Origin of the sequence: Marinimicrobium hydrolyticum (genome assembly GCF_030848505.1) — a bacterium.
Classification (GTDB): domain Bacteria; phylum Pseudomonadota; class Gammaproteobacteria; order Pseudomonadales; family Cellvibrionaceae; genus JAVDDU01.
On sequence record NZ_JAVDDU010000001.1, the window covers coordinates 345,338 to 460,680 of the forward strand.

Consider the following 115,343-nt stretch of genomic DNA (forward strand, 5'->3'; position numbering starts at 1 on the left):
CACACTCTTGTTGACGCACCCACTCCTGCAGACGCGGGCTGACATCGCCTGTGAGCGCCTTGCTCACCGGATCAAGCAAGGAGCGATGCCAGAGAGCAAAGGTGGGATGCAGGCGTCCTTCTGAGCTGGCTACGGCCAGGTTGGCGCCACTTTCCTGGGTTGCCCTCAATAAGTGATCGACCAAGTCGGAAGGAAAGAATGGCGTATCGCTGGCAAAGCTGGCCAGCCACTGACAGTCCGGTCGGTGGGCGTGTAACCAGCTTAGGCCGGTTTGTATTCCCGCCAGGGGGCCGGGAAAATCGGGTTTCTCATCCGGCAACACCGTCAAGCGGCTACGGGCGAAGCGCAGGCTGCTACCGTTGGCGCTTAACAGCAATTGGTCAACCTGGGGCTGGGCCCGGTCAATGGTGCGTTGCAGCAAGGTCTTGCCGGCCAGAGGTAATAGGCACTTGTCGCCGCCCCCCATACGCCGGGCTTGCCCGCCCGCTAATAATATTCCCAGAATTGTGTCTTTTGTGGTCATGTTGAGTGGCCAAACTGCAGGTGACTAGGGCCTCGTGACGGCTTAGTGATACCACTTAAGCGTTACTTGAGACGAAAATAAGTGGGCTGATCGCGAATCAGCCTCGGTCTGGGCGTCCCTCCAGATGAAATAATCTCAGGCTAACAGTAGTATAGCGGATGTCATCGCTTTGACCCTCAGTTAGGATTCAATATGAACTACGATCTGAAAGATTTGCGACGCGAGTACCTTCGCGGCGGTTTGCAGTTAACGGATTTGAGTGCGGACCCCATAGCTCAGTTTGAGCTATGGATGGCGCAGGCGCTGGAAGCGCAAATTCCGGATCCCACCGCCATGGTGCTGGCGACTGTGGCGCAAGACGGGCAGCCGTCCCAGCGCATCGTTTTGCTCAAAGGTTTGGATAAACGCGGCTTTGTGTTTTATACCAATTTGCGCAGCCGAAAAGGCCTGGAGCTTCACTCAAACCCGAAAGTCAGCCTGCACTTTCCCTGGCACGTCCTGGAGCGGCAGGTGAGCGTATGCGGCGTGGTACAGCCACTGGATCGGGATGAGGTGGCGGACTATTTTCGTCGCCGCCCACGGGAGAGCCAGATTGCGGCCTGGGCCTCACGTCAAAGTCGGGCCATCGCGTCGCGGGCTGAACTGTTGGAGCGCTATAAAGCCACCGAGGAGCGTTTCGATCAGGAGGATGTGCCACCGCCGGAGTTTTGGGGCGGTTTTCGCGTCCGGCCTCACCAGGTGGAGTTCTGGCAGGGCGGCGCTCACCGTTTGCACGACCGCTACCAGTACACTTTGCAAGCCGAGGGCAACTGGGCCATCGATCGGCTGGAGCCCTAGTGTGCCGCCATGAACAGAAAGATAATACGCACCGAATGAGCAAGCACCCATGACAGACCAATCCCCGCAATCCGCCCGGCGCCCCCTGGAAGGGGTACGCGTTATCGAAGTAGGGCAGTTGATCGCCGGGCCTTTTGCCGGCTGTATGCTGGCCTACTTCGGGGCCGAGGTGATTAAGCTCGAGCCGCCCGGCTCAGGTGATCCGCTTCGGGGCTGGCGGGTGGTGGAAGACGGTACTTCCCTGTGGTGGCGAAGCCTGGGGCGCAACAAGAAAAGCGTCACTCTGGATTTGAAGCAACCCGAAGGAAGGGCCCTGGCGCGCCAGTTGATTGACAGTGCCGATGTATTAATTGAAAACTTCCGCCCCGGCGTGATGGAGGAGTGGGGGCTCGGGCCAGACGCCGTTAAGCAAACCAATCCGGGGCTGGTGTACGCCCGCATTTCCGGTTACGGCCAGACCGGGCCCTACGCCAAAAAGCCGGGCTTCGCTTCCGTGTGTGAGGGCATGAGCGGATTTCGCTATGTGAATGGCTTTCCCGGTCAGGCACCTGTTCGCCCCAACCTGAGTATTGGTGACACCATTGCCGGCTTGCACGCTGCTTTGGGGATTGCCTTGGCGCTGTTTGAGCGCGAGCGGCACGGCGAACGGAATGGCCAGGTGGTGGATGTGGCGCTGTACGAGTCCATGTTCAACCTAATGGAAGCCGTGGTCCCCGAGTTCGATGGCGCCGGCGTGGTACGCGAGCCCTCAGGCACGACGGTCACCGGCATTGTGCCCACCAACACCTACCGGTGTCGCAACGGCAAGTACGTGGTCATCGGTGGGAATGGGGACTCCATCTTCAAGCGGTTGATGGACGTGGCGGGCTATCCCGAGATGGCAAGCGATCCGCGCATGGCCAGCAACAGCGGTCGGGTGGAGCATCAAGAGACCATAGATACAGCCTTGGCGACGTGGTGCAGTAGCCGTGATTCAGACGAGATACTGGCGCTGCTGGAAGAGGCGCGGGTACCCTCGGGGCCTATCTATAACGTGGCCGATATGTTGGCCGACCCGCACTTCAACGAGCGCGGCCTGTTCGAGCAGGTGGAGATTGACGGAAAGCCGTTGAAGATTCCGGCCATATTGCCGCGCCTCGCCGATACCCCGGGCCGGACCGACTGGCCCGGTCCAGGCCTGGGTAGCCATACCAATGAAATACTGCATGAGGTTCTGGGCGTGGATGAGGAGACGCTTGTCCAGCTAAGAGCCTCAGGCGTTATTGACTGATCTGCCCATCTATTCAGGAGAAACACCCTAATGGTACAAGAAGGGCGCTATCGCCATTACAAGGGCAACGAATATCAAGTACTGGGCGTTGCCACGCACAGCGAGTCGGGCGAGGCGATGGTGGTTTACCGTTGCCTGTACGGCGACTACGACCTCTGGGTTAGGCCTCTGAGTATGTTTACCGAGCAAGTCACCCTGGAAGGCGAGAGTGTGCCGCGTTTCCGATATCTGGGGCCTGACTCAGGCGATGGGGAGATGATGCCCTGATGGTCGATACGATGGTCCATACCGAGCAGGACGATTATTGGATGCGCCGCGCTTTGGCGCTGGCGGAGCAGGGTCGTGAGCAGGGAGAAGTACCCGTGGGCGCCGTTTTGGTGCGGGACGGTGAAGTGCTGGGTGAAGGCTGGAACCAACCCATCGGCTGCTCCGATCCCACGGCTCATGCGGAAATTATTGCCCTGCGCCAAGCGGCTAGCCGACTGAATAATTACCGGCTGCCGGGAAGCAGCCTCTATGTGACATTGGAGCCTTGCACCATGTGTGTGGGCGCTATGATTCACGCTCGGGTAGAGCGCCTGATTTATGGCACGACGGAACCCAAAGCTGGAGTGGTGGAAAGTCAAAGCCGGTTGTTGGAGCAGGACTTCTACAATCACCGCTTGAGCGTCACTAGCGGCGTCCTCGCGCAGCAATGCCGCCAGCAGTTGACGAGTTTCTTCCGTGAGCGGCGGGAGACAATCAAGTCCCGGAAAAAAGATGCTGCTGGCTCCTAGCCCCTAGTTATTAGTTCCTATCTGGTTAAGCGTTGTACTCACTCGTTCGCGTTACCTTCCTTGCAATGTGCATCCCATTTTGAGCCATAGAGCTGTGCTATGCTTAAAAGGTGAATTCGGTGTCATTAAAGGCCGATTCGCCGTAGATCACATTTTAGGAATGGTCTGCCGCAGTCGCGGGACGCTAGTAGCGGCGCGAGTGGCGGATCTGCAGAGAAGTTTGTCATGCGCGTTTTTACGCTAGTTGTAGGTTTTCTTAGTCTGAGCACTCTCGCCAGCCAGAGCTGGGCTGTGTCCTTCTTGTCCTTTGACGCCCGCTCCATGTCCATGGGCAGTACCGGTGTGGTCATGGCCCGCTCCCACAACGCCAGCTTGTTTAACCCCGCCCTGCTGATCGACACAGATCCAAAACGCCAAACCCGTTTTCATATGCACACCTATGCGGGCGCGCGACTTCTGGATCGGGATAATTTTCTGGATACCGCTGATCAATTCAGAACTCGCTACGAAGGTATGACGCTGGACGAGCTGCTGGATATTGATCTCAATTTAGCCCCGACCGAGTTTGCCAGTGGCGACGAGCTACGCGCAGCAACCGGGCGAATCCGCGCCGCCCAAGCGGATATCAATGGTCTCTCCAATAAGCCATTGCGTGTCAGTGCCTCTTACGGTTGGTCTTTTTCCTATCCCACCACTCATTGGTCAATTGGCGGCTATGTGCGTGAATTTGCCGTGTTGGGCAGTATGGTAAACGTCGCGGACGCTGACAATGCGGCCATTGATCGTCTGGCCAACACCGTGGAAAGTTTTGCCAATCTGTTGGATGAAGTGATTGAGCTGCGAGAGAGCACCGAAGGCCGGACTCGATTCACCCTTGAGGAAGTGATAGACCGCGCGGATCCGTTAGTGGACGCTATTTGGGACTTAAATCGATACGTGAACTTTCCTGAGCTGCGGTCAGATGTCCAACTGGGCGTAGCATCTGACCGAAATGTTCAGGAATACCTGAGGGAACCATTGCCGGACGGCTTTCAGTCCACCATTGACAGCCGTGGTGCGGAAGTGACCGAGCAGGCAATCAGTGTGGCGCGGAGTTTTAACGGAGGCGAGGCATTACCGGGACTGATCCATCTGGGCATTAACTTCAAATATGTGGATTTTACCACCATAAGTTTTTCTCAGCCGGTGGACGAATTTTCTCTAAGTGCTTATCGGGAAGATGAATACCGGTTGTCCCATCGCCGTTTTAACATGGACATGGGTATGGTCTACGGCCCCAGCGATCAAGTACATATCGGGCTAGTGGTACGCAACTTGATTCCCCGTGATTTCGCGACGGTTGATGGTGAACCTATTCCACTTCGTCCCATCGCGCGCATGGGTATCGGTTACCGCAACAGGAATGTAAATTTAACCGCGGATCTGGATGTTACCCGCAACGAACCTCTGGGTTTTGACCCTGATAAACAATATCTTGGCCTTGGCGCTGAGTGGTTTGCCTGGCGGAATACGGCGCTGCGAGCGGGACTGCGCTACAACACCGTGGATGGTGAGACCCTGCCTTCTCTGGGCTTCGGGCTGGGCGGCCGTCACGGTCACTTAGACTTGGCGGTGGCGAAAAGCAGCAATGGCGACGAATGGGGGCTGGCCTTCCAAGCGGGTTTGGCTTTCTAATCGGCTGTTAAAAACCGTTCAAGCATGCGGTTATTCACTGCTCCAAGGCTTACCCCGAGTGCCGGGTGCCAGCTTGACCTTAAGATGAATAGCCACCTTGGCCATCATGTGGCCGCTTACCGGCGCGGTGATGAACAAAAACATGGAAATCAGCAGCTCGTGCAGGCTGAGAAAGTGTCCCGTCACGTTGAAAAAAATGACCGATCCGATAATAGTGCCACCTACGCCCAAGGTGGTTCCGGTAGTGGGCGCGTGCACGCGGCTGAAAAAATCCGGTAGCCGTATTAAGCCGATTGAGCCCACCAGAGCGAACAAAGCTCCGCCCAGCAAAAAAAACGAAATAACCAGTTCCACCCAAATATTCATAGCTGACTCCAGTTACTCAATAATGTTGCCGCGCAAAAGGTACTTGCATACAGCGGTTGTGCCTACAAAACCCATCATGGCAATGAGCAGAGCGGCTTCAAAAAAAGCGGTGGAACCCAAGTAAACGCCAAACAAAATAATCAGTGCGATGGCATTTACGTACAACGCATCCAAGGTAAGAATCCGGTCGGGAATATCTGGTCCGAGCGCCATCCGTAAAATAGTCAGAAGCGCAGACAGCGCGTAAATAACCAGGGAAAGTGGCACGACGATCTCTAACATATTAAAAGATCTCCCGCAGCGGCTGTTCGTAGCGCTGTTTGATGTGAGCAATAGCGGCGTCTATGTCCGGTACGTGTAGGCCATGAATCAATAGGCACGACCGATCCAGAGCTATATCCGCGCTGACGGTTCCCGGAGTTAGGGTAACGGTATTGGCCAGCACCGTAATGGCAATGGGGTTGTCGATGTCCAGGGGTAACTCAAAAAAAGCGGGCTGCAATTTTTTGGTGGGACCCAGGAGCAGGGGCACGATAACGATGTTGGACAAGGTAATATCCCACAAAACCGTAAACGCGTAGCGCACCAAGAGCCACCAATTGCGAATTTTTACTGGAAACAACCAAAAGGTTTGCGTGGCCCAAGGTAAAAACCAGCCCAGTAGCAGCGCTACCAGAATTGGGCCAGGCTCAATGCTCTGATTGAGAATCAACCAGACGGCCACCAGTACAAGGCTGACCAGAGGTTGGGGCAATAAACGGCGCTTGGCAGTAGACGATTGCACCTTAAAGCTCCTCGCTCAATCGTATCGGCATGACGGCATCAATATAACCGCTGGTATCGCGCAATTGTTCCGCCGTGGCTTGGCAATAGCTTAGCAGTGCCTCTCCATAAACGGTCATCAATGGACTAACCAACAGTAACAGCAGGGCGACGCCCAGCTTGGTTTTATCGGCACGGCGCGTACCCTCATTGCTGTCATCGCTGTGACTCCAGAAAATGGTGCTGCCGGCGCGACTCATGCTGACCAGGGTAATCAGTCCCGCCGCCAGTAGAATCAGCCATAGGGCCGGAGCGAAGCTACTGCCGGCGGATGCCTGCAAAATAGAGGCTTTGCTGATAAAACCTGAAAGGGGTGGTAGCCCGGCGACGCTAACCGCGGCGATAAAAAATATACTGCCCAGTAAGCGCGGTTGCCGCAAGGGCTGAGCCGGTTTCAGATAGTCTTTTGCCTGACCGCGTTGATTGCTGATGATGTCCGCCAGCAGAAACAGAGCCGCAGTGATAAAGGTTGAGTGAATCAGATAGTAAAGCCCGCCGCTCCACGTGGCCAAATCATCGGTGGCCACAATCGCCAACACGGTGCCCACGGACACAATAACCAAATAAGAAACCACGCGCTTGAGCGTACGGGCGCCCAGTACGCCAATAGCGCCAAAAATCATGGTGAGTAGAGCGATAGGCCACAACCAAGTTGAAATGGCATTCTCTAGCACCCCGGCTTCTGGGCCAAACAACAATCCGTGCACGCGTAAGATCGAATAGATACCCAGCTTAGTCATAATGGCAAACAGCGAAGCCACTGAGGGACTGGCAGAGCTGTAGGCGTTGGGCAACCAGAAATACAAGGGGAGCATGGCGGCTTTGAGGCCGAACACTACCAGCAGAATTAAACCGGCTGCCAGCACCAAAGGTGCATCCTCGGGAGCTACCTCGGAAATGCGGATGGCCAAATCTGCCAAATTCAGCGTTCCGAGCACACCATACAGCGTTCCTACACCAATGAGGAACAACGCGGAACCGGCCAAATTGAGGATCACGTAGTGAAGGCTGGCGCGGGTGCGCTCGGGGCCGGCACCGTGCATCAGCAGGCCATAAGATGAGATCAGGGTGATTTCGAAAAACACAAATAGATTGAACAGATCGCCGGTGAGAAAAGCGCCCTGTAGGCCCATTAATTGGAAATGAAATAGAGCGTGATAATTGCGACCGCCTTTATCGTCACTGCGGATGCCGTACAGTAATGCCAGCAATCCAAGAATAGAGGTCATCATCAGCATCATGGCGGCAAAGCGATCCAGCACCAGCGCAATGCCATAGGGCGGCTGCCAATTGCCTACAGCGTAAACCTGATATTCGCCTGCGCCGGCCTGAATCAGTAATACGGCGGTGACCGGTATGGACAGCAAAGCCGATATCAGGCTCACGGCCCGTTTGGCATCCAGGTGCGCCCGCGCCATAAAGATCAATGCCACGCCGGTACACAGCGGCAGCATGATGGGCAGGGTAATCCAGTGTTGCATCACGGTTGCTGATCCTCGTCGCTGCGGGCGTCCACGTGATCGTTACCCAGTTCACTGCGCGCGCGCAGAGCCAAAACGGTAATGAAAGAGATCATGGCAAAGCCGATCACAATGGCGGTCAGTACCAAGGCTTGAGGCAGGGGGTCCGTGTACTGTGCGCCTTCGGCAATGATCGCAGGCTTACCCGTATGCAGTCGTCCCATGGCCACCAGAAACAGGTTCACAGCGTAAGAGAACATCAGCAGACCCATAACCACCGGAAAGGAGCGCGCTCTCAAAATCAAATAGAGTCCGCTGCCAGCGAGGATGGCCACCACTGTGGCGTAGAGCAATTCCACAATCAGGGCTCCGTTGTCGGTTGACTGGTGAAGGGCTTGAGCTTGCCCAGATTTTCCAAAATGACCAGCGTGGCTCCAACCACGGTCAGATAAACCCCCAAATCAAAGACCATCGCCGTGGCCAGAGGTATCTCGCCCAGCACCGGCAAATGCACGTGCGTGTGGGCTGTGGTCAGCAAAGGCATTCCAAAAAACCAGCTGCCCATGGCGGTCAATCCGGCGATCATCACACCGCTGGCCACCAAGGGGTGGAAGTTGTCATTGAGGCGTTCATTGGTCCAATTTAGGCCGTTGGTCAAATACTGCAGAATCAACGCAATGGCGGTTATCAAGCCGGCAATAAAACCACCGCCCGGTAAGTTGTGACCCCGCATAAAAATGTACAGAGAAACCATGAGCGCCAGAGGCAGCAGGGGCATGTTCAACACGGACAACAGCATCGGGTGCCGGTCTTTGGCGTAGTGATGGCCCAAATGACGCGGGTTGAACAGGCGCATGCCATCCAGCAGCCCGAAGATACCAATGGCGGCAATTGCCAAAACCGTAATCTCACCGAAAGTATCAAAGCCCCGGAAATCCACCAGCACCACGTTGACCACGTTGGTGCCACCGCCGCCGCTGACACTTTCCGCCAAAAAGAATTTTGATATGGAGTCCAATGGGCGGGTCAATATGGCGAACGTCAAAATACCCAGGCTCAGACCGCCCACGCCCGCCACCACCGCGTCCCGCCACAAGCGTTGAACACTGGAGTCGCGCTGGTTCTGGCGGGGCAGGAGGAACAGGATCAACATCAATAGAATAATGCTGACCACTTCAACGGATAGCTGAGTCAACACCAGATCGGGCGCAGAAAAACGGGCAAACACCAGAGCCACGCCCAGACCAACCACACTTAGAAACAGCAGCGCTGTCAGACGGTTACGGTGTAGGATCGCGGTGCCCAGAGCCGCCACGATCATGGTCATGGCAATGGCCAGGCTGGGGAAGTCAATGGCCGTCATGCTTACGCCGCCGTGCAGCGAGGGCAGTTGCAGCAGCGCCGCGCCGGCCAGAGCGATCGTAAACAGGAACAGAATTAGCAGGTAGTTTTGCGGGTGGCCGCTTTCCAGCAGTTTGGTGATTCGGCGAGAGCCCTGAACCAATATGCTGTGCAGAATAAATTCAAAAACATCCGGCGCGCTAAGTGGCGGGAGCCGATTCCAAAGATTGAACAGCCGGTGTCTCTGGGAATACAAGAACACACCCAGCACCATGGCCAACACACTCAGCGCCAGAGGCAGGTTGAAACCGTGCCAGATCTCCAGAGTGTACTGAGGCAGAATCGTCTGGGTAGTGCTTGCAGCGGCTACGGACAACAGTGGACCGACAATCAGTGCGGGTAGCATACCGACCGCCAGGCACAGCACAACCAGAATCACGATGGGCGCCCGCATAAAGAAGGGCGGCTCGTGAGGTTGCTTGGGCAAGGGACCGGGCTTGGGGCCAAAAAAGACGCTGTGAATAAAGCGCAGAGCGTAGGCGACGGAAAACACTTTGGCGAACACCGCCACCGCGGGAATCAACCAACTCCAACCCCCGAGTACTCGCTGCTCAATGGCTTCCCCTAAAAACATTTCAGTGCTCAGGAAGCCATTCATCAACGGCACGCCGGCCATGGCGGCGGCGGCAATCAGCCCCAGGGCAGCGGTGATGGGCATGTAGTGTCGCAAACCGGATAAGAGACGAATATCCCGGCTGCCGGTTTCGTGATCGACAATCCCGGCGGACATAAATAGGGAGGCTTTAAAGGTGGCGTGGTTAACCGTGTGGAACAGCGCTGCCACCACCGCCAATTGAGTATCCAGCCCGAACAGCAACACAATCAGCCCCAGATGGCTGATAGTGGAGTAGGCCAGTAACCCCTTTAAATCGTGTTTGAACAGCGCCACTACAGCGCCCAACGTCATGGTGGACAACCCCACCAGGGACAACATAATAAACCAGAGTTCGGTACCCGAGAGCGCCGGGTAAAGTCTCGCCAGAAGGAAAACACCCGCCTTTACCATGGTGGCGGAGTGCAGGTAGGCGGATACGGGTGTCGGCGCCGACATGGCATGAGGCAGCCAGAAATGAAACGGAAACTGCGCGGACTTGGTGAACACACCCAGCAATACCAAAACCAGTGCTACCGGGTAGAGGTGGTGCTCGCGCAGAATGTCTCCGGCTGCCAGTACGTCACTGAGCTCAAACGAGCCTACAATATGACCGATGACCATCACTCCGGCCAGCAGTGCCAAGCCGCCCCCACCGGTAACCGTGAGCGCCATGCGGGCACCCCGCCGGGCATCGCGTCTGTGCCCCCAAAAGCCGATCAGTAGAAATGAACTGAGGCTGGTCAGCTCCCAAAACACTACCATCAGCAACAGGTTGTCCGCCGTGACCACGCCCATCATGGCGCCCATAAACAGCAGCAGTAGGCTAAAGAAACGGCCGTGGGAGTCCTTGGCGGAGAGGTAGTAGTGCCCGTAGAGAATAACCAACAGGCCTATGGCGAGAATCAGCAGAGCAAATAGAAAGGCCAAGCCGTCCAGTCGAAAGCCGATATTCAAACCCAGAGCGGGAATCCAGTCCCAGCGAATGGTCAGCAGTTCGCCCTGAAACACCGCCGGTGCTGTGCTCAACAACAACAGGAGCGCGCAGGCAGGGGGAGCGGCGGTTAGCCATGAGCAGACGGTACGCCCTTTATGGGCGGCCAACAGGGGCAAGAGGCTGCCGATGAACGGCAGCAAAATCAGTGACAGCAGCATGAACCCGGCGTATCCGATCGGTCAGGGGGAGCCTCGCTCTGGAGGCCTGCGTGATTTTCTAACGATGCCGGCGCGCATTATATACAAGTCAGTCGCAACAATGTTGGATCAAAATCAAACTTTGTACTGACTCGAAACGGGATTTTTGGGGTACTCCTTAAAGTACCGAAATAGGCATAGCCAAAGCGCTGTGACTGACTTTACGCTGCTGGTGCTGTGCCGGGGTTTCCTCTTCCGCTGCTGCTGCCCGGCGTTGTTCCTGCTGATCGTGCCAGGCAAGAATGTTGTAGAAGTTTTGGATGTTGCGCACATAAGTGACGGGCTCCCAGCCGCGCGCATAGCCGTGGCGCGTATGCCGGTAATACTGGCGCTTGGCGAGCAGTGGGAGGTACTCCCGAACATCGGACCACTTGTTTGGATCTCCCCCATGGCCTTGGGTCAGTCGGCGCGCATCTTCCAAATGGCCCAGGCCCACATTGTAGGCCGCTAGCGCCATCCAAGTGCGGTCCGCGCCCTCTATGCCAGGAGGTAGGCGGTTGTACATGGAGCGGAAGTACTTGGCCCCACCATAAATACTTTGCGCTGGGTCTCTGCGGTTGCTGATACCCATATCTTCAGCGGCCGCCATGGTAAGCATCATCAGGCCGCGCACACCGGTGTAAGAGCGGGCATTCGGGTCCCAGTGGGATTCCTGGTAGCCGATCGCTGCCAGCAGGCGCCAATCCAGATCAAATTCTTCCGCTGCTTGCTGCATTTGCTTCTTCCAGCGGGGCAGGCGATGTTCGACCCGATAAGAAAATAGCAGTGCGCCGCCAGTGGTTACCTCGTCAATATGTTCGTAGAAGCTCTGGCTGATGCGCGCAACGGTACCGTCGTTTTTACTGCGCTCGAGATAATTTTGGGCGATTTGGTAGAGGCTTTCGTCGCGACTGCGGGGGAAGGCCCAGGCCAAAGGTTGAGGTTCGCCCAGCTCAAAGGCAACCCAGGCGCGGGGGAAGGTGTGGCGATTGAGTTGATAGGCGTTGGAGTCGACAATGGCGTGGTCAACAGTGCCGCTGTGAACCATCTCCAGCAGATCGATCATTTCCAGATTGCCTTGCTCGCGCCAAGTAAGGGTCGGGTAGCGTCGCTGCAGCTCCCGAAGGCGTTCAGCGTGGGCGGATTTGGAAATAACCAGTATGTCTTTGCCAATCAGATCCTCGATACTGCTCGGCGCTTCGGCGCGGCTGTTGTACAGCAGTATTTGGCTAACTTCCTTATAAGGCGTGGAGAAGCGCACGGTGCGGCTGCGGCTCTCGGTGACGGTGAGGCCGGCGGCGGCCAAGTGGGCTCGGCCATCGCGCACGTCGTGGAGCATAAACTCCAGGTCTTCCTGATCTTCAATCACCAGCTCTACGCCCAGCTCGTCGGCGAAGCCCTTTAGTAATTGGTATTCGAAGCCGGTGTATCCGTACGGACCCCGGTAATAGGTGGTGGGGCCATTGCGCGAGGCCACGCGCAGCTCGCCCAGGGCCAGCACCCGCTCAAGAGTGGTAGGGGGTTTGCTGCCTACCAGCAAGGCGCTGCAGGCAATCAGCATCAGGCACGCAACAGCGTGCATCAGCGGTGAGAAAATCGTCCGTTTTTTGCTTACGTCCATTTTGCATTTTCTCCGTAATACGGATGCCGGGTCATATCCTTTTTTGCGGCCCTGGCCAAAAATTTTCGCGATTCTATAGTCTCTGGCCGTGAACCGCTAGCTTGTACTTCTGTCAAATCTGTAGTATGTCGTCTAAACGATTCCGAACGAATTCTAACCAAAATTGGACGGAAAGTCGAATTTGGCGTCAGATTACACCGTTCTGCGTCTGAATAATTCCAAAATGGAATAAGATGTGTCAGGGCTGCGACTTGGCCTGCGGGAGGACTAACTTGGGCAACTAAAAGCTGCCTTGCGGGGTAAGATCAAGTACAATTGCGCGCTCTTCAAAAACCCTCCGCTACCCTGAGGTCATGACCCACTATGCTGATTTTGCATGGCGCCCCCGCTCTTTCCGCATTCCGCCTTGAAAAACTCCTAGCCAAACTGCAGCACGCGGTCCCCGGTATATCCGGCTTGGCTGCCCACTATGTGCATTTCATTGAGTTGCGGGAGCCGCTGATTGGCGGCGAGCAGCAGGTGCTTGAGGCATTGCTGACTTACGGCCCTCGTGCTGAGGTAGCTGAAATCGCCGACGGACAGGAATTTGTCGTGGTGCCGCGTCCCGGCACCATCTCGCCTTGGTCCTCTAAGGCTACCGATATCGCGCGTAACGCCGGCCTGGACAAGGTTAACCGCATAGAAAGGGGCGTTCGTTACGTTATAGAAGGTGCAATAGAAGTTGCCGCCGAGCCATTTATTAAGGCTCAGCTTCATGATCGTATGGTGGAAGCGGTTCTGGGCAGCCCGGAGGAGGCGGAACAGCTCTTTTCCCACCGGGATCCCGCGCCCCAGACCACCGTGGATATTCTCGCCCAGGGGCGAGAGGCGCTGGCAGAGGCCAACGGCCGCCTGGGCCTGGCTTTGGCAGACGATGAAATCGACTACCTGGTGGAAAGCTTCCAAAAATTGGGCCGCAATCCGGTGGATGTCGAACTGATGATGTTCGCTCAGGCCAACTCGGAGCACTGCCGTCACAAAATCTTTAATGCCTCTTGGACGCTGGATGGCGAAGAGCAGCCGCGCAGCCTGTTCAAGATGATCAAAAATACCTTTGAGTTGGGCGGGGACAATGTTCTGTCCGCTTACTCGGACAACGCGGCGGTGATCGCCGGTCCGGTGGCCGAGCGTTTCTATCCGAACCCGGATACCAAAACTTACGGCTATCACCACGAAGCCATTCCCATGCTGATGAAGGTGGAAACCCACAATCATCCCACCGCCATCTCACCGTTTGCGGGCGCCGGCACTGGCGCTGGTGGCGAGATTCGGGATGAAGGTGCTGTCGGTCGTGGCTCCAAACCCAAAGTGGGTTTAACGGGTTTTACCGTTTCCAACCTGCAGATTCCCGATTTTGGTCAACCCTGGGAGCGCGACTACGGCAAGCCCGGGCGCATCGCCAGCGCTCTGGACATTATGCTAGAGGGTCCCATTGGCGGAGCTGCGTTTAACAACGAATTCGGCCGTCCCAACATCTGTGGTTATTTTCGAACCTTTGAAGACGATTTCGATGGCGAGCGTCGCGGCTATCACAAGCCCATTATGCTGGCCGGCGGGTACGGAAACATAAAAGCCGAGCACGTCGATAAACCACCGTTCAACGCCGGTGCCAAACTGGTGGTTCTCGGTGGCCCCGCCATGCTGATCGGTTTGGGTGGTGGCGCGGCCTCCTCTATGGATTCGGGCCAATCTTCGGAAGCGCTGGACTTCGCCTCGGTGCAGCGCCAAAACCCAGAGATCGAACGCCGTTGCCAGGAAGTGATCGACGCTTGCTGGCAATTGGGTGACAGCAATCCTGTTGCCTTTATTCACGATGTGGGCGCAGGCGGCCTGTCCAATGCGTTCCCGGAGCTGGTGAAAGACGGCGGTTGCGGTGGTCAGTTTGAATTACGCAATGTCCCCAACGATGAGCCCGGCATGAGCCCCTTGGCGATCTGGTCTAATGAATCCCAGGAACGCTATGTGCTGGCCATTCAGCCCGAAGATCTGCCGCGTTTTGAGGCCATTTGTCAGCGCGAACGCTGCCCTTACGCGGTGGTCGGTGAGGCCACCAGTGAACAACACTTGCTGGTTAACGACACCCACTTCGATGCCCAGCCGGTGGATCTGCCCATGTCGGTGTTGTTTGGCAAGCCGCCCAAAATGCATCGTACCGCCGAGCGCTATCAGGGCAGCACCCTGACCTTTGCCACTACTGATGTGCATATTAATGACGCTGCTGAACGAGTGCTCAAACACCCGGCGGTAGCCAGTAAAAGTTTTCTGATTACCATTGGCGATCGGTCGGTGACCGGCATGGTCGCGCGAGACCAAATGGTTGGCCCCTGGCAGGTGCCCGTGGCGGATTGCGCTGTAACTACGGTGAGCTATCAGGGCTACGCCGGTGAGGCTATGAGCGTGGGTGAGCGCACGCCGGTCGCGCTGCTGGATGCGCCGGCTTCTGGGCGTCTGGCGGTGGCTGAAGCCATCACCAATATTGCCGCCACCCGTATTGGGCAACTCTCCGATATCAAACTCTCCGCCAATTGGATGTGTGCCGCAGGCCACAAAGGCGAGGACGAAAAACTGTACCGCACTGTGGAAGCGGTGGGTATGGACCTGTGCCCGGCATTGGGTATTACCATTCCGGTGGGTAAGGACTCTATGTCCATGCGCACCGCGTGGGAGGACTCGAACGGTCAGGAAAAAGCCGTAACCGCGCCTCTGTCACTGGTGATTTCCGCTTTCGCTCCGGTGCTGGACGTGCGCAAGACCCTGACGCCCCAGATTCGTACCGACAAAGGCGCCACTGATCTGCTGCTGGTGGATTTGGGTGAGGGTATGAACCGACTCGGCGGTTCTATTTTGGCCCAGGTGTACAACCAACTGGATGAGGTGCCGGCGGATCTGAATAATCCGGCCCTGCTGAAAGGCTTTTTCGATACCGTACAGGCCTGCTTGGAAAACGATCAGCTGGTGGCTTACCACGACCGCAGTGATGGCGGTTTGTTTGTCACCCTGGCGGAAATGGCGTTTGCCGGTCACTGCGGTTTGGATATCTGCATTGATGCTTTGGGAGACGATCCTCTGGCGGTTCTGTTCAGCGAAGAGCCGGGCGCTGTGTTGCAGGTGGCTCGAGAACATCTGGAAACCGTGCAGGCACGCTTCAGTGCGGTGGGTCTTGAGGCCAAAGTCATCGGCCGCCCTAACGAGGAAGACTGGCTGCGTATACAACGCGGTGGCGAGCTGATTTTCGATCAATCGAGAGTGATCTTGCAAAGTTTGTGGTCGGAAACCAGTTATCACATGCAGGCGCTGCGGGATAATCCCACCTGTGCGCGGCAGGAGTTTGATCTGCTGTTATCGGCCCAGCCCGGTTTAAGCGCGTCGCTCACGTATGATCCGTCTGAGGACGTAGCGGCGCCCTACATCAAGCGTGGCGAACGGCCCGCTATAGCCGTTTTGCGCGAGCAGGGCGTCAACGGTCAGATGGAAATGGCGGCAGCGTTTGAGCGCGCCGGTTTTAGACCCGTCGATGTGCATATGAGTGACCTGCTGGCTGGCCGCACGCAACTGGATGAATTCCAAGGTCTGGTGGCTTGCGGGGGCTTCTCCTACGGTGATGTGCTGGGTGCGGGCGAGGGCTGGGCGAAAACCGCTCGGTATAACACGCGCGTTCGCGATCAGTTCGCGAACTTCTTTAATCGTGACGACACCTTCAGCCTGGGTGTCTGTAACGGTTGTCAGATGCTCTCTAACTTGAAGGATTTGATTCCCGGAGCCGAGCACTGGCCGCACTTTGTACGCAACCTGTCCGAGCAGTTCGAAGCGCGTTTTAGTTTGGTACAGGTGCCTGAATCGCCCTCGGTGTTACTCCGTGGTATGGCGGGTTCGCACCTGCCGGTGGCCGTAGCCCACGGCGAAGGGCGGGCGGAATTCGCCAGTGCCGAAGCGCTTAAAGCGTGCGATGAAAGCGGCACGGTAGCGTTGCGGTATATCGATAATCATCTGTCGGTGACCGAAAACTATCCGGCCAATCCTAACGGTTCGCCGCTGGGGATTACTGGACTGACCAGTCGCGACGGTCGCGCCACCATCTTGATGCCGCATCCTGAGCGCGTGTTCCGCACCGTAACCAACTCCTGGCATCCGGACGAGTGGGGCGAGGATGGCGCCTGGCTGCGCTTGTTCCGCAACGCCCGTGTGTTTGTCGATTAAGTTGTTCGTACGCCGTGAACCTAGCAGGCTGTTGAAGGCATTGCACCGCGGAAAAAACCGAGGTGCTTTTTCAACAGCCTGTTCAGAGGCTCCTTAAGTCAGTGTCACCGCTTCTGGGCTACCAGTGGCGATTAAACGGGCGCTGCTGATCAACGCCAGATGAGACAGCCCCTGGGGGAAGTTGCCCAGTAATTGGTGGTTGTGGGGGTCCCACTCCTCCGACAACAGACCGACATCGTTGCACAGCGAGAGCAGGTGCTTGAACATTTCTTCCGCTTCCTCACGCCGGCCCATTAACCAGTAGTTGTCTACCAGCCAGAAACAGCAGGGCAGGAACTTGCCCTCTTCATTGGCCTGATCACCCACCCGATAGCGCCGCACCAAACCGCCCGACACTAGCTCTTTTTCAATTGCAGTGATGGTGGCTTTCATGCGTGGATCGTCGGCAGGAAGAAATTCCACCAATGGAATCATTAACAGGCTGGCGTCCACATTGTCGGATCCATAGCGCTGCGTAAAGTAGCCGCCTTCGGCGTGAACACCGTGCTTGAGAACGTCTTCGCGAATCTCTTTGCGGATGCGTTTCCAGTGGTCGATTGGCCCATCCAGCCCATGTTTTTCGGCGTCACGAATGCAGAGATCAAAAGCAGTCCAACTGAGCACTTTGGAATGGGTCAAGTGATCGTGAATGGTGCGGAACTCCCAAATGCCTTCATCCGGTTTGTGCCAGTGCTCCTCCAAGCTTTCCAGAATCTTGCATTGCAACTGCCAGATATCGCCACTCAAATCCAGGCCGTGATCGCGCGCCAAATGAAGGACTTCCATCAATTCTCCGCGCAAGTCCAGTTGATACTGATCACTGGCCGCATTGCCGCTGCGTACCGGCTTGCTGTCCGCGTAGCCGGGCAGCCAGTCCAGTTCGTTTTCGTAATCAATGACGGCACCATCGATACCGTAGAGCGCGTGCATATGGGAGTCGTGCTGATGCACCGCCTCCAGCAGCCAGTCGCGCCAGGCACAGGCCTCCTTGCGATAGCCAGCGTTAAGTAAGACCTTTAGGGCGAAGGCTGCGTCTCTGATCCAGCAATAGCGGTAGTCATAGTTCGCTTCTCCACCCGGTACTTCCGGCAAAGAGGTGGTTATCGCTGCGACCATGCCGCCGCCTGGTTCGTAGGTCATGGCTTTAAGGGTTATTAGGGAGCGTTTCACGTGCTCTTCCCAGCGGCCATGATAGGTGCACTGAGATATCCAATCCTTCCACCACTGTGCGCACTTTGAGATTTCCTGTTGAGCGTTCGGTGGCTCAGGAAGCTTTTCGTCGGCGTGGCTGTAAGTTAACGCGAAGCAGTGCTGTTCGCCCGCCGCGACTTCAAACTCTGCGTGCGCTGCGGTGGCCTCGTCATCCAGGCTTAAGGTTGCGTCCTCGTAGGTCAACAGTAACTGATCATCGCCGCAGTGGAACAGCACCTGACCCTGGGAAACCGACTCTGTTGCAGGTTTGTCGCGCCCATAGGTAAAGCGAGGCACGCATAAGCTGCGCATGGGTACCTTTCCTGACACGCCTTCGACCACTCGAATGAGATGACAGGTATTGTCCGACAGGGGCATGACGTCGGTCAGGCGGACTTTCCCCGCCGGCGTGGTAAACACGGTTTCCAGTACTAGCGTATCCGGCTGATAGTGGCGTTCAACACTGACTTCATCGCTGGACGGCGCGATCAGCCAGCGACCGTTTTCTGCCGTGCCCAATAGAGCGGCGAAGCAGGCGGGAGCGTCAAAGCGGCCCGGACAAAACCAGTCCACCGATCCCGCTTTGGAAACCAAAGCGGCACTGTGTAGGTCGCTCAAAAGTGCGTAGTCATCAATGGGCCTGAACATAACTCCTCCCGTTTTCGTAAGAGTTCATAGGGAATCCTGGTTGTGGTCGCGCTTGATTACCATAGCCGCTAAACCCGCCATTAGGGTGACCAGTGCTAGAGGTAGACGGTTTTGGCTCAGCAACAATTGCCAGCTCCGGTCCTTGGCCTGATCATCGAATCGGCCATGGGTTCCCATGTCTTTGGGTACGGGCTCGAACAAATTGTCGCGGGTTGAGGGGGTTTTCACTTGCTTGTCCATTTGCCCATCAATGGCCTGCTTACTGGCCATGTAGTCGATCAATCCGGGAACTATCTTGTTGCCTAAAATAATTTTTAACGCGGGAAATCCCACGTACAGTTCTCGCCGGTTGTGGTTCGCAGACCACACAACGGCGCCAGCGGCCACCTCCGGTTGAAAGATGGGTGGCAGAGGTTGGGGTTGGCCGCCGATTCGGTGGCGGGCCCATTCAAACTGGGGTGTGTTAAACGCGGCCAGATGTACGGTAGTGAGGTGTATTTTGCTGTTTTCGTAGATCAATTCCGCTCGCAGGGAATCGGTAAAGCCGCGTGCCGCGAACTTGGCTCCGCAGTAAGCTGATTGCAGGGGAATACCTCGGTAGGCTAGGGCCGAGCCCACTTGGATGATCGTGCCGGCGTTACGGGGGCGCATGCGTTTGAGTGCCGCCTGAGTGCCATAGACGACACCGAGATAACTTATTTCGGTAACCCGCTGGTACTCTTCGGGGGCCATGTCGACCACCTTGGAAAACACGGTCACCATGGCGTTGTTAACCCATACGTCGATAGGGCCAAGCACCTTCTCTACCTGCGCAGCGGAGTCCTCCACTTGCTGAGCATTGGCGACGTCGGTGGGCAGTGCCAGGGCCGTACCTCCCGCCTGTTCGATTTCTTTGACTGCCCCGTTTAGCCCTTCGGTGCCTCGCGCCAGTAAAGCGACCGAGGCTCCGCTGCGGGCAAAGGCGAGGGCGGTTGCGCGGCCCACGCCAGCCGAAGCGCCAGTAACCACTACCACTTTCGGACTTTTCTGAGTCATGGGTTCGCTCCTGTTTCCTTACGGGTGTCGGTGGATTGACTGTTCACTGGAAGCCAAAATTGGGCCGGGCGTTTGCCCTTCCCTTAGAGCCATATCCAGTACCTCGGCGATGTTCATCGACCTGCGGCCGGTCGCATGCCGAATTTGTTCCCGGCAACTGAAACCATTGGTAATCAGTAAGGTGTCTTCTTCAGCGGCACGTACGGCGGGCATTAAGTGTTGTTCACCGATGCGCAGTGACAACTCGTGATTGCTTGCTTTAAAACCAAAAGAGCCTGCCAAACCGCAGCACCCGGCATCGAGCACGTGCGCGTCCACGCCCATCCACGCTAAGAGCCGGGCGTCGGACGAGCCATCCAAGGATGCGTGCTGGTGGCAGTGCGTATGCACGAGGGCGCGACGGGAAAGTGGCGGCGGACGGAAGCCCTTGCATTGCAAGAACTCTCCCAGTAGTTGCGAGTTTTCCGCCAAGTAGTGGGCGCCTTCATGTTTTGGAAACAGCTGCGGCAATTCATCCCGAAAGCTGGCAACGCAGGAGGGTTCCAGTCCAATCAGTGGTAAGCCCAAGGTCATTTCCTCCTGCAGGGTTTCTAGAATGTCATGCAGTTGTTTACGTGCCAAATCCAGCATGCCTTCGGCGAACAGCGGCCGAGAGCAGCACAGCGGGCGGGCGGGAATGCGCACCCGGTACTTGGCCGCTTCCAACACGCGCACGGCGGCTTTTAACGTGTCCGGATAAAAATAGTTGTTGAAGGTATCCGGCCACAGCACCACCTCTTTCCAATGACCATTGCCGGACTTGCCGTTTCGAGGTTGCTTCTCTCTGCCTTGAAACCAATCCCGAAAACTTTGTTTGGCGTATTTGGGCATGGCGCGTTCGGGCGATATGCCGCCGATCCACTTCGCGGCTCCAGACAAACCTGGTGTTTGTAAGACAAAGTTAGCCAACCCGGGTAGTTTTCCGGCAGCACGGCTCCACCACCAAATCAAACCCATGGCGTATGCGTCGCGCGGGTGCAGGCGGCGCCGATAGTAGTGCGCCATAAATTCGGCCTTGAAGGTGGCCATGTCGACATTAACGGGACAGTCGGATTTGCAACCCTTGCAGGCCAAGCATAAGTCGAGGGCTTCATGTACGGACTCGTTGCGCCAACCCTCGCGAAGTTCTTCATCGCGCAGCATCTCAAACAACAGGCGCGCGCGACCGCGTGTGGAATGTTGTTCTTCACCCGTGCCTCTGTAACTAGGGCACATGACGCCGCCCTTTTGGTCGCGGCAATTGCCGATGCCCACGCAGCGGTTGGTGGCGTCGGCAAAGCTGTGATGATCCTCCGGGTAATCGAATTCAGTTTCCACTATGGGTGGATGGGCATCGGGTCCGTAGCGTAAGTTGGTGTCCATGGGGTAGGGGTCCACGACTTTGCCGGGGTTCATTTTTCCCGCCGGGTCCCACAGGGATTTAAATTCCCGGAATGCCTGTGCCAGTTCCTCTCCATACATACGTGGGAGGAGTTCGGCGCGCACTTGGCCGTCCCCGTGTTCGCCAGACAAAGAACCCCCGTAGCGAAGTACCAGGTCGGCCGCGTCAATCATGAACCGGCGCCACTGTTTTAAACCGGCGTCACTGCGCAAGTCGAAGTTAATACGGCAGTGAATGCAGCCCTCGCCAAAATGGCCATAGAGTGCACCTTCGTAATTATGGCGATGCATCAGGTCGCGAAACTCGCGCAAATAGCGGCCCACGTTTTCCGGCGGTACGGCGGCGTCTTCCCAACCGGGATAGGTGTTGCCTTGTTCTGGAGCGCGCGAGGTTGCACCCAGGCCGGATTCGCGCAGTTTCCAGAGGCGTTCTTGATCCTCGGACGATTCGAACAACTCCATGGTAGGGGCGTCGTCTCGTTCACAGAGATCGTCCATCACCGCGCGCGCTTTCTCCTTCGCCTTCTCGAGCGTTTCACCTCCAAACTCCACCATCAACCAGCCGCCACCTTCCGGCAAAAGGCGCCGCTCCTGGGCGTGCATCTGCTTCATGGCCATGGCCCGCAAGAGCACACTGTCCATGCCCTCCAGTCCGGTGGGCTCGAACTTTAAAATCTCGGGCACATGATCGCCTACCACGTAAACATTGGGGTAGGACAGGATCAGCAAAACGCGCACGGGTGGGCTGGGCACCAGTTGCAACTCCGCCTCCAGGCAAGTGACACAAGTGCCTTCCGAGCCCACCAGGGCACGCGCGACGTTAAAGCCTTTTTCCGGTAGCAGTTCGTCCAGGTTGTAGCCGGAGACGCGGCGAGGAATGTCCGGATAACGCTTGCGAATCAGCTCCGCGTAGCGATCGCGAATGCGCCGAAGGCCAGCGTAGATCTCGCCGCGTCGCCCGCCCTGGTCGATGATGTGCTCCAGTTCTTCCTCGCTGGTGGGACCGACACACATACGCTCACCGTCATAGGTGAGCACTTCCATGGTGATCACATTGTCCGCGGTCCGGCCCGCCATCACTGAATGTACGCCGCAGGAGTTGTTGCCAATCATGCCGCCCAAGGTATTGTGGGCGTGGGTGGATGGGTCAGGCGCAAAAGTGAGATGGTGCTCTTCGGCTTTGTTTCGCAGCACATCCAACACGCAGCCCGGTTGCACTCGCGCGCGGCGCGTTTTTGGGTCTACCTCAAGCAATTGATTAAGATATTTGGAAAAGTCGATCACCACGGCCACATTGCAGGCTTGCCCCGCCAGGCTGGTGCCAGCACCGCGGGCTAGCACCGGCACATCCGCTTCCCGGCACAGTCGCAGAGTTGCTACCACGTCGTCCACGGAGCGGGGCACGACCAGCCCAATCGGAACCTGCCGATAGAGCGAGCCATCAGCGGCGTACAGTGCGCGGCTGCCATCGTCAAAGCGAACTTCGCCGCGCACACACGCTCGGAGCCGGTTCGCCAAGTCCTGGGCTTTGTCGTTACTGTGCTGTGGGTTTGGACTCGCCATGACGATTACATCCGTGAGTGGTCAGGCTCATGTCTGGGTTTTGGGTCCACATTCATCAAGCAGAAAAGGCGCGGCATGTTCCGATCGGAACGCCAGCCCATGACCGGCCCGTTCCCGGTTTGGCCACAGCTTGCCATTGCGCAGCTCTGGCACATGTTCGAACAACAGTTTCTCTAGCCGAACATGGTCGTGAAAATATTCAATGTGTTTGAAGTTGGGAAGCGTTGCGCACAGAGCCGTATGAACAGCGGGCGCGCAATGGGCCGAGAGCGGTATCTGAAACGCTTCGCACAGCTGCGCCGCCTGAATAAAACCCGAGTAACCACAGCGTGTGGCGTCCGCTTGTAGTATGTCGACGGCGTGTGTTTCCAGCATGCGCCGAAAGTAAATTCCGCCCCAACCGTATTCGCCAGCGGCGATGGCAATTCCAGATGGAGTTCGATCACGCAACCAACTGAGTCCTTCCAGATTATCGGAAGAAACGGGCTCCTCCAGCCAGCAGATGCCCCAGTGATGTAAACGTTCTATCAGATCCAATGCGGTGCGCGGGTTGTAGGCGCCGTTGGCGTCCACCATGAGCTCAACGTCGGGACCCACCACTTCTCGGGCCAACGCCACCCGGCGGATGTCTTCTTCCAGGATCAGGCCGAGTTTAATTTTGACGGCGGTTAAACCAAGCTCCATCCAGTCTGCCAATTGGCTTCGTAACTGTTCGTCTGTGTAAGTGGTGAAGCCACCGCTGCCGTAGACCGGCACCCCAGCGCGAGAATTTCCCCAGAGAGTGCTGAGCGAGATATTGAGCAGCTTGCCTTTTAGGTCCCAGAGCGCAATGTCCATCGCCGAGGCGGCCATAAGGCCAAGGCCGGGCCGCCCGATGTTGCGCAGAGATTGGTTCATGTGCAGCCAGAGGCTGGGTAGATCCACGGCACGACTGCCCATTACGCTGGGCGCCAGTGTGTCGCGCACCAGAGCGGCCGCGGCCAAACCGCCGGTGTAGCTGTAACCCAGGCCCACGTGATCGCCCGCGCGGATCTGCACTACCAACAGTTCCGTGGAGCTCCAGTGAAAGGTGCCATCGCCTTCCGCGTCATCCGTGGGGACGCGATAAGCCGCCACCTCCACGGACTCTATCAGCGGCCCCTGTCCTTCCAAACACGCTGTCATGGTTGTCACTCAGCGCCGGACGTTTAACCCAGAGAAAAACTGTTTGGTACTTTGTTTGATGATGCCCCACTGGTCCGGGTCCACCTTGGACAGTGCGCCCAGATAAGACGTGGCTTGATCCAGTGTGATATGCGGCGGCATAGGCGGCACATTGGGGTCGGTAATAAACTCAATCACCACCGGGCGATCCGCGGCCAAGGCTTCATCCCAAGCGCGTCCGATATCGTTGGGGTCATCCACATGAATATCCTTGAACCCCAACAGGCGGCCGTATTCCGCGTAGGGAAAGTCGATGACGTCCTGTGCGGTCGGGTATTTGGGGTCACCGGCCAGGGCTCGTTGCTCCCAAGTCACTTGATTCAAGTCGTGGTTGACCAACACCATGATGATGAAACTGGGGTTTTGCCAGCGCCGCCAATACTGCATCACCGTAACCAGTTCAGCGTTGCCGTTCATCTGCATAGCACCGTCACCCACCATGGCAATGACCGGTCGATCCGGGTGCGCCATCTTAGCGGCAATGGCGTAAGGTACGCCGCTGCCCATGCTAGCGAGTTTGCCTGACAGCGAGCCCATCATGCCGCGTTGCATGCGAATATTGCGCGCGTACCAATTGGTGTGAGAGCCGCTGTCGCCACACAAAATGGTGTTGGACTGCAGGCGCGGCGACAATTCCGAGAACACCCGTTGCGGGTTGATGGGGTCGGCGTCTTCCATGGCTTTCTCTTCCACGTCGATCCACCAATCGGAAACATTTTTCTCCACGGTTTTTCGCCAGGAGCGATCCGGTTTGTAATTAAGCAGCGGCATGAGTCGGCGTAACGTTTCAGCGCTGTCCCCGATGAGATTGACTTCCGTGGGGTAGCGGAGCCCGACGTTGCGCGGATCAAGGTCAATCTGCACGGCCCGGGCAGCGCCGTCCTTGGGTAGAAACTCAGAGTAGGGGAAGGTGGTGCCGACCATTAGTAAGGTGTCGCAGTTGGACATCAGTTCCCAACTGGCCTTGGTGCCCAACAAACCAATGGAGCCGGTAACAAAGGGCAGGTTGTCCGGTAGCACCGCTTTGCCCAGTAGGGCTTTGGCAGCCCCGGCGCCGAGAATTTCGCACACCTCGATCACTTCGTCGGTGGCGGACAGGGCGCCGGCGCCCACCAATAAGGCCACTTTTTTCCCGGCATTGAGCACTTCCGCCGCCGCGTGTAACTCCGCTTCCGATGGTACTGGGTGCTGGGGTGCAGGGCTGGCGCTGGAGTAGTTACTGCCGTGAGTGCGGGGTGGCGAAGGGACGGCTTTCATCATCTGCACATCATTGGGAATGATGATGCAGGTAACCGCGCGTTCGGCCGCGGCGATGCGCACAGCGCGGTCAATTACGTGCCGGGCCTGCGACGGCTCGGTAATCATTTGGCAGTAACTGCATACGTCCGCAAACACCGTTTGCAGTGCCACTTCTTGTTGAAAGTCGCTGCCCAAAGAGCTGGCGGATTGCTGGCCAACAATTGCCACTACGGGCACATGGTCCCCTTTGGCGTCGTACAAACCAGCGAGCAAATGCAAAGCCCCCGGTCCCGACGTGGCCATGCACACACCCACTTCGCCTGTGAACTTGGCGTGTCCGCCAGCCATAAAGGCGGACATTTCTTCGTGCCGGACGCGCACGTAATCGAAGCGATCTTCCGCTCGATCCATAGCGCCCATGAGACCATTGATACCGTCGCCGGGATAACCAAAGATGCGCTTGATGCCCCAGTCCGTGAGTCGACTTAGAATGAAATCCCCCACTGTGTTCGCCATACCTATCTCCTTTCGTAATCGATCGGGCGCAATCGCTGTCTGGCCAGCACCGGCGCTATGTCGGACGGGTCTGCCGACATGGCCATATCGGTGCCGGAAAAACCAGTGGCGAGGCCAATCCGTTTACAGGACCCTGTAAAACTCGACGTTGGGGGATAGGCAAAGTTCCCCAGCTGGCGCCGGGGTGCTCGTGTGCAACAACTGGATCATTTTTTTTGTTCAAGGCGTAAAGCGCAACGATTGGTTGCCCAATGGAGTGAACGCTACCGTGTAGAGTACGCAACCAGAGTTCAGTCTGTGGCAGAATGCCCAAGGCAATATGACCTGCCCTTGCAAACAGCGATTACCCGCCTGCCGAGGGCTTTAGTGCGAGGAACACTATGAAACTGACGATGTTGATTTGGCTGTTCGCGGCCGCAGTCTTGACCGGCTGCGCCACTGCTCCGGAACCAGTGCCGCCTGAGACTGAAGCGGATGGCGTAACGGTGGATGATTACTTATTGGACGGCGTTTTTGTGGCTCCCGGAGCGGACTTTTCGGCCTATAACCGCTTGCTGGTGACTGATTTAAATTTGGAGGACTGGCGACCACCCGGTCGGGATCTGCCGTTGGGCGCAATGAATCGAAATGATCGGGAGTTTTTTCGCCAGGAATACGTTGGCGCTTTGGTGCACCACCTGGTGGCGGACGGAGCCTATGAGCTGGCGTTGGAACCCGGCAACGATGTCTTGCAAGTGGATGCCAGCCTACATCAAACCACCCTGAGCCAAGAGGCCAGTGAGCAGATGGGTGTGACAGACCCCAGAGACATGGCAGTGATTGTACTCAGTATAGAGCTTTATGATTCCGTATCTGGTCGCTTGCTGGCCACGGTAACCGATCGGCAGCCTTTGGGGCGCGGCGCAAATCACGGCAGCAGTCCGCTCACGCCCATGCAAGTGCGGCGTGCGTTTTCTGAGTGGATGCACTATTTACGGGAAGAGTTGGACGAATTGCGGGAAGGTTAAGCTGGGTGGCGAGATGTGTGACGCGGACCCTATGGTCCGCGTCACAGTGTGTCGCTTATTCGTGGTTGATGACCATAACGTCGTCATCCAAAGCGGCAATCAGACGCTCGGCGGTATTGCCCCGGCGCGTCGTAGTCATACCGTTTTGGCCCAGAGTACCTATAACCACCAGGTCCGCCCCGATGTCATCGGCGACGTCGGCCACCACATCGGAGGTATAACCGTTCTTGACGTGGATCCGGTCGGTCGCCAACCCAGTGTCCCGCACCAGTCGACCTCGGTCCGGATAGCTCATGGAGTCCAAATAACCATTCACCACATGCAGATCCGCGCCGTACACTTCTGCGAAGTGGCGGGCCTGTTCGAGAATCAACTTGTTCAGTTCTTTCTGAATGTCCCGCTTGGCCTGGAAGTTCACCGCCGCCAGGATGACCTTGCGCTGCTCCTTAGCGGCCGGGCGAATCAAGACTACTGGGCAGGGCGCGCCTTTTAGCAGCTCCCACTTGGATTCGGTAAAGGTAAAACGGCTGTAATTCACTTTGGCGTGCACCGGCAGGTAAATCAGGTCAGAGCCAAAACGCTTGGACGACTGCATGATCGACTTTTGCCATTCGCTCGACCAGGAAACCTCAATCAGATACTCCAATCCGGCGCTTGCAAGAGGCTTCTTAATGGTTTCGTCGAACCAGCTCTGGTCACGGAACAGGTTGTCATTGCTGGCGCGAGTATCCACCGCGTCGCCATCGACCGCGACAAATACATAAATGTAGGGTTTCACTTCATGGAGTGCGGCGGTAATGATGGCGCGCTCCAGCGCAATATGCTGCTCGTCGTTGGGGTCGACAACGACAAAGAGTTTTTGCTGTATGGTCATGATGACTCCTGCTGATTATCCGTACCGATGACGGCCTTAATTGTTATAGCACCCTTTTGGCACCGAACACCGGGCTAGCATAGCAACGAGCAGAGGTTTTTTACAGAGAAAAGTGGTGCGACCTTGCGTTTGTACCCCGCTTCTGTGCTATAGGTAAATAGGTAGCTACTAAAGACGCACCATATCCAGGCAGTAGAAGGAGTGTTGTATGGCGAATGATCAAGGTTGGCAAAGACGGTCTGACGACTGGGTCAAAGCGAGTCACGAATCCCGTAAACGCAAAGAGCAAGCTCGCCGCGAAGCGTTGGCCAACCGCTACCGGCCGCCCGAGCCTCAGGAACAAAAAGCCGCCTATCGATAGAGGCGGCCTTGTGCGGGCGTGTTACTCGTCCCAATCAAAGCCGGAATGGCGGGCTAGCTCCCGGGGTTGCAGCACGCCGATGTGGCGTTCCCCATCAATGATCCAAGTGGGGAAGTTGCGAATATCCGCACGGCTGCACTCCAGTGCCATTCCACCGTGACGGCCATGGGGCGTGCATTCAATATAGGGCAGGTGTTCTTTGGCATCGCCAAACAGGGCGTTTTGCTGCTGGCAGGCGGCGCACCAGGAGGCCCCAAAGTAACGGGCACCGGTTTCATCCAGATGCTGAGCCAACGAAGTGAGCCGGTCATCCGGCGGCGTTGATAAGAGTGCGTCGTAATTGTAGTAAAAGTGCAGGGCACCCACTACGAGCACCGCGACGACTCCGCGATTGAGCAACCAGTTGGTCCAACTGGTCCCCGGAGCCTGGGTTGGCCGCTTAACCGTTAAAAGGGTGAAAATTGCGCCGATAATGGCCAAAGACGCTAGGCACCAGAGGCACACAGCGCTCAATTGCCAGAGTCCTATCACCGTCAAATAGAGGCTAATGGCCAGTGCGATTAACGCCAGAGTCCAGAGCCTTCTCCAGTCTTTCAGGCGCTGCGTACCCCGCCACGCCAACCCGGCCATCAAGCCGTAGAGTAGAAAGCCCCAAAACGCTAGGGGTAAGCCCATCACCTGTGACCAACGGCTTTGCTGAATCACGTCGCAACCGGATTCCGGGCCGCACAAAATCGCACCACCGCCTCCGAGCCATGCGAGAACGCTCAAGTAGGCGGTCAACGCCATGCCAATTAAAGCTAAACCCAGCACCGGCCAATTAGGGGTGCTTGGGGCGGGAGTTTTGCGTTTCGGGTTGCGGGCTTTGGCCATGGCGAGTTGCTCAGGTGCTGTATTAAGAGTGACTTATTCCGGCGCTTCATCATCCAGTGCATCGACCGGGCTCGGCATCCAGCCACCCAACTCGCGCCAGCGATTGACAATATAGCAGAAGAGCTCGGCGGTCTTTTCGGCGTCATAGGCGGCCGAATGGGCTTCGCTGTTACTAAAATCGATGTTGGCTGCTTGGCAGGCTTTGGCCAGCACGGTTTGGCCGAAGGCGAGCCCGCTCAGGGTGGCGGTATCAAAACAGGAAAAGGGGTGGAATGGGTTTCGTTTGAGGTCACAGCGGGCCACAGCGGCGTTGAGAAAGCCCAGATCAAAGTGGGCGTTGTGGCCGACCATTACGGCTCGGGTGCAACCGTTGTCGCGCACGGAGCGGCGAATCGCCTGAAACAGGTCGTTCATCACCATCACTTCGGGCTCAGCGCAACGCTCCGGGTTATCCAGGTCTATGCCGGTAAAATCCAGCGCAGCTTGCTCGATATTGGCGCCTTCGAAGGGGTCTACGTGGAAATCAAAGGTTTCTTTGCGGCGCAGATAGCCTTCGTCGTCCATATAAAGCGTGACCGCAGCAATTTCCAGTAGCGCATCGGTGCCGGAGTTAAAGCCACCGGTTTCCACATCCACGACGACGGGTAGAAAGCCACGGAATCGTGCCGCCAGCGGAGACGTGGGGTCCTTCGGGGTTTCGGGGGGATTCACAATCAAAAAAACCTTATCTGTTGTCTTGGGGGTTGGACGCAACTTGCCATGCCAGTGTTTCTCCGGCCGCCAGAGGCGTTAAGCCGGAAGCCTCGTCCAGGGTTAGCTGCTCTGGTATTACCCAGGGCCGCTTTACCAGGGTGATGTGGTCGGTATTGCGCGGTAGTTGATAAAAGTCCGGGCCAAAGTGGCTGGCAAACGCTTCCAGCTTGTCCAGAGCTCCGGCGTCTTCAAATACTTGAGCGTAGAACTCGATAGCGGCATGAGCGGTGTAGCTGCCAGCGCAGCCGCAGGCGCTTTCCTTTTTGTGGCGCGCGTGCGGTGCTGAATCCGTGCCCAGGAAAAAGCGGGGATTGCCGCTAGTGGCCGCGGCTATCAGAGCCGCCTGGTGGGTATTGCGTTTAAGAATGGGTAGGCAGTAATAATGAGGGCGGATGCCGCCCGCCAGCATATGGTTGCGGTTGTACAGCAAGTGGTGCGCTGTGATGGTGGCGGCCACATTGTCACCAGCAGCGGCGACGAAGTCGGCTGAGTCTTTTGTAGTGATGTGCTCCAGCACCATGCGCAACGCCGGAAAGTCTCGGGTGAGCGGTGCAAAGTGACGCTCCAAAAAGACCTTCTCTCGGTCAAAAATATCGATGTCCGAGTCCGTGACTTCACCGTGCAGTAAGAACTTCATGCCTTCCTTTTGCATGGCTTCCAAGGCCGGGTAGAGCTTGGCCAGTTGGGTAACTCCAGAGTCCGAGTTGGTGGTCGCTCCGGCCGGGTACAGCTTACAGGCCACAACGCCAGCTTCTTGAGCGCGTTTAATGTCTTCTGGGCGAGTGTTGTCGGTCAGGTAGAGCACCATCAAAGGCTCAAATTGGCTTCCCGGCGGCCGGGCTGCGAGGATTCTGTCTCGATACGCCAGAGCCTGCTCGGCGTTAATTACGGGCGGAACCAGATTCGGCATAACGATGGCCCGGCCAAAGTAGCGAGCGACATCGCCTACGGTTCGGGGTAGAGAGCTTCCGTCACGCAGGTGAATGTGCCAGTCGTCGGGGCGGGTGAGGGTCAATTGCTGGGGCATGGCCTGAGGGATCACTTGGCTGATGGCTGAAATGGAAACCCGCATGCTAACAAAATTGCCGCTAAAGCGCAGCCGCTTCGGGCCGATACCCTGAGTATGAATACGACCGGGGAAAAAGCATGAGCCTATTCTGGTGCCGAAGCTTGCGCCGGATACCGTTGTTGGCACTAGGCGCAAGCCTGGTGGCTGCACCGGTTTGGGGAGCGACTTTTGAATCCACCATGGCGGATGCCGCCTGGCAGCTGGAATCCTCCCAGTTTGAGTGCCGTTTGTCGCAAGCGATTCCACTCTATGGTGCGGCGGTCTTTTCCCGGCGCGCCGGGGAGGAGCAGAGCTTTTACCTGCGCCAGGACAGTCGCCAATTAGCGCCTGGGGAGGCGCGGCTAGAAGTACAGAACCCGCTGTGGGAAGAGATTCCGGGGAGTCGGGAGCTGGGTCGAGTGGATGTGGTGGAGGGCGAACGGCCGGTGCAGCTCGATTGGCGCGACTCTCAGCAGTTGATGGCCACCCTGCAAAGCGGAAAGCGTTTAGTATTCGCCCGGCAGGCTTGGTATGGTGAGGATACTCAAGTCCGCATCATGGTAGAGCCGGTGAGCTTTCGTCCCGCCCTTGAGCGTTTCCACCGCTGCCAGGCCGGCCTTCTGCCGGTAAACTACGATCAGATTGCACGCACGGCCTTGTACTTTCAATTGGGGCAGGACGAGTTGCCCGACGAAGAGCTTGAAAAGTTGGAACAATTGGCCCTTTACGCCCGAGCAGACGACGCAGTAACCCGTATTTTTATCGATGGTCATACCGACGCCATGGGTTTGCGCGCCGACAATTTGGAGTTGTCCCGGCAGCGCGCTGAGTGGGTGGCGCAATATCTGATGGACCGAGACGTGCCAGAGTCGATGATTACCGTCCGGTGGCATGGCGAGCGCTACCCGGTCGCCAGCAACCATACCCCCGAAGGTCGCCACCAGAACCGTCGCGTCACACTCAGAGTGGACCGCGCCGACGAACGCCTGAACGCCTCCCGCCAGCCCTGACGCGGCTTGAAATCGGGAATTTATCCCCCATCCTTAAGTCCAACAAGATCCCACAGCTAATTAGCCGATGGTTAGCTGTCGATCAAGTATTCGCATCACCCAAACACGTAAAGCGCTTAGGAGAGGAATGCATGGGTAGACCCGGTGTTAAAACTGTGGCCCTGACGGCCTTGTGGAGTTTGTTGCTGATGGCTTTGGCTGCCCAGGCTCAAGCGTTACCCGATTTCACAGATCTAATCGAAGAACACTCACCCGCTGTAGTTAAAATCACTGTCCGTGGCAGCGTCACCGCGCAAGAGCGCAGACAGATGCCGGAAGAACAAATCCCCGAAATGTTTCGCGAGTTTTTTGAGCGTCACTCCCCTCCCGAGCGGGACTTTCACTCCATGGGCTCTGGTTTTATCGTATCCGAAGACGGTTATGTGATTACCAATAATCACGTAGTGGATCGCGCCGACGAAATCGTTGTGCGCCTCCTGGACCGGCGGGAGTTTCACGCCGAGGTGGTGGGCTCTGACCCGCGCTCAGACTTGGCGCTGTTGAAAATCGATGCAGAAGATTTACCTACGCTGCGTTTTGCGGAACCTGACAGTGTTCGCGTCGGCGAATGGGTACTGGCGATAGGCTCTCCCTTTGGTCTCGATTATTCCGCCAGTGTTGGCATAGTGAGCGCTATCGGACGCAGCATTCCCGGGCAACGCCAAGAGAGCTATGTGCCGTTTATTCAAACTGACGTGGCGATCAATCCCGGTAACTCCGGCGGTCCCTTGTTTAATCTGGATGGCGAAGTGGTGGGAATTAACGCCCAGATTTTTACCCGCACGGGAGGCTCCATTGGCCTGTCGTTTGCGGTGCCAGCCGAACTGGCTCAGGAAGTCATTGCACAATTGCGTGAAACCGGGCGCGTGGAGCGCGGTTGGTTGGGGGTGGTGATTCAGGACCTGGACCGCGACTTGGCTCGATCTCTGGGCTTAGACCGGGCAGGCGGCGCGCTGATTTCTCAGGTTCAGCCCGACAGTCCGGCCGCCAACGCCGGCCTGAGTGTGGGCGATGTGATTGTGGAATTTGATGGCACGCGTGTACGCAGTTCAGGAGATTTGCCGCCGATGGTCGGGCGTACCCGACCCAACACAGAGGTGCCGGTTACGCTGGTACGCCGTGGTGACCGAATGACCTTGGATGTCGAGGTTGGACGGTTGCCCGACCGTGAGGAGCGGGACACGCCAGAGCCGCCACAGGAGCCAGAAGTGGCTTCGGATCGACTCGGTTTGGTGGTGGAACCTTTGGATGAATTTGCATCCGAACCAGGTGTGGCGGTGAGTGAAGTAGACCCGGATGGGCCGGCCGCAGAAGCGGGTTTGCGCCAAGGTGATGTGATTACCCAGTTGGGCTTTGAGGCCATTGATTCGGTTGACAGCTATAGCGCTCAGGTGGCCGAGTTAGAGGAGGGGGAAAACGTCGCGGTGCGCTTTTTACGCGACGGTAAGCCGTCTTTCCGGACCATTCGGGTAGGGCCGGCTGATTGACCGCCTAACCGGTTGGTTCGCCTGGCTAATATTGAAACGATCCTTGCTGTCGTGACGATTAGTGCTGCGGAGCGGGAGGAAAGGATACCCTGCGTTTCGAGACACGCTGTACATACGTCCCTGTACGCTCCGCGTCGGCTTCCTGCCTCCGAGGGTCTCAAAACGCAGGGTATCCTTTCCTCTGGTAGTGAGGTGCGCTTCGAGACACGCTTTGACTAACGAATGCATGGCCTCAGGAGATAGGGCGAAGCAGGATGCCAGTGACTCGCCCATGTACGCTCCGCTTCTGCTTCCTGCCCCCGAGGGTCTCAAAATGCAGGGCATCCTTCCCTAGGCGATCCAGTGGCACCCAGAAGGACCCCAATCTCTGGGCCCCATGGCGGGGGGTCGACAAATAAGCTAAACTGGCCGCCTTATTTTGGCGGCCGGTTTAGTGGCCGCATTTTCCACTTCTGACACAAGTACCCGACGCCCAGTGACCGATCTCAGCCACATTCGCAATTTTTCCATCATCGCCCATATCGACCACGGCAAATCCACCATCGCCGACCGCTTTATCCGTCTCTGTGGCGGCTTAAGTGATCGCGAGATGAGCGAGCAGGTGCTCGACTCCATGGATCTGGAGCGGGAGCGGGGCATTACCATCAAAGCCCAAAGTGTGACCCTTCACTACAAGGCGCGGGATGGGAAAACCTACCAGCTCAATTTTATTGATACTCCGGGCCATGTGGACTTCTCCTACGAGGTGTCCCGCTCGCTGTCGGCCTGTGAAGGTGCGCTTCTCGTGGTGGATGCCGGCCAAGGTGTGGAGGCTCAGTCGGTTGCCAATTGTTACACGGCCATTGAACAAGGCCTGGAAGTCATCCCGGTTCTGAACAAAATGGACCTGCCTCAGGCTGAGCCGGAACGCGTTGCGCAGGAAATTGAAGACATTATCGGTATCGAAGCCATGGACGCGGTGCGCTGTAGTGCCAAGTCCGGTGAAGGTATCGAAGACGTTTTGGAAGAACTGGTGCGCTTGGTGCCGCCGCCCGAAGGCGACGTGGATGCACCCTTGCAAGCACTGATCATTGACTCCTGGTTCGACAAATACATGGGTGTTGTGTCTTTGGTGCGGGTCCGGCAAGGCCGCCTGTGTGTGAAAGACAAAATCATTACCAAGTCTATCGGCAAGGCGCATGTGGTGGACAGCGTCGGGGTATTCAGCCCCAAGCTCACCAAATTGAAAGAACTGAAGGCCGGTGAAGTGGGCTTTGTTATTGCCGGCGTCAAAGAGATTCTGGGTGCACCTGTGGGCGATACCCTGACCCATGTGCACACTCCGGACGTACCGGCCGTGCCCGGCTTTAAAAAGGTTAAACCGCAGGTGTACGCGGGTATGTTCCCGGTGGACGGGGACGATTTTGAAAACTTCCGGGATGCTCTGTCCAAATTGACGCTTAACGACGCCTCGTTGTTCTATGAGCCGGAAAGCTCTGACGCGCTGGGTTTCGGTTTCCGCTGTGGTTTCCTGGGCATGCTGCACATGGAAATTATTCAGGAGCGGCTGGAGCGAGAATACGACCTCGACCTGATCACCACGGCACCAACGGTGGTGTACGAAGTGGTCACCAGCCAGGGTGAAACCATTTACGTAGACAATCCCTCGTCCCTGCCGGACCCTGGCATGATCGAGGAAATGCGCGAGCCGATCGTGGAGGCCAACATATTGGTGCCGCACGAACACGTCGGCGCGGTGATTACCCTGTGCAGTGAGCGTCGGGGTATGCAAAAAGACATGCAGTACACCGGCTCGCAAGTGAGCTTGCGTTACGACCTGCCCATGAACGAGGTAGTGCTCGACTTCTTCGACCGCCTGAAATCGGCCAGTCGCGGTTTCGCCTCCTTGGATTACAGTTTTGATCGTTTTGAGCCAGCGCGCTTGGTGCGCCTGGATGTGTTGATTAACGGCGAGAAAGTGGATGCCTTGGCGCTTATCGTGCATCGGGATCAGTCACATCAGATCGGTCGCTCTCTGGTGGAAAAAATGAAGGAGTTGATTCCCCGGCAGATGTTTGATGTGGCAATTCAGGCGGCTATTGGTGGTCAAATCGTTGCGCGCAGCACGGTTAAAGCGTTGCGCAAAAACGTTACCGCAAAGTGCTACGGTGGTGACGCCTCACGTAAGAAGAAGCTGCTGGAAAAACAAAAAGCCGGCAAGAAGCGCATGAAGCAGGTTGGCCGGGTGGATATACCCCAGGAAGCCTTCCTGGCAGTCTTGAAAGTGGATACCTAGGAAACCCGATGAGTAGCATTAACCTGCCTCTGATTCTGACGCTGGCGGTCTTTATTACCGGCTTGATCTGGCTGTACGACATCCTCGTGCTGGCACCCCCGCGCAAACGTCGGTTAGCGGCGATCAGACAGCAGTTTGAAAACGTTAATCTGGACGATGAACACCAAAAACGCGCCTATAACGACGCCCAACTGGTGGCTGCGCGTGAGCCGACGGTGGTGGAGTACTCCAAGTCGTTTTTCCCGGTGTTGCTGCTGGTGTTTGTGCTGCGTTCGTTTATTCTCGAGCCCTTTCAGATTCCCTCCTCATCCATGGAGCCCACTTTGAACGTGGGCGATTTTCTGGTCGTCAACAAGTTCACTTACGGACTGCGACTACCGGTGCTCAATAAGCGTGTGATCCCCGTCAACGATCCCCAGCGTGGGGATGTTATGGTGTTTTTTCCGCCCCATTTGCCGGATACCTATTTCATCAAACGGGTGATTGGGATTCCCGGCGATCACGTGGAGTACATTGACCACGTGCTGACGATCAACGGCCAGCCCGTCGAAGAGGAAACGGTGGCGCTGATGCCTGAGCACAATCCGCAATACCGAGTAGTGCGCGAGACGCTGGGCGACAAGGAGTACACGGTGCACAAAAACCTTACCCCGGGGCGCTACAGCCGCCACGGTTCCTGGGAGGTGCCCGAAGGCCACTATTTCATGATGGGCGACAACCGCGATGCCAGTTTTGATAGCCGGGGCTGGAACGAACTCAATCCAGGCTCGGCGCCGGATCTGGCCTTTGTATCTGAGGACGCTATAGTGGGTAAAGCCGTGGCGGTCTGGATGCATTGGCACCCGGTATTTAGTCTGCCCAGTTTCGAACCTGCGGGCAGAATTCACTAGAGGTGCAGTGCCCACTCTCAGCACTCCCTGCTGGGCCGATATAATAAAACCAGAGGAAACTTGGCCATGAGTACTCTTAAGCTGCAACGCGGCATATCCATGCCGCTCTTGGTTTTGATTATCGCAATCGGTGGTTTTTTTCTGCTCTGTGCATTTAAAGTGGTGCCGATTTATGCGGAAAACCGCTACGTGGTGGCAGCCCTGAATTCCCTGGCCGCGGATCCCGTTCGGCTTCATAGCATGACCCCCCGGGAGATTCGGCAGGAGTTGCTACGGTTTTACGACATCAACAACGTGCGCAGCCCGGGGCCCAGGAACAACATAGAAGTTGAGAAGCGCTCTGGGAACACGATAGTGAACATCAACTACGAGACCCGTGAGCCGCTGGTGTGGAACATCGACCTGGTGCTGAGTTTCGAAAATCAATTGGACAGTGCCAGGCCGGAAGCCTGCTGCAGGCCCGCCGACTAACAGGCCGTTAACAGAGGTTATTATTTGTGTCGCAACGTTTTCAACGCTTGCAGGATTGTTTGGGGTATCGCTTTCGCGATGACGCGCAGTTGGAGTTGGCGTTAACGCATCGCAGCTTCGGCAGCCCAAATAATGAGCGCCTGGAATTTTTGGGAGACTCCATTCTCAATTTTATTATCGGTGAGGCCTTGTACCGGAAGCTTCCCGAGGCGCGTGAAGGGCAATTGAGTCGATTGCGCGCGCAGATGGTCAAAGGGGAAACTCTAGCGGAACTGGCGCACGAGTTTGAGCTGGGTGGTTGCCTGCGCCTGGGTGAAGGCGAGATGAAAAGTGGGGGCCAAAAGCGGGACTCCATTCTGGCCGACGCGGTAGAGGCCATCATCGGGGCTATTTATTTGGAGGCGGGTTTTGACGCTTGCGCTGAACGCGTCAATGCTTGGTACCAGCCCCGGTTAGCGCAGGTATCCCTGGATAAGCCGAGCAAAGACCCAAAAACTGAATTGCAGGAATTCTTGCAAGCCAAGCAACTGCCCCTACCAGACTATCAGGTGGTAGAGGTGGCCGGCCAGGCCCATGCGCACACGTTTACCATTGCTTGCCGAGTGGCACTGCTTAAACAGGCGGTACAGGCTAGCGCAAGCAGTCGGCGAGAGGCGGAAAAGCAAGCGGCCGCTGCCGTATTAGAGAAGTTGCGCGGGCATTAACATCCGTTCCAGCAGTGCATCGTCCCATTCCAAGAACCAAAGGTTTCTCAATGTCTGATACGTCCAAGTCTGCCAGTCGGTGTGGTTATGTGGCCATCGTGGGGCGCCCGAACGTGGGCAAGTCCACGCTGCTCAACCATATGCTTGGGCAGAAAGTCAGTATTACCTCTCGCAAACCCCAAACCACTCGCAACAATGTTCAGGGCATTAAGACTGAGGGCTCAGACCAAATTGTGTTTGTGGACACGCCGGGCTTGCACCTGGGACAAGCTAAGGCCATTAATCGTTACATGAATCGCGCGGCGAGCACGGCCATCAAAGACGTGGATTTAGTAGTGTTTATGGTCGATCGCCTGATATGGACCGACGAGGACGAAATGGTCGCCCAGCAGTTGGAGCATGTCACTTGCCCCATTGTGGTGGCCGTGAACAAGGTCGATCAGGTGGACAATAAAGAGGTATTGCTACCTCACTTGAAAACCTTGTCTGAGCGTTTGCCCAAAGCCGAGATCATGCCCTTGTCGGCGTTGCGCAATACGAATTTGGATCGGCTGGAAGCGCTAATTCTCGATCATTTGCCCGAGGGTGAACATCTCTTCCCCGACGATCAATTGACGGATCGCAGTTCGCGCTTTATGGCGTCCGAAATTGTACGCGAGAAAATTACCCGCCAATTAGGCGACGAGCTGCCTTATCAAATGGCGGTAGAGATCGAAGAGTACAAGCAGGAAGGCAAGGTGCTGCATATCTCCGCCTTGATTTTGGTGGAACGCGACGGCCAAAAGCGCATTTTGATCGGCGACAAAGGCGATCGAATCAAGCAGATTGGTCAGCAAGCACGCGTTGACATGGAAAAGTTGTTTCAGAGCAAGGTGATGCTCAAACTGTGGGTTAAGGTCAAATCCGGCTGGTCCGACGACGAGCGTGCTCTACGCAGTCTTGGCTACGAATAAGGCCGTCCCGTGCGCGTTGAGTTACAGCCGGCGTACGTACTCCATACCCGCCCCTACCGGGACACCAGCATGCTGGTGGAGCTGTTAACGCGTGACCAAGGCAGGGTGGCGGTGGTGGCCAAAGGTGTGCGCGCCGCCAAGAGCCGGCGTCGTGCACTGTTGAATCCTTTCACCGGTCTGTTGGCTTCCTATCAGGGGCGGGGCGGACTCAAATTACTCACTTCAATCGAACCCGATGGCGCGAGCTTCGCGCTGCATGGCGCGGCGCTGTATTGTGGGTTCTACATGAATGAACTGTTACTGCGAGTGCTGGCGGAAACGGACGCCTATCCCTTTTTGTTTCAAAACTATCAGGCAACGCTCATGGCATTGAGTCGTGAAGCACCACTGGAACCCCTGCTACGCCGGTTTGAGTTGAGTGTCTTGGAAGAGCTCGGTTATGGGATCAATCTGACCACGGACGCAACTCACGGAACGCCGTTGATCGCGGACGCCCACTACCAGTTTGATTCTGAACACGGATTTACCCAGGTGGTTTCAAGTTCAATACCGCCACCTGGTGTGCAAGTGTTTTACTCCGGGCGGGACCTTCTGGCCATCGCCGCGGATGATTTTTCCCAGGCAGAAACTCGCCTCGCTGCCAAGCGGCTCACCCGCGCGGCACTTCAGCCTTTGCTGGGTAATAAACCGCTTAAAAGTCGCGAGTTGTTTCGCTCATCCCGTTAGTGATTGCTGGCGTTACAGCCATTATTCGGACAAATCGAACAGGCTGTCTATGTCCCGCTGGTAGCCCCAGCGTAATATTTCCTCAATTTCATTGTGGAGGGCTGTGACCGGAGCGGACAACTGGTCGTACTGCCGGTTCTGCAGTATCTTATCCACAAGACCGCTGATTCGTTTTAAGCGGGGCACGCCGCAATAGCAGCAACTGCCGTACAGCCGGTGCACCAACTCTTCCATTTGTTCAAAGTCTTTGTTGTCGTAAGCGCGATTAATGTCGTTACGTTCCGCGTCGAGATTCTGCAACATCATGACGAGCATATCGCGAGCCAATCCCGCTTTATGGTTGGCGAGCTTTAAACACAGGGCAATGTCAACGGGGCCCGGTTCCGAAGCACTCGGAATTGAGCGCGGCTCGGTATCGGGTGTGCTCGTGTTCGAGGGCTTTGCGACCAGCTCACGTACCTTGCGCCCATTGAGATTGACCCACCGATTAATAATGTGGGCAAGCTGCGCTTCGCTCACGGGTTTGCTGATACAGTCATCCAATCCGGCGATAAGCAATTCCGACTTTTGTTCAGTCATTGAGTGTGCGGTAAGGGCGATGATTGGGGTGCGCTGGGCGCCCGTCGATCTCAAGCGCAGCTCCCGAGTAGTCTCGATGCCATCCATGCCCGGCATTTGAATGTCCATAAAGATAAGGTCGAAGTCCTCGTTGGCGCACACCTCAAGTGCCGCCTGTCCACTGCTTGCTTGCACCACATGGGTATTGAGGCCGCGCAACAACTCACTGGCCAGTTGCAAGTTGGCCGGGTTATCGTCGACTACCAGAATCTTAGCGCTGGTCTCTGTGCCACTGTGCTCGTCATTGCTTGTCTGACTTCTGTTGGCCTTCAAGTCGATATTCATGCGCGGCGCTAAAGCTTCCAAAAGACTGTCATGGGTGACGGGCTTATGGACGAAGGTAAACAGGCTTGTGTCGTTCTGGCCGCGTAGTATTTCCTGATGCGCTGGCGTACAGGCGATCACCAACGCGCAGCCCAGCTCGTCCGTTAATTGTTGGGCTAGGTTATGCAGTAGCTGCGGTCGAATGCGGCGTTCCTCGGGGGCAATATCCAGTAGCACCAAAGAAAAGCCCGTGCAGTTCTCACTGGCGCTGCGCAATTTGGTAAAGATGTCGTGAATGCTTTGTACGCTATCGGTATCCGCTTGCCAAAGTCGCAATAAATGTTCGGCCTGTTGGGCGAAAGCGGCGTTTTCGCTGCATACTAGGACACGCTTGCCGAGCAACGGGCGCTCTTCAGTATCCGGCTGAGTCTTGTCAATACCCAAACGCGCGGTGAACCAGAAACGCGCACCTTGAGAAGCTTCGCTTTCAACACCGATTTCGCCGCCCATCCGCTCAACTAGGCCGCGGCAGATGACCAGGCCGAGCCCGGTGCCACCGTGCTCTCGCGAGCTGGAACTGTCCGCCTGATCAAAAGCCCGGAACAAGCGTGCTTTTTGCTCTTCGGTGAGTCCAATGCCACTATCGGTGACACTGATTTTAATTGTGATCTGATTTTCCTGTCGGCTTAACAGCGCAGCGTGTATGACAATGTTGCCCTTCTGGCTGAACTTGATGGCGTTGCTGACCAAGTTGGCGAGTACTTGTTTTAAACGCAGGGGATCGCCCAGCAAGCGCAGCGGAATTTTGTCATCGACGAGTGTAATTAACTGCAGATTTTTTTCGTGGGCATCCGGCGCCTGGATATGCACCGCTTCTTCCACAACCCGACGCAGTGGTAGGGGCACATAGTCCAGAGTCAGCTTGCCGGCTTCGATTTTTGAAAAGTCCAAAATGTCGTTAATGACCGTGAGCAAATTCTGTGATGAATCGCGAATGGTCTGCAGATAACCGCGCTGTTGATCATCCAACTGAGTTTTCAAAGCCAAATTGGTAAAGCCCAGGATGCCATTCAGGGGGGTGCGGATCTCATGACTGGTATTGGCCAAGAATTCCGACTTGATACGGCTGGCCTCCAGGGCCTCTTTGCGCGCCATGTTCAGTTCGATGTTTTGAACTTCGATGGTTTCCAGCGTCTCGCGCAGATCTTCCATGGATTGATCAATGTGAATCTGCATGTCTTTGTGAGCCTCCTCCAAGGAGGCACCCATGGTGTTCACTGTGTCCGCCAGGTCCTGGAATTCCCGGCACTGTTGCGGCTCGATGCGCCGCCCCAGCTGGCCCTCGGCCATATCGCTTAGCACGCCCTTGATGTCCGCCAGAGGTGTGATGATTTTCCGGTGTAGCCGCAAGGACAGTATGGTGGCCAAGCCAGCGCCCAACAGGGTCAGTATTAGCGCGATCAGGAAGGTTTTGTAGCGCAGCACCAAAAAGGGCGAGGTCAACAGCTCCAATTCCAACCACCCTAGTGGCCGCTCATGGTTGACGTCTACCACCGGGTGGGCGAAGCGGATGGACTTGGGCGTACGTCGCATTTGACGTTGACTCATATCCGCATCGGCGCCTTCCAGGGGAGGCAGCATACTGGCGCCGCTTCGATAGACAATCCCACTTTCTGCTAGGTGTACCTGAACGGCGCGTACATAAGGCTCCTCCAGAGAGGCTTCCAGCAGCGTGGGCAGCATCTCCGCATTGCCGTGAATGAGCGAAACGTGGCTCATATGCGCCAGCTTTTCAGACAGGGCACCACCGCGCATGGTCACAAACTTGTTGAGCTGGGACAGATAGAGGTAGGTAAGACTACCGGCGAGTATCAGGGTGATGGCCAACGCTGGCAGTAAAATAAGTCGCCCGACATCGTGCTTGAGACTGTTCTTGATCATGGGGTGGTGAGTCTGATGTGGCTGGAAGATCCTGTTTTTGTTGGTTTCACCATAGCATATTCGGCGGTAGAATGAGCCTCTTTTGCCGTCCAACCCTGAGGTAAGGCGCTATGAGTTTTCCCACCATCGAGTCCTTTGTGGGCAATACGCCACTGGTGCGGCTGCAGCGTTTGCCCGGCACCACCAGCAACACTCTGCTGGTCAAACTGGAGGGGAATAATCCGGCCGGCTCGGTCAAGGATCGACCAGCTCTGTGGATGATTCAGCGCGCCGAGTCGGAAGGCCTGATCCGCCCCGGCGATACCTTGATTGAAGCCACCAGTGGCAATACGGGCATTGCCCTGGCCATGGTGGCGGCGATCAAGGGCTACCGGATGATTCTGATCATGCCCGAAAGCAGCACTGAGGAGCGCAAAGCCGCCATGACCGCCTATGGGGCGGAACTGATCCTGGTGTCCAAAGAGGAGGGCATGGAAGGTGCACGCGACAGAGCCTTGGCTTTACAAGCCGAGGGTAAAGGGCGGGTGCTGGATCAGTTTGCCAATGCCGCCAACCCGCAGGCCCACTATGAAACGACTGGGCCGGAAATCTGGCAACAAACCGACGGGCGCATCACGCACTTTGTCAGCTCCATGGGTACTACGGGCACCATCATGGGCTGCTCGCGCTATTTTAAGGAACGCAATCCTGACATTCAGATTGTTGGCCTTCAGCCTGACGAGGGGGCGAGTATACCGGGCATTCGCCGTTGGCCCGCCGCTTACCTCCCTAAGATTTACGACGAGTCCCGGGTGGACCGGGTCGTCAATATGTCCCAGGATCTGGCCGAGAACACCATGCGCGCTCTGGCGCGGGAAGAGGGCATTTTCACCGGCGTCTCCTCGGGTGGTGCTGTGGCCGCCGCGTTGCAGTTGAGTCGGGAAGTCACCAACGCTGTGATCGTGGCCATCGTCTGTGATCGTGGTGACCGCTATCTATCTTCGGGGGTGTTCAATCAGTAGGCGTCGTAAAAGCACTCCTTCACGCCAGGGGAGCAGCCGCCGTGGCGCGAGTGCGGCCACCCTCAATACACCCCTGAAGGATCTCGCCATTGAGCGGATCAGCCATGACGGTCGCGGTATCACCCAGTGGCAGGATAAAACTTTGTTCGTGGAAGGCGCGCTGCCCGGTGAGGTGGTGGACGCGCGGGTCTTCAGCAGCCAGTCCCGACTGGCGGAAGCGCGAGTGGAAACCGTACAAGTGGCTGCTCCAGAGCGGACTTCCCCACCGTGCCCTCACTATGATTTGTGCGGCGGCTGCCAATTGCAGCATATTCAACCGGAACACCAGCTGGCCATTAAACAGCGCGCGGTTACCGAGCAAATGGCCCGCTGGGCCAAGTTGACTCCGGAGCGGCTGCTAGCGCCCATCGAATCTCCCTCTGAGGGGTACCGCAGCCGGGCCCGCCTTGGGGTGTGGTATGAGAAGAATGGCTCGGTCACCTTGGGATTCCGCCGCCGACGGAGCCGGGAGTTAACGCCAGTGGATCGGTGTCTGGTGCTAGCACCGGTGTTGCGGCAATTACTGGTGCCTTTGGGGGAGGGCCTGGCGGCCATCGCGAGCCGTCGAGCCATTACCCATGTTGAGCTGCTGCTGGGGGAAGAGGGGCCGGCAGCACTGCTGCGGCAAGTAAAGCCTCTGACGGAGCACAATCTGAGCGTTTTGCGGGCGTTGGCAGCGGAGCAGGGGGTTCAGTTGTGGCTCGACTGTGGTGATGGCGCTCTCAGAGATCTTTCCGGCCAAACCTGTGACCCCCGGCTAAGTTATGACTTGCCCGAGTTTGGGCTCAATTTGGCTTTTCACCCCAATGACTTTACCCAAGTAAACCGGGGCGTTAACCGCCAGATGGTGACGCGGGCAGTGGACCTGCTGCAATTGAAGCCCCAAGATCAGGTAATGGACCTGTTTTGTGGCATCGGCAACTTTACGCTAGCATTGGCCAGCCGCTGTGAGCGGGTCGTGGGCGTGGAGGCCGTGGAAACGATGGTGGCACGCGGGCGGGAGAACGCCGCTCGACAGAGTGTAGACAACGTCCAATTCGTGGCGGGGGATCTGGCTCGCTTGAGTGGCGCGGAATTGCAAAGGCGCTGTGGTAAGGTTTCTGCCCTGCTGCTCGACCCACCGCGCGAAGGGGCGCGGGAAATTCTGACCGGTATCGGGCAACTCGCGCCGGAACGGGTGGTCTACGTCTCCTGCAATCCCGCCACTTTGGCGCGAGATGCCGGATTATTGGCCGAATGCGGTTACCGCTTGCAGTCGCTTGGGGTACTGGATATGTTTCCGCATACGGCTCACGTGGAATCCATGGCGCTGTTTGAGCGCACCTGACAACGAGACAAGGGCCCAGGGTTTAGCCCGGGAGGCCCCGTAGGCATTAGTAGCAAACATGGTAAAAGTCAGAGAAGACCACCCCATTGCCGATGATGGCAATGTCGATATTCGTGCTTGGGTCCAACGGCTCCCGGGTAATGAGAGCCGTGGAGATGAGACTCGGGATGAGTTGCATCGGGCCTGCCAGGCCAGTAGCGCAGCGGATCTCAGTGCCACTCAAGTCGCCCACGGCTGGGGGGCGAGTACCAGTAGTTTCCGCATCGGTTTGGAAATGGCCGAGATTTTGGCGGACTTGCAATTGGATCAAGATACGCTGGTAGCGGCTATCCTGTACCGGGCGGTACGCGAAGAAAAGCTTTCTCTGAGTGAAGTGCAAAAATCCTTCGGCGAGACGGTCGCCAAGCTGATCAAAGGTGTGCTGCGCATGGCTGCCATCAGCTATCAGCGCGGTGAGGAGGATGAGCGCGTATTCGGCCGCCAGTCTGATGAACAGGCCGAGAATATCCGCAAAATGCTGGTGGCCATGGTGGACGACGTGCGCGTGGCCCTGATCAAATTGGCCGAGCGCACCTGCGCCATCCGTGCCGTGAAAACGGCCACCGCCGCGCGCCGTCGTCAGGTGGCACGGGAGGTGGCGGACGTCTATGCGCCTCTGGCGCATCGCTTGGGCATCGGCCACATCAAGTGGGAGCTGGAAGACCTCTCCTTTCGCTACCTGGAACCCATCGACTACAAACGCATTGCCTCGCTGTTGGACGAGCGCCGCCTGGCGCGAGAAGAGTACATCAACACGGTCCTCCAGCAATTGCGCCACGAACTGGTGGTGGCGGACATTCAGGGCGAGGTGACCGGGCGCGCCAAGCACATCTACAGTATTTGGCGGAAGATGCAGCGCAAGGGCATCAGCTTTTCTCAGGTGTACGATATCCGCGCGGTACGCATTTTGGTGCCCACTGTGCGGGATTGTTATACCGCCTTGGGCATTGTACACAGCCTGTGGCGCAATATTCCTCACGAATTCGACGACTACGTGGCCTCTCCCAAAGAGAACGGCTACCGCTCCTTGCATACCGCCGTGATTGGCCCTGAAAACAAAGTGCTGGAAATCCAGATTCGCACTTTCGCCATGCACGAAGAGGCGGAACTGGGCGTGTGCGCGCACTGGCGCTACAAGGGCACGGATCGCGAGGCGAGCGAGAACAGTTACGAGCAGAAAATTGCCTGGTTGCGGCAGGTGCTGGAGTGGCATGACGAGTTGGGCGGGGACAGCCAGCACTTTAAAGAAGACCTGCGTACGGTGGATCAGGATCGCATCTATGTGTTTACCCCTGAAGGGCACGTGGTGGACTTACCCAAAACCGCCACGCCCCTGGATTTTGCCTACCGCATTCACACCGACATTGGCCACCGCTGCCGGGGTGCCAAGGTCAACAACCGTATCGTGCCCCTCAACTACCATCTGAATACCGCCGATCAGGTGGAAATCCTCACCGGTAAGCGCGAAGCGCCCAGCCGGGACTGGCTCTCGCCAGCTCTGGGCTACGTGAACACCGCCCGTGCGCGCGCCAAAGTGCAGCACTGGTTCAAACTCCAGGCTCGGGATCAAAATATCGCTGAAGGGCAGGCGCTTTTGGATCGCGAATTCAAACGTCTGGCGCTGCTGGATTTGGATTTTGAGGCCCTGGCCAAAAAGCTCAATATGAACAGCCTGGACGACCTTTACGCAGCGGTGGGCGCCAGCGACATCGGTGTGGGCCAGGTGCTGAGCGCCGCCCAGCGCTTGTTGGACGCCGCCAACCCGAAAGAACCGGTCATTCCCTTCAAAGCCAAATCGGCTCGCACCAAGAAGGGCTCAGATGTCTTTATCGAAGGCGTAGGCAATTTGTTGACGCAAATCGCCAGCTGCTGCAACCCAGTGCCTGGCGATGCCATCACCGGCTACATTACCGTCGGCCGGGGTGTGTCCATTCACCGCCAGGATTGCAGCAACATACTGCAACTGCAGGCGGACGAGCCCGAGCGCATCATTAAAGTGTCCTGGGGCGAGACGCCGCAGAGCTCCTACTCGGTGGACTTGATCATCGAAGCCTATGATCGTACTGGCCTGTTGCGGGATGTGACCGCCATGTTGGACAGTGAGCACATCAATATCAGTGCCTTACAGACACTTTCGGACAAGCGCAAAAACACTGTGGATATGCTTCTGACGGCCGAAATTCGAAGTATCAACGAGCTGAGTCGCATTTTGACCCGCTTGAATCAGCTACCCAATATTGCGTCGGCGCGCCGCAAACACTAGCCGGCGACTGAACAACCTCGGCTCTGGCTTTCTGTTTCACTGGTGCGGCCAGCCCGCTCCCCTCCTGCATCCGTGTAGTCGTGGGTTGCCGCTGCGGTGTTAACATCGGTCTGGAGTTCCGGCTCCGCAATAAAAACACCAGGAAAGGCTTCCCATGATTTACGATACCGACGACCTTCTTTATTTGATGGCGCGTCTGCGCGATCCAAACGGCGGCTGCCCTTGGGATCTCAAGCAGAGCTACACCACCATTGCTCCTTCGACTCTGGAGGAGGCCTACGAAGTGGTGGACACCATAGAACGGGGTGATCTGGATCACTTGAAAGAGGAACTGGGTGATCTGCTGTTCCAAGTGATCTTCTATAGCCAGCTGGCCCGCGAAGAAGGGCGCTTTGATTTTTCGGAGGTAGTCTCCGAGTTAGTGGCCAAACTGGTGCGCCGGCATCCCCATGTATTCCCTGATGGCACTCTGGAGAGTCGGGCCGATCAGCAAAGTACGCAGCCCGCACACATAAAAGAGCGCTGGGAAGCCATCAAACAACAGGAGCGTTCCGCCAAGGGCGCTCAAGGGCTTTTGGATGACGTCCCCCTAAACCTACCCGCTCTGAGCCGAGCCGCCAAGTTGCAAAAGCGCGCTGCCAACGTGGGCTTTAACTGGGAGCAGGTGGAAGGGCCCATCGCTAAAGTTCGCGAGGAGCTGGAGGAAGTGGAAGAGGCTCTGGCGGAAGGCGATGCAGAGGCCGTGGCCGAGGAGCTCGGGGACTTGCTGTTCGCCGCTGTGAATATCAGCCGGTTCTTAAAGATTGATCCGGAGGCGGCGTTGCGTGCGGGTAATCGCAAATTCGAGCAGCGCTTTCGCCACATAGAAACCCACAGTGAAAAACCCCTGACTGAGCTGAGCCTGGAAGAAATGGAGGCGCTTTGGCAGGAGGCGAAGCATTTGGCTCAGTGAATCGTACGCCGTCAGCAATTCACTTGGACACCTAGTGTTGAACTGAGAGTAGGCCTATTTGTATCTAAACAGGTTCACTCACGGGTGGGACGCGTCGCTCCTCCAGAAGAGTGGTCAAATCACCAGACGACGTAACGTTCGTATTTCTCGTTATCTGGATTCAGCGGGGCGGCTTTATTCCGCCTTTTGGAGGGCGCCGACGCGGCGTCGGGTTTGGGAGGGTGACTCGCCGAAGTGTTTCTGGTACTGACGGCTGAAGTAACCGGGGTCAACAAACCCGCAGTCGTAGGCAATCGTCGCAATGGCTTCGGTGCTGCGGAGCAATCTGTGGCGCGCGGTTTCCAGACGCACACCCGAGATGAACTGTTTGGGGCTTTTTCCCAGGTGTTTGCGAAATCGCCGTTCCAAGGCGCTGATCGACAAGTTGGCATTCTTGGCTAAATCGCCCACCTCCAGCGCCTCCTTGTAGTGGTTGCGCACATAATCAATGCTCGGTGCCAACACCTCCAGTGCTCGCCGGGCGACAGCGGATTGGCCGACTTGCCGGGAGATTCCGTAGGAACCAATGACTTGGCCATGGTGGTCCCGCAACGGGTATTTGGAAGTGGACATCCAGCCCAGCTCTCCGCCGTGCAGGACGGTCATCTCCAGTCGATCCTCTACCACTTCCCCGCGCATTACCCGCTGATCATCCTGAACGAACTGCTCGGCAATGTGTTGTGGGAACAGGTCGTAATCGGTGGATGCTCTGTCCGTTTCGGGGACATTACTACTGATCAGCACCCGTTGGGCGCACTCATTGGCGTGAATAAAGTGACCCTCGGCGTTTTTTATCCAAAACAGCGTATCGCTTAAAAGGTCAAAGATTTCGAGCAGCTGAAGTGGCGCCAAACGGCTTAAAAAGTCCTGTCGAGACTCGGAAGCTCTGGGCTCTGACATGGGGCGACGTTCTCTCGGCGGCATAGGGAACCGCAGCATATCGCCGAATTTGTCCCATCGTAAAGCGATTTACTCCTAAAGGATTTCACTCCGATCCCCTACCATCGGGGAATACCATAGTCGCTGTTACCTTGAAAAATACAAACAACCATAAATGAGCGGGAGAGTATTGCATGCGTAAGTTAATACTGTTGCTATCGGTTGCCGGACTTTTAATGAGTGCCTGTAGCCACACTGACCACCGACACGGGAGCAAAGACATGGCACCCACTGGGGAACCGACACTGGAACGGTTGGGGTTCGAGAGCCAGCTCGACGGCACTGAGCGGGAATTCTTTGTCTATTTGCCTCCTGGCTACCATGAGCAGCCGGAGCAGGACTGGCCAGTCATGCTGTTCCTGCACGGCCATGGCGAACGAGGCAACGGCCTGGATGAACTGGGGTATGTTCTGAATATCGGCCCCTTGTACGAAGCCTGGGTGCAGAAGCGCGATTTGCCTTTCATTATCATTGCCCCCCAACTGCACATGTTCGGCATGGACGAGCACACCGATTACCTGCGCGACCGCGACCCGGAGCAAATGCAGCGCCGCCTGGAGCGCGGCACCCCCGAGCGTCCCGATGACTTCGAAACCCCTCAGCCGATGAATGGCGTAGCGGCTCCGGAATCCATGGACGATATGTCGGCCACCTTGCCCGGCGGTTGGGATCAGATTGAGAATGACCTGTTGATGATGCTAGACCGTGTTGCAGAGGATTACCGCACTGACGAACGGCGTTTCTACATTAGCGGCCTTAGCTATGGCGGCTTTGGCACCTGGTACATGGCGAGCAAGCACCCAGAGCGCTTTGCGGCCATGGTGCCGGTGGTCGGCTGGGGCCATCCCGAGTTAATGGCTCCCATCGCTGAGCGCAAGTTGCCCTTGTGGGTGTTCGCCGCCGGACGCGACCCAGTGGTGGAAATCCAGCATTTTTACCCCGGCCTGAACCGTCTGGAGGAACTCGGTCATCCCGAGGTGCGATTCACCAATCATGAGGACATGGGCCACGATGCGTGGAGTCGGGTGTACCAAAGTGAAGACCTCTACCAGTGGTTGCTGGAGCAGCGTCTGCCTTAAGTCTTTCGATCAGCCAATAGTCCAGACCCAGACCTAAGTGTCTGGGTCTTATCTGCTGAATCGACGCCCCTGATTCGGTTAAAACCTCCCCTCTGCCAGTCTGGCGTAATAAACCTTCAATGCGAAAAATTTGGTCTATACTTCCCCCCAGTGTGTGTTTTCGCCGGTGCCTCAAGGAGCAGCACCGCAGCCTACGGAGGGCTTAATGGAACAGTCGGAGAATGGACGGGCAGGGGAGCCTGGAGCGGACATGGACTACCATCCCCTGGCCGCCGATCACTACGCTCTTCATCTGGGCGAGGTGAACAGTACCCGATCGGTGCTCGCGAACGAAGATATCTACAACGCCGATGGCATGTTGTTGGTTAAAAAAGGTGCGGCGATTTCTCCGGAAGTCGCGCGTCGTATGGCCAATTTCAAATTGCTACGACCACTGGAATCTGGGGTCAGCATTGCCCACGAAATCGACGGCCCCCAACTCCACAAAGAACTGACGCAATTACTACGCAGCGATACGACGCTGCACAGTCTTTGTCATGGACAAGGGCTTCTTTTACTGCTCCAGAATCAGTGCAACCACTACCAACAATACGCTCCTTTGCACCAAAAAATTACCGTACTCGCCGAACGCATGCCCCAGATTTATCGACGCTCACTGCAAGGGGCGGTGTTCTGTCTGCTTATGGGCAAACAAATGCGGTTGACGGCATCAGAGATTGACGCGGTATTTCTGGCCGCGCTGGGACAGGATATCGGTATGCTGCACATAAACCCGGCTTTGCCGCTGTGTGACCGACGCGATCTGACCGACGAACAATGGCGGCAACTACAGGCGCATCCGGTAATCAGCCAAAAAATTCTCAGGACCATGCCGGGTATGCCCCCCCAGGTGTGTCGTGCTGTGTTGGAACACCACGAGTCCTGCGACGGTACCGGCTACCCGTTCCGTAAATCGGGTGCAGAGCTTTGCCAGTTGGGCCAGTTAGTCGCTTTAGCGGATCGAGTGGTGCTGACCTACCAAGCCCGCTTACGTCCGCGCGGAGATAGCTGGCGGCAACTGATACCCATGTTACAAATGAACAGTCAGGCACATTACTACCAGAATTACGCCGCGTTAATTAATCTGTTGCGCACCAGTGAAACCACGGCGGAACAACCCCGGGCTGAAGGGGACTTGGTGGCTTTGGTGGATTCGTTGCTGGATCGAATAGCCCTTCTGCAGTACGGTTTTCAGTTGCTGATCAAACCCATGAGCACACTGGATCGGTCGGAGGCTTCGGCGTATTCGCGTTCTCTGGTATTAGCCTATACGCGCATCACATTGGTGGTGCGCGGTTCGGGTTTATTGGAAGAGAGTTATTGCCGTTGGCTGCGGTTCGTGCGTGCCGAGCAGGACATGAACACATTAGGAGAGTTGCGCGAAGCCAGCCTGATGCTGGAGGAGCTGGCCAACCATTTGCACCGCCTGTGTCAGTTGATAGATGTGTATCCGGCCGGTGGCGCAACGCCCATGGCAAAATTGCAAGGTCAGATAGCGCCGTGGAGAGACAAGCTGGCGGAACACTTAGATGCGGAACCGGATGTCAGTGCGGGACAGTTGTGCGACTGATGCCTCGCGGTTTAGTCTTCGTAGGGTTTGTAGTCGATGGCGGTGATCCAGTAGCTGGTCTCTCCGGCTTCTGGTCGATTAATAACCACCTCGTCGTCCACCTGCTTGCCGAGTAATGCGCGGGCCAAAGGTGAGTCCACACTGATCTGACCTAGGCTCAGATCAAACTCGTCCGGGCCGACAATCTGGTACTGATGCTCCTGCTCTTGCTCATCTTCCACGCTTACCCAGGCTCCGAAAAATACCCGCGTTCGGTCCTCGGGAAGGCGATCCACAATGGTGAGGTTTTCCAGCCGCTTAGTTAAAAATCGAACCCGGGAGTCGATTTCACGCAGGCGTTTTTTACCGTAAATGTAATCACCGTTTTCCGAGCGGTCACCGTTCTTTGCCGCTTCGTGAACGGTTTCCGTCACCTTCGGGCGTTCCACTTTCCAGAGCTGTTGCAACTCCGCCCTCAAACGCCGGGCCCCGGCGGGTGTAATGTAGGCGGAGCTTTTGGGGCGGGGCGGGCGCCAACGGCTCATGCACCGGGCCTTTCAGTTAAGTTGGCTATATCCACCTCGGGCAACTCATCGGCGGGCTTGAAGCCGAACACTTGGCCATAAAAGTACAGCTCTGCTTCCAACGCCCGCTCGATATTTTTCGCTTGTCGGAAGCCATGCCCTTCCTCGGGGAATTCCACCAGCGCATTGGGTACGCCCTTTTTAGTCAAAGCCTGAACCATGGCTTGGGCTTGGTTGGGGGGTACGATTTTGTCTTCCAGGCCCTGCAAAAATATCACCGGACACTGCAGACGCTCCACGTGATGAATCGGCGAGCGGGCTCGGTACAAGTCCGCCTCGGCGGGGTAGGGGCCGACTAAGGTATCCAGATAGCGGGATTCGAACTTGTGGGTATCGCGAGCCAGGCTCTCCAGATCGCCCACGCCGTACAAACTGGCCCCGGCTTGAAAGCTGTCGCCAAAGGTCAGTGCCGCCAACACCGTATAACCTCCGGCGCTGCTGCCGCGAATGGCGCACTTCTGCGGGTGTACCAGTCGGGCTTGGGTCAGGTAATCGACGCCACTGCACACGTCGATCACATCCGTATGCCCCCAGTTTCCTTTCAGGCGATCCCGGTAGGTGCGCCCGTAACCGGTGCTCCCGCGGTAGTTGACATCCAGTACGGCGAACCCGCGGCTGGTCCAAAACTGAATTTTTACATTGAGCGCGGCCTGCGTAGCGCCCGTTGGGCCGCCGTGACAAACCACGAGCAGCGGCGGTAAATCGCCTTCTGGCGCCTGGTAGTTGGGATTGTGGGGCGGGTAGTAAAAGCCGTGCGCCTCCTCCCCGTCGCGGGTGTCAAACGTCACTTGCTGTGGTTCCGATAAAAATTTACCCGGTGGGTCTTCCTGTGCGGATCTGGCGATCGGGAACAGTGCCAGCTCCAAGCGGGGGTCGAAACGCCACAGGCGCGTGCTTTGAGTGGGGTTGGCGCCCAAAAACAGCCCCTGGCCATTGGCACAGCGCACGGAAGAAATGTCCGTCAAACCAGTTTCGATGTCGGTTAAGGCAAAGTGAGTTAAATCAAAGTGCGCCAGCTGCCACTGGCCTTCGCGACTGTAGCAGCATAGCAGGGCGCCACTACTTAGAAAGCCGTAGGTGGACATGCCGCATACCCATTGGGGCGTGGCAAACTCCGCCTCCTGGCGGCACAGCGTCTCGACCTCTCCATCAACCCATCGATACAAGCTCCACCAATTACTGCGATCTGAGACAAAAAACAGTTCACCATCCGGTGACCACTGAGGCTGAAACACGGATTCATTCGGCCCACCGGCAATACATTCGGATTCCACGGGCACACCCCGTTCGTTCAGGCGCGCCACATGGCACTCTGTCCCGTCCCAGGGCATATTGGGGTGCTGCCAGCTTAGCCAGCTCAGTCGGTTGGTATCTGGGCTGATCTGTGGGTTACTGTAAAAATCGGCGCCGCTGACCAGTATTTGAGTCTCACCGGAGCCATCCAGTGCCAACGCAACAATTTCATGCCGTTCTTCGGTTTTTGGATGGCTGTGATCTTCACGCACGCAAATGAGCCGGTTGCGCGCGGTGTCCACAGTCAGGTCTGCGTAACGGTAGGCGCCTTCCGGGCTGACGGGTAAGGGGTCGCCGTTGGGCGCCAACTGGTATACGCGCTGATCGCTGTCGAGTACAAAAAAGACGTTTCCCTGATGCACGCAATAGCTGCCACCACCGTATTCGTTTACGCGCGTGCGCACGCTTAACGGGCTTGGCAATAAGTCCCGCTGGGTGCCGTCGGTGGCCAGGTGCACTAGGGCATTGCGCCCCTGTTCCTGGGGGCGTGATTCCAGCCAATAGCAATCGTCGCCATCCAGTTGTGGTTCGCCCAGGCGTACGCTTTGTGCGGTCAGGGATTGGGCGCTGATGGGAGAGCGCCAACTGCCATAAGGTGCGGTAGTAGTCATAGTGGCTCTGGTCCGTTAAATACTGCCCCGGGGCGCCCGGTAATGAATGGACAAGCGCACACTGAGCGGGGACAATCCGTTTTCATTGTCGGGTATCCCCTGGCAATTATCAACGTTGGCACATCAAGGTCCACATGGCTTTTACTCCCGAGCAGTTACGCTCCCAGCTGGCTTCTCTCGCCCCCTCGAGCCGCTTATGGCTGGCCTTTAGCGGCGGCCTCGATTCAACGGTACTGTTGCACAGTCTGGTAAGCTTGGACTTGCCTCAGCCGCTAACGGCACTGCACATCAACCACCAATTGTCCCCAAACGCGTGCGCCTGGGAGCGTCATTGCGAGCAAGAGTGCAAGAGGCTGGGGGTGCCGTTGCACATTGAGAAGGTGAACGTTCAATCAACCGGTCGCGGCATAGAAGACGCCGCTCGGGAAGCCCGCTATGCAGTCTTTAGCCGGTACCTCGGAGAGAATGACTGGTTGCTAACGGGGCATCACGCCGATGATCAAGCGGAGACTTTGTTATACCGCTTGATGCGCGGCACCGGCCCGCGGGGTCTTGCGGCCATGGCTCGTCAGCGGTCATTGGGAGCAGGGACTTTATGGCGACCCTTGCTGAACGTGAATCGTAGCGAACTGGAGGACTACGCGCGTGCCCAGGGGTTGTCCTGGGTGGAGGACGAGAGCAATGCTGACCTCAACTACGACCGTAATTACCTGCGCCATAAGGTGTTACCGGTTTTGGCTCAGCGTTGGCCGGGCTTTGCCGAACGCTGGCAGCAGACGGCCGAATTGTGCGCGCACAATGAAACTCTTCTTGAAGAGCTGGCCAGTCTCGATTTAACGGCGGCGCAGCCCCGGTCAGAGTGGGCGGGCTGGAGCCTGGCTCTGGGAACCGTGCAGGAGCTTAGTCTACCCCGTCGTCTTAACGTGGTCCGTTTCTGGCTGCAGGGGTTGGGATTGCCGGCTCTAGGTCGCAAACCGCTACGGGATATCGCTGAGCAGTTGCTACAAGAGGGTGAACGTCCGTCAGCCGAGTTTTCCTGGGGGCAGTGGACGCTGCGGCGCTTTCAGCAGCGTCTCTACCTGCTCAATCGCGAGGATCTACCCTCGCCGCGTATTGACTTAGATGCTATTCCCCTTTCTCTGCCTCATGAGGAAAATTGTCATTTGCCCTTGCCGGGAGGTGGAGAATTGCGCCTGGATTGGCAGCCCGCACAAGCTGGGTCGGGGCTATTAAAGGCAAATCTTCCCGCATTGCAAGTGCGCTGGCGTCAGGGTGGGGAGCGTTGCCGACCATACTACCGCGGACACTCTCAGACGTTGAAGAACCTGCTTCAGGAGGTGGGGTTGCCCCCTTGGTGGCGGGCGCCTTTGCCCCTGCTATACAGTGGCGAGCAACTGGTCGCGGTGGGTGATTTATGGGTCTGCCACGGCTTTACCGCACCGCCGGGGTCTCCGGGATTTCGTATCCAATGGTGTCGCAATAAGGCAGGGCGTGAGGAGGGCCGGGCAAGTTTTAATTGAGCACCCAGGGCCTTTCTGGTACTCTGACGCCCCGTCCTAAAGACAAATGCCCAGCCAGTTTCCTCCCAGGCATTGGTCTATTATCTGCCGCACATTCTCGTACTGAACAAGGTAATACATGACGCGATACATATTCGTTACTGGTGGTGTTGTTTCCTCTCTGGGTAAAGGCATTGCCTCCGCTTCACTGGCGGCGATTCTGGAGGCTCGGGGTCTCAAAGTCACCATTATGAAGCTGGATCCGTACATCAACGTGGATCCGGGCACCATGAGCCCTTTTCAGCACGGTGAAGTCTTCGTAACTGAAGACGGTGCCGAAACCGATTTGGATCTTGGCCATTACGAGCGCTTTATTCGCACCAAAATGACGCGCCGTAACAATTTCACTACCGGGCGTGTCTACGAGACAGTTCTGCGAAAAGAGCGCAGAGGCGATTACCTGGGCGGCACCGTACAGGTGATTCCGCACATTACCGACGAGATCAAACGCCGCATCCTTGAAGGCGGCCGGGATGTGGACATAGCGCTGGTGGAAATCGGCGGTACCGTGGGTGATATTGAATCCCAACCCTTCCTGGAGGCTGTGCGTCAGCTGCAAGTGGAAATGGGCCCGCAGAATGCGATTCTGATGCATCTGACGCTGGTGCCTTATATTGCCACCGCCGGTGAAACCAAAACCAAACCCACTCAGCATTCGGTCAAAGAGCTGCGCTCCATTGGCCTACAGCCGAACATCCTGCTGTGCCGCTCCGAGCGCGAAGTGGATGAAGATTCCCGCCGCAAAATTGCCCTATTTACCAATGTGCCTGAAAAGGCCGTGGTACCACTGCCCGATGCCAACACCATCTATGCCATTCCGCGTATGCTGAAAGAGTTCGGTCTGGATCAGATCGTAGTTGAACAGCTCGGCCTGGAGTGTCCGGAAGCGGATCTGAGTGAGTGGGACCGCGTCGTGGATGGCAAGCTCAACCCAGAGCACGAAGTCACCGTGGCCATGGTGGGCAAGTACATGGAATTACTGGATGCCTACAAGTCATTAAATGAATCACTGATTCATGCGGGCATTCAAACACGCACCAAGGTCAACATGCTGTATGTGGACGCAGAAACCTTGGAGCAGGAAGGCACGGCCGTTTTAGAAACTGCTGACGCGATTCTTGTGCCCGGTGGCTTTGGCAACCGTGGCGTCGAGGGCAAATTCATTGCCGTTCGTTATGCGCGCGAAAACAAAGTGCCTTACCTGGGTATTTGTCTGGGCATGCAGTCGGCAATTATCGAATTTGCCCGCAATGTACTGGGCCTAAAGGATGCCAACAGCACCGAATTTGACAAGCACACGCCTCACCCAGTGATCGGCTTGATTACTGAATGGGTCGATGCCAGCGGCCGCCGAGAGCAGCGCGATGAAACCTCTGACCTGGGTGGCACCATGCGTTTGGGCGCTCAGGAATGCCGGCTGGTTAAGGGCTCTAAAGCCCGGGATATTTACGGTAAGGACGTCATTGTAGAACGGCATCGCCATCGCTACGAAGTAAACAACAATTACGTAGACCAGCTTCAAAAAGCGGGCCTGCGTATCGGTGGCTGGTCCGCCGACGATACCTTGGTGGAAGTGGCTGAGGTGGTGGATCATCCCTGGTTTGTTGCCTGTCAGTTCCACCCCGAATTTACCTCGACGCCCCGCGATGGACACCCGCTGTTTACCGGTTATATCGCAGCGGCTTTGGCCAACAAAAAACCCCGTTAATTGCAGTTGGGATCTTCTCCTCACTACAAACCCGTAGTGAGGAGATTGGAAGCCCTTTCGCATCGAAGGCGGTGTGAGTTGCGAAACGTTCAATCCATTCACGTTCAAACATTAAAGAGAGTCCAGTGACGGATAAGCAAGTTCAAATTGGTAAAATCAGCGTCGGCAACCAACAGCCCTTTACGCTGTTTGGCGGCATGAATGTACTGGAAAGCCGCGATATGGCCATGCGTGTTGCCGAAGCGTACGTGGAGGTTACCGGTAAGCTCGGCATTCCCTACGTGTTTAAGGCGTCTTTTGATAAAGCCAATCGATCATCCATCCACTCGTTCCGCGGCCCGGGTATGGACGAAGGGCTCAAGATTTTTCAGGAAATCAAGCAGACGTTTAATGTTCCCGTAATTACCGATGTGCATGAGATTGATCAATGTCAGCCGGTCGCGGACGTTGTCGATGTGATTCAACTGCCGGCCTTTCTGGCCCGGCAAACGGACCTGGTGGCAGCCATGGCGGCCACTGGTGCCATCATTAATATCAAGAAGCCGCAGTTCCTAAGCCCCGGACAGATGAAAAACATCGTGGAAAAATTCCACGAGTGCGGTAACGACAAAATTATTCTCTGCGACCGTGGCACCAATTTTGGTTACGACAATCTGGTTGTCGATATGTTGGGTTTTCGCACCATGCGTGAAGTTAGCGGCGGCGCGCCGGTGATTTTCGATGTGACCCACTCCCTGCAGTGCCGCGATCCATTAGGCGCCGCGTCCAGTGGCCGCCGTCATCAGGTAGCGGAACTGGCACGAGCGGGTTTGGCCGTCGGCCTGGCTGGCTTGTTTTTGGAGGCCCACCCGGACCCGGATAACGCCAAGTGCGACGGTCCCAGCGCTTTGCCGCTGGATAAACTGGAGCCGTTTCTGGAGCAAATGAAACGCGTGGACGACGTGGTTAAACAATTGCCGCCGCTGGATATTACCTAAAGGAGTCTCTTTGCCCCGAGGGCGTACATGGCTTCTTCGTGACCCCACGACGGACATGATTCGTCATCCCCGCGAAGGCGGGGATCTAGGCTTGTGGCGTAGTCGATATGGACTGCCGTAGCAATGGATTCCCGCTTGCGCGGGAATGACGGAGAGCGGGAGAGAATGACACTGCTGGCACAGCGGAAGGAAGGGCGCCCTACATTTTGAGACCCTCGGAGGCAGGAAGCCGACGCGGAGCGTACATGGAAGTATTTACAGCGTGTCTCGAAATGTAGGGCGTCCTTTCCTGAACATTATCTAGTAGCACCCACTGGGTAGCACTTATTACCTAAAGATTTTCTTGGACGAACGGAGTAAACGATCTCATGAGTAAAATTGCCGATATTAAAGCCTTCGAGGTACTGGATAGCCGGGGCAACCCCACGGTTAGCGCCGAAGTTATTTTGGAATCCGGCGCAGTGGGCGAAGCCTGTGCACCTTCCGGTGCTTCCACCGGCTCGCGTGAAGCTTTGGAGCTGCGCGATGGTGACAAGTCACGTTACCTGGGCAAGGGCGTCCTCAAAGCCGTTGAAAACATCAACACCACCATCAAAAAACTGCTGGTGGGGATGGACGCTACAGATCAACGCGCGCTGGATAAAGCCATGATTGACGCGGACGGTACCGAGAACAAATCGGTGCTGGGCGCAAACGCCATCTTGGCGGTTTCACTGGCCGCTGCTAAAGCCGCAGCGAAATTCAAAGGCGTGCCATTGTACGCGCACATTGCCGACATCAACGGCACCCCGGGCAAGTACACCATGCCGGTACCCATGATGAATATTATCAACGGCGGCGAGCATGCCGATAACAACGTCGATATTCAGGAATTCATGATTCAGCCAGTGGGCGCCAAAACCTTCTCTGAAGCGCTGCGCATGGGTGCGGAAATTTTCCATAGTCTGAAAAAAGTGCTGAGCGAAAAAGGCCTGAGCACCGCAGTAGGTGATGAGGGCGGTTTTGCCCCGGATCTGCCCTCCAACGAAGGCGCATTGGAAGTTATCGCCACCGCCGTGGAAAAAGCCGGTTACAAACTGGGGGACAACATTACCCTGGCGATGGACTGCGCAGCATCTGAATTTTACAAAGACGGCAAGTACGACTTGGCTGGCGAAGGCAAAGTCTTCACTGCCCCGGAATTTTCCGATTACTTGCTGGGCTTGTGCAACAAATACCCCATCATCTCCATTGAAGACGGTCTGGATGAGAGCGACTGGGAAGGTTGGGCCGATCACACTCAGAAGCTGGGCAAAAAGATTCAGTTGGTGGGCGACGATCTGTTTGTCACCAATACCAAAATTCTGAAAGAAGGTATCGACAAAAACATCGCCAACTCCATTCTGATTAAATTCAATCAGATCGGCTCTCTGTCCGAAACCCTGGATGCCATCAAAATGGCTCAGGATGCCGGTTACACAGCCGTTATCTCCCACCGCTCAGGCGAAACGGAAGATACCACCATTGCCGATCTGGCCGTGGCAACAGCCGCTGGTCAAATCAAAACCGGCTCCCTGTGTCGCTCCGACCGCGTAGCCAAATACAACCGTCTGCTGCGTATCGAAGCTGAATTGGGCTCCAAAGCAGCTTACCGCGGTCGTGCGGAATTTAAAGCGTAAGGTATTCGCTTAGTTAGAACGATTGGAAAAGGGCCGCTCTAAGCGGCCCTTTTTTATGCGACAGAAGTCGAAGAGATGCCTCCGTCTGCTCCAGCGTTTCCGTACTAGGTGGCCTGTTAGCCGGAAATACTACACTGCGTCGGCGAGTGCGGCTGGTATCCAAACACTGGGTGCGATTTAAGCCATGGCGTGCTTCCAAATGGCAGAGAAACCAGTACGCAAACTCCGGTGGAACAACTCTGTGCCACCTAAGTCCAGATCGTGTACACTGACGCGATTCATAACTCAGATAAAACGCTCCCCATGAAGTGGATATCGGTGACACTCTTGCTGATTTTTTTGGCGCTGCAGTATCGCCTGTGGGTGGGGGATGGCAGTGTCGCGGACTTAGTGCGTCTGGATCGGGAGTTACAGCGGCAAAATGCGGCCAACGAGCGTCTGCAAGAGCGCAATCGAGTTCTCGCCATTGAAGTGGATGACCTTAAAGACGGGCTCAACAGTGTCGAGGAGCGGGCCCGGGAGGATATGGGTATGATCAAGGAAGGCGAAACGTTTTACATGCTGATTGAACCCAATAGATAAATACTGTGCGGTATTACCGCAGCTTCACACGTGCATAAACACGGATACTTCATGACTACCCCCTCCGCTAGTTCCGTTCATTCCCCCCGCTACTGGGGCATAGTTCCGGCGGCGGGTATCGGTAGTCGTATGGGCGCCGACCGGCCCAAACAGTATTTGATGATCGGCACTAAAACCCTCCTTGAGCACACTCTAGAGCGACTGCTTCAGTTTCCCCAGTTGGCGGGCCTGGTGGTGGCGCTGCACCCTGAAGATTACTACTGGGAACAACTGGAGGTCAGTAATGATCCCCGTATCTCAGTGGTGGATGGTGGGGAGGATCGCAGTCGGTCAGTGCTCAATGCCCTTAACTTTCTGACGCTAGAGGCTTCTGCCGGTGATTGGGCCTTGGTCCACGATGCGGCTCGGCCCTGTGTGACTGGTTTGTCCATCGATAATCTGCGCCGCCATACCGCCGAGCACCAAGTGGGTGGTATCCTCGGCGTTCCCGTGGGTGATACGCTAAAAGCGGTGGACAGCCAGCTGGCCATTGAGCGAACCCAGGATCGAAAGGGCCTGTGGCAGGCCCAAACCCCCCAGCTGTTCCGCTATCAACTGTTGCACCAATGCCTAACCAGGGCACTCGCCCAGGGCGAAACCATCACCGATGAAGCGTCCGCTCTCGAGCTGGCGGGTTATCGCCCTCTGGTGGTGGAAGGCCGAACCGACAATATTAAAGTGACGCGACCGGAGGACCTGGAGTTGGCCGCGATGATATTGAAGCAACAGGAATTGTCTTTGTGATAGGAGTCAAAATGAGAATAGGGCAGGGCTACGATGTACACGCCTTTGGTGCTGGTGACAAAATTGTTATTGGCGGCGTAGTAATTCCACACACCGCCGGGTTAGTGGCTCACTCTGATGGTGATGTGCTCTTGCATGCGCTGTGCGACGCGCTGCTAGGTGCTGCTGGTCTGGGCGATATTGGCCATCATTTTCCGGATACTGATCCGCAATACCGAAACGCCGATAGCCGTGCGCTTCTGCGCATGGTGTACGCCAAGCTTAATGCTCAAGGCTGGGTGCTGGGCAACGCCGATATGACGGTCATCGCCCAGGCGCCGCGCATGGCGCAACATATTGAAACCATGCGGGCCAACATCGCCGCAGATCTGCGCTGCGCCCCTGAGCAGATCAACGTTAAAGCCACCACCACAGAACGCCTCGGTTTTACCGGCCGGGAAGAGGGCATTGCGGCTCAGGCCGCGGTACTGTTGATGGCTGACTCTTAGTGAATTGGGATGGCGTTTACTGCGTTTCCATTATTCCGGCGAATGCGCAGAGATTTTCGGAATAATTTGAAGGGGAGTGCAGGTAACGTCCTTCGTAAGGTTATGTTTGGGCAATTCCCAGGAGGTTTTTCGAAAACGCCGTAAACCCATCCCTGGGGGCTCTCCCACAAGATCCCTCTTGTGAGAGTTTCGAAAAACCTCCTGGGAATCGCCCTCCCAGCTGCAACTAAGGCATTCTTACCTTTCCTGTGTTCGCTGGCCATGTCGGTGAGGACCGGAAAAGAATGTAATAGCCTAATGTTACTGGGGCTGGGCGGGGTGAGTGTTCAGCAAGCCTCAAAAGAGGGACCTTTTGAGGCAGTCCCCACGGATGGGTTCACGACGTTTGCTGAACACTCACCCTGCGCGGCCCATAGGCTTGCTTACGAAGCTATTCCGGTTAATCCGAACAGTAGTGCACGCAAGCGGGACTCCATATTCGACGTTACACAAAGCGACCCTATATGAATTCTAACTTTTCCCTGGATTTTCCCTACGCCTATGGCGCTCCACTGGCGAGCGCTCAATTCCGTGTCGAGCCGGAAGATTTCCAGGTAGAGGAGTTTTTGGGTTTCGAGCCCTCCGGCGAGGGTGAACATTGCTTGGTTCACCTACGCAAGCGCGGCGAAAACACAGCCTGGGTGGCCGACAAGATTGCCCAGCGGGCGGGTGTGCCGGTGCGCGATATCGGTTATTGCGGACTAAAAGATCGCCACGCGGTCACCAGCCAATGGTTCAGCGTTTATTTACCCGGACAAGCTGAGCCGGATTGGAGTGACTTGAATTCGGAGACTGTGCAAGTCTTGGCCAGCGGGCGCCACAACAAAAAATTGCGGCGGGGCGGACATGCCGCGAACCGGTTTGTCATTCGTCTTCGCGACTTGAGCACGCAGGATGGTATTCAAGAGCGGTTGGAACGCTTGTTTTCCGAGGGCGTGCCCAATTATTTTGGCGAACAACGCTTCGGTTCACAGGGCAGCAACCTGCACCGAGCTCAATCTCTACTGGTCGACCGCCGGAATATCCGCAACCGAACCCAGCGCAGCATGGCCTTGTCCGCCGCCCGTTCCTGGTTGTTTAACAAAGTGTTGGGTGAACGGGTACTACAGGACAACTGGCGCTTGCCCTTGCTGGGAGATCCCCTGGACACGGCTAGCGGTCCCCTGTGGGGTCGCGGCCGACCTCTTGCTAGCGAAGCCACCCTGGAGTTGGAGTCGAATGTATTGGCACCCTGGGCAAATTGGTGCTCCGGGCTGGAACACGTGGGCTTGCATCAGGAGCGACGAGGTTTGCTGTTAATGCCGGAAGATGCCAGTTGGCGCTGGCTGGAGAATGATCTGGAATTGGCCTTTACGCTGGCGCCCGGTACTTTCGCCACGGCCATATTGCGGGAAATAGCGACTTTGCATAGACCCGCCTGATTCACCGAATATGCTATAGTGCCCAGCTTTTAGACGCCGCCATTGCGAGTGGGGAAGGAAGAGTGACAAGTCTGACTGTAGAGGGTGTGGGCATGACCTCCCAGCGCACCCGCGAACGCTTGATACAGCGCCTGATGGACAGAGGCGTAACGAATCTCCAGGTGCTGGATGTCATCCGCAATACGCCTCGACATCTGTTTCTGGACGAAGCCCTCTCCCACCGTGCCTACGAAGACAGCTCCCTGCCTATCGGCCACGGTCAAACGCTCTCACAGCCCTACATAGTCGCCCGCATGACGGAGATTTTGCTGGGGGCGGCCGGTGGCAAATTGCAGCGAGTACTGGAAGTGGGCACCGGTTCCGGCTATCAGACCAGCATACTCGCGCAGTTGGTGGGAGAGGTCTACAGTGTTGAGCGCATCAAACCCCTGCAGGACAAAGCCCGCGAGCGCTTCCGCCAGTTGGGTCTGCGCAATGTTCACCTTCGGCACGCCGACGGCGGCTTTGGCTGGCCGGAGCCAGGGACAAAATTCGACGGTATCCTGAGTACCGCTGCGCCGCGCTTTGTGCCATCGGAGCTAACGGACCAGTTGGCGCCCAATGGCGTATTGGTGATCCCCGTGGGCGATCAACAGCAGGACTTGCAGTTGATTATTCGCGACGGCGACAGCGATAAATTGTTCACCCAGAAGCTGGAGGCGGTTAAGTTCGTGCCTTTGTTGTCGGGCACCAGCCGTTAGTCCCTCCTAAGGAATTGAGTTGCGAGGCAAACTGCTACTGTGCTTAAAAGGAATGGCCATGGGGGCGGCGGACCTGGTGCCAGGTGTGTCCGGCGGTACCATCGCCTTTATTTCAGGGATTTACGAGGAGCTGGTGCACTCATTGCGCCAATTGACTCCGGCAGCTCTCAAAATCCTCTTTCAACAGGGCTGGCGGCCCTTTTGGCAACACATTAACGGCACCTTCCTGCTCACGCTGGGTACGGGAGTACTGGTGAGCATCTTTTCTCTGGCCCGGCTGGTGTCCTACGCGCTGGAGCATCATCGGGTGCTGGTGTGGGGCTTCTTCTTCGGCCTTATCGTGGCCTCTATTATCTATATCGGTCGGCAGCTGCCTTTGAGGTCCGTTCCCGTTTGGGTCGCTTTGGCTCTCGGTACTCTAGCGGCCTTGGCGGTTTCTGTGGGCAAGCCGGTGCAATTGCCGGGAGACTGGTGGATGATGGCCATCGCAGGGAGTATCGCCATTTGCGCCATGATATTGCCGGGTGTCTCCGGCAGTTTTTTGTTGCTGCTGATGGGGGTCTATCCGGTTTTTTTGCGTGCGGTGGCAGAGCTTAATTGGACACTTCTCGGAAGCTTTATGTTGGGCGCGGTGTCCGGCCTGCTGCTCTTTTCTCATTTTCTCTCCTGGCTGCTGCACCATTACCGAGCTCTCACGCTGGCGACCTTGACGGGATTCCTGGTAGGTTCGCTGAATATCGTCTGGCCCTGGAAGCAGACCATTACGGTTTTTTTGGACCGCCACGGTAATCCAGTACCACTGGTACAGGAAAACCTGTTCCCAGGTCAGTACGCTCAGGCCACTGGAGCGGATCCGCAAACGGTGTGGGTCATTGTGTTGGCGGTGGTCGGTGTGACCCTGGTGCTGGGCCTGGAGTTTTTGGGATCGCGACGGGGCGTATTCAAGCCTGGTTCTGCCGGGGAGTAGGTCATTCTCCGAGCAACGTCGGAGATTTTTCTGAAACAGGCACAAACTGTGGGGTTTTTTGTCAGTAATTAAAAAGAATTTTAGATGCATTTCTAATAAGTTTTCAGTATTAATTGCCAAATCAAATAAATCTATTACGCTAATTAGCTGTTACCCCAGGTTTTTTTATGCTAATCGGATCGGATCGCCTACTGCGTCGCCTCTGTTGCCTGATCGTTATATCGATCACTGGCGTCTTTGGCGCCAGTTGCTCTGCTCCTCAGCCCGCAGCGGTGACTGATCGAGACCAGCCCCCCAGTCGCCGGCTGCAAACCCATCGGGTCAGCTCCGGTGAAACCCTCTTTTCAATCGCCTGGCGCCATGGCATAGATTATCGCCAGCTGGCGCACCACAATAACATTTCCGAACCTTTCACCATTTATCCGGGGCAGACGCTGCGCCTCGATGTGAGTGCTTCAGGCGCGGCTTCCGCGCCAGCGTCGGCGACAGCCCAGGCCCCGAGTCGCACTACGGCTGCATCGCCGCCGGCCACCTCCTCGGCACCACCCCGTTCGGAAAATAGAACGGCGTCTCGCGCCACTTCTTCTCCCCCGGCATTGGTCAGCGGCTCCCCCGACTGGCATTGGCCCGCCAAAGGGCGGATTATCAGTGCCTTTGGTGCTAGCACCGGCCTTAACCAGGGTATTGATATCGACGGGGAATTAGGCGAGCCTGTGATTGCAGCAGCCTCCGGTCAAGTCGTTTACGCGGGCAGCGGACTGCGAGGTTATGGCAATTTGCTCATCATTAAGCATAACGATACGTACCTCAGTGCCTACGCTCACAACGACCGATTGTTAAAGAGCGAAGGAGATAATGTTAAAGCTGGGGAGCAGGTTGCCGAAATGGGTTCTAGTGGCGTCAACAAAGTGAAACTGCATTTTGAGATACGCCGCGAAGGCCGACCGGTAGATCCTATCCGGTATTTACCCAAGCGCTGAGTGGAAGGATAGACTGAGCAAAGTAAAAACAAACACTATTCGAGCTATGGCGAGGGGAGTACAGACGGTTTCCACGGGGTGAAGGGGCCGGCTGACGATTATAAGAGGGCTGAACTATGGCACTGCAAGACAAGCAATCCAACAGCTACGAAACAGAGCAGGGCGCGGCGCTGCAAGAAATCAATTTTGATGGTGACGTGGACAACGAAGTCGTGTTGGACGAGCCCGAAGCTCCGGTCGGCCGCCGCCACACACGTGATAGCGAAGGCGCTGGCGAAGAGAAATTTGCCAAAACGCTTGATGCCACCCAAATGTATCTTAACGAGATCGGATTTTCACCGCTGCTCTCGGCCGAAGAAGAAGTCTATTTTTCCCGCCTGGCCCTGAAAGGGGATGAAGCCGCCCGCAAGCGTATGATCGAGAGCAATTTGCGCCTGGTGGTGAAGATTTCCCGTCGATACGTGAATCGCGGTTTGGCGCTGCTGGATTTGATCGAAGAGGGCAACCTGGGCTTGATCCGGGCAGTAGAGAAATTCGATCCAGAACGTGGTTTCCGCTTCTCCACATACGCTACGTGGTGGATTCGTCAAACCATTGAGCGGGCCATCATGAACCAGACGCGCACTATCCGCCTGCCGATTCATGTGGTTAAAGAACTGAATATTTACCTGCGTGCCGCCCGTGAACTGACTCAAAAGCTGGATCATGAGCCCAGCTCAGAGGAAATTGCCCAGTTAGTCCAGAAGCCCGTAGCGGACGTTGAGCGCATGCTCGGGCTGAACGAGCGCGTGACCTCGGTGGATACCCCCATTGGTTATTCTTCGGACCGCAGTGTGGTAGACACCATTCCCGAGCTGCAGGATTCCGACCCCGCTCGATTGTTGCAGGATTCCGACCTCAACCGCAGCCTGGATAGCTGGCTGGATGATTTGAGCGAGAAGCAGCGCGAAGTATTGGCCCGCCGGTTCGGCTTGCGCGGTCACGATGTGTGCACTTTGGAGCAAGTAGGCCGTGAGATTGGGCTGACGCGCGAAAGGGTGCGGCAGATTCAAGTGGAAGCGCTCAAGCGCCTGCGTGAGATCATGGAAAAACAAGGTTTGAACAGTGAGGCCCTGTTCAGCGTTTAACGGCTAAAACAGCGTAAACGTTAACCCATAAAAAAACCGCGCTATTAGCGCGGTTTTTTTTATGGGCTGATATACCTGCGTTAGCGTTCCAGGTATTGCAGCTTGTTCTCCACACCGTCCCATTCCTCGGCGTCTGCCGGTGCATCCTTCTTCTCGGTAATGTTAGGCCACACCTCGGCCAATTCCGCATTCAACTCCAGGAACACCGCCTGGTCTTCAGGTAGCTCGTCCTCGGAGAAGATGGCGTCCGCTGGACACTCGGGCTCGCACAGGGCGCAATCGATACACTCGTCCGGGTGAATAACGAGAAAATTGGGGCCTTCGTAGAAACAATCAACGGGGCACACCTCCACACAATCGGTGTGTTTACACTTAATGCAGTTTTCCCCAACAACAAATGTCATGGCTGGCTCCCACTCGACCTAATTCGTAAGAAGCGCGCATTTTAGCAGCATTCAGATTTTTTGGTAGGGGGTAGGGCCGCTTGTGGCAGCCCCAGGGCTAGCAGGGGAGGGACTATTAGGGTTGGCCATTTAGGCGACCAACCGCTAACAGGCCGGATCAAGCCCTCGCCTACATCACTTGCTTAACAGTTGCTTGAGTTGATACATCCGGTCAAGAGCCTCGCGCGGCGTCAGTTCGTCCGGGTCCAGCGCCGAGAGCGCTTCCAGGGCAGGGTGGGGTTCGGCGTCGAACAGGCCGGTCTGGATAGGCGTTTCTGGTTTTTGCGACTTTTGGCTGGGCGCAGCTGTTTGTGGTGTGGGGACGCGAACCGATGCCTCGCTCTCGGGCTGCCCTCGTTGGTGTTCACCCCGCTCCAATAGATCCAATTGCTCGCGTGCACGCTGCAGCACGTCCGTCGGTATGCCGGCCAGTTTGGCCACTTGCAGGCCATAGCTTTTGCTGGCTGGCCCCTCCTGCACCTTGTGCAAAAACACAATACTGTCCTGATGTTCGGTGGCATCCAGGTGAACATTCACAATACCCGGTAACTGCTCCGGCAGGCTGGTGAGTTCAAAGTAGTGGGTGGCGAAGAGGGTGTAGGCTTTTACCTGCTCGGCCAGGTAACGAGCGCAGGCCCACGCCAGAGCCAGGCCGTCAAAGGTGCTGGTGCCGCGGCCAATCTCGTCCATTAGGACCAGACTCCGGGGCGTGGCGTTGTGCAGAATATTGGCGGTTTCCGTCATTTCCACCATAAACGTGGAACGACCGCCGGCCAAATCATCCGAGGAACCAATGCGAGTGAAAATTCGATCTACCAGGCCGATACGAGCCTGACGGGCAGGTACAAAGCTACCTACGTGGGCGAGTAGCACGATCAGGGCAGCCTGCCGCATATAGGTGGATTTACCGCCCATATTCGGGCCGGTGACAATGAGCATATGACGCTCAGCGCTGAAATTCAGATCGTTGGGGACGAAAGGAGCATCGGTGACCTGCTCCACTACCGGGTGACGGCCTTCATCGATGGCTATGCCCGGCTCTTCACTCAGTGCCGGCCGGCAGAAACCGAGGGAGTCCGCGCGCTCGGCCAGTGTGCTCAACACATCCAGTTCGGCCACCGCCGCGGCGGACTCCTGTAGGGGAATCAGGTCTTCACCCAAACTATCCAGTAGCTCTTCGTACAGGGCCTTTTCCCGGGCCAACGCCCGACTTTTGGCGGACAAGGCTTTGTCCTCGAAGCCCTTCAGTTCTGGAGTGATAAACCGCTCAGCGTTTTTAAGGGTTTGGCGACGAATGTAGTCGGCCGGCGCATGCTCGGCCTGAGAGCGGCTCAATTCAATAAAATAACCGTGCACGCGGTTGTAGCCCACTTTGAGAGTGTTGATACCGGTTCTTTCCCGCTCCCGGGTTTCCAAATCCACCAGATACTGGCCAGCGTTGGTGCTGATATTGCGCAACTCGTCCAGCTCTTCGTCGTAACCGGCGGCAATCACGCCACCGTCCCGAATCACCACCGGCGGGTTTTCCTCCAAGGCTCTCTCCAGCAGTGCTACTTGTTTGGGAAATTCGCTGATGGTGTGGGCGAGTTGTTGTAACTTGGGCGCTTCGGCCTGGCGCAGAGCGGCCTGCACTTCTGGGTAGCAGGCCAGCGAGGCATACAGGCGTGACAGGTCGCGGGGGCGGGCGGAACGCAGGGCCAGCCGGCCCAGTATGCGCTCCAGGTCGCCGACGCGTTTCAAGATGTTCTGTAGCGGTTCGTAGCCGTAATTGCTCTGTATTTCGGCCACCGCATCCTGGCGGGCCTGAAGTACAGTCCGCTCCCGCAGGGGGCGATTGAGCCAGCGTCGGAGCAAGCGCCCACCCATAGCGGTGGCGGTGTGATTCAACAAGCTGAAGAGGGTGTTCTCCTCGCCACCGCCCATGTTGGTGTCCAGCTCCAAATTACGCCGGGTGGCGGGGTCCATCATTACCGCCTGGTCGTGGTTCTCAAAGCTGAGGCAGCGCACATGGGGTAGGGCGGTGCGCTGGGTTTCCCGGGCGTAGTTCAGCAGACAACCGGCGGCGGCGATGGCCGTGTGTAAATGGTCGCAGCCGAAGCCGGCCAGATCCTGGGTGCCAAACTGCTGCGTTAGCAGGCGCCGTGCGGTGTCCAGCTCAAATTCCCAGGGTGCGCGCCGGCGCACTCCCCGGCGTTGTTCCTCAAGCTCCGGCGTTGTCAGGTCATCGTTGATCAGCAGTTCGGCCGGGTCCAATCGTTGGAGTTCACCCAGAACCGCATCAAGCCCCTGGACTTCAAGAACCAGAAAACGCCCGCTGGCCATATCCAATGAGGCGATGCCGTAGGTGTCGTCGTGTTGATGCACCGCCACCAGCAAATTGTCCCGGCCAGCGTCCATCAGCGCTTCATCACTCAGCGTCCCCGGAGTGACAATGCGCATCACCTTGCGCTCCACTGGGCCCTTGCTGGTAGCCGGGTCCCCAATCTGCTCGCAAATGGCCACTGAGACCCCGGCTCGAACCAACTTGGCGAGATAGCCATCGGCGGCGTGATAGGGAATGCCCGCCATGGGGATCGGCTCGCCGTTGGATTTACCGCGGGCGGTTAAGGTGACATCCAGCAACTGCGCGGCACGCTTGGCATCCTCGTAGAACAGCTCGTAAAAATCACCCATGCGGTAGAACACCAGTTCGTGCGGGTGCTGGGCCTTAATGCGTAAATACTGCTGCATCATGGGCGTATGGGCGTTGGGTGATTCCGCATTTTTCAACATAAGGGGTTCTTGATGCCTGTTTCGGGGTGGGCAGATTTCCGCGCTATTCTACGGCAATCGGGTGGGGCTCAAAAGCCTTGCACTCGGGCCGCTGCTGGAATACCTTGGCCAGATTAAGAGGTCGGGATGCCATGACTGATTTCCCCCATGATATGACTGTCTTTCAGCTTGCCACTGAACTTGGTGGAGCTCTGCACCGACGCGGTTGGCGTTTGAGCACTGCCGAGTCCTGCACTGGTGGTGGCATTGCCGCTGCGGTTACGGATATCGCAGGCAGTTCTGCCTGGTTTGACTACGGTTTGGTTACCTACGCCAACAATGCAAAGCGCCAGTTGCTGGGGGTTGACCCCGACGTGCTTGAGGCCGAAGGTGCTGTTAGCGAAGCGGTGGCTTTACAGATGGTCGATGGGGCTCTGCGCGTCTCGGGCGCGGATCTGGCTGTTGCCGTGACCGGCATTGCCGGCCCCGGGGGTGGAACAGCGGAGAAGCCCGTGGGCACTGTGTGGCTGGGTTGGGGTCTGGCTACGGGCTGGCGGCGTACCCATTGTTACCATTTTGCCGGGGACCGGGCGGAAGTGCGCCGGCAGTCGATTGTCGCGGCCTTACGCGAGCTCTTGGTGGTCTGTAAAAATCCCGAAAACCCTGTATAAACAACTATACCTGTTTGCGTATACAGGTTTTTGGTGTATGCTCTCATCATCGGTCGGCGAGTCGGCCGCGCAATAGCTGGCGGAACTAACAACAAGCCGGGCATTGTCTAGGGAGCCGCTGGACTCGTTCAGAGCTCTCTAAGTTCACTAACTTGATAGATTGAGGTGTCGGATGGATGCGAATAAAGAAAAGGCGCTGGCTGCGGCGCTGGGACAGATAGAACGCCAGTTTGGTAAAGGTACCGTCATGCGTATGGGGGACCGGGAGCGAGTGGCCATACCCGCCATTTCCACCGGTTCAATCGGTCTTGACGCCGCCCTCGGCATTGGTGGCCTGCCCAAGGGACGTGTGGTGGAAATCTATGGTCCGGAATCCTCCGGTAAAACCACCTTAACGCTGCAAGTGATTGCCGAAGCCCAGCGCCAGGGTGGCAACTGTGCCTTTATTGACGCTGAGCACGCGCTGGATCCCATTTACGCCGAAAAGCTGGGCGTCAACGTGGACGATCTAATCATTTCCCAGCCCGATACCGGTGAGCAGGCGCTGGAAGTGAGCGATATGCTGGTGCGCTCCGGAGCGGTTGATGTGCTGGTTGTTGACTCGGTAGCCGCTTTGACTCCGCGCGCGGAAATTGAAGGCGAGATGGGTGACCATCACGTGGGTCTGCAAGCCCGACTCATGTCTCAGGCCCTGCGCAAGATCACCGGGAACATCAAAAACGCCAACTGCCTGGTGATTTTTATTAACCAGATTCGTATGAAAATTGGGGTTATGTTCGGCAACCCTGAAACCACTACTGGCGGCAACGCGCTCAAATTTTACTCCTCGGTGCGGCTGGATATTCGGCGTATCGGCGCAGTAAAAGAGGGTGAGGAAATCATTGGTTCCGAAACCCGGGTTAAAGTGGTCAAAAACAAAGTTGCGCCGCCATTCAAGCAGACCGAATTTCAGATTTTGTACGGCACGGGCATTAATCGCCTGGGTGAAATCATCGACTATGGGGTCAAGTTTGGTCTGATCGATAAGGCCGGAGCCTGGTACAGCTACCAGGGTGACAAGATTGGCCAGGGTAAAAACAACGTCAGCAAGTATTTGCAGGAAAACCCCAAAATAGCTCAAGAGTTGGAGAAGCGTGTGCGGGAAGAGTTGTTACCGCCAGCTCCGACCAAGGGCGATGCTCCTGTGTCTGAGCCGACTGCGGAAAACTCTTGACGTTTTCCCTGTAGGTGAAAGAGTATGGCGACTTGAACTTGTGTTTGGGCAAAAAGTCTTAGCTCTATAAGTCGGTCGCCTAACTGTTTGGCGGATTGGGCATTTTTGAGGGGTGTTTATGGTCCGGTTAAAACTAGGTTTGGTGTGGGGTCTGCTGCTTCTTTTGACGGCGTGTGCTACCCGCCCCTCGGTAATGACTGACTATGACACGGCCTACGATTACGCGAATCTGAGAACGTTTTATGTCGCCGAGTCGAGGCAAGTCGCTGAGCAGAATCTGCTCATTTCTCCCTTTACCATTCAACACCTGCAAAGGGTCATTGTTGACCAGTTGGGTCAGCGCTATGAACCGGTTCGAAATCGCGAGCTGGCTGACTTCCGAGTCCGTTACCATATCGTCATGGAAGAGCGGTTGGATATGCGCAGTTTTGATCAGCGCTACGGCTTTGGCTACTACGGCTTTGGCCCCTTTCATCGCTTACACTATGGGCCTCCTCCTACCCCCAGAGTTTACAATCAGGGCAGTTTGATTGTAGATATCGTCGATGGCAGAACCGGGCAGCCCATTTGGCGTGGAGTGGCGGAAGAGCGCATACATGATAGAGCCGACCCCAGTCGCCAACGGGAGATCTTGTCGGCAGCAATGGTCGATATCCTGAGTCAATTCCCGCCCGTACGTTAAGTTCAGGCGGGCCTCCTTATGTCTAGTTTCCCCACTGACAGCCCAGAGGTCAGCGCTGCAAGCCTGCGTTTTTCAGCCATGAACTGTTTGGCCAGGCGCGAGCACAGTGCTGAAGAATTGCGCCAAAAATTGCGGCGACGCTGCGATGATGAAAATCTGATCGAGCAGGTGGTGGCCCAGTTGCGCAAGGATAAGCTGCAATGCGACGAGCGCTACGCAGAGGCGTTTATGACGATGCGTATCCGCCAGGGCAAGGGTCCGGTGCGCATCGCGCAGGAGTTGCGGCAAAAAGGCGTATCAGAAGAGTTGCTGTCCGCATTGCTTGATCCAAGCGATTCCCTTTGGTGGGATCTGGCGCGCGAGGTTCGGGAGCGGCGTTTTGGTGGTGAGCGTCCAGAGTCCCCCAAAGACAAGGCAAAGCAAATGCGTTTTCTTCAGTATCGGGGGTTTACCAGTGATCAAATTCGAACGCTGTTCCCTTAGTGGAATGGCTTGAACCTGCTAAGTTTACGCCTCGATCCCGCTCCCCAAGCAAGTCCTAGAGAAAAACCACACGCCGACCGCTGGAGTGAGCGATCGAGCGCGTGGTTGTCAGGGAAACGGTCAGTGGCTAGTCAGACGCTCTAGCAGAAACGAGACTATGTCATTTAGCGGTATGTCTTGTTTTTCGCCTGCGCGGCGGCTTTGGTATTCCACGGCGCCGGCTTCCAGACCTCGGTCTCCTATGACCACTCGATGGGGTATGCCCATCAGTTCGGTATTGGCTAGCATCACGCCCAGACGGGCTTTTTCCTCATCCATGAACAACACATCAATTCCAGCAGCCGTCAGTTCCTGGTACAAACGCTCGCATTGGTCTGCCACCGCGGGGGACTTGTGGGCGTTGATGGGGACCAAGGCGAGTTGGAAAGGAGCAATGGCGTCTGGCCAGATGATGCCACGGTCATCGTGATTCTGTTCGATGGCCGCGGCGACAACGCGGGTTACGCCGATGCCGTAACACCCCATAACCATGGGTTGTTCCTTGCCGTTTTCGTCCAGCACCCGGGCGTTCAGAGCTTCGCTGTACTTTGTTCCCAATTGGAAAATATGCCCGACTTCGATGCCTCGTTTGATCTCCAGGGTTCCCTGGCCGTCTGGGCTTGGATCGCCGGCTACCACGTCGCGGATGTCGACCACGGCGGTTGGGTGGGCGTCCCGCTCCCAGTTAGTCCCGATGTAATGATGATCATCGCGGTTGGCGCCACAAACGAAGTCCGCCAAGTGAGCCGCAGCGTGGTCAACCAGAACAGGAATTGTTAAACCCACTGGACCGAGTGAGCCGACGTTCGCACCCAGTTCACTCTGAATGCGTTCCTCTGAAGCGAAGCTAAGCGGTGCCGCGACCGCAGGCAATTTCTCGGCTTTGATTTCATTGAGCTGGTGATCGCCGCGCAATACCAGAGCGACCAAGGGCTGGGTTTGTCCTTCCTCGGCTTGGCCTAAAACGATCAATGTTTTGACCGTCTGCTCCGGGTCGACTTTAAGAAATTCCGCCACCTGAGTGATGGAATTTTGCCCTGGTGTCGGTACAGATTTCAGCTCAGCACTCGGCGCCGGACGCTGGCCAAAAGGGGCTATGGCTTCAGCTTTTTCAATATTGGCGGCGTAGTTTCCACTGTCGCTAAAGGCAATGGCATCTTCCCCGCTGGCGGCCAACACGTGAAATTCGTGGGAAAAGGCACCACCGATGGAGCCGGTGTCCGCCAGTACGGGCCGGTAGTCCAGCCCAATGCGGTCAAAGATCGAGCAGTAGGTCTGATGCATTAGCTGATAAGTTTCCTGCAAAGACTCTTGATTCAAATGGAAGGAGTAGGCGTCCTTCATAATGAATTCTCGAGAACGCATAACGCCGAAACGGGGGCGGATTTCGTCCCGGAACTTGGTTTGAATCTGGTAAAAGTTGGCAGGCAGCTGCTTGTAGCTGGTGATCTCCCCGCGTATCAACGCGGTGATGACCTCTTCGTGAGTCGGGCCCAGGCAAAAGGCTCGGTCGTGCCGGTCGCTGATGCGCAACAGTTCCGGACCATACTCGTGCCAACGTCCAGATTCTTCCCACAACTCCGCTGGTTGCACCACCGGCATCAACACTTCTTGGGCGCCTGAACGATCCATTTCCTCGCGAATAATGCGCTCTACTTTACGCAACACCCGTAAGCCCAGTGGCATCCAGGTGTACAGACCCGAGGCAAGCTTGCGGATCATGCCGGCGCGCAGCATCAGTTGGTGACTGATTACCTCGGCATCGGCGGGAGTTTCTTTCAAAGTGGCGAGTAAAAAACGGCTGGAACGCATAGTTGGGCTTCTTAGTGGCTATAATGAAAGTTAAAGTATGGAGCTATTCTACGGCGGTTCACCGTCGGGGTACAGCCACACCCAGCGCCTCGACGGCTAAGCTGCAATTATCGACGGGACTGTTAATAGGAGCCAGACATGTTTCAGCTGCACCCACAACTTGCGGAAGATACTCTGCCCGTAGGTCGCTTTCCGCTCTCTTTGTTGCTGATCAGTAAGGACGCCAATTATCCGTGGTGTATTCTGGTGCCGCAGCGAGAGGATGTCTTTGAGATCCACCACTTGTCCGGCGAGGATCAACTCCAGTTGATTCGGGAGTCGAGTCGATTGGCGGAAACCATGACCAGTATTTTTGATGCGCATAAAATGAACGTGGCAGCACTGGGCAATCAGGTGCGGCAATTGCACCTACACCATGTGGCCAGGTTTCAGGAGGATCCCGCATGGCCCAAACCCATTTGGGGGGTGGTTGAAGCCAAAAGCTACGACCCTAAGCTGCTGGAGGAGCGTCTGGAGTTGTTGCGAAACGCCCTGGTTGGTGAGGATTTTGAAGTACTGAAGTGAATACAAAAAAACCCCCAAATTTGGGGGTTTTTTGTAGGGGATCCGGCTTAAACTGCCATTTCCTTAAGCTTTTTCAGGGGCCGTACTTTAACGGCGGTGCTGGCAGGCTTGGCTTTAAAAACGGTTTCCTCGCCAGTGAAGGGGTTGATGCCTTTGCGCGCTTTGGTGGCGGGCTTTTTCACTGTGGTGATCTTCAGCAAGCCGGGCAGAACGAACTCGCCACAGGCACGCTTCTTCACATGGCCCTCAATGATCAGGGTTAACTCGTCCAATACCGCTTGAACCTGCTTTTTGCTCAATTCGGTGTTTTCAGAGATCTGATTCAAGATCTGGGTTTTGTTGTAACGCTCACTGACAGCTTTGACTTTGCGGTTGGAGGTTGCCGCAGCGGCGGTTTTCTTGGCGGGGGCTTTCTTCGGTGCTTTTTTGGCAGTGGTCTTACGAGCAGCCATGGTGAGTTCCTTTTTTAATCCAGTGAATGTGTACAGCCATCGGGCCACCAAACCCCTTTATTTATAGGGTTTTCGGCTTCAAGCTCGTGGCGCGCACTATATATAAAGGATAAAGCGCACCTAAGCAACAAAAAAGTGCTTTAAAAAGCTATTTTGGGGGCTTTTTCTTAGCGATGCTCGTCGTTAGCCTGGGCAATTGATTTTGATCAATTAATGTAGGGCCGTCGGCGGCACAGGCCGAAGCGAGTTAGGGAGAGGAACTTCTATAGGTGTAAGCGTTGTAAGTGGGGGTCCGCTTCGGCGTTTTCCCAGGCGCGGGTGAACGCCTCCCGCAGTGACCGAACTTCGGCGGGTGCTTGAAAATTGACAAAGCCCCGGTATTCCCGATCATCGTTTTTATACAAAACCCGCTCCTGGTCAGCGAGTAGAAAGGCCATGTCGGTATTCTCCGGTTCCACGACTTGTTTGCGCAGCTCTATCTTGGTTGGCAGGCGCTGAGCCAGGCGGACCAGTGGGTGGCCGCGCTCAATTAGCGGTTGAGTATCCCGGACCAAAATGCGTACCCGCGCGAGGCGGTGAGCTCGGGCCAAAGCTGAAATGGCGGCGACTGAGTCCTGGTGTTCGTATACTGATGGATCGAGGGAGTGGCTTAGAATGTCCAGATGTCGGCGAGCAGTTGTGCACAAGTCAGCAGTATACGTTTGAAAATCCTCCAGGCAATCCAACAGCAGTAAGTCATCGCTGACAGCGGATACTTTGCTCACAATATCGCTCCTTCGCCCTGAAAAAACATAGCTTGATGCACAATGCCAGCGTCCAAAAACGTGGGGCCGTGTTCAACAAAGCCTAAACGCCGATAGAAATTCAGCCGGTCCACCTGCGCATTGAGTTCAATGTTCGCGTTCTCTGGCAGGGCATCTTTCTTAGACCATCGAATCACTTTGTTCATTAATGCAGAGCCTATTCCAAGTCCCCTGTACTCAGCCAGCACAGCCACCCGGCCAATATGATAGATCGACTGCTCGCGGTGCTTCACCACCCGAGCGGCTCCGATGGCCTGCTGCTGCGAAATGACCAGGAAGTGTTGTGCCTGGTCATCAAGCCCGTCCCATTCGTCCGCTTCGCTGACCCCTTGCTCGAGCATAAACACGGTTCGCCGCAGTGCTGTGAGGCTCCGCTCATGGGGCGTCCACTCGACAGGCATAATGGAGTAGGATGCTGGGTGTCCCATAGGATTTTTCTCTGCGAAGATTGGGTCAGTTTACGTGATGCCCCATGATGGGAGAAGGGGGCTCTCGCTACAGTCCATACGGCCTCCTGTGCAGACGTAATTACTGATTATCACATAAGAAAAATATTGCACTAATGAAAAAAAACCACTATAACTACCCTTGTCCCGCTCAGGGGAAGCGGACCATTGCGCGCGGCGGCTACCCGGCGTCTTCATGCCTCAGCTCAGTGATCCCGCGTATAAGCTCAATAAAATATCAGGGTGTCAATTTGATCTCAGCAAGTAGTCCTACGTCTATTCTTAGCATTCGTGCACTAGTCCGGGGAGCGCTGGTAGCGCTTGGCATCCTTTTGGTGGCCTGCGCTCAGTCTCCGGGTGGTGAAGAGCCAGCCGATCCCTCCTTAGTAATCTGGTTTGACCGTCCCGCCGTTGAGTGGGAGGGAGAGGTGCTACCCATCGGTAACGGGGCCATGGGCGTCGCAGTAGAAGGTGGCATCGAGCGAGAGCGCCTGCAATACAACGAGAAAACACTCTGGACGGGCGGCCCGGCTGAGGGCCGTGATTATGACTATGGCTTACCTGAGGAGCCTCAGCTTGAAGCGTTACAAACTGTTCGGGATGAGCTGGCGGAAAAGGGCGCTCTGAGCCCTGAAACCGTGGCCGAAAAATTGGGTCGTCCGGTGCAGAATTACGGCGACTACCAGACCTTTGCCGATTTGGTTTTGGATTACGAGCCAGTCGGGGAAGTAAAAAACTATCGACGCGAGCTGGATCTGGCTCGCGGTATTGCCCGCGTCAGTTTTGACGTTGACGGTGTAACCTACCGTCGGGATTACTTCGCCAGCTACCCAGATGGCGTGATCGTTATGCGCGTGTCCGCTAGCGAAAAAGGCAAAATCAGCTTTACCGCCGGGCTGGAAACGTCCGACAACCGCTCCGCGGATTACCGGGTTGCACCGGGGCAAATCACTCTGTCGGGTGCACTGCATGATAACGGCCTGGCCTATGCAACCCAGGTGCGTCTGATCGCGCAAGGCGGAGAGACTGGGTACACCGAGGACCGGCTGACCGTGCACGGCGCTGACTCAGCCGTGCTGCTTCTGTCCGCCGGAACCGATTACGCTCAACAGTATCCCCATTACCGGGGTTCCGACCCGCTACCGAAGGTGGAGCGGACTGTGGAGCGCGCTGCCGCTAAAGGCTACGAGAATCTGCTGGCCACGCATATTAAGGACCATAGTGCTCTGTTCGGCCGGGTGAGTTTGGACCTTGGTCAGCAAATGCCGGAAATGCCTACACCAGAGTTGCTCAGCGCCCACAACGCCGGCGAGACCACCCCGGAGGCCAGTCGCGCCCTGGAGAATCTGTACTTTCAGTTTGGCCGTTACTTGCTGATCGGTTCATCCCGTGACGGTTCACTGCCCGCTAACCTTCAGGGCGTGTGGAACAACTCCAACAATCCGCCTTGGAACGCCGATTACCACGTCAATATCAATCTGCAAATGAATTACTGGCCAGCGGAAGTTACCCATTTGTCGGAGACCACCGGCCCACTGTTTGACTTCATTGACAGCCTTGTGGAGCCCGGCACAAAGTCCGCCCGCAAGCTGCTGGGCGCGGATGGCTGGACGCTGTTTCTCAACACCAACATTTGGGGTTTTACCGGCGTCATTCAGTGGCCAACCGCATTCTGGCAGCCGGAAGCCGGTGCCTGGCTGGCCCAACACTACTACGAGCATTATCTGTTTAATGGCGATGAGACGTTTTTGCGCGAGCGGGCCTACCCGGTCATGCGCGGTGCCGCCCAAGTATGGCTTGATGCGCTGATCGAAGATCCCAACGACGGAGCTCTGGTGGTATCTCCCAGTTATTCTCCCGAACACGGCGATTTCACCATTGGTGCCGCCATGTCCCAACAATTGGTGTACGACGTATTCACCAACACCAAAGAAGCAGCCGAGCTGTTGGGAGAAGACGACTTTGCCGGTCGGCTCGAGCAAGCGCTCAAACGCCTGGATCCGGGCTTGCGCATCGGCTCCTGGGGTCAATTACAGGAGTGGAAACTGGATTTGGATGACCCTGAAAGTGAGCACCGCCACGTATCCCATTTATTCGCTCTGCACCCCGGTCGGCAGATTGTACCCAGTCAGCAGGTTGAATTAGCGAACGCTGCCCGCCGCACGCTGGAGGCCCGCGGAGACGGCGGTACCGGTTGGGCTCAAGCCTGGAAGGTCAATTTGTGGGCCCGTCTCGGCGATGGTGATCGCGCGCATAAATTACTGACAGACCAGCTTCGCGACAGTACCCTGGCCAACCTGTGGGATACCCACCCACCGTTTCAAATTGATGGCAACTTCGGCGCAACGGCAGGCGTAGCTGAAATGCTCATTCAAAGTCACGGTGGGGAAATTCACCTGCTGCCCGCTTTGCCAAACGTCTGGGCTGAAGGCTCTGTCAGTGGTCTGCGTGCCCGCGGTGATGTCACCGTGGACTTCCGTTGGGCCAACGGGGAGCTGGTGGAAGCCAAGCTTCTTGCGGGTCGCGATGGTGAACTCGCTATTCGATCCAGTGCCTTGGCCAAAGACCATGAGCTGAAAAATGCATCGACCGGAAGAACCGTTGAGTTGCGAGGTGAGGGCGAGCTGCGCTTATTCCAGGCTCGCGCCGGTGAATCCTATCGCTTGAAAATCCACTGATCGGATGAGCGGCAACAGCCGCTCATCCGCGCGATCATTCAGCTTTTACCAGAAGTTTTTTGTGGAGCTCACCATTTACGCCTGCGCAGCTTGCTGCCAGGCGTTTTTTTTGAATTTGAAGGTGAGCCACATACCCGCGGATATTGATTGGCGCGGCGTTGGATTATTCGAACTTGGCCCACACAGGGCAGTGATCGGAAGGTTTTTCCATACCCCGTATCTCATAATCAATACCTGTGGCGACGCAGCGCGCCTGCAGCGGCTCGGTTGCCAGTACCAAGTCAATCCGTAGGCCGCGACGCGGCTCCCGCTCGAACCCTTTGCTGCGATAGTCAAACCAGCTGTAGAGGGCTTCGGTTTCCGGCGTACGCTCTCGGAAGGTGTCCTTCAGTCCCCAATCCAGCACCCGCTGCAACCACTCCCGCTCTTCCGGTAAGAAACTGCATTTGCCATCTCTTAACCAGCGTTTGCGGTTTTGTTCGCCAATGCCGATGTCGCAATCCTGGTGGGACACATTCATGTCGCCCATCAGCAGCAGTTGCTGCTTGGGGTCAAACTCCTGCTTCAGTAAATTGAGCAGGTCAGCGTAATACTTTTCCTTGGCAGGAAATTTAATTGGATGATCACGGCTCTCCCCTTGTGGGAAATACCCGTTCATTACCGCGATTTCGCCGCCCAGAGGGGAGTCAAAAACGCCGCCAATAAAGCGCCGCTGAGATTCGATGCCGTCGGTGGGGAAACCTTTAAAGGACCGCTTGAACGGATGTTTGGACAAGAGTGCAACGCCGTAATGAGTTTTCTGGCCGTGATAGTGCACCTGATAGCCCATTTCAGCGATGGCCTCTTCCGGAAACTCTGGGTCATCCACTTTCGTTTCCTGAAGGCCAATGAAATCGGGCTGATATTTGTCGACAAGGCTCTGGAGTTGGTGCAGGCGTATACGAATACTGTTGACGTTAAAGGAAACCGCTAGCATAGGTTTAATCCATTATTATTTGTACGAAAGGGCGGTTCCTGGCGCTCCAGGAACCGCCCTTGAATCTGACGAGTTAGAAGTTAGCGACTTTATCCGATTCTTCGAGTTTACGATTCAATTGAATAAAGTCGATCAGCGCGTGACCCGCAGCGCTGAGGAAGGGGTCGTTGTAAGGATCTATGGCGCCAGAGCGGTGAGCTTCGAGTTCTGCCGCGGCGCTGTCCTCTTCCGTATCCGCACTGCCGTTGTCCCGAATTGCCGCATAACTTTTGTAAGGCTCCAGACCTTTCGCTTTGCGACGCTCGTTCTCAAGGACCAACATGCGCTCTTCCAATGAGTGCTGTTCGGCGCGACGTTGCTGCTTGTTCAACGACACGCTGGTGCGGTCGTCGTTTTCTTCCAGCAGAGCGCGCTGTTTTGCAAGGAATCGCAAATCCGGGTCTCGTTCCGTGCGTTGATCATGGCGCCCTCTAAGCTCTGGGAGCAAGGCTTCAATGTCAAAGTAGGTGGCGTGTGGCACCCTGTGAATTTTATCCCAGGGCAAGGCGTAGTCATATGTGCCTTCACCGACTTGATTAATGTTTACCATACTGGGTAGCTCCAGATCAGGGACCACGCCCCGATGCTGGGTACTTTCACCGGAAACCCGGTAGAATTTCGATTCGGTAATTTTCAGCTGGCCTTTATTCAAAGGGATCAGCGACTGCACAGTACCCTTACCAAATGTGGGAGTGCCGATCACAATGCCGCGCCCATAATCCTGTATGGCTCCGGCGAAAATCTCCGAAGCGGAAGCGCTCATGCGGTCGATCAGTACGACAATCGGGCCTCGGTAGGCGGCTCGGGAATGGGAGCGAAAATTTCGAGAAATCATCTCATTGGTTTGGCGAATCTGCACCACGGGCCCCTGATCAATAAACAGATCCGTTAGGGTAGTGGCCTCCTGCAGGGAGCCGCCGCCGTTGCTGCGTAGGTCCACGATGATGCCATCGACGTTTTCCTTTTCCAGCTCCTGCAGCAGGCGATATACGTCGCGGGTGGTGCTTTTGTATTCTGGATCGCGCTTGCGGTAGGCCTCAAAATCCATATAAAACGTTGGCACTTTGATTATGCCGAGCTTAAAGGTCTGGTCATTGTCTCGCAGCTCAAATACGTCTTTTTGGGCCGCTTGCTCTTCCAGCTTAACCTTCTCGCGCGTGATGCGAATAGTTTTAGTGCTGCTATCAGCAGCCGCATTCGCGGGCAGCACTCTCAGGCGCACCACGGTGTTTTTCGGGCCGCGAATTTGCTCAACGACTTCGTCAAGGCGCAACCCGATGATGTCCATCATCTCGCCTTCCTCTCCCTGGCCAACCGCCACAATTCGGTCTGCCGGTCTGAGTTGACCTTGCTTGTCAGCAGGGCCAGCGGGCACTAAGCGCATAACTTTGGTGTACTCATCCTCAGTTTGCAGCACGGCGCCAATGCCCTCCAGGGATAGGGACATATTGATGTTGAAATTTTCCAGCGTCCGCGGGGACAGGTAATTGGTGTGCGGATCGTACAGAGTCGTCAGGGAGTTGATAATGACCCCAAACGCGTCTTCTTGGTCCTGTTGCTTGGCCCGGCGCAATTGATTGGTAAAGCGGCGGTGAAGGATTTCTTTACCTTCCTCGATGTCCGTTCCGGCGAGCTTCAGGCTCAGTAAGTTGGACTTAATACGCTTACGCCAGAGTTCATCGGCGGTTTTCTTGTCCTTCGGCCACTCGGCTTTGTCCCAGTCCGTGACCAGAACCTCATCTTTCTCGAAATCGAAGCTGATGTCTTCGCTTTCCAGCTCAGCGATCACCGACTCCAGGCGGGTGGTGAGGCGTTGACGGTAGACGTTGAAAATCTCAAACGGAACCTTGAGGTCGCCTTTTTTGAGATAGTCGTCAAATTTGTCTTTATGAGCTTCGAAAGCGTCGATATCGGCTTGAAAAAAGAAGCTCTTGGCGGGGTCTAGCCCTCTCAGGTAGTTGTTCAAATATTGAACAGATACGCTGTCATCCAGAGCCTGTCCCCGGTAGTGTTTTTGCGTGAGCTGCTGGACAATTTCCGCCGTGGTTTTCTGATGCTGCTGGGTGTATTGAAGCGGCTCTACAGCGGCGGCAAACGCTAGCTGGGCGGCGACCAGGAGGGCACACAGGCCGGACCACTTGAACAACGGCTTGGAGACAATCTGCATAATACGTAAATCCTGGTTCATTAACTGGATAGAGGCCAGCTCTGCAATGAGTTGTTCACCTTGGGCCACTTCACTGGGCTTCTTAGTAAACCCCGCTATGATACTACTATAGGCCCAGTACGTTGACCACAAAGGGGCGGCAGGGTTGCTTCACTACGCAGAAATTGTGGCCGACGGTGCCAAATAGAGGGTTTTACTGAACATTGTGGCTCACATAAAGGAGCCTGAGGGCTGGACGAGACCGAATAAGGCGCCAAACCGGCCCGGTTGCTGATGCGGCTACGGAGTTATTGGCCGAGCACGGGCTTGCTATGTTGTCCATTATGGCGCTGGCTGCCAGGGCCGGACTGGCCGAGGGCACCGGCTATCTCTACCGTGAATACCGCCACGACTGGCTCCGCCCGGATGGAAATAGACGTCAGTCTGTTCAAAGCTCTGTGGGAAAATCTTGATCAGCCCCGGCTGGGGGCATCGGTACGAGGAGGGTTGTCTTCGCTCGTGGCAGTTTCTCCTATCTCATCCGGCGCTGACTCTGAGCCGGCACCAGCCATTCCCGCGTATTGAATGCCGACCCCCCGCTGAGCGTCCAAGGATGATCATTAATCGGAGCTGGGCGGGCTTAGCCAAAAGTGAGTACTCATAAGGGAATACTTTAATTTGGTGCACACTCACTCTATCCTGAACAGGAAAATGCGTTATTTAGGGGCGTTTCCGCGCCGCCAGTTTGGAGGCTTGTGGAGCACGCTACAGGGTGGATCCCCATAAGGGGGCGAGGGCAATCTTTCGTGCGAATCTTCTTTCTGTCCGACCGTTTCGCTATGCGCATGATTTTATTCTGAAAATTTTATTTTTCGAGCCCGAATGCCTTCGCTGGCATAAGCTTTGCTGACGCTTAGCTGATGACGACGTTGCATAAATGGGAATTCCGTTGATGCCCCACTGCGATTCGCGCTTTCATCATTTTGACATCAATCGAATTGGAGAAGCCCCATGAAGAAAACCACCCTTGTCGGTGTAACTACGGCCTTGGCCTTAACTTGTTTTAGTGGCGCGGCCGTGCAAGCGCAGACCGATTTGTCGGAAGCTTTATCCTCAGGTGAGGTCGGATTAAATTTTCGGCTGCGCTATGAAGACGTCAGTTGGGATGGCCTGAGTGATTCGGATGCGCTGACGTTGCGTACACGTCTGAGTTACACGTCGGGCAGTTTTCATGGCTTCCGTTTAATGTTGGAAATGGATGATGTCACCGAGGTGGGGACAGTAGATTACCGTACCGCGCTTAATGATACTGAGAATCCGGGTACAGCCATCATAGCCGATCCTGAAGGCACAGAAGTTAATCAAGCTTACTTTTCCTACACGCAAGGGGAAACAGAAGCTCGTTTGGGGCGTCAACGCATACTGCTTGATAACCAACGCTTTGTGGGTGGAGTTGGCTGGCGGCAGAACGAGCAGACCTACGATGCTTTTTCGGTTCGCAATGAAAGCCTGGCAGACACAACACTTTTTTACGCCTATGTGGACAATGTGAACCGTATTTTTGGTGAGCAGAATGTGATCGGCGATCACCGCCAGGACACTCATTTATTTAACGCTCAATATCGTGGTTTTGGTGTCGGTAAGCTCACTGGCTATGCGTATTTGATCGACAACGAAAGCGCTCCGGCTTTATCCAGTGATACTTTCGGTGTGCGCTGGCTGGGAACGATCAATCCGCAATGGTCCTACACCTTGGAGTACGCCATTCAAAGCGATGCCGGCGACAGCCCTTTGGATTATTCCACGGACTACATGCTTGCGGAAGTAGCCGGAAAGTTTGGGCCGGTCAGTGCCAAAGTTGGCTATGAAGTTCTCGGTTCGGACGACGGAGAAGTCGGTTTCGCCACACCTCTGGCAACCCTGCATGCTTTCCAAGGTTGGACGGATCGTTTTCTAGAAACACCGGGAACAGGCATTGAGGATATTTATGTATCCCTTGGTGCACAGCTTGCGGGGATCAATTTCGGTTTGGCGTACCACGATCTTTCTTCCAACGAGGGTAGTATCAGCTACGGGCGAGAGATTGGATTCAGTGCGGCCAAGCGGGTAGGGCCGGTGAACCTGCTTCTGAAGTATGCCGACTACAGTGCCAATGATTTCGGTTCGGATACCCAAAAGTTGTGGCTAATGGCTGAAGCCAGTTTTTAGGCATCTCTCCTATCGAAGCAGGTAGAGGGTTAAGCATGCATGCGAGATCCTCTACCTGCTTCCGACGCTTCTAATCGATCCGGTCGTCCCGGTTGCTCTCGTTCTCGTAGTCATTCCAGCCTTTTCCAGTCATTCCCGCGAAAGCGCACTGCTGTCCGGAATGATTTTGGGTGGATGCTGGAGAGCCAAGATTTGCGCGGATTCGCGACAGTTTTGAGTGTCGGACACTCGAAAGTTGGCTGCTAACGAGCACTTCGTAAGAGGAGTCCCAGGCACTTCCCAGGAGGCTTTTCGAAAACGCCGTGGACCCATCCCTGGGGGCTCTCTCACAAGGTCCCTCTTGTGAGAGTTTCGAAAAGCCTCCTGCGAAGTGCCTCCGTTGCAGCAACTAAGGTATTCTTGCCTGGGTTTGGGAAAAGAATGCCATAGTCTAAGGCTACTGGGGGCGTGCAGGGGGAGTGTTCAGCAAGCCTCAAAAGAGGGACCTTTTGAGGCAGTCCCCAGGGAGGGGTTTACGACATTTGCTGAACACTCACCCTGCGCGGCCCGAGGGCTTGCTTACGAAGTTGCTAACTAGCCCATTTATTCTGGACAGCAGTACGCTTTCGCGGGCATGACGAAAACGGAAAGGCTAGGTTGCTCTCCGCACGCCCGCTAAAGTCTTCCCCGTCGTTCCCGCACTCCCTGTCATTCCTAAAACAAAAAAGGGCCCGAAGGGCCCTTTTTTGTACGCGATTGTTGAGCTTATTTGCTCGGGTATTCGCGCGTGGTGTAGCCGGTGTACCGCTGGCGCGGGCGGCCGATTTTGTACGGTGCGCTGACCATTTCATTCCAGTGGGCGTACCAGCCAGCGGCGCGGCCAGTGGCAAAAATTACCGTGAATGCCTCGGGCGGTATACCGATGGCTTTCATGATAATGCCGGAGTAGAAATCCACGTTCGGATAGAGTTTCTTCTGAATAAAGTACTCATCTTCCAGAGCGATTTTTTCCAGACGAGTAGCAATGGCTAACAGTGGGTCGTCCGCCAGGCCGAGCTCAGAGAGAACTTCATCGCAAGTTTGTTTCATTACTTTGGCGCGCGGGTCAAAATTCTTGTAGACGCGGTGCCCGAAACCCATGAGTCGGAAGGGGTCGCTCTTGTCTTTTGCCTTGGCCACGTAAGTGTCAATGTTATCCACGCTGCCAATTTCCTGCAGCATGGTCAATACAGCCTCATTGGCACCGCCGTGGGCTGGGCCCCAAAGTGTGGCAATACCGGCAGCGATGGCGGCAAACGGGTTAGTGCCGGAGGAGCCGGACAGGCGTACTGTGGAGGTGGACGCATTCTGTTCGTGATCGGCGTGTAGCAGGAAAATACGCTCCATGGCTTTGGCCAAAACCGGGCTTACTTTAGCGGCTTCGCCTGCTTTACCGAAGGTCATGTGCAAGTAGTTTTCGGCATAACCTAGGCTGCTGTCAGAGGCAACAAACTCTTCGCCTTGGCGATGCTTGTGAACCATGGCCGCGAGTGTGGGCATCTGGCCAATCAACCGATACGCGGTGGTCAGGCGGTCTTCTTCTTTGGTGATGTCCAGAGTTTCGTGGTAAACCGCTGCCAACGCCCCAACGGCACTGCACATAATGGCCATGGGGTGAGCATCTTGCTTGAAGGTTTTGATCAGGGCGGCGACGGATTCGTCAACTTGGGAGTGTGATTTAACGGCTTGGGAGAATTCTTCACGTTGTTCGTTGGAGGGAAGTTCGCCGTTCAATAGTAGATAGCAGGTTTCCAGGTAGTCAGAATGTTCGGCCAGTTGTTCGATCGGGTAGCCGCGGTGGAGCAATACGCCTTTGGCTCCATCAATGTAGGTAATTTTCGACTCGCAGGCGGCGGTGGACATAAAGCCCGGGTCGTAGGTGAAGAAGCCTTTCTTGGTTAGGCTGGTGACATCGATTACGTCGGGGCCGGCAGAACATGGATAAATGGGCAGGTCTATGGACGCATCCAGGCCGTCGACACTTAACCGTGCTTTTCTGTCAGTCATTACGGACTCCTGTAATTACAAACTATAGGGCTTCCGGTAATGGCAGGATGGCCAGACCGGTCAACTCACTGGGGATAACTACTTATTACGGCCATTGACGCCAAGGTTTCCCTGCGTCGAGGCAATTAGGTGGCCGCATTATAGAGGAGTGAGCGCCGCTCGGATAGCTTTTGGGGGGAGTAGCGGCCCGAAAGCATCGCATTGGTGCCTACTTTCAGGCTCAAACAGCCGCACCCTGGGGGCTCGGCGACCGCCACTTTTTTTTGCATTTCTCAATGCGTTATTTTGCGCCCAAAAATGGGGCGGTGTGACTGCTCGAAAGTGGGGCGTTTCACCTTTGTGGGGCACGTTTGGCGCACAGCTTTGGGTTTGTGTTTCGGTGCCGTACTCTCTATAATACGCCGCGACTCGCGGGACCTGAGACGTCAGGCTCGATACGCTGTTCAGTGTGTTTACCAGGAGGTGGGCGCCGTCTTGGCCCAGCATTAGGAACACAGTGGAAATCGCGCGCTCGCAGGATGATTCTAGCGCTTAGCGCCGCCCCCTAAACCTGCCCCTTGGGCCAGAAGGTGACTTTCAATCGTGAAAAACCAACGACCCGTCAATCTCGATCTGACCAAGTTTTCTTTTCCTCTCGCCGCCATCGTCTCCATTCTTCATCGCATCTCGGGCGTCTTTACTTTCGCAGGTGTGGCGATTCTGCTTTGGCTGCTCGATGCCAGCCTCGCTTCAGAAGATCGTTTTTTCGCGCTCCAGGAAACACTCACGCAGCCGCTTTGGCAGTTCGTGATCTGGACTGTGTTAGCCGCTTTGGCTTACCACGTGGTCGCGGGTGTACGCCACATGCTGATGGATGTGGGCATTGGTGAGAGTTTGAAAGGCGGGCGCAGAGGCGCACAGTTGACCGTGGTATTGGCCGTGGTCTTGATGATTCTGGCAGGAGTATGGGTATGGTAACCACCGTGACAAGTTTGGGCCGTAGCGGCGTTGCCGACTGGCTGCTGCAGCGCGTGAGCGCGCTGATTATGCTCGCGTATACGATATTTCTTGTGGGCTATATTCTGTTAACACCAGAGCTGGACTACACCCAATGGCGGGCACTGTTTGATCAGCTTTGGATGCGTATTTTTAGCTTGATTACTTTGATCTCCATCGTGGGTCACGCCTGGATCGGACTTTGGATCGTGTTAACCGACTATCTGACGGAGCGGGTGATGGGCGGCAAGGGCACGGTGCTGCGGCTTCTGTGTCAGCTGTTCCTGGGGCTCGTGGCCGTGACATATACCCTTTGGGGTATCGAAATTATTTGGGGATTCTAAGTTATGCGCACGATTTCTTTTGACGGTATCGTCATAGGTGGTGGTGGTGCGGGCATGCGGGCCGCTCTGCAGCTGGCCAAATCCGGCTTTAAAACCGCTGTGATCACCAAGGTATTTCCGACTCGCTCCCACACAGTTTCCGCCCAGGGTGGCATTACCTGCGCGATTGCCAGTGCCGATCCCCAAGACGACTGGCGCTGGCATATGTACGATACCGTTAAGGGATCGGACTATATCGGTGACCAGGATGCTATTGAGTATATGTGCTCCGTAGGTCCCGAAGCGGTCTTTGAATTGGAGCATATGGGCCTGCCATTCTCCCGTACTGAGGAAGGGCGTATCTATCAGCGTCCGTTCGGCGGCCAGTCCAAAGACTTTGGTCGCGGTGGTCAGGCCGCCCGCACCTGCGCGGCAGCTGATCGCACCGGCCACGCGCTGCTGCACACGCTTTATCAGAACAACATCAAAAGCAATACCGTCTTCTTGAATGAGTGGTACGCGGTGGATCTGGTTAAGAACCAGGACGGTGCCGTGGTGGGCGTAATCGCCATTAATATAGAAGACGGTGAAACTGTCTATGTGCGCTCCAAGGCGACCGTACTGGCCACCGGTGGCGCTGGTCGCATCTACGCATCCACGACCAATGCGCATATCAACACTGGCGACGGCGTTGGCATGGCTCTGCGCGCCGGCTTCCCGGTCCAGGATATTGAGATGTGGCAGTTCCACCCTACCGGCATCTACGGCGCCGGGACTCTGGTTACCGAAGGATGCCGGGGTGAAGGTGGATACCTGATCAATAAAGATGGCGAGCGCTTTATGGAGCGCTACGCGCCCAACGCCAAAGACCTCGCTGGCCGCGATGTAGTGGCCCGCTCCATGGTGTTGGAGATTCTCGAAGGCCGCGGTTGCGGCGAGAACGGCGATCACGTGCTGCTGAAGCTGGATCATCTGGGTGAGGAAGTGCTGGAAAGTCGTCTGCCAGGCATCTGTGAGTTGTCCCGGACCTTTGCCCACGTAGACCCGGTAAAAGCGCCTATCCCGGTCGTACCCACCTGTCACTACATGATGGGTGGTATTCCCACCAATGTGGACGGTCAGGCACTGACGCAGAATGCGGCTGGCGATTATGTGCCAATTGACGGCCTGTTTGCCTGTGGTGAAGTGGCTTGTGTATCGGTGCACGGCGCCAACCGCCTCGGAGGCAACTCTCTTCTGGATCTGGTGGTGTTCGGTCGAGCTTCCGGTCTGTACATCGAAAAAGCACTGCGCGAAGGCGTCGAATACCGGGAAGCCCGGGACAGCGACCTGGAAGAAGCGGGCGCGCGCCTCAACCGCCTGAACAACTCAGAGGGTGGCGAAGGTGCGGCCGTTCTGCGCAAAGAGCTGCAGGACGTTATGCAAAATCACTTCGGCGTCTTCCGCAAAGGCGAGTTTATGGAAGAAGGCATCAAGAAACTGGCCGCGCTGCGCAGTCGGATCGAAAATGTCGCGCTGGAAGATAAGAGTAACTCCTTTAACACCGCTCGCATTGAAGCGCTGGAGCTGCAAAACCTGTTGGAAGTGGCTGAGGCGACCGCCATTGCCGCCAACGAGCGCACCGAATCGCGCGGCGCCCACGCTCGAGATGATTATCAAGAGCGTGACGATAAGAACTGGCTGTGCCATTCCATGTATTTCCCCGCCGAGAAGCGGCTGGGCAAGCGGGGCGTGAACTTTGCGCCAACCAGCATGGAAGCCTTTGAACCTAAAGCACGTACTTATTAAGGGGCGGATGATGTTGAAGGTCGAAGTTTATCGCTATAATCCCGACACCGATAAGGCGCCCTACATGCAGTCCTATGAACTGGACACCCAGGGCAAGGACTTAATGGTGCTGGATGTGCTGGAGCTGCTTAAAGCTCAGGACCCGAGTCTGGCCTATCGCCGCTCCTGTCGTGAGGGCGTGTGTGGTTCCGATGGCATGAACATTAATGGTGTCAACGGTCTCGCGTGTATCAAGCCCTTGTCCGAGTGCGTTAAGAACAACAAACTGGTTCTGCGTCCTCTGCCTGGGTTACCGGTCATACGGGACTTGGTCATTGATATGAGCCAGTTTTACGAGCAATACCGCAAGGTTGAGCCTTATTTGCAGAACGATACACCGGCCCCGGCCATTGAGCGCTTGCAGTCACCGGAAGAGCGCGCCAAGCTGGACGGGCTCTATGAATGTATCTTGTGTGCCTGCTGCTCGACCGCATGCCCCTCGTTCTGGTGGAACCCGGACAAGTTTATTGGGCCCGCCGGCCTGTTACAGGCTTACCGGTTCCTGGCTGATAGCCGGGACAATGCGACGGAACAGCGCTTGTCCAAACTGGATGATCCGTTCAGCGTTTTCCGTTGCCGCGGCATTCAGAATTGTGTGGCCGTTTGCCCCAAGGGTTTGAATCCGACCCGGGCCATTGGGCATATCCGCACCATGCTGTTGCAAAGTGCGACTTGATACAGCGTTCTTGCTACGGGCCGATTAAAGGCTGGGGAACGCTACAACATTATTAGCTGATTCGCTGAGCGATTCGGACTGAAAAGCGCCATCAGGGCCAGCCCTATGGCGCGTTTGTGTATCTCCTGGTCTTGAAAGGGCCAGAGGTTGGAAGAAAAACATGGCTGCCGGCCTTAGGCGGCAGCCCCCAAGCGGCGCTTTTGCCACAAGCAGAAGACGTTATGTAGCTAACAGCTATTGAATCAATAGCAGGGGATCGTCGGGGAACACCCGATTTGACCGCAGGCGATGCAGCCGGTCAGGTAGTAAGTGCAGGCACTCGGCTGTGCCCAGAGGTGAAGTTCCCCATGACAAGGTGGGTGTAATGCAAGACAGCATCATGGAGCATTTTTGGCGTAGTTCTCATATCTCCGGAGGCAATGCAGCCTACGTTGAAGATCTGTACGACCAGTACCTGCACGATCCAAACGCCGTCTCCGAGGAGTGGCGACGTTACTTCGATCAGCTTCCCCGTGTTCAAGGTGTTGTGACCCAGGACGTTCCTCACTCCGTCATCCGCGCGCAATTTGAGCGCATGGCCAAGAGCCAGGTGCCCACCGCCGCCGCCACCGTGGCGGGCTCGGTCAGCGTCGAGCACGAGCGCAAACAAGTCAAAGTCCTACAACTGATTAGCTCCTACCGTTTCCGCGGCCACCAAAAGGCTCAATTAGACCCCTTGGCGCTCATGGAGCGGGAGCGGGTTCCTGATCTGGAGTTGAGTTTTCACGGTTTGACCCAGGCCGATCTGGATACCGTCTTCAATACGGGAAATCTGTTTATCGGTGCGGAGGAAGCGCCGCTACGTGAAATTATCGACGCTTTGGAAAAGACCTATTGCGGATCTCTGGGCCCAGAGATTATGCATATCACCAACTTCGCCGAAAAACAGTGGCTTCAGCAGCGCCTGGAGAGTGTGCGTTCGCGTCCGCAGTACAGTGACGAACAGCGCATCCACGTGCTTGATCGCCTGACCTCTGCCGAAGGGTTGGAGCGGCACCTGGACAGCAAATACCCCGGCACCAAGCGTTTTGGTCTGGAAGGCGGCGAGAGCTTCATTCCCTTGGTTGATACTGTGATTAACCGCGCTGGAGAGTACGGTGCCAAGGAAATCGTTCTGGGTATGGCTCACCGGGGACGGTTAAACACTTTGGTGAATATCTTCGGCAAGAGTCCCTCCGAGCTGTTTGGAGAATTTGAAGGCACCAAACGTTTGGTGGACACCTCCGGCGACGTGAAATACCACCAGGGGTTTTCCTCCAACGTTATGACGCCTGGCGGCGAGATGCACATGGCCATGGCCTTTAACCCCTCCCACCTGGAAATTGTTTCCCCGGTGGTCGAAGGGTCAGTCCGTGCTCGGCAGGCTCGCCGCAATGACGATACGGGCGCGCGCGTGTTGCCTATTGTGGTGCACGGTGATGCGGCGTTTGCGGGGCAGGGCGTGGTGATGGAAACCTTCCAAATGTCCCAAACCCGCGCTTACGGTACCGGTGGCACGGTGCACCTGGTCATCAATAACCAAGTGGGCTTCACCACCAGTAAGCGCGAAGATTTGCGCTCCACCGAATACTGTACTGACGTCGCCAAAATGGTTGAGGCGCCCATTTTCCACGTGAACGGGGACGACCCTGAGGCCGTACTGTTCGCAGCTCAGTTGGCCACCGATTACCGCTACGAATTCAAAAAAGACGTCGTCATTGATTTGGTTTGTTACCGTCGTCGTGGTCACAATGAAGCAGACGATCCATCCGCCACTCAACCGCTGATGTATCAAACCATCCGCAAGCACAAGACCACACGCGGCCTCTATGCTGAAAAGCTGATTGAAGCCGGCGTGGTGACGGCAGAAAAAACTGAACAGATGATGGACAACTACCGGGCCGCGCTGGACCGGGGCGAAAACGTCGCCAACGGCGTGGTTAGCGAGCCCGATCGTACCTTGTTTGTGGATTGGTCCCCCTACATCGGCCACGACTGGAACACCCCTGGAGACACCAGCTATCCGCTCAAGCGTTTGCAGGAGCTGGGCCACAAGATGTGCGAGATCCCCGATGGCATAGTGGTGCAAAAGCAGGTGACCAAAATCTACAGCGACCGCCGTAAAATGGCCGGTGGCGCACTGCCCATTAATTGGGGCATGGCGGAAACCTTGGCATACGCCACACTGCTGGATGAAGGTTATGAAGTGCGGCTCACTGGCCAGGATGTACGCCGGGGCACTTTTTCCCACCGCCACGCTACGGTACACAATCAAAAGGACGCTACCGCGTACACACCCCTAAACCGTTTGAAAGAAGGGCAGCCGTCTTTCGAGTTGTACGACTCCTTCTTGTCGGAAGAAGCCGTGCTGGCGTTCGAGTACGGTTACGCCACCACAGCTCCCAAGGGCTTGGTCATTTGGGAAGCGCAGTTTGGTGATTTCGCCAACGGTGCTCAAGTGGTTATCGATCAGTTTATAACCAGCGGCGAGCACAAATGGGGTCGGCTTTGCGGCCTCACCATGCTGTTGCCCCACGGTTATGAAGGGCAGGGTCCGGAACATTCATCAGCGCGTTTGGAGCGATTCCTACAATTGTGTGCCGAGCACAATATTCAGGTTTGCATTCCCACCACGCCAGCGCAAGTGTTCCACATGTTGCGTCGGCAGGTCATTCGGCCCATGCGGCGTCCGCTGGTGGTGATGAGTCCCAAATGGATTTTGCGCCACAAGTTGGCTACCTCCAGTCTGGAAGACTTGGCCAATGGTTACTTCCATACCGTTATCGCTGACGAGCAAATGGAGCCGGAAAAAGTCAAACGGGTTATTCTCTGCAGCGGCAAGGTATACTACCACCTGCTTGAAGAGCGCATGGCGCGTGAGATCGACAACATTGCCCTGGTCCGGCTCGAACAGCTTTATCCGTTCCCTGAAGATGCGCTGAAGCATGTGCTCGAACCCTATAGCGGCCTGCAGGACGTGGTTTGGTGCCAGGAAGAGCCTATGAACCAGGGCGCCTGGTACCATAGCCAGCATCATATGCGCCGGGTTGTGTACGATCACGATCCTAAGTTGCCGTTAACCTATGTGGGGCGCGATCCCTCAGCGGCACCGGCGGCAGGCTACGCCTCGGTACATCTGGAAGAACAGAAACGTTTTATTAATCAAGCTCTGAGCATTTAAACGACCTTCGCATAGCAGGCTGTTGTAGTCATATGTGCGACAAAGAATTACAGCGAAAGCTAAGGACAATCAATGAGTACTGATATTAAAGCTCCCCAGTTTCCTGAGTCGGTGCAGGACGGCTCCATCGCCACCTGGCACAAAAAGGTTGGCGAACCGGTCTCCCGTGATGAATTGCTTGTCGACATCGAAACTGACAAGGTTGTGATGGAAGTGGTCGCGCCCGCCGATGGCAGTCTGACCGAAATCCTCAAGGACGAAGGGGATACGGTTCAAAGCACTGAAGTCATTGCCAAATTTAAAGAAGGTGCGGCGGATAAAGGATCCTCTGACGACAAAGGTGGCAAAGAAAAAGGAGAGCAGAAGGACAAAGGGGAAAAAGCCAAAAGCAAAGAAGACGAAGGAAAAAAAGATCAGGCCAAAGACGGTAAGCAGGAAGAAGAGAAACTGCTCAGCCCTGCGGCTCGCCGAATTGCCGACGAGAACAACATTGATCCTCAAAGCGTTCCGGGCACAGGTAAAGACGGTCGGGTAACCAAAGAGGATGTGGTGAGTTTCCTGAGTTCCGGTAGCAAGGCGTCGAGTGAGTCCGCCGCGCAACCAGCTGGCGAAGCAGCAGAAGTAGCGGTGACGGGCGATCGCCCAGAAAAACGTGTACCTATGACCCGCCTGCGCAAGCGCATTGCGGAGCGCCTGTTGGAAGCCTCCAACACCACCGCTATGCTGACCACGTTCAATGAAGTCAATATGGCTCCTATTATGGAGCTGCGCGCTAAGTACAAAGACAAATTTGAGAAAACTCATGACGGCGCCCGTTTGGGTTTCATGGGCTTTTTCGTCAAAGCGGCGGTGGAAGCTTTGCGCCGCTTCCCCGCAGTAAACGCTTCAATTGATAACAACGACATCGTCTATCACGGTTACCAAGATGTTGGCGTAGCGGTGTCAACAGAGAAAGGGCTGGTGGTTCCGGTACTGCGCAACGCTCAGCACATGGGGCTGGCAGATATTGAAAGTACCGTGCGCGATTACGGCTTGCGTGCTCGCGACGGCAAGTTGAGCATTGAGGAAATGACCGGCGGTACCTTCACAATTACCAACGGTGGTGTGTTTGGTTCTCTGCTGTCCACCCCGATCCTGAATCTGCCCCAGTCGGCCATCCTGGGGATGCACAAAATTCAGGAGCGCCCCATGGCGGTCAATGGTGAAGTTAAGATTCTGCCGATGATGTACCTGGCCTTGTCTTATGACCACCGTCTGCTCGATGGCAAAGAAGCCGTGCAGTTTTTGGTTGCGATCAAAGACCTGCTCGAAGATCCGGCGCGCATACTGCTGGAAGTGTAAATGAGGGTACGGGCAGCCGAGCTGCCCGTTCTGTTTACGGGCTGGTAGGATTCTGATCAGCTCAGATTGCAAATTTGGGAAACAGAGATATGTCTGACAAATACGATGTGATAGTCATAGGTTCCGGCCCCGCCGGTTACGTGGCCGCGATTCGAGCGGCACAACTGGGCCTGAAAACCGCCTGCGTGGAAAAATGGGAAAACAAAGAAGGCAAGGGTGTAAACGGTGGTACCTGCTTGAACGTCGGCTGTATTCCCTCCAAAGCGCTGCTGGATAGCTCCCACAAGTATCACGAAGCCCATCAAGATTTTAAAACTCACGGCATAAACACCAAAGGCGTTAGCATCGACGTTTCCGCCATGCTGGAGCGCAAAGACAAGATCGTTAAACAACTGACGGGTGGTATTGCTTCGCTGTTTAAAGCCAACGGCGTCACCTCTATTTTTGGTACCGGCAAGCTGCTCGCCAACCGTCAGGTTGAAGTCACCGACAATAAGGGTAAAAAACAAACCTATTCGGCGGAGAATGTCATTCTCGCGTCTGGCTCGAGCCCGATCGATATTCCCGTGGCGAAAGTCGACAACAAAACCATTGTGAACTCCACTGGTGCTCTGGAATTTGACGCTGTACCCAAGCGCCTTGGCGTTATCGGTGGCGGTGTTATTGGTTTGGAGTTGGGCAGTGTCTGGGGCCGTTTGGGCGCTGACGTGGTGGTGTTGGAAGCGATGGATGACTTCCTGGCCATGATGGATCAGCAGGTCGCCAAAGAAACCTACAAAATCCTGACCAAGCAAGGCCTGGACATTCGTCTGAGTTGTCGCGTTACTGGTACGGAGACTAAGGGTAAGCAAGTCACTGTCACTTATACCGACAAAGACGGAAAAGACCAGAAAGAAGTTTTCGATAAGCTGATCGTTTCTGTTGGTCGTCGTCCCTATACGGAAGGGCTGTTGGCCGAAGACTCGGGCGTTAATCTGGATGAACGCGGTTTCGTCTACGTCAATGATCTCTGTGCTACAGACGCGCCTGGCGTTTGGGCCGTGGGCGATGTGGTGCGCGGTCCGATGCTCGCCCATAAAGGTTCCGAAGAAGGCGTGATGGTCGTAGAGCGTATAGCCGGCCAGAAAACCGTCATGAACTACGACATCATCCCCAACGTCATCTACACCCACCCGGAAGTTGCTTCCGTGGGTCGTACTGAAGAGCAAGTAAAAGCCGACGGCGAACCGTACAAAGTGGGTACTTTTCCCTTTGCCGCCAGCGGCCGAGCCATGGCCGCCAACGATACCGACGGTTTGGTAAAAATTATCGCCCACGCGGAAACGGATCGGGTGTTGGGCGCCCACATTGTGGGGCCAAGTGCCGCCGACTTGATTCAGCAAGTCGCTATCGCCATGGAGTTTGGTTCCAGCGCCGAAGATTTGGGCATGATGGTGTTTGGTCATCCCACACTTTCCGAGGCCGTACATGAAGCAGCGTTGGCCGTGCATGGTCATGCCATCCACATCGCCAACAAGAAGAAGCGCTAATAATAAAAAAATTGTGAACCGGTCGAATGGTGGCTGCGCTACTGCTCCTAGAGAGTAGATGAGTAGCGAAGCCAGGCATTGACCGGGGATTCATCCAAGGGGGCGGGTCTGAGTCAGACCTGCCATTGGTAAATGATATGTTGGTGTGCTGCCGAAGCGGTGTCGGGCCAACAGTGGACATTTGGAATAACGTCATGAATTTGCATGAGTATCAAGGTAAGCAGTTGTTTGCTCAATATGGCTTGCCAGTTTCCAACGGCGTGGCCGCTCAAACACCGGCAGAGGCCGTTGCCGCAGCTGCCACCATCGGTGGTGATAAGTTTGTGGTTAAGGCCCAGGTACACGCTGGTGGCCGCGGTAAAGCCGGTGGTGTCAAACTGGTAAAAACCAAAGCGGAAATCGAAGCGTTCGCCAAGCAGTGGCTCGGCAACAACCTGGTTACCTACCAAACCGATGAAAAAGGCCAGCCGGTCAGCCGTATTCTCGTGGAAACGTGCACGGATATTGATCAGGAACTGTATCTGGGTGCGGTAGTGGACCGTTCCAGTCGTCGCATCGTATTTATGGCCTCCACAGAAGGTGGCGTAGAGATCGAAAAAGTCGCGGAAGAAACGCCCGAGAAGATTCTTAAAGCTACGGTTGATCCGCTGGTCGGTGCACAGCCTTATCAAGGCCGGGATCTGGCGTTCAAGCTGGGTCTGGAAGGCAAGCAAGTGGGTCAATTCGTGAAAATTTTTCTCGGCTTGGCGAAACTGTTCCAAGAAAAGGATGTGGCACTGATCGAAGTTAACCCCTTGGTGATTACTCCCGCGGGCGACCTTCACTGTCTGGACGCCAAGGTCGCTATCGACGGCAATGCGCTTTACCGTCATCCGGACTTGCGTGAAATGCACGACCCCACCCAAGAAGATGAGCGTGAAGCGCATGCTGCAAAGTGGGAACTCAATTACGTAGCGCTGGATGGCAACATTGGCTGCATGGTGAATGGTGCTGGACTGGCTATGGGCACCATGGACATTGTTAAATTGCACGGCGGTGCGCCGGCTAACTTCCTGGATGTGGGTGGCGGTGCCACCAAAGAGCGCGTAGTTGAAGCGTTCAAAATCATCTTGTCCGATGAAAACGTGAAAGCCGTACTGATCAATATTTTTGGCGGCATCGTTCGCTGCGACCTGATTGCTGAAGGCGTCATTGGCGCAGTGGAAGAGGTGGGCGTCAAAGTCCCCGTGGTGGTTCGTCTTGAAGGCAACAATGCAGAGTTGGGAGCCAAGGTCCTGGCGGACAGCGGCCTGAATATCATTGCCGCAACCAGCTTGACTGACGCTGCTCAGCAAGTGGTTAAAGCAGCGGGGGGCAAATAATGAGTATTTTGATCAACAAAGACACCAAAGTGATCTGTCAGGGTTTCACTGGCGCTCAGGGCACCTTCCATTCCGAGCAAGCTATTGCGTACGGAACCAAAATGGTTGGTGGCGTAACCCCCGGTAAAGGCGGTCAGACGCATCTGGGCCTGCCGGTGTTTAACACCGTGGCAGAGGCGGTTGCCGAAACTGGCGCCGAGGCTTCTGTGATCTACGTACCCGCGCCGTTTTGCAAAGACTCCATCCTCGAAGCGGCCAACGCTGGTCTCAAGCTCATCGTGTGCATTACCGAAGGTGTACCCACGTTGGACATGCTCGCTTGTAAAGTGAAGTGTGACGAGCTGGGCGTGCGCTTGATCGGGCCAAACTGCCCGGGTGTGATTACTCCGGATGAGTGCAAAATCGGCATTATGCCCGGCCACATCCACAAAGCGGGCCGAGTGGGCATTGTGTCTCGCTCCGGTACTTTGACCTACGAAGCGGTCAAGCAAACCACCGATCACGGTTTTGGCCAGTCCACCTGCGTGGGTATTGGCGGTGATCCGATTCCCGGATCCAGCTTTATCGATATCCTGCAGCTGTTCCAGGATGATCCGAAAACTGAAGCGATCGTTATGATTGGCGAAATCGGTGGTAGCGCCGAGGAAGAGGCGGCGGCCTTCATTAAAGCCAATGTCACCAAACCCGTGGTGTCTTACATTGCTGGTGTTACCGCGCCAGCAGGTAAGCGTATGGGCCACGCCGGTGCCATCATCGCTGGCGGTAAGGGTACAGCGGATGAAAAGTTTGCCGCTCTGGAAGACGCCGGGGTAAAAACCGTGCGCAGTCTCGCCGACATTGGCGATGCCCTGAAAGAAGTTACCGGCTGGTAACGATAAAAAAGGCGGCCAATGGCCGCCTTTTTTATGCCACCTACATAATGGCTACATCGCTAGCGCTTTGGTGTCCTTTTGGCCTGTGTACTTTTGGGCAAATGCACATTTTCAATTCGGTAGTTGCCGGGGCTCAGATCACCGAGTGACCAAGTACCGATCTTTGCTCGGACCAAGCGGAGAGTGGGATAACCTATCGCTGCGGTCATGCGGCGCACTTGGCGATTACGGCCCTCGGTGATGGTAAGTGCGAGCCAGCAGGTTGGGATGGACTTTCGCTCCCGCACAGGTGGATCCCGTAGCCACAAATCCGGCTCAGGAATCAGCTCGACTTTGGCGGGCCGTGTTTTGCCGTCTTTTAAGGTGACGCCTGCCGTTAGAGCTCGTAGAGACTCTGCGTCGGGTTGTCCTTCCACTTGCACCCAGTAGGTTTTGGGAAGCTTGTGCATCGGATGGGCGATTTGGTTCTGTATTTTACCGTCGTCCGTCAGCAGTAGCAGTCCTTCGGAGTCTCGATCGAGGCGTCCGGCCGGGTAGACACCCGCCAGCGGAATGAAATCCGCCAGAGTGGCGCGGCCATCGGCATCGGTGAATTGCGAAAGTACCCCAAAGGGCTTATTGAAAAGAATCAGCCGTGCCATAGGTTTTCTCTTAGCGGTTAACCTAGCCCTTGAGCAATGCGGAAAGCCTAGAGCGCTGGTATAATAGTGCGCGATTTATCGGGTTCAGCGAGCCATCGCGCGATCATTACGATTTTAATGGAGTAACTATGACTGACTCAAAAATTATTTACACCGAAACCGACGAAGCGCCAGCCCTGGCCACTTACTCGTTGCTCCCCATCGTTAGAGCGTTTGTTGAGCCCGAAGGGGTCGCCATAGAAACTCGCGATATTTCTCTGGCCGCGCGTATCCTGTCCCAGTTTCCCGACTATTTAAGCGAAGAGCAAAAAATAGCGGACCATTTGGCCGAGTTGGGAGAGTTGGCGACTAAGCCTGAAGCAAACATCATCAAGCTGCCCAACATCAGCGCCTCCCTGCCGCAACTGATCGCCGCCATCAAAGAACTGCAAGGTCAGGGTTACCCTCTGCCGAATTACCCGGACGAGCCCGCCAACGCCGAGCAAAAAGACATCAAAGCGCGTTACGACAAAGCCAAGGGCAGTGCCGTGAACCCTGTTTTGCGCGAAGGCAACTCCGATCGGCGCGCACCGGCTTCCGTTAAACAGTATGTGCGCAACAACCCCCACCGCATGGGCCAGTGGCAGGCGGATTCAAAGACCCACGTGGCTCACATGTCCGAGGGTGACTTTTACGGCAGTGAACAGTCCGCACTGATTGAGCAAGCCGGAGCGGTAAAAATCGAGCTGACCACCGCCGATGGCAAGTCTCAGGTGTTAAAAGAAAAAGTATCCGTCCAAGCCGGTGAAATTATCGATGCGGCCGTGATGAGCAAAAATGCCTTGCGGCAGTTTTTGAAGGCGCAGATGGACGACGCGAAGCAGCAGGATATCCTGTTCTCTTTGCATCTGAAAGCTACCATGATGAAGGTCTCCGATCCCATTATTTTTGGCCACGCGGTATCGGTTTACTATGAGGACGTGTTCACGCGTCACGCCGACACGCTGAAAGAACTGGGTGTGGACGCCAACAACGGCATTGGCGATCTGTACGTGAAAATGCAGGAGTTGCCAGAGTTACCGGGCAATCCGCGTTCTGACTTGGTGTCTGATATCGAGGGCTGCTATGAGACCGGGCCTCGCCTGGCGATGGTGGACTCGGATAAAGGCATCACCAACCTGCACGTTCCCAACGATGTCATTATTGACGCCTCCATGCCAGCGATGATTCGCGACTCCGGAAAAATGTGGGGTGCCGATGGAGAGCGCTACGACGCCAAGGCCGTGATTCCTGATCGCTGCTATGCCAGCATCTATCAAGAAGTGATTGACGACTGCAAAACCAACGGTGCCTTCGATCCCACCACAATGGGGAGTGTTTCCAATGTGGGCCTGATGGCGCAGAAGGCCGAGGAATACGGATCACACGATAAAACCTTCGAAGTGCCCGCTAACGGCACCGTCAAGGTAACCGATGCCCAAGGGAACGTCCTGCTGGAGCATGCGGTGGAAGAGGGTGATATCTGGCGTATGTGCCAAGTGAAAGATGCGCCGGTGCGTGACTGGGTCAAACTGGCTGTGAATCGCGCTCGCGACAGCGGCGCGCCAGCGATCTTCTGGCTCGACTCCAAGCGCGCACACGATGCTCAAGTCATTCGCAAGGTGGAAGCCTACCTCAAGGATCACGATACCGATGGCTTGGAGATTCGCATACTGGCGCCTGTAGACGCCATGAGTTATTCCTTGGAGCGGATTCGTAAAGGCCAGGACACTATTTCGGTAACCGGCAACGTACTGCGCGATTACCTGACGGACTTGTTCCCCATCATGGAGCTGGGTACCAGCGCCAAGATGCTGTCCATCGTACCGCTTATGAACGGTGGCGGCCTGTTTGAGACCGGTGCTGGCGGCTCTGCTCCCAAACATGTGCAGCAATTTTTGAAGGAAAATCACCTGCGTTGGGATTCCTTGGGTGAGTTTCTGGCCCTGGTTGAGTCCTTGCGCCATTACGGTAAATTCACCCAAAATCCTCGCGCCTTGATCTTCGCCCAAGCGCTGGATGATGCCAATGCTCAATTCCTGGAGAGCAATCGCTCACCCTCGCGCAAGGTGGGAGAACTGGACAATCGCGGTAGCCATTTCTATCTGGCGCTGTACTGGGCGCAGGCCTTGGCCGCGCAAACGGAAGATACGGGCTTGCAAAGCCGCTTCGAAGCGATCGCCAAAGCCCTGACCGAGCAAGAGCAGCGCATTGTGGATGAGCTTAACGGTGCCCAGGGGCAGCCGGTGGATATCGGTGGTTATTACCACCCCAATCGGGATTTGGTGTCCAAGGCTATGCTTCCCAGCGAAACCTTTAATGCAATTCTGGCAGGACGCAACTGATACACATTAACCCGGCACTGAGTGCCGGGTTAGCATCAGTTTGCGTAATAGAGGTGCACACAGAAACCCCGAGTAAAAGCTCGGGGTTTTTTTATGGCTGAGCTGCACGGGTGGAGCTCGCTGGATACCACCAAAGGCGCTAGGAGTCGCTAGCGGCCAGCTCTTCGGCCATCGCTGACGGAGCTAAGTCAGGCGAAGGCGCCTGTTCGGTGGAATCTGAGGCCTTGATCTGGGTGGCGTGAAAGCCTTTGTCACCCTGAGTAACATCAAATTGGACAACCTGACCCGCTTTAAGGGTCTTGTATCCATCCATTTGTATCGCGGAATAGTGGGCGAACAAGTCCTCCCCTCCCTCGTCCGGCAGAATAAAGCCATAACCTTTGGCGTTATTGAACCACTTGACCGTACCTGTAGGCATGGGTTGAATCCTTCTTAGCCTTAGGGGCGGGGTGCTAAGCCCCGACACCTCATTATGATGAGTCTTATTGGTTTTTGGTGCAGTTGCTCCAGTTGATTGGTGTTTTTTTGAGCAACGAAGGGTGTTTTAACGAAAATTTACGTTCTTGTCAAGTTGAGCGACGGCGCCCGTGTGGTCCAGAGGCCCATCAGGTATAATGAACGGACAACGCTAAATGGGTTCCAACCCCTGGGCCCGCCAGTTTCTAATTAGGCTTTATTTTGCTGTGGGAAAAATGACTGACTTTCGACTAACCTTAATTAAAGCCTCGGAGCAGAATCCCGAGGAAGGCGACGTAGCGGTCCAGGAGGAAAAGCCCCAGCTTCGGCGCCCACCGATGTACAAGGTGGTGATGCTGAATGATGACTATACCCCCATGGATTTTGTGGTTGAAACCCTGGAGATGTTTTTTGCGATGTCCCGGGAAAAGGCTACGAAAATCATGATTTTAGTGCACACACAAGGCAAAGCCGTATGCGGCGTCTATACTCGGGATATAGCGGAAACTAAAGCAGCCCAAGTGAATCAATATGCAAAGGACAATGAGCATCCACTGTTGTGTGAGATCGAGGCGGTGGAAGACGAAGACCGATGATTCCGTTGCTAGAGGTTATCAGTGATGTTAAGTAAAGATCTGGAAGTTACCTTGAATCTGGCCTTCAAGGGCGCGCGCTCCAAGCGGCACGAATTTATGACCGTGGAGCACTTGCTACTGGCGCTGATCGATAACGAGTCGGCAGCCAATGTCTTGCGAGCCTGCGGCGCTGATTTAGGGATCTTGCGGCGCGAACTCATCGAGTTCGTTGATTCCACCACACCGCTCATCCCGGAAGGGGACTCCGAACGCGAAACCCAGCCGACATTGGGTTTTCAGCGCGTGCTACAGCGCGCCGTCTTCCATGTGCAGTCCTCCGGCAAACAGGAGGTAACGGGTGCGAATGTCCTGGTCGCCATCTTCAGTGAACAGGAAAGCCAGGCCGTTTATTACCTCAAACAGCAAAGTGTGGCTCGTATCGACGTGGTGAACTACATCACCCACGGGATCCATAAAGTGGCGGGCCAATCGGATCACGGCAATGACGGCGTTCAAGAGCAGCAGGATGAAGATGCCCTGGGCGGGGAGTCTTCCTCGCAGAGTCCGCTGGAGAGCTTTGCCTCCAATCTGAACGAGCAAGCCATGCAGGGGCGGATTGATCCTCTGGTGGGGCGCGAATTTGAAGTCGAGCGGGTCAGTCAAATCCTGTCGCGTCGGCGCAAGAACAACCCGCTGTTGGTGGGCGAGTCCGGCGTGGGTAAGACCGCCATTGCCGAAGGCCTGGCCAAGCGAATCGTCGACGGTAATGTCCCGGACGTGCTGGCGGATAGTGTCGTTTACTCGCTGGATATGGGCGCTCTGTTGGCGGGCACAAAATACCGCGGCGACTTTGAGAAACGTTTTAAAGGTCTGCTGAGTGAACTGAAAAAGCAGAAAAACGCCGTTCTTTTCATCGACGAGATTCATACCATCATTGGCGCTGGAGCTGCCTCCGGCGGCGTGATGGATGCTTCCAACCTACTCAAGCCGCTGTTGTCTTCGGGTGAATTGCGCTGCCTGGGTTCTACCACTTATCAAGAGTATCGGGGTGTGTTCGAAAAAGACCGCGCGCTCTCCCGTCGCTTCCAGAAAGTGGATGTTCCAGAGCCTACTGTGGACGAAACCTATCAAATTCTGAAAGGGCTGAAGTCCCGTTTCGAGCAACATCACGGCCTGCGTTACACGGACCCGGCTTTGCGCTCGGCAGCCGAGCTGTCGGAGCGTTACATCAATGACCGTTTTTTACCGGACAAAGCCATTGATGTGATTGATGAGGCAGGTGCTTACCAGCAGCTGCTGGCACCCAGCAAACGCAAAAAGAGCATTGGTGTTCCGGATATCGAAAAAATCGTCGCCAAGATTGCGCGCATTCCGCCTAAGAGCGTCTCTGCTTCCGATAAGGAGCAGCTGCGCAAATTGGACGAGAACTTGAAGATGACTGTCTTCGGGCAAGATGAGGCGATCGATACACTGGCGACGGCCATTAAGTTGTCCCGTGCTGGCTTAAGTTCTGATGAAAAGCCCATCGGTTCCTTCCTGTTTTCTGGCCCTACCGGTGTTGGTAAAACCGAGGTGAGCCGTCAGTTGGCCAAAACCATGGGCGTGGAGCTGATCCGCTTTGACATGTCTGAGTACATGGAACGGCATACGGTATCCCGTTTGATCGGTGCGCCTCCCGGGTATGTGGGTTTTGATCAGGGTGGGTTGCTTACCGATGCGGTGACCAAGCACCCGCACAGCGTGCTGTTGTTGGACGAAATCGAGAAGGCTCACCCCGAGGTGTTTAATCTGCTGTTACAGGTTATGGACCACGGTACTCTGACCGACAATAACGGCCGCAAGGCAGACTTCCGCAACGTGATTCTGATTATGACCACGAACGCGGGCGCGGAGGCCATGAGCCGGCCTTCCATAGGTTTCACCCGGCAGGATCACACGACCGACGGCAGCGAGGCGATTAAACGCACCTTTACGCCCGAGTTTCGCAACCGCCTGGACGCTATCGTTCAGTTTGGCGCTCTGACCCTGGACGTGATCAAAACCGTGGTGGATAAATTCCTGGTGGAACTGCAGGCCCAGTTGGACGAGAAACATGTGAGTCTTGAGGTTAGCAACGATGCCCGTGAGTGGCTTGCCAACCGGGGTTATGATGAAAAAATGGGCGCACGTCCCATGGCACGTCTAATCCAAGAGAAATTGAAAAAGCCTCTGGCGGAAGAGGTGTTGTTCGGTTCCTTGGCCAGCGGCGGCTCCATTAGTGTCGATGTGGATCCGGATTCTGACGAGCTGAAGCTTGATATTCGCGCCAAGGAGCGTGAGCCGGCCTAGAGGGGCCTGCTTGCGCGCTGAGCGAGTCAATTAAGGGGGCTTGGTTGTATCGGCCCCGGGAGGGCCGTCAGGCGCTGAAACTGTATCAGCGCGCGCGGTAGGTAATCCGACCTTTGCTCAGATCGTAGGGGGTCATTTCCACTTTTACTTTATCGCCGGTGAGAATGCGGATGTAGTTTTTCCGCATCTTGCCGGAGATGTGCGCGGTAACCACATGCCCATTTTCCAGCTTTACGCGGAAGGTGGTGTTGGGCAGGGTATCAATCACTTCCCCTTCAAATTCAATATTGTCTTCTTTTGCCATCCGGCGAATTCCTCACTTGCTCTACAGTCGACATCTAAGCTCTGCCTCCATGAGGCAGGCGAACTTATGCGGGCTTAAAAATAGGTCGTGAATTGTGCACTAAATGGGCCCAAAGGCCAAGAGGGGAAGGTGTAAAAGTGGCAGTTAGAGGCGGTTCCGGCCACCGGATTGCCGTTGAACGCTACCGAAGACGCATCCAACGGCGGTTGAGCAACATCTCCAAGGGGCGGTACTGAGTCTTGTATTCCATTTTTTGGCATTGTTTGATCCAGTAACCCAGATAAACATATTTCAGGCCCTGCTCCCGAGCGCGGTCTACTTGTGCCAGTATGCCGTAAACCCCGAGGCTGCGACGCTCCTCGCGACTGTCAAAGAAGGTGTATACGGCCGATAGTCCGTCCTCCAACTGATCGCACACAGCCACGCCCAATAAGCGCCCCTGCTGGCGGAATTCCAAATACCGGGTCAGCCCCCATTCGCTGCTGAGAAAGGCGTCGTACTGACTGCGCGAGGGCGGGTACATGTCGCCATCTTGGTGTCGGGTGGCTATGTAGTCCGCGTAGAGCGTGTAGTGTTCGTCGGTTCTTATGTTGTCGACGAACGTCAGTGTGAGATCCTGGTTGCGCCGCCAACAGCGTCGCTGGTTACGGTTAGGTTTGAAATCGTGCACCGGAATTCGGCAGGACACGCACGCCTGGCAATTGGCGCAATGAGGCCGGTACAAATGGCGTCCGCTACGGCGAAAGCCCAGCTCGGTCAATTGGCTGTACAGCCCTTTGTCAACCGGAGCATCAGGGTCAATAAAGAGAGTCGTCGCCTCCCGGTCATCCAGATAACTGCAGGGATGAGGCTGAGTGGCAAACAGCTTGAGATTGGACAGGTCAGACATGGCGTCATCCTCCCAGGTGGCGCTCCCCACCGACTACCAGTCGCGTGTGGCGCTGAGCGACCAGGGGCCCTTAAGTGAGGGTGTATGGGCACAGTCTAACAGTATTTGTTCGAAGTCTTCACGGGCTATTTCCTGTGCGCCCAAGGTAAACAAATGGTCGCTGGCCACCTGGCAATCAAGCACGGCAAAACGCCACTCGGCCAGTTGGCGCGCCAAATGAGTGAAGGCGACTTTGGAGGCGTTGTCGGCACGACTGAACATGGACTCGCCAAAAAATACCTTACCCAAAACCAGCCCGTACAGGCCGCCCACCAGTTGTTCGTCGCGCCACACCTCCACTGAATGGGCGTAGCCCATCTGGTGAAGCTCGGTGTAGGCATCAATCATGGCTGGGCCAATCCAGGTGCCGGAAGCGCCAGCACGGGGCGCCGCGCAGGCTTGCATCACCTCGGCAAAGGCCCGGTCGGACGTCACCGTAAAATCCCCGCGCCGCAAAACTTTGCGCAAACTGTGGGAGATGTGCAGCTGGTCGGGAAACACAACGGTGCGGGGGTTGGGTGTCCACCAAAGGATTGGCTGCCCCGGTTCAAACCAGGGGAAGATACCGCGACGGTAAGCGCTTAATAATCGCGCGGGGGAGAGGTCTCCCCCCGCCGCCAGCAGCCCATCGGGCTCAGCCAGCGCCGAGGAGGAGGGAGGAAAATCCAAGCTGTCGGCGGTCAGCCAGGGGATCTGAATCATAGGCAATCACATCCCCTGGTGCCGGTTAAAGATTGTCCAGATACTTTTCCGCATCCAGAGCGGCCATACAACCAACTCCAGCTGATGTCACAGCTTGGCGATAAATGTGATCCGAAACATCGCCGGCGGCGAACACGCCCGGTACACTGGTGGCGGTAGCGTTGCCGTTAAGCCCGCTTTTCACCGTGATGTAGCCATCTTTCATGTCCAACTGGCCGGCAAAAATGTCGGTGTTTGGCTTGTGACCAATGGCGATGAACACGCCCTGCACGTCGATGTCCTTAGTGGCCCCGGTAAGTTGACTCTTGATGCGCATACCGTTAACGCCAGTGTCATCGCCCAGGACTTCTTCCAAGGTGTGATCCCAGACCAAACGCACATTGCCGTTTTCCGCTTTGGCGAACAGCTTATCCTGGAGGATTTTCTCGGCGCGCAGCTTGTCACGACGGTGTACCAATACAACCTCACTGGCGATGTTGGAGAGGTACAGGGCCTCTTCCACGGCGGTATTACCACCGCCGATAACCGCCACTTTCTGGTCGCGGTAGAAGAAACCGTCACAGGTGGCGCAAGCGCTGACGCCTTTGCCCATAAAGGCCTGTTCCGACGGTAAACCCAGATACTGGGCAGAGGCGCCAGTGGCAATAATCAACGCATCACAGGTATAGGTATCAGAACCCATCAGCTTGAAAGGGTGTTGGCTCAGGTCCGTTTCATTGATGTGGTCGAATATGATCTTGGTGTCAAAGCGTTCAGCGTGCTCCTGCATTTGCACCATCAGATCTGGACCCTGCAGCTCCGGTGGGCCACCTGGCCAGTTTTCCACGTCTGTGGTGGTGGTCAGCTGACCGCCTTGCTGCATCCCGGTTATGATCACCGGATTCAGGTTAGCGCGCGCGGCATAGATGGCTGCGGTGTAACCCGCCGGGCCGGAACCGAGAATAATCAAACGGTGATGCTGTGCGTTGCTCATGTATGAGTCCTTAAGTATCGAAAGGGTGTATATGTCGAATGGCGCTCATCATAAGTGAATCACCAGGGGTGCGCAAAATTGTATGAGCCAATGCGATGTATTGGCGTAAACTATAAGCCGCCAGAGTGAGATAGGGCGGACCTGAAGATGTCACAGGGCTTTTGGCGAATGCCTCAGTGCCCTAGAATGCAGCTATTTATCCCACAGGAAGACAGTTTTGAGAGCCAAGTCCAGTCAAACAGTCGCCAAAGCCATGCCAGCAGCTGAGGGTATGGCGGTGCGAATCGTTAAAGAGGGTGCCTTGATCGGGTTGGCCGCGATCAGTTTATACCTGCTGTTGGCGTTGTTTACCTATCACCCTGGTGATCCCGGCTGGTCGCACACCGGTGATAACAGCCGTATTGAGAACGCTGGCGGACCGGCGGGCGCTTGGTTGGCGGACGTGAGTTTTTTGCTGTTCGGGTATCTGGCGTACTTGTTTCCACTGATGTTGGGCTATCGGGCGTGGCAAGTATTCCGGGGTCGGGACCACTCGCCCGGTGTCGATTGGGTGTTGTTGGTGCTACGTATTGTCGGGCTGATTCTGGTGATGGTGGCCGGGGCCGGTTTAGTGGCCATGCATTACCCCCAGGCCTCGGAACTGCCTTTTACCAATGGAGGCTTGTTGGGCGCCTCGGTTGCGGAGGGCGTGGAGAGCGCATTCAGTTACACCGGCGGTACGCTCTTGTTGCTGGCCGTGTTTTTATTTGGCCTGACCATTTTTACTGATTTGTCCTGGCTAAAGCTGATGGACGAAACCGGGCGGATCACGCTCTTGCTGGTCGCCAAGGTGCGCGAAGGTGCCATTCACTGGCAGCGTCAGCGCGAGGAACGAAAAGCCGCGCGTGAAGCGCAGCAACAGCGGCGCGAAGCGGTGGCCAAACACGTTAAAAGTGAAGCCAAGCGCGTGCCGCCTACCATTGGCACACCCGTGAAAAAGGCTCCGCCGAAACCGCCACCCGCGCGCCAAGCTTCTTTGTTTGAAAGTACGGATACGGACGCGCCCGAGGGCGATCTGCCGTCGCTGAAACTGCTGGACCCTGCCGATCCGCACAGCGACAAGGCATTTTCCAAAGAGTCGCTGGAAGCCATGTCCAAACTGTTGGAGCTTAAACTCAAGGACTTCAACATCGACATTGAAGTGGTTGAAGTGCAGCCGGGCCCAGTGGTCACGCGTTTTGAGATTCAACCAGCCCCGGGTATTAAAGCCAGCCGCATTACCAATTTGGCCAAGGATTTGGCCCGCTCCCTGGCGGTGATCAGCGTTCGGGTGGTGGAGGTCATTCCAGGCAAGTCGGTCATGGGTATTGAGATCCCCAACGAGCATCGGGAAATTGTGCGTCTGAGCGAAGTCCTGTCGTCGGATGTGTACGACAAATCCCGTTCTTTTTTGACCCTCGCCCTGGGACACGACATCTCAGGTCAGCCGGTGACTGCCGACTTAGCCAAAATGCCCCACCTGCTGGTGGCCGGTACTACCGGTTCGGGTAAGTCCGTGGGCGTAAACGTGATGCTGCTGAGCATGTTGTACAAGGCGTCGCCGGAGCAGGTTCGCCTGATGCTGGTGGACCCCAAAATGCTTGAGCTTTCTGTGTACGAAGGCATTCCCCACCTGCTGACACCCGTCATTACGGATATGAAAGACGCCGCCAACGGCTTGCGTTGGTGCGTGGGGGAAATGGAGCGCCGCTACAAACTGATGTCCGCTCTTGGGGTGCGTAACCTGACCGGCTATAACCGGAAGGTTGAAGATGCCCGCCGAGCAGGCAACCCGATTCTCGATCCTTTATGGAAACCCGACGAACATTTTGAAGCGGGAGAGGATCAGGCTCCCGCACCTGAATTGAGTACCCTGCCCACTATCGTGGTGGTGATCGACGAATTCGCCGATATGATCATGATCGTCGGCAAAAAAGTCGAGCAACTGATCGCCCGTATTGCACAAAAGGCCAGGGCGGCGGGAATTCATTTGATTTTGGCGACTCAAAGGCCTTCGGTGGACGTAATTACCGGCTTAATTAAAGCCAACGTACCGACTCGTATGGCGTTCCAAGTGTCGTCCAAAGTGGACTCCCGGACCATTCTGGATCAGGGCGGCGCCGAGCAACTTCTGGGGCACGGTGACATGTTGTACCTGCCGCCGGGCACCAGTTTGCCGGTGCGTGTGCATGGTGCCTTTGTGGACGACCACGAAGTGCACAAGGTGGTCGCCGATTGGAAAAAACGCGGTGCGCCGGAATACATTGACGGCATTACTGATGACAGTACCAACAGCATCCCCGTGCCTGGGTTGGGCGGTGGTGACGAGGAAGGCTCCGATGGAGAAGGCGATGCCCTTTACGATCAGGCGGTGGCCTGCGTGATTGAATCCCGCAAAGCATCCATTTCCTCCGTGCAACGCAAACTGCGCATTGGTTACAACCGCGCCGCCCGGTTGATCGAAACCATGGAAGCGGCGGGCGTTGTATCCGAGCCCGGCCACAACGGTAATCGGGAAGTGCTGGTGCCTAAAAACTAACACCCGTGTGTTGGGTGTTCAACGAATAACCGGGAGAGAATTCCCTGCCTACCTCAAGCAGGGCATTCTTTCCTTCCGACTCGATCAACACTGTTTGATCGCAACGAATAGGAACTGACATGAAGCTGCATTTTCGCATTACGCTGTGGGCACTCGTGCTGGGTATGCTGTCATCCGCTTTCAGCGTGGCCGCTGAGGATCTCAATCGGTTGCAGCAACGCCTGGAGGGTATGAAAACCCTGCAGGGCGACTTTACTCAGATTTTGTTTGATGACGATGGCACTGTGCTGGAGGAGAGCCAGGGTGAATTCGCCTTGGAACGTCCGGGTAAATTTTACTGGCACACCCAGGAGCCGTTTGAGCAACTGCTGGTTTCCGACCAGCAATTTTTGTGGCTTTACGACCCGGATCTGGAGCAGGTCACCCAGCGCTCCTACGACCAAGAGCAAGTACGCGGCACCCCCGCGGCGATTTTAAGCGATGACGTTGACGGGCTCGGGGAAAATTTTTCCGTACAGTACAAAGGCGCGGACAACGGCCGGCAACTGTTTAGCCTCCGCCCGCGTGTCGACAAAGATTTGTTTCAAGAACTGCTGTTGGCGTTTACCGATGAGGGACTGACCGAGATTCGTGTGCGTGACAACCTCGGCCAACTGACCATTTTCACCCTGGTGGACGTGCGCCGTAACGAGCCGGTTGACCAGCGACTGTTCGAGTTCGAGCCGCCCGAAGGCGTGGACGTGTTGGTGGATTGATGTCGGGAGATTTGTTCGACACCCGGCCCGCCTATCAGCCTCTGGCAGCCCGTATGCGGCCGCGCACATTGGGTGATTACGTCGGCCAGGAGCACTTGCTCGGAGAGGGCAAACCGCTGCGGGATGCCATTGAGCGCGGGCACCTGCATTCCATGATTCTCTGGGGTCCGCCCGGCGTTGGCAAAACCACGCTGGCGCGCCTGTTTGCCGAACAGGCGGATGCCCGCTTTCAAACGCTGTCGGCGGTACTTGCCGGTGTCAAAGATATCCGTGCGGCCGTGGCCATCGCCGAGCAGGAGCGCGCCGGTAGCGGCCGCAAAACCATTCTGTTCGTGGACGAAGTGCACCGTTTCAACAAGGCCCAGCAAGACGCCTTTCTGCCTTACGTTGAAGACGGTACTTTGATCTTTATTGGCGCCACCACTGAAAACCCGTCCTTTGAACTGAACAACGCCTTGTTGTCCCGGTGCCGTGTCTATGTGCTGCGCGGGCTTGAGACGACTCACGTGCGGCAGGTCTTGACCCAGGCGCTGGAGGACGTCGAACGCGGGCTGGGTGGAAAATCCGTCACCGTCGAAGGGCAGTGGTTGGATACCCTCGCTAAAGCCGCTGATGGTGATGCCCGCAAAGCGCTGAACCTGTTGGAAATTGCTACCGACTTGGCCGATGAGCACCAGGGCAGCAAGGTCATTGATGAGTCCGTCTTGGCGGAAGTGCTGGCTGGCGATTTGCGTCGTTTCGACAAAGGCGGAGACTTGTTTTATGAACAGATCTCCGCCCTGCACAAAGCCGTGCGTGGCTCTTCTCCCGATGGCGCGCTCTACTGGTTGGTGCGCATGATCGATGGTGGCTGCGATCCGCTCTACCTGGCTCGGCGCATCGTGCGCATCGCCAGTGAGGACGTAGGCAATGCCGACCCGCGGGCGTTGCCCCTGTGCTTGAGTGCCTGGGATGTGCAGGAGCGCTTGGGCAGTCCGGAAGGGGAGTTGGCACTCGCCCAGGCGGTGGTCTACCTGGCGGCAGCACCCAAAAGCAATGCCGTGTATAATGCCTTCAACCAGGTTATGGCCGAGGTGCGGCAACAGCCGGGGTACGACGTGCCCATGCACCTGCGCAATGCGCCCACCCAGTTAATGAAATCAATGGATTACGGCGCCGAATACCGGTACGCCCACGACGAACCCAATGGTTACGCGGCGGGCGAATGTTATTTGCCGCCCGAGTTAGCTGACCGCCAATACTATCATCCGGTGGAGCGGGGCCTGGAACAGAAAATCAAAGAAAAGTTGGCTTATTTCCGGCAGCTCGACCAGCAGAGTGAACATCAGCGCTACAAGACTGAATAGCGTTGAACACTGTTTACAGTCCTGCGTAGCGCGACGGAACTACGGCCTGCAACCCTCACTTTCTACATGGACCTTTCGCGTAGTTATGCTAGATCCGAAACTGATTCGAACCGAACCCGAAGCGGTAGCCGCAGCACTCAAAAAGCGCGGTTACGACCTGGACGTGGCCACTCTTAAAACCCTGGAGGAAAAGCGCAAGGCGCTTCAGGTGAAAGCCGAAAATCTGCAACAAGAGCGCAACAGCCGCGCTAAAAGTATCGGTCAGGCCAAATCCCGGGGTGAAGATATACAACCGCTGTTGGCCCATGTCGATCAACTCAAACAGGATCTCGCTGATGCCAGCACCGAGCTGGATCAAGTGCAATCGGCACTGGATGATCTGCTCGCGGGCGTGCCCAATCTCCCGGCCGATTCGGTACCCGAAGGCGCCAACGAAGACGACAACGTGGAACTGCGTCAATGGGGCTCGCCTCGGGAATTTGTTTTTCCGGTGGTTGACCACGTGGATCTCGGTGCCCGACTCGGCGGTATGGATTTTGATCTGGGCAGTAAAATTACCGGCGCGCGTTTTGTGGTGCTGCGCGGTGAGATCGCGCATCTGCATCGGGCGCTGGCTCAGTTCATGCTCGATACCCACATTCGCGAGCACGGCTATGAAGAACTCAACGTGCCTTTTATCGTCAACTCTGCCTCTCTCAATGGCACCGGGCAGTTGCCGAAGTTTGAGGAAGACTTATTCAAAGTGGAAGACGAGCGCGGTTTCTATTTGATTCCTACAGCGGAAGTGCCCGTCACCAATATGCTACGCGATACGCTGCTCGACGGTGAAGCCAGTTTGCCGCTGAAGTTCGTTTCCCACACACCCTGTTTTCGCAGTGAAGCCGGTTCTCACGGCAAGGACACGCGGGGCCTGATTCGTCAGCATCAGTTTGAAAAAGTTGAGCTGGTACAGTTTGTCCGTCCGGAAGAATCCGACGAGGCGTTGGAAGTACTCACAGGACACGCTGAAACCATTTTGCAAAAACTGGGCTTACCGTATCGCACCGTGGCGCTGTGTGGTGGCGACTTGGGTTTCTCGTCTTCCAAAACTTACGATATTGAAGTTTGGGTTCCGTCCCAGAACAAGTACCGTGAAATTTCCTCGTGCAGTAACTTCCGCGATTTCCAGGCCCGTCGCATGAAGGCCCGCTACCGGAACTTGGAAACCGGTAAGCCGGAGCTGTTGCACAGCCTGAACGGTTCCGGTCTGGCGGTGGGCCGCACTCTGTTGGCGGTGTTGGAAAACTACCAGCAAGCCGACGGCAGCGTGACCATTCCAGAGGTGCTGCGTCCCTACATGGGCGGCCAGGAAGCCCTGACACTGAATTAAGGTCGGCACGGTGCCGGCTTACGCGCCGCGCCGCCGTCCACTCGGGAGGCTCGTTACTCCATGGATTATTTTCCCGTCTTTCTGGATTTAAAACAGCGCACCTGCCTGCTGGTGGGTGGTGGCGATATTGCGACTCGCAAGGGGCGTTTGCTGGCTCGGGCGGGTGCCCGCTTGCGCATCGTGGCACCAGAGGTCAGTGACGAGTTACAGCAGCTGGCGGCGCAAGGTGGGGGCAGCGTGCACCCGCGTGAATATCAAAGCGAAGATCTGGAAAACTGTACTTTGGTGGTCGCGGCCACGGATATTGAAGCACTGAATGCGCGCGTCTCTGCCGATGCCCAAGCGCGGTACTTGCCGGTGAACGTAGTGGATAGCCCGGCGTTGTGTACGTTTATTACTCCCGCTATTGTGGATCGTTCGCCGTTGGTGATTGCCATCTCTAGCGGTGGCGAAGCACCTGTGCTGGCGCGTCTGGTTCGAGCCAAACTGGAGACGCTCATTCCCTCCGCCTACGGACGCCTCGCTCAATTGGCCAGCCGCTGGCGCGAGCGTGTCAAACAGGCGTTTAGTGGTGATAACCGGCGGCGATTTTGGGAAAAGGCGCTGCAGGGGCCGGCGGCAGAGCTGGTGTTTAATGGTCAGGACGAGCAGGCCGAACAATGGCTGGCGGAGGCCCTCGCAGATCCAAACGCTGTAGCTCAAAACGGCGAGGTTTATTTAGTGGGCGGTGGCCCGGGTGATCCCGAACTGCTCACCCTGCGCGCGTTGCGCCTTATGCAACAAGCCGATGTAGTGCTCTATGATCGACTGGTTTCCGAGCCGGTTATGGAC

95 protein-coding genes (2 of these 95 running past the window's edge) are annotated in these 115,343 nt (G+C 56.1%); 59 read left to right on the top strand and 36 right to left on the bottom strand.

Features of this window, described 5'->3' with window-relative positions; genetic code table 11:
• Window positions 1–523: the 5' portion of a molybdenum cofactor guanylyltransferase MobA gene (gene mobA / locus RBH33_RS01530; protein ID WP_306730357.1), read on the bottom strand. The gene continues 110 nt to the left of window position 1, outside the view; the window shows 523 of its 633 coding nt (coding positions 1–523); it begins with the start codon at window positions 521–523; its stop codon lies off the left edge, out of view.
• 192 nt (window positions 524–715) lie between these two features.
• On the opposite strand from mobA, the gene pdxH reads away from it, so the two are divergent.
• The 5 genes from pdxH (at window position 716) to traF (ending at window position 5,080) form a co-directional block, all read left to right on the top strand.
• Entirely contained in the window at window positions 716–1,360 is a 645-nt protein-coding gene (pdxH, locus tag RBH33_RS01535; protein ID WP_306730358.1) for a pyridoxamine 5'-phosphate oxidase, read from the top strand.
• Window positions 1,361–1,409: 49 nt separating this feature from the next.
• Window positions 1,410–2,630: a CaiB/BaiF CoA transferase family protein gene (locus tag RBH33_RS01540; protein WP_306730359.1), complete on the top strand. Its 1,221-nt coding sequence runs from the start codon at window positions 1,410–1,412 to the stop codon at window positions 2,628–2,630.
• Window positions 2,631–2,660: 30 nt separating this feature from the next.
• A complete protein-coding gene (locus RBH33_RS01545) occupies window positions 2,661–2,897 on the top strand; it encodes a DUF1653 domain-containing protein (protein ID WP_306730360.1) in 237 nt (78 codons plus the stop codon).
• Entirely contained in the window at window positions 2,897–3,406 is a 510-nt protein-coding gene (tadA, locus tag RBH33_RS01550) for a tRNA adenosine(34) deaminase TadA (RefSeq protein WP_306730361.1), read from the top strand. Before RBH33_RS01545 ends, tadA begins: the two co-directional genes overlap by 1 nt.
• A gap of 225 nt (window positions 3,407–3,631) precedes the next feature.
• Window positions 3,632–5,080 (top strand): conjugal transfer protein TraF, encoded by a 1,449-nt coding sequence (gene traF, locus RBH33_RS01555; RefSeq protein WP_306730362.1) that lies wholly within the window; start codon window positions 3,632–3,634, stop codon window positions 5,078–5,080.
• Between the two features lie 30 nt (window positions 5,081–5,110).
• Here traF and RBH33_RS01560 read toward each other — a convergent pair whose 3' ends face one another.
• The 7 genes from RBH33_RS01560 to mltF all read right to left on the bottom strand — a co-directional run bounded on the left by RBH33_RS01560 (window position 5,111) and on the right by mltF (window position 12,515).
• A complete protein-coding gene (locus RBH33_RS01560; protein ID WP_306730363.1) occupies window positions 5,111–5,446 on the bottom strand; it encodes a Na+/H+ antiporter subunit G in 336 nt (111 codons plus the stop codon).
• Window positions 5,447–5,458: 12 nt separating this feature from the next.
• Window positions 5,459–5,728, bottom strand: a complete 270-nt coding sequence (locus RBH33_RS01565; protein ID WP_306730364.1) for a K+/H+ antiporter subunit F — start codon at window positions 5,726–5,728, stop codon at window positions 5,459–5,461.
• A 1-nt stretch (window position 5,729) separates the two neighbouring features.
• Window positions 5,730–6,230, bottom strand: a complete 501-nt coding sequence (locus RBH33_RS01570; RefSeq protein ID WP_306730365.1) for a Na+/H+ antiporter subunit E — start codon at window positions 6,228–6,230, stop codon at window positions 5,730–5,732.
• 1 nt (window position 6,231) lies between these two features.
• Window positions 6,232–7,749 (bottom strand): monovalent cation/H+ antiporter subunit D, encoded by a 1,518-nt coding sequence (locus tag RBH33_RS01575; protein WP_306730711.1) that lies wholly within the window; start codon window positions 7,747–7,749, stop codon window positions 6,232–6,234.
• Window positions 7,749–8,087: a Na+/H+ antiporter subunit C gene (locus tag RBH33_RS01580; protein WP_306730366.1), complete on the bottom strand. Its 339-nt coding sequence runs from the start codon at window positions 8,085–8,087 to the stop codon at window positions 7,749–7,751. The genes RBH33_RS01575 and RBH33_RS01580 overlap by 1 nt, the downstream gene beginning before the upstream one ends.
• Window positions 8,088–8,089: 2 nt before the next feature.
• Window positions 8,090–10,876 carry a monovalent cation/H+ antiporter subunit A gene (locus RBH33_RS01585; protein WP_306730367.1) on the bottom strand — a complete coding sequence of 929 codons (2,787 nt, stop codon included), beginning with the start codon at window positions 10,874–10,876 and terminating at the stop codon, window positions 8,090–8,092.
• 157 nt (window positions 10,877–11,033) lie between these two features.
• Complete coding sequence (gene mltF / locus RBH33_RS01590; protein ID WP_306730368.1) at window positions 11,034–12,515, bottom strand: membrane-bound lytic murein transglycosylase MltF; 1,482 nt, start codon at window positions 12,513–12,515, stop codon at window positions 11,034–11,036.
• A gap of 363 nt (window positions 12,516–12,878) precedes the next feature.
• On the opposite strand from mltF, the gene purL reads away from it, so the two are divergent.
• Window positions 12,879–16,751 (top strand): phosphoribosylformylglycinamidine synthase, encoded by a 3,873-nt coding sequence (purL, locus tag RBH33_RS01595; protein WP_306730369.1) that lies wholly within the window; start codon window positions 12,879–12,881, stop codon window positions 16,749–16,751.
• 93 nt (window positions 16,752–16,844) lie between these two features.
• Here purL and RBH33_RS01600 read toward each other — a convergent pair whose 3' ends face one another.
• Genes RBH33_RS01600 through RBH33_RS01620 form a run of 5 tightly spaced genes read right to left on the bottom strand, consistent with a single transcriptional unit; the run spans window position 16,845 to window position 25,604 of the window.
• Window positions 16,845–18,629 carry a glycoside hydrolase family 15 protein gene (locus RBH33_RS01600; RefSeq protein ID WP_306730370.1) on the bottom strand — a complete coding sequence of 595 codons (1,785 nt, stop codon included), beginning with the start codon at window positions 18,627–18,629 and terminating at the stop codon, window positions 16,845–16,847.
• A 24-nt stretch (window positions 18,630–18,653) separates the two neighbouring features.
• Entirely contained in the window at window positions 18,654–19,664 is a 1,011-nt protein-coding gene (locus RBH33_RS01605; RefSeq protein WP_306730371.1) for an SDR family oxidoreductase, read from the bottom strand.
• An 18-nt stretch (window positions 19,665–19,682) separates the two neighbouring features.
• Window positions 19,683–22,646 carry an FAD-binding and (Fe-S)-binding domain-containing protein gene (locus tag RBH33_RS01610; protein ID WP_306730372.1) on the bottom strand — a complete coding sequence of 988 codons (2,964 nt, stop codon included), beginning with the start codon at window positions 22,644–22,646 and terminating at the stop codon, window positions 19,683–19,685.
• Window positions 22,647–22,673: 27 nt separating this feature from the next.
• Window positions 22,674–23,810 carry an enolase C-terminal domain-like protein gene (locus RBH33_RS01615; RefSeq protein WP_306730373.1) on the bottom strand — a complete coding sequence of 379 codons (1,137 nt, stop codon included), beginning with the start codon at window positions 23,808–23,810 and terminating at the stop codon, window positions 22,674–22,676.
• Between the two features lie 9 nt (window positions 23,811–23,819).
• Window positions 23,820–25,604, bottom strand: coding sequence for a thiamine pyrophosphate-requiring protein (locus tag RBH33_RS01620; protein WP_306730374.1), 1,785 nt, complete (start codon window positions 25,602–25,604; stop codon window positions 23,820–23,822).
• 380 nt (window positions 25,605–25,984) lie between these two features.
• Between RBH33_RS01620 and RBH33_RS01625 the strand changes: the two genes are divergently transcribed.
• Entirely contained in the window at window positions 25,985–26,611 is a 627-nt protein-coding gene (locus tag RBH33_RS01625) for a DUF3313 family protein (protein ID WP_306730375.1), read from the top strand.
• Window positions 26,612–26,666: 55 nt separating this feature from the next.
• Here RBH33_RS01625 and RBH33_RS01630 read toward each other — a convergent pair whose 3' ends face one another.
• Complete coding sequence (locus RBH33_RS01630) at window positions 26,667–27,485, bottom strand: universal stress protein (protein WP_306730376.1); 819 nt, start codon at window positions 27,483–27,485, stop codon at window positions 26,667–26,669.
• 208 nt (window positions 27,486–27,693) lie between these two features.
• Between RBH33_RS01630 and RBH33_RS01635 the strand changes: the two genes are divergently transcribed.
• Window positions 27,694–27,846: a hypothetical protein gene (locus tag RBH33_RS01635; RefSeq protein WP_306730377.1), complete on the top strand. Its 153-nt coding sequence runs from the start codon at window positions 27,694–27,696 to the stop codon at window positions 27,844–27,846.
• 21 nt (window positions 27,847–27,867) lie between these two features.
• On the opposite strand, the gene RBH33_RS01640 is transcribed toward RBH33_RS01635, so the two are convergent.
• Genes RBH33_RS01640 through pyrC form a run of 3 tightly spaced genes read right to left on the bottom strand, consistent with a single transcriptional unit; the run spans window position 27,868 to window position 30,499 of the window.
• Window positions 27,868–28,719 (bottom strand): vitamin K epoxide reductase family protein, encoded by an 852-nt coding sequence (locus tag RBH33_RS01640; RefSeq protein ID WP_306730378.1) that lies wholly within the window; start codon window positions 28,717–28,719, stop codon window positions 27,868–27,870.
• A gap of 33 nt (window positions 28,720–28,752) precedes the next feature.
• A complete protein-coding gene (gene rnt / locus RBH33_RS01645) occupies window positions 28,753–29,430 on the bottom strand; it encodes a ribonuclease T (protein ID WP_306730379.1) in 678 nt (225 codons plus the stop codon).
• A gap of 13 nt (window positions 29,431–29,443) precedes the next feature.
• Entirely contained in the window at window positions 29,444–30,499 is a 1,056-nt protein-coding gene (pyrC, locus tag RBH33_RS01650) for a dihydroorotase (protein ID WP_306730712.1), read from the bottom strand.
• Window positions 30,500–30,618: 119 nt separating this feature from the next.
• Here pyrC and RBH33_RS01655 point away from each other — a divergent pair, with 119 nt between their 5' ends.
• From RBH33_RS01655 to recO, 8 genes are all read left to right on the top strand, one after another.
• Window positions 30,619–31,530: a flagellar protein MotY gene (locus RBH33_RS01655; protein WP_306730380.1), complete on the top strand. Its 912-nt coding sequence runs from the start codon at window positions 30,619–30,621 to the stop codon at window positions 31,528–31,530.
• A gap of 131 nt (window positions 31,531–31,661) precedes the next feature.
• Entirely contained in the window at window positions 31,662–33,056 is a 1,395-nt protein-coding gene (locus RBH33_RS01660) for a DegQ family serine endoprotease (protein ID WP_306730381.1), read from the top strand.
• 475 nt (window positions 33,057–33,531) lie between these two features.
• A complete protein-coding gene (lepA, locus tag RBH33_RS01665) occupies window positions 33,532–35,331 on the top strand; it encodes a translation elongation factor 4 (protein ID WP_306730382.1) in 1,800 nt (599 codons plus the stop codon).
• Between the two features lie 8 nt (window positions 35,332–35,339).
• Complete coding sequence (gene lepB / locus RBH33_RS01670) at window positions 35,340–36,221, top strand: signal peptidase I (RefSeq protein ID WP_306730383.1); 882 nt, start codon at window positions 35,340–35,342, stop codon at window positions 36,219–36,221.
• 66 nt (window positions 36,222–36,287) lie between these two features.
• Window positions 36,288–36,692 carry a DUF4845 domain-containing protein gene (locus RBH33_RS01675; RefSeq protein WP_306730384.1) on the top strand — a complete coding sequence of 135 codons (405 nt, stop codon included), beginning with the start codon at window positions 36,288–36,290 and terminating at the stop codon, window positions 36,690–36,692.
• A 26-nt stretch (window positions 36,693–36,718) separates the two neighbouring features.
• A complete protein-coding gene (gene rnc, locus RBH33_RS01680) occupies window positions 36,719–37,396 on the top strand; it encodes a ribonuclease III (protein ID WP_306730385.1) in 678 nt (225 codons plus the stop codon).
• Window positions 37,397–37,446: 50 nt separating this feature from the next.
• Window positions 37,447–38,349 (top strand): GTPase Era, encoded by a 903-nt coding sequence (gene era, locus RBH33_RS01685; RefSeq protein WP_306730386.1) that lies wholly within the window; start codon window positions 37,447–37,449, stop codon window positions 38,347–38,349.
• A 9-nt stretch (window positions 38,350–38,358) separates the two neighbouring features.
• A complete protein-coding gene (recO, locus tag RBH33_RS01690; RefSeq protein ID WP_306730387.1) occupies window positions 38,359–39,075 on the top strand; it encodes a DNA repair protein RecO in 717 nt (238 codons plus the stop codon).
• 21 nt (window positions 39,076–39,096) lie between these two features.
• On the opposite strand, the gene RBH33_RS01695 is transcribed toward recO, so the two are convergent.
• A complete protein-coding gene (locus RBH33_RS01695; RefSeq protein WP_306730388.1) occupies window positions 39,097–41,898 on the bottom strand; it encodes a response regulator in 2,802 nt (933 codons plus the stop codon).
• 110 nt (window positions 41,899–42,008) lie between these two features.
• On the opposite strand from RBH33_RS01695, the gene cysM reads away from it, so the two are divergent.
• The 4 genes from cysM to mazG all read left to right on the top strand — a co-directional run bounded on the left by cysM (window position 42,009) and on the right by mazG (window position 47,519).
• On the top strand, window positions 42,009–42,899 hold the full coding sequence (gene cysM / locus RBH33_RS01700; RefSeq protein WP_306730389.1) for a cysteine synthase CysM: 891 nt from the start codon (window positions 42,009–42,011) through the stop codon (window positions 42,897–42,899).
• The gene (gene rlmD, locus RBH33_RS01705; protein ID WP_306730390.1) at window positions 42,853–44,265 is read left to right on the top strand and encodes a 23S rRNA (uracil(1939)-C(5))-methyltransferase RlmD; all 1,413 of its coding nucleotides are present in this window, start codon (window positions 42,853–42,855) and stop codon (window positions 44,263–44,265) included. Before cysM ends, rlmD begins: the two co-directional genes overlap by 47 nt.
• Before the next feature lie 58 nt (window positions 44,266–44,323).
• A complete protein-coding gene (gene relA, locus RBH33_RS01710; RefSeq protein ID WP_306730391.1) occupies window positions 44,324–46,567 on the top strand; it encodes a GTP diphosphokinase in 2,244 nt (747 codons plus the stop codon).
• 154 nt (window positions 46,568–46,721) lie between these two features.
• Window positions 46,722–47,519 (top strand): nucleoside triphosphate pyrophosphohydrolase, encoded by a 798-nt coding sequence (gene mazG / locus RBH33_RS01715; RefSeq protein WP_306730392.1) that lies wholly within the window; start codon window positions 46,722–46,724, stop codon window positions 47,517–47,519.
• A gap of 174 nt (window positions 47,520–47,693) precedes the next feature.
• Here the strand turns inward: mazG and RBH33_RS01720 are convergent, their stop codons facing one another.
• On the bottom strand, window positions 47,694–48,458 hold the full coding sequence (locus RBH33_RS01720) for an AraC family transcriptional regulator (RefSeq protein WP_306730393.1): 765 nt from the start codon (window positions 48,456–48,458) through the stop codon (window positions 47,694–47,696).
• A gap of 173 nt (window positions 48,459–48,631) precedes the next feature.
• Between RBH33_RS01720 and RBH33_RS01725 the strand changes: the two genes are divergently transcribed.
• Complete coding sequence (locus RBH33_RS01725; RefSeq protein ID WP_306730394.1) at window positions 48,632–49,576, top strand: carboxylesterase family protein; 945 nt, start codon at window positions 48,632–48,634, stop codon at window positions 49,574–49,576.
• A 250-nt stretch (window positions 49,577–49,826) separates the two neighbouring features.
• Window positions 49,827–51,185: an HD-GYP domain-containing protein gene (locus tag RBH33_RS01730; protein WP_306730395.1), complete on the top strand. Its 1,359-nt coding sequence runs from the start codon at window positions 49,827–49,829 to the stop codon at window positions 51,183–51,185.
• Between the two features lie 11 nt (window positions 51,186–51,196).
• Here RBH33_RS01730 and greB read toward each other — a convergent pair whose 3' ends face one another.
• Both greB and RBH33_RS01740 read right to left on the bottom strand, forming a co-directional pair.
• On the bottom strand, window positions 51,197–51,709 hold the full coding sequence (gene greB / locus RBH33_RS01735; protein ID WP_306730396.1) for a transcription elongation factor GreB: 513 nt from the start codon (window positions 51,707–51,709) through the stop codon (window positions 51,197–51,199).
• Window positions 51,706–53,652 (bottom strand): S9 family peptidase, encoded by a 1,947-nt coding sequence (locus tag RBH33_RS01740; protein WP_306730397.1) that lies wholly within the window; start codon window positions 53,650–53,652, stop codon window positions 51,706–51,708. The genes greB and RBH33_RS01740 overlap by 4 nt, the downstream gene beginning before the upstream one ends.
• A gap of 134 nt (window positions 53,653–53,786) precedes the next feature.
• On the opposite strand from RBH33_RS01740, the gene tilS reads away from it, so the two are divergent.
• The 12 genes from tilS to rpoS all read left to right on the top strand — a co-directional run bounded on the left by tilS (window position 53,787) and on the right by rpoS (window position 66,681).
• Complete coding sequence (gene tilS, locus RBH33_RS01745) at window positions 53,787–55,172, top strand: tRNA lysidine(34) synthetase TilS (protein WP_306730398.1); 1,386 nt, start codon at window positions 53,787–53,789, stop codon at window positions 55,170–55,172.
• 118 nt (window positions 55,173–55,290) lie between these two features.
• The gene (locus RBH33_RS01750; protein ID WP_306730399.1) at window positions 55,291–56,919 is read left to right on the top strand and encodes a CTP synthase; all 1,629 of its coding nucleotides are present in this window, start codon (window positions 55,291–55,293) and stop codon (window positions 56,917–56,919) included.
• A gap of 125 nt (window positions 56,920–57,044) precedes the next feature.
• Window positions 57,045–57,896: a 3-deoxy-8-phosphooctulonate synthase gene (gene kdsA, locus RBH33_RS01755; protein WP_306730400.1), complete on the top strand. Its 852-nt coding sequence runs from the start codon at window positions 57,045–57,047 to the stop codon at window positions 57,894–57,896.
• 368 nt (window positions 57,897–58,264) lie between these two features.
• The gene (eno, locus tag RBH33_RS01760; RefSeq protein WP_306730401.1) at window positions 58,265–59,554 is read left to right on the top strand and encodes a phosphopyruvate hydratase; all 1,290 of its coding nucleotides are present in this window, start codon (window positions 58,265–58,267) and stop codon (window positions 59,552–59,554) included.
• Window positions 59,555–59,857: 303 nt separating this feature from the next.
• Window positions 59,858–60,136, top strand: coding sequence for a cell division protein FtsB (ftsB, locus tag RBH33_RS01765; protein WP_306730402.1), 279 nt, complete (start codon window positions 59,858–59,860; stop codon window positions 60,134–60,136).
• 51 nt (window positions 60,137–60,187) lie between these two features.
• Window positions 60,188–60,919, top strand: a complete 732-nt coding sequence (gene ispD, locus RBH33_RS01770; RefSeq protein ID WP_306730403.1) for a 2-C-methyl-D-erythritol 4-phosphate cytidylyltransferase — start codon at window positions 60,188–60,190, stop codon at window positions 60,917–60,919.
• An 11-nt stretch (window positions 60,920–60,930) separates the two neighbouring features.
• Window positions 60,931–61,407 carry a 2-C-methyl-D-erythritol 2,4-cyclodiphosphate synthase gene (gene ispF, locus RBH33_RS01775; protein ID WP_306730404.1) on the top strand — a complete coding sequence of 159 codons (477 nt, stop codon included), beginning with the start codon at window positions 60,931–60,933 and terminating at the stop codon, window positions 61,405–61,407.
• Between the two features lie 503 nt (window positions 61,408–61,910).
• A complete protein-coding gene (truD, locus tag RBH33_RS01780) occupies window positions 61,911–62,867 on the top strand; it encodes a tRNA pseudouridine(13) synthase TruD (RefSeq protein ID WP_306730405.1) in 957 nt (318 codons plus the stop codon).
• 92 nt (window positions 62,868–62,959) lie between these two features.
• Window positions 62,960–63,607 carry a protein-L-isoaspartate(D-aspartate) O-methyltransferase gene (locus RBH33_RS01785; protein ID WP_306730713.1) on the top strand — a complete coding sequence of 216 codons (648 nt, stop codon included), beginning with the start codon at window positions 62,960–62,962 and terminating at the stop codon, window positions 63,605–63,607.
• Between the two features lie 58 nt (window positions 63,608–63,665).
• A complete protein-coding gene (locus RBH33_RS01790; protein WP_306730406.1) occupies window positions 63,666–64,574 on the top strand; it encodes a DUF368 domain-containing protein in 909 nt (302 codons plus the stop codon).
• Between the two features lie 167 nt (window positions 64,575–64,741).
• Window positions 64,742–65,554 carry a peptidoglycan DD-metalloendopeptidase family protein gene (locus RBH33_RS01795; RefSeq protein WP_306730407.1) on the top strand — a complete coding sequence of 271 codons (813 nt, stop codon included), beginning with the start codon at window positions 64,742–64,744 and terminating at the stop codon, window positions 65,552–65,554.
• A 116-nt stretch (window positions 65,555–65,670) separates the two neighbouring features.
• Complete coding sequence (rpoS, locus tag RBH33_RS01800; RefSeq protein WP_306730408.1) at window positions 65,671–66,681, top strand: RNA polymerase sigma factor RpoS; 1,011 nt, start codon at window positions 65,671–65,673, stop codon at window positions 66,679–66,681.
• A gap of 80 nt (window positions 66,682–66,761) precedes the next feature.
• Here the strand turns inward: rpoS and fdxA are convergent, their stop codons facing one another.
• Window positions 66,762–67,085 carry a ferredoxin FdxA gene (fdxA, locus tag RBH33_RS01805; protein ID WP_306730409.1) on the bottom strand — a complete coding sequence of 108 codons (324 nt, stop codon included), beginning with the start codon at window positions 67,083–67,085 and terminating at the stop codon, window positions 66,762–66,764.
• 174 nt (window positions 67,086–67,259) lie between these two features.
• A complete protein-coding gene (gene mutS / locus RBH33_RS01810) occupies window positions 67,260–69,896 on the bottom strand; it encodes a DNA mismatch repair protein MutS (protein WP_306730410.1) in 2,637 nt (878 codons plus the stop codon).
• A 131-nt stretch (window positions 69,897–70,027) separates the two neighbouring features.
• Here mutS and RBH33_RS01815 point away from each other — a divergent pair, with 131 nt between their 5' ends.
• The 4 genes from RBH33_RS01815 (at window position 70,028) to RBH33_RS01830 (ending at window position 72,924) form a co-directional block, all read left to right on the top strand.
• Window positions 70,028–70,546, top strand: coding sequence for a CinA family protein (locus tag RBH33_RS01815; RefSeq protein WP_306730411.1), 519 nt, complete (start codon window positions 70,028–70,030; stop codon window positions 70,544–70,546).
• 172 nt (window positions 70,547–70,718) lie between these two features.
• Entirely contained in the window at window positions 70,719–71,759 is a 1,041-nt protein-coding gene (gene recA, locus RBH33_RS01820) for a recombinase RecA (protein WP_306730412.1), read from the top strand.
• A 118-nt stretch (window positions 71,760–71,877) separates the two neighbouring features.
• Entirely contained in the window at window positions 71,878–72,441 is a 564-nt protein-coding gene (locus RBH33_RS01825) for a DUF4136 domain-containing protein (RefSeq protein ID WP_306730413.1), read from the top strand.
• 18 nt (window positions 72,442–72,459) lie between these two features.
• The gene (locus RBH33_RS01830) at window positions 72,460–72,924 is read left to right on the top strand and encodes a regulatory protein RecX (protein WP_306730414.1); all 465 of its coding nucleotides are present in this window, start codon (window positions 72,460–72,462) and stop codon (window positions 72,922–72,924) included.
• 120 nt (window positions 72,925–73,044) lie between these two features.
• Here RBH33_RS01830 and RBH33_RS01835 read toward each other — a convergent pair whose 3' ends face one another.
• Complete coding sequence (locus RBH33_RS01835) at window positions 73,045–74,775, bottom strand: proline--tRNA ligase (RefSeq protein WP_306730415.1); 1,731 nt, start codon at window positions 74,773–74,775, stop codon at window positions 73,045–73,047.
• Between the two features lie 138 nt (window positions 74,776–74,913).
• On the opposite strand from RBH33_RS01835, the gene RBH33_RS01840 reads away from it, so the two are divergent.
• Entirely contained in the window at window positions 74,914–75,339 is a 426-nt protein-coding gene (locus RBH33_RS01840) for an HIT domain-containing protein (protein ID WP_306730416.1), read from the top strand.
• Window positions 75,340–75,386: 47 nt separating this feature from the next.
• On the opposite strand, the gene RBH33_RS01845 is transcribed toward RBH33_RS01840, so the two are convergent.
• From RBH33_RS01845 to RBH33_RS01855, 3 genes are all read right to left on the bottom strand, one after another.
• Window positions 75,387–75,791 carry an HU family DNA-binding protein gene (locus tag RBH33_RS01845; protein ID WP_306730417.1) on the bottom strand — a complete coding sequence of 135 codons (405 nt, stop codon included), beginning with the start codon at window positions 75,789–75,791 and terminating at the stop codon, window positions 75,387–75,389.
• Window positions 75,792–76,054: 263 nt separating this feature from the next.
• Window positions 76,055–76,555, bottom strand: a complete 501-nt coding sequence (locus tag RBH33_RS01850) for a DUF7931 domain-containing protein (RefSeq protein ID WP_306730418.1) — start codon at window positions 76,553–76,555, stop codon at window positions 76,055–76,057.
• Entirely contained in the window at window positions 76,552–77,022 is a 471-nt protein-coding gene (locus RBH33_RS01855; RefSeq protein ID WP_306730419.1) for a GNAT family N-acetyltransferase, read from the bottom strand. Before RBH33_RS01855 ends, RBH33_RS01850 begins: the two co-directional genes overlap by 4 nt.
• A 269-nt stretch (window positions 77,023–77,291) precedes the next feature.
• Here RBH33_RS01855 and RBH33_RS01860 point away from each other — a divergent pair, with 269 nt between their 5' ends.
• Entirely contained in the window at window positions 77,292–79,718 is a 2,427-nt protein-coding gene (locus RBH33_RS01860) for a glycoside hydrolase family 95 protein (RefSeq protein WP_306730420.1), read from the top strand.
• A gap of 163 nt (window positions 79,719–79,881) precedes the next feature.
• On the opposite strand, the gene xthA is transcribed toward RBH33_RS01860, so the two are convergent.
• Both xthA and RBH33_RS01870 read right to left on the bottom strand, forming a co-directional pair.
• A complete protein-coding gene (gene xthA, locus RBH33_RS01865; RefSeq protein WP_306730421.1) occupies window positions 79,882–80,694 on the bottom strand; it encodes an exodeoxyribonuclease III in 813 nt (270 codons plus the stop codon).
• Window positions 80,695–80,767: 73 nt separating this feature from the next.
• Window positions 80,768–82,900: a carboxy terminal-processing peptidase gene (locus RBH33_RS01870; protein ID WP_373568216.1), complete on the bottom strand. Its 2,133-nt coding sequence runs from the start codon at window positions 82,898–82,900 to the stop codon at window positions 80,768–80,770.
• Between the two features lie 245 nt (window positions 82,901–83,145).
• On the opposite strand from RBH33_RS01870, the gene RBH33_RS17715 reads away from it, so the two are divergent.
• Both RBH33_RS17715 and RBH33_RS01875 read left to right on the top strand, forming a co-directional pair.
• Window positions 83,146–83,352 (top strand): TetR family transcriptional regulator, encoded by a 207-nt coding sequence (locus RBH33_RS17715; protein WP_373568217.1) that lies wholly within the window; start codon window positions 83,146–83,148, stop codon window positions 83,350–83,352.
• A 538-nt stretch (window positions 83,353–83,890) separates the two neighbouring features.
• Window positions 83,891–85,087, top strand: coding sequence for an alginate export family protein (locus RBH33_RS01875; RefSeq protein ID WP_306730423.1), 1,197 nt, complete (start codon window positions 83,891–83,893; stop codon window positions 85,085–85,087).
• 744 nt (window positions 85,088–85,831) lie between these two features.
• On the opposite strand, the gene RBH33_RS01880 is transcribed toward RBH33_RS01875, so the two are convergent.
• Window positions 85,832–87,112: a citrate synthase gene (locus RBH33_RS01880; RefSeq protein ID WP_306730424.1), complete on the bottom strand. Its 1,281-nt coding sequence runs from the start codon at window positions 87,110–87,112 to the stop codon at window positions 85,832–85,834.
• A gap of 582 nt (window positions 87,113–87,694) precedes the next feature.
• On the opposite strand from RBH33_RS01880, the gene sdhC reads away from it, so the two are divergent.
• The 9 genes from sdhC to sucD all read left to right on the top strand — a co-directional run bounded on the left by sdhC (window position 87,695) and on the right by sucD (window position 99,215).
• On the top strand, window positions 87,695–88,069 hold the full coding sequence (sdhC, locus tag RBH33_RS01885) for a succinate dehydrogenase, cytochrome b556 subunit (protein ID WP_306730425.1): 375 nt from the start codon (window positions 87,695–87,697) through the stop codon (window positions 88,067–88,069).
• Entirely contained in the window at window positions 88,063–88,431 is a 369-nt protein-coding gene (gene sdhD / locus RBH33_RS01890; protein WP_306730426.1) for a succinate dehydrogenase, hydrophobic membrane anchor protein, read from the top strand. Before sdhC ends, sdhD begins: the two co-directional genes overlap by 7 nt.
• A gap of 3 nt (window positions 88,432–88,434) precedes the next feature.
• On the top strand, window positions 88,435–90,198 hold the full coding sequence (gene sdhA / locus RBH33_RS01895) for a succinate dehydrogenase flavoprotein subunit (RefSeq protein ID WP_306730427.1): 1,764 nt from the start codon (window positions 88,435–88,437) through the stop codon (window positions 90,196–90,198).
• Window positions 90,199–90,208: 10 nt separating this feature from the next.
• Window positions 90,209–90,913: a succinate dehydrogenase iron-sulfur subunit gene (locus tag RBH33_RS01900; RefSeq protein ID WP_306730428.1), complete on the top strand. Its 705-nt coding sequence runs from the start codon at window positions 90,209–90,211 to the stop codon at window positions 90,911–90,913.
• A 364-nt stretch (window positions 90,914–91,277) separates the two neighbouring features.
• On the top strand, window positions 91,278–94,112 hold the full coding sequence (locus RBH33_RS01905) for a 2-oxoglutarate dehydrogenase E1 component (RefSeq protein ID WP_306730429.1): 2,835 nt from the start codon (window positions 91,278–91,280) through the stop codon (window positions 94,110–94,112).
• Between the two features lie 72 nt (window positions 94,113–94,184).
• Window positions 94,185–95,453, top strand: coding sequence for a 2-oxoglutarate dehydrogenase complex dihydrolipoyllysine-residue succinyltransferase (gene odhB / locus RBH33_RS01910; protein WP_306730430.1), 1,269 nt, complete (start codon window positions 94,185–94,187; stop codon window positions 95,451–95,453).
• 89 nt (window positions 95,454–95,542) lie between these two features.
• Window positions 95,543–96,982, top strand: a complete 1,440-nt coding sequence (lpdA, locus tag RBH33_RS01915) for a dihydrolipoyl dehydrogenase (RefSeq protein WP_306730431.1) — start codon at window positions 95,543–95,545, stop codon at window positions 96,980–96,982.
• 194 nt (window positions 96,983–97,176) lie between these two features.
• Window positions 97,177–98,343: an ADP-forming succinate--CoA ligase subunit beta gene (sucC, locus tag RBH33_RS01920; RefSeq protein ID WP_306730432.1), complete on the top strand. Its 1,167-nt coding sequence runs from the start codon at window positions 97,177–97,179 to the stop codon at window positions 98,341–98,343.
• Window positions 98,343–99,215 carry a succinate--CoA ligase subunit alpha gene (gene sucD / locus RBH33_RS01925; RefSeq protein ID WP_306730433.1) on the top strand — a complete coding sequence of 291 codons (873 nt, stop codon included), beginning with the start codon at window positions 98,343–98,345 and terminating at the stop codon, window positions 99,213–99,215. Before sucC ends, sucD begins: the two co-directional genes overlap by 1 nt.
• A gap of 59 nt (window positions 99,216–99,274) precedes the next feature.
• Here the strand turns inward: sucD and RBH33_RS01930 are convergent, their stop codons facing one another.
• Window positions 99,275–99,856: a pseudouridine synthase gene (locus RBH33_RS01930; protein ID WP_306730434.1), complete on the bottom strand. Its 582-nt coding sequence runs from the start codon at window positions 99,854–99,856 to the stop codon at window positions 99,275–99,277.
• A gap of 128 nt (window positions 99,857–99,984) precedes the next feature.
• On the opposite strand from RBH33_RS01930, the gene RBH33_RS01935 reads away from it, so the two are divergent.
• Window positions 99,985–102,219: an NADP-dependent isocitrate dehydrogenase gene (locus tag RBH33_RS01935; RefSeq protein WP_306730435.1), complete on the top strand. Its 2,235-nt coding sequence runs from the start codon at window positions 99,985–99,987 to the stop codon at window positions 102,217–102,219.
• A gap of 139 nt (window positions 102,220–102,358) precedes the next feature.
• On the opposite strand, the gene cspD is transcribed toward RBH33_RS01935, so the two are convergent.
• Complete coding sequence (gene cspD, locus RBH33_RS01940; RefSeq protein ID WP_306730436.1) at window positions 102,359–102,637, bottom strand: cold shock domain-containing protein CspD; 279 nt, start codon at window positions 102,635–102,637, stop codon at window positions 102,359–102,361.
• 274 nt (window positions 102,638–102,911) lie between these two features.
• Between cspD and clpS the strand changes: the two genes are divergently transcribed.
• Both clpS and clpA read left to right on the top strand, forming a co-directional pair.
• The gene (clpS, locus tag RBH33_RS01945) at window positions 102,912–103,271 is read left to right on the top strand and encodes an ATP-dependent Clp protease adapter ClpS (protein ID WP_306730437.1); all 360 of its coding nucleotides are present in this window, start codon (window positions 102,912–102,914) and stop codon (window positions 103,269–103,271) included.
• Window positions 103,272–103,295: 24 nt separating this feature from the next.
• Window positions 103,296–105,578, top strand: a complete 2,283-nt coding sequence (gene clpA / locus RBH33_RS01950; protein WP_306730438.1) for an ATP-dependent Clp protease ATP-binding subunit ClpA — start codon at window positions 103,296–103,298, stop codon at window positions 105,576–105,578.
• A gap of 85 nt (window positions 105,579–105,663) precedes the next feature.
• On the opposite strand, the gene infA is transcribed toward clpA, so the two are convergent.
• From infA to trxB, 4 genes are all read right to left on the bottom strand, one after another.
• Window positions 105,664–105,882 (bottom strand): translation initiation factor IF-1, encoded by a 219-nt coding sequence (infA, locus tag RBH33_RS01955; RefSeq protein ID WP_049722125.1) that lies wholly within the window; start codon window positions 105,880–105,882, stop codon window positions 105,664–105,666.
• 181 nt (window positions 105,883–106,063) lie between these two features.
• Complete coding sequence (locus tag RBH33_RS01960) at window positions 106,064–106,771, bottom strand: arginyltransferase (protein ID WP_306730439.1); 708 nt, start codon at window positions 106,769–106,771, stop codon at window positions 106,064–106,066.
• Window positions 106,772–106,804: 33 nt separating this feature from the next.
• Entirely contained in the window at window positions 106,805–107,512 is a 708-nt protein-coding gene (gene aat / locus RBH33_RS01965; protein WP_306730440.1) for a leucyl/phenylalanyl-tRNA--protein transferase, read from the bottom strand.
• A 25-nt stretch (window positions 107,513–107,537) separates the two neighbouring features.
• Window positions 107,538–108,485, bottom strand: coding sequence for a thioredoxin-disulfide reductase (gene trxB / locus RBH33_RS01970; RefSeq protein ID WP_306730441.1), 948 nt, complete (start codon window positions 108,483–108,485; stop codon window positions 107,538–107,540).
• A gap of 217 nt (window positions 108,486–108,702) precedes the next feature.
• Between trxB and RBH33_RS01975 the strand changes: the two genes are divergently transcribed.
• From RBH33_RS01975 to cysG, 5 genes are all read left to right on the top strand, one after another.
• Window positions 108,703–111,042, top strand: a complete 2,340-nt coding sequence (locus RBH33_RS01975; RefSeq protein WP_373568210.1) for a DNA translocase FtsK — start codon at window positions 108,703–108,705, stop codon at window positions 111,040–111,042.
• A 119-nt stretch (window positions 111,043–111,161) separates the two neighbouring features.
• The gene (gene lolA, locus RBH33_RS01980; RefSeq protein ID WP_306730442.1) at window positions 111,162–111,797 is read left to right on the top strand and encodes an outer membrane lipoprotein periplasmic chaperone LolA; all 636 of its coding nucleotides are present in this window, start codon (window positions 111,162–111,164) and stop codon (window positions 111,795–111,797) included.
• The gene (locus RBH33_RS01985) at window positions 111,797–113,143 is read left to right on the top strand and encodes a replication-associated recombination protein A (protein ID WP_306730443.1); all 1,347 of its coding nucleotides are present in this window, start codon (window positions 111,797–111,799) and stop codon (window positions 113,141–113,143) included. The genes lolA and RBH33_RS01985 overlap by 1 nt, the downstream gene beginning before the upstream one ends.
• An 85-nt stretch (window positions 113,144–113,228) precedes the next feature.
• Window positions 113,229–114,512 carry a serine--tRNA ligase gene (gene serS, locus RBH33_RS01990; protein WP_306730444.1) on the top strand — a complete coding sequence of 428 codons (1,284 nt, stop codon included), beginning with the start codon at window positions 113,229–113,231 and terminating at the stop codon, window positions 114,510–114,512.
• A gap of 60 nt (window positions 114,513–114,572) precedes the next feature.
• Window positions 114,573–115,343, top strand: the 5' portion of a protein-coding gene (gene cysG / locus RBH33_RS01995; RefSeq protein ID WP_306730445.1) for a siroheme synthase CysG. The gene runs 630 nt beyond the window's last position; the window shows 771 of its 1,401 coding nt (coding positions 1–771); its start codon is at window positions 114,573–114,575; its stop codon lies beyond the right edge, outside the window.

What these genes read in the sequence shown, in the direction of transcription:
- RBH33_RS01610 (WP_306730372.1), bottom strand. Translation starts at nt 22,646, where the DNA reads ATGGCGAGTCCAAACCCACAGCACAGTAACGACAAAGCCCAGGACTTG.
- clpA (WP_306730438.1), top strand. Translation starts at nt 103,296, where the DNA reads ATGTTAAGTAAAGATCTGGAAGTTACCTTGAATCTGGCCTTCAAGGGC.
- RBH33_RS01540 (WP_306730359.1), top strand. Translation starts at nt 1,410, where the DNA reads ATGACAGACCAATCCCCGCAATCCGCCCGGCGCCCCCTGGAAGGGGTA.
- trxB (WP_306730441.1), bottom strand. Translation starts at nt 108,485, where the DNA reads ATGAGCAACGCACAGCATCACCGTTTGATTATTCTCGGTTCCGGCCCG.
- RBH33_RS01840 (WP_306730416.1), top strand. Translation starts at nt 74,914, where the DNA reads ATGTTTCAGCTGCACCCACAACTTGCGGAAGATACTCTGCCCGTAGGT.
- serS (WP_306730444.1), top strand. Translation starts at nt 113,229, where the DNA reads ATGCTAGATCCGAAACTGATTCGAACCGAACCCGAAGCGGTAGCCGCA.
- RBH33_RS01835 (WP_306730415.1), bottom strand. Translation starts at nt 74,775, where the DNA reads ATGCGTTCCAGCCGTTTTTTACTCGCCACTTTGAAAGAAACTCCCGCC.
- truD (WP_306730405.1), top strand. Translation starts at nt 61,911, where the DNA reads ATGAATTCTAACTTTTCCCTGGATTTTCCCTACGCCTATGGCGCTCCA.
- RBH33_RS01845 (WP_306730417.1), bottom strand. Translation starts at nt 75,791, where the DNA reads ATGGCTGCTCGTAAGACCACTGCCAAAAAAGCACCGAAGAAAGCCCCC.
- purL (WP_306730369.1), top strand. Translation starts at nt 12,879, where the DNA reads ATGCTGATTTTGCATGGCGCCCCCGCTCTTTCCGCATTCCGCCTTGAA.
- relA (WP_306730391.1), top strand. Translation starts at nt 44,324, where the DNA reads ATGGTAAAAGTCAGAGAAGACCACCCCATTGCCGATGATGGCAATGTC.
- tilS (WP_306730398.1), top strand. Translation starts at nt 53,787, where the DNA reads ATGGCTTTTACTCCCGAGCAGTTACGCTCCCAGCTGGCTTCTCTCGCC.
- RBH33_RS01875 (WP_306730423.1), top strand. Translation starts at nt 83,891, where the DNA reads ATGAAGAAAACCACCCTTGTCGGTGTAACTACGGCCTTGGCCTTAACT.
- RBH33_RS01565 (WP_306730364.1), bottom strand. Translation starts at nt 5,728, where the DNA reads ATGTTAGAGATCGTCGTGCCACTTTCCCTGGTTATTTACGCGCTGTCT.
- RBH33_RS01545 (WP_306730360.1), top strand. Translation starts at nt 2,661, where the DNA reads ATGGTACAAGAAGGGCGCTATCGCCATTACAAGGGCAACGAATATCAA.
- RBH33_RS01655 (WP_306730380.1), top strand. Translation starts at nt 30,619, where the DNA reads ATGAGCCTATTCTGGTGCCGAAGCTTGCGCCGGATACCGTTGTTGGCA.
- RBH33_RS01880 (WP_306730424.1), bottom strand. Translation starts at nt 87,112, where the DNA reads ATGACTGACAGAAAAGCACGGTTAAGTGTCGACGGCCTGGATGCGTCC.
- xthA (WP_306730421.1), bottom strand. Translation starts at nt 80,694, where the DNA reads ATGCTAGCGGTTTCCTTTAACGTCAACAGTATTCGTATACGCCTGCAC.
- RBH33_RS01625 (WP_306730375.1), top strand. Translation starts at nt 25,985, where the DNA reads ATGAAACTGACGATGTTGATTTGGCTGTTCGCGGCCGCAGTCTTGACC.
- RBH33_RS01750 (WP_306730399.1), top strand. Translation starts at nt 55,291, where the DNA reads ATGACGCGATACATATTCGTTACTGGTGGTGTTGTTTCCTCTCTGGGT.
- ispF (WP_306730404.1), top strand. Translation starts at nt 60,931, where the DNA reads ATGAGAATAGGGCAGGGCTACGATGTACACGCCTTTGGTGCTGGTGAC.
- fdxA (WP_306730409.1), bottom strand. Translation starts at nt 67,085, where the DNA reads ATGACATTTGTTGTTGGGGAAAACTGCATTAAGTGTAAACACACCGAT.
- tadA (WP_306730361.1), top strand. Translation starts at nt 2,897, where the DNA reads ATGGTCGATACGATGGTCCATACCGAGCAGGACGATTATTGGATGCGC.
- greB (WP_306730396.1), bottom strand. Translation starts at nt 51,709, where the DNA reads ATGAGCCGTTGGCGCCCGCCCCGCCCCAAAAGCTCCGCCTACATTACA.
- clpS (WP_306730437.1), top strand. Translation starts at nt 102,912, where the DNA reads ATGACTGACTTTCGACTAACCTTAATTAAAGCCTCGGAGCAGAATCCC.
- RBH33_RS01870 (WP_373568216.1), bottom strand. Translation starts at nt 82,900, where the DNA reads ATGCAGATTGTCTCCAAGCCGTTGTTCAAGTGGTCCGGCCTGTGTGCC.
- era (WP_306730386.1), top strand. Translation starts at nt 37,447, where the DNA reads ATGTCTGATACGTCCAAGTCTGCCAGTCGGTGTGGTTATGTGGCCATC.
- cspD (WP_306730436.1), bottom strand. Translation starts at nt 102,637, where the DNA reads ATGCCTACAGGTACGGTCAAGTGGTTCAATAACGCCAAAGGTTATGGC.
- RBH33_RS01785 (WP_306730713.1), top strand. Translation starts at nt 62,960, where the DNA reads ATGACCTCCCAGCGCACCCGCGAACGCTTGATACAGCGCCTGATGGAC.
- RBH33_RS01930 (WP_306730434.1), bottom strand. Translation starts at nt 99,856, where the DNA reads ATGGCACGGCTGATTCTTTTCAATAAGCCCTTTGGGGTACTTTCGCAA.
- lpdA (WP_306730431.1), top strand. Translation starts at nt 95,543, where the DNA reads ATGTCTGACAAATACGATGTGATAGTCATAGGTTCCGGCCCCGCCGGT.
- ftsB (WP_306730402.1), top strand. Translation starts at nt 59,858, where the DNA reads ATGAAGTGGATATCGGTGACACTCTTGCTGATTTTTTTGGCGCTGCAG.
- RBH33_RS01640 (WP_306730378.1), bottom strand. Translation starts at nt 28,719, where the DNA reads ATGGCCAAAGCCCGCAACCCGAAACGCAAAACTCCCGCCCCAAGCACC.
- RBH33_RS01660 (WP_306730381.1), top strand. Translation starts at nt 31,662, where the DNA reads ATGGGTAGACCCGGTGTTAAAACTGTGGCCCTGACGGCCTTGTGGAGT.
- RBH33_RS01675 (WP_306730384.1), top strand. Translation starts at nt 36,288, where the DNA reads ATGAGTACTCTTAAGCTGCAACGCGGCATATCCATGCCGCTCTTGGTT.
- sucC (WP_306730432.1), top strand. Translation starts at nt 97,177, where the DNA reads ATGAATTTGCATGAGTATCAAGGTAAGCAGTTGTTTGCTCAATATGGC.
- RBH33_RS01960 (WP_306730439.1), bottom strand. Translation starts at nt 106,771, where the DNA reads ATGTCTGACCTGTCCAATCTCAAGCTGTTTGCCACTCAGCCTCATCCC.
- RBH33_RS01725 (WP_306730394.1), top strand. Translation starts at nt 48,632, where the DNA reads ATGCGTAAGTTAATACTGTTGCTATCGGTTGCCGGACTTTTAATGAGT.
- RBH33_RS01985 (WP_306730443.1), top strand. Translation starts at nt 111,797, where the DNA reads ATGTCGGGAGATTTGTTCGACACCCGGCCCGCCTATCAGCCTCTGGCA.
- lepB (WP_306730383.1), top strand. Translation starts at nt 35,340, where the DNA reads ATGAGTAGCATTAACCTGCCTCTGATTCTGACGCTGGCGGTCTTTATT.
- RBH33_RS01740 (WP_306730397.1), bottom strand. Translation starts at nt 53,652, where the DNA reads ATGACTACTACCGCACCTTATGGCAGTTGGCGCTCTCCCATCAGCGCC.
- sucD (WP_306730433.1), top strand. Translation starts at nt 98,343, where the DNA reads ATGAGTATTTTGATCAACAAAGACACCAAAGTGATCTGTCAGGGTTTC.
- RBH33_RS01730 (WP_306730395.1), top strand. Translation starts at nt 49,827, where the DNA reads ATGGACTACCATCCCCTGGCCGCCGATCACTACGCTCTTCATCTGGGC.
- lolA (WP_306730442.1), top strand. Translation starts at nt 111,162, where the DNA reads ATGAAGCTGCATTTTCGCATTACGCTGTGGGCACTCGTGCTGGGTATG.
- RBH33_RS01605 (WP_306730371.1), bottom strand. Translation starts at nt 19,664, where the DNA reads ATGACTCAGAAAAGTCCGAAAGTGGTAGTGGTTACTGGCGCTTCGGCT.
- RBH33_RS01585 (WP_306730367.1), bottom strand. Translation starts at nt 10,876, where the DNA reads ATGCTGCTGTCACTGATTTTGCTGCCGTTCATCGGCAGCCTCTTGCCC.
- mutS (WP_306730410.1), bottom strand. Translation starts at nt 69,896, where the DNA reads ATGTTGAAAAATGCGGAATCACCCAACGCCCATACGCCCATGATGCAG.
- odhB (WP_306730430.1), top strand. Translation starts at nt 94,185, where the DNA reads ATGAGTACTGATATTAAAGCTCCCCAGTTTCCTGAGTCGGTGCAGGAC.
- aat (WP_306730440.1), bottom strand. Translation starts at nt 107,512, where the DNA reads ATGATTCAGATCCCCTGGCTGACCGCCGACAGCTTGGATTTTCCTCCC.
- pyrC (WP_306730712.1), bottom strand. Translation starts at nt 30,499, where the DNA reads ATGCCCCAGCAATTGACCCTCACCCGCCCCGACGACTGGCACATTCAC.
- recA (WP_306730412.1), top strand. Translation starts at nt 70,719, where the DNA reads ATGGATGCGAATAAAGAAAAGGCGCTGGCTGCGGCGCTGGGACAGATA.
- RBH33_RS01630 (WP_306730376.1), bottom strand. Translation starts at nt 27,485, where the DNA reads ATGACCATACAGCAAAAACTCTTTGTCGTTGTCGACCCCAACGACGAG.
- RBH33_RS01825 (WP_306730413.1), top strand. Translation starts at nt 71,878, where the DNA reads ATGGTCCGGTTAAAACTAGGTTTGGTGTGGGGTCTGCTGCTTCTTTTG.
- cysM (WP_306730389.1), top strand. Translation starts at nt 42,009, where the DNA reads ATGAGTTTTCCCACCATCGAGTCCTTTGTGGGCAATACGCCACTGGTG.
- sdhA (WP_306730427.1), top strand. Translation starts at nt 88,435, where the DNA reads ATGCGCACGATTTCTTTTGACGGTATCGTCATAGGTGGTGGTGGTGCG.
- RBH33_RS01720 (WP_306730393.1), bottom strand. Translation starts at nt 48,458, where the DNA reads ATGTCAGAGCCCAGAGCTTCCGAGTCTCGACAGGACTTTTTAAGCCGT.
- mltF (WP_306730368.1), bottom strand. Translation starts at nt 12,515, where the DNA reads ATGGACGTAAGCAAAAAACGGACGATTTTCTCACCGCTGATGCACGCT.
- rpoS (WP_306730408.1), top strand. Translation starts at nt 65,671, where the DNA reads ATGGCACTGCAAGACAAGCAATCCAACAGCTACGAAACAGAGCAGGGC.
- RBH33_RS01795 (WP_306730407.1), top strand. Translation starts at nt 64,742, where the DNA reads ATGCTAATCGGATCGGATCGCCTACTGCGTCGCCTCTGTTGCCTGATC.
- RBH33_RS01620 (WP_306730374.1), bottom strand. Translation starts at nt 25,604, where the DNA reads ATGGCGAACACAGTGGGGGATTTCATTCTAAGTCGACTCACGGACTGG.
- RBH33_RS01600 (WP_306730370.1), bottom strand. Translation starts at nt 18,629, where the DNA reads ATGTTCAGGCCCATTGATGACTACGCACTTTTGAGCGACCTACACAGT.
- RBH33_RS01815 (WP_306730411.1), top strand. Translation starts at nt 70,028, where the DNA reads ATGACTGATTTCCCCCATGATATGACTGTCTTTCAGCTTGCCACTGAA.
- RBH33_RS01560 (WP_306730363.1), bottom strand. Translation starts at nt 5,446, where the DNA reads ATGAATATTTGGGTGGAACTGGTTATTTCGTTTTTTTTGCTGGGCGGA.
- RBH33_RS01830 (WP_306730414.1), top strand. Translation starts at nt 72,460, where the DNA reads ATGTCTAGTTTCCCCACTGACAGCCCAGAGGTCAGCGCTGCAAGCCTG.
- RBH33_RS01615 (WP_306730373.1), bottom strand. Translation starts at nt 23,810, where the DNA reads ATGACAGCGTGTTTGGAAGGACAGGGGCCGCTGATAGAGTCCGTGGAG.
- RBH33_RS01635 (WP_306730377.1), top strand. Translation starts at nt 27,694, where the DNA reads ATGGCGAATGATCAAGGTTGGCAAAGACGGTCTGACGACTGGGTCAAA.
- eno (WP_306730401.1), top strand. Translation starts at nt 58,265, where the DNA reads ATGAGTAAAATTGCCGATATTAAAGCCTTCGAGGTACTGGATAGCCGG.
- RBH33_RS01790 (WP_306730406.1), top strand. Translation starts at nt 63,666, where the DNA reads ATGGGGGCGGCGGACCTGGTGCCAGGTGTGTCCGGCGGTACCATCGCC.
- infA (WP_049722125.1), bottom strand. Translation starts at nt 105,882, where the DNA reads ATGGCAAAAGAAGACAATATTGAATTTGAAGGGGAAGTGATTGATACC.
- RBH33_RS01905 (WP_306730429.1), top strand. Translation starts at nt 91,278, where the DNA reads ATGCAAGACAGCATCATGGAGCATTTTTGGCGTAGTTCTCATATCTCC.
- traF (WP_306730362.1), top strand. Translation starts at nt 3,632, where the DNA reads ATGCGCGTTTTTACGCTAGTTGTAGGTTTTCTTAGTCTGAGCACTCTC.
- RBH33_RS01855 (WP_306730419.1), bottom strand. Translation starts at nt 77,022, where the DNA reads ATGGGACACCCAGCATCCTACTCCATTATGCCTGTCGAGTGGACGCCC.
- RBH33_RS01900 (WP_306730428.1), top strand. Translation starts at nt 90,209, where the DNA reads ATGTTGAAGGTCGAAGTTTATCGCTATAATCCCGACACCGATAAGGCG.
- mazG (WP_306730392.1), top strand. Translation starts at nt 46,722, where the DNA reads ATGATTTACGATACCGACGACCTTCTTTATTTGATGGCGCGTCTGCGC.
- ispD (WP_306730403.1), top strand. Translation starts at nt 60,188, where the DNA reads ATGACTACCCCCTCCGCTAGTTCCGTTCATTCCCCCCGCTACTGGGGC.
- sdhD (WP_306730426.1), top strand. Translation starts at nt 88,063, where the DNA reads ATGGTAACCACCGTGACAAGTTTGGGCCGTAGCGGCGTTGCCGACTGG.
- RBH33_RS01695 (WP_306730388.1), bottom strand. Translation starts at nt 41,898, where the DNA reads ATGATCAAGAACAGTCTCAAGCACGATGTCGGGCGACTTATTTTACTG.
- pdxH (WP_306730358.1), top strand. Translation starts at nt 716, where the DNA reads ATGAACTACGATCTGAAAGATTTGCGACGCGAGTACCTTCGCGGCGGT.
- RBH33_RS01575 (WP_306730711.1), bottom strand. Translation starts at nt 7,749, where the DNA reads ATGCAACACTGGATTACCCTGCCCATCATGCTGCCGCTGTGTACCGGC.
- RBH33_RS01935 (WP_306730435.1), top strand. Translation starts at nt 99,985, where the DNA reads ATGACTGACTCAAAAATTATTTACACCGAAACCGACGAAGCGCCAGCC.